103 protein-coding genes, 2 tRNA genes and 1 riboswitch (1 of these 106 running past the window's edge) are annotated in these 112,298 nt (G+C 68.5%); of the genes, 52 read left to right on the top strand and 53 right to left on the bottom strand.

Features of this window, described 5'->3' with window-relative positions; genetic code table 11:
- Positions 1–411 carry the 3' portion of an RNA polymerase sigma factor FliA gene (locus tag ACXJKM_RS18450; RefSeq protein ID WP_056199199.1) on the top strand. It extends 303 nt beyond the left edge of the window, so the window shows 411 of its 714 coding nt (coding positions 304–714); its start codon lies beyond the left edge, outside the window; the stop codon is at positions 409–411.
- Positions 412–543: 132 nt separating this feature from the next.
- Positions 544–1,809, top strand: a complete 1,266-nt coding sequence (locus ACXJKM_RS18445) for a methyl-accepting chemotaxis protein (RefSeq protein WP_056199196.1) — start codon at positions 544–546, stop codon at positions 1,807–1,809.
- A gap of 7 nt (positions 1,810–1,816) precedes the next feature.
- Here the strand turns inward: ACXJKM_RS18445 and ACXJKM_RS18440 are convergent, their stop codons facing one another.
- The 4 genes from ACXJKM_RS18440 to ACXJKM_RS18425 form a co-directional block, all read right to left on the bottom strand.
- On the bottom strand, positions 1,817–3,859 hold the full coding sequence (locus ACXJKM_RS18440; RefSeq protein WP_457354244.1) for an autotransporter: 2,043 nt from the start codon (positions 3,857–3,859) through the stop codon (positions 1,817–1,819).
- Between the two features lie 163 nt (positions 3,860–4,022).
- Positions 4,023–5,900: a GGDEF domain-containing protein gene (locus ACXJKM_RS18435; RefSeq protein WP_457354242.1), complete on the bottom strand. Its 1,878-nt coding sequence runs from the start codon at positions 5,898–5,900 to the stop codon at positions 4,023–4,025.
- 176 nt (positions 5,901–6,076) lie between these two features.
- Positions 6,077–8,299 (bottom strand): putative bifunctional diguanylate cyclase/phosphodiesterase, encoded by a 2,223-nt coding sequence (locus ACXJKM_RS18430; RefSeq protein ID WP_056199188.1) that lies wholly within the window; start codon positions 8,297–8,299, stop codon positions 6,077–6,079.
- A 7-nt stretch (positions 8,300–8,306) separates the two neighbouring features.
- Complete coding sequence (locus ACXJKM_RS18425) at positions 8,307–8,675, bottom strand: Hpt domain-containing protein (RefSeq protein WP_056199185.1); 369 nt, start codon at positions 8,673–8,675, stop codon at positions 8,307–8,309.
- 173 nt (positions 8,676–8,848) lie between these two features.
- Here ACXJKM_RS18425 and ACXJKM_RS18420 point away from each other — a divergent pair, with 173 nt between their 5' ends.
- Entirely contained in the window at positions 8,849–10,186 is a 1,338-nt protein-coding gene (locus tag ACXJKM_RS18420; protein WP_157281726.1) for a sensor histidine kinase, read from the top strand.
- A gap of 134 nt (positions 10,187–10,320) precedes the next feature.
- Here the strand turns inward: ACXJKM_RS18420 and ACXJKM_RS18415 are convergent, their stop codons facing one another.
- The 7 genes from ACXJKM_RS18415 to ACXJKM_RS18385 all read right to left on the bottom strand — a co-directional run bounded on the left by ACXJKM_RS18415 (position 10,321) and on the right by ACXJKM_RS18385 (position 20,317).
- Positions 10,321–10,950 carry a response regulator gene (locus ACXJKM_RS18415; RefSeq protein ID WP_056199180.1) on the bottom strand — a complete coding sequence of 210 codons (630 nt, stop codon included), beginning with the start codon at positions 10,948–10,950 and terminating at the stop codon, positions 10,321–10,323.
- Positions 10,951–10,959: 9 nt separating this feature from the next.
- Entirely contained in the window at positions 10,960–13,437 is a 2,478-nt protein-coding gene (locus tag ACXJKM_RS18410) for a sensor histidine kinase (protein ID WP_457354239.1), read from the bottom strand.
- Between the two features lie 41 nt (positions 13,438–13,478).
- On the bottom strand, positions 13,479–14,663 hold the full coding sequence (locus ACXJKM_RS18405; RefSeq protein ID WP_457323845.1) for an EAL and HDOD domain-containing protein: 1,185 nt from the start codon (positions 14,661–14,663) through the stop codon (positions 13,479–13,481).
- Between the two features lie 157 nt (positions 14,664–14,820).
- Entirely contained in the window at positions 14,821–16,104 is a 1,284-nt protein-coding gene (gene flgL / locus ACXJKM_RS18400; RefSeq protein WP_457354237.1) for a flagellar hook-associated protein FlgL, read from the bottom strand.
- 3 nt (positions 16,105–16,107) lie between these two features.
- Entirely contained in the window at positions 16,108–18,090 is a 1,983-nt protein-coding gene (flgK, locus tag ACXJKM_RS18395) for a flagellar hook-associated protein FlgK (RefSeq protein ID WP_457354235.1), read from the bottom strand.
- Between the two features lie 173 nt (positions 18,091–18,263).
- Complete coding sequence (gene flgJ / locus ACXJKM_RS18390; protein WP_457354233.1) at positions 18,264–19,136, bottom strand: flagellar assembly peptidoglycan hydrolase FlgJ; 873 nt, start codon at positions 19,134–19,136, stop codon at positions 18,264–18,266.
- Positions 19,136–20,317 carry a flagellar basal body P-ring protein FlgI gene (locus tag ACXJKM_RS18385; protein ID WP_457354231.1) on the bottom strand — a complete coding sequence of 394 codons (1,182 nt, stop codon included), beginning with the start codon at positions 20,315–20,317 and terminating at the stop codon, positions 19,136–19,138. Before ACXJKM_RS18385 ends, flgJ begins: the two co-directional genes overlap by 1 nt.
- Positions 20,318–20,468: 151 nt before the next feature.
- On the opposite strand from ACXJKM_RS18385, the gene ACXJKM_RS18380 reads away from it, so the two are divergent.
- The 4 genes from ACXJKM_RS18380 to ACXJKM_RS18365 all read left to right on the top strand — a co-directional run bounded on the left by ACXJKM_RS18380 (position 20,469) and on the right by ACXJKM_RS18365 (position 24,548).
- A complete protein-coding gene (locus ACXJKM_RS18380; RefSeq protein WP_056199163.1) occupies positions 20,469–20,867 on the top strand; it encodes a DUF4148 domain-containing protein in 399 nt (132 codons plus the stop codon).
- 344 nt (positions 20,868–21,211) lie between these two features.
- Positions 21,212–22,303: a glycosyltransferase gene (locus ACXJKM_RS18375; RefSeq protein WP_056199160.1), complete on the top strand. Its 1,092-nt coding sequence runs from the start codon at positions 21,212–21,214 to the stop codon at positions 22,301–22,303.
- Positions 22,303–23,232 (top strand): glucosamine inositolphosphorylceramide transferase family protein, encoded by a 930-nt coding sequence (locus tag ACXJKM_RS18370; protein WP_457354229.1) that lies wholly within the window; start codon positions 22,303–22,305, stop codon positions 23,230–23,232. Before ACXJKM_RS18375 ends, ACXJKM_RS18370 begins: the two co-directional genes overlap by 1 nt.
- A 47-nt stretch (positions 23,233–23,279) precedes the next feature.
- Entirely contained in the window at positions 23,280–24,548 is a 1,269-nt protein-coding gene (locus ACXJKM_RS18365) for an amidohydrolase (protein WP_056199154.1), read from the top strand.
- Here the strand turns inward: ACXJKM_RS18365 and ACXJKM_RS18360 are convergent.
- The 8 genes from ACXJKM_RS18360 to flgB form a co-directional block, all read right to left on the bottom strand.
- Positions 24,538–25,266, bottom strand: a complete 729-nt coding sequence (locus ACXJKM_RS18360; protein ID WP_082532751.1) for a type 2 periplasmic-binding domain-containing protein — start codon at positions 25,264–25,266, stop codon at positions 24,538–24,540. The two genes, ACXJKM_RS18365 and ACXJKM_RS18360, sit on opposite strands and share 11 nt — an antisense overlap.
- Before the next feature lie 76 nt (positions 25,267–25,342).
- Positions 25,343–26,017, bottom strand: coding sequence for a flagellar basal body L-ring protein FlgH (locus ACXJKM_RS18355; RefSeq protein WP_457354227.1), 675 nt, complete (start codon positions 26,015–26,017; stop codon positions 25,343–25,345).
- A 10-nt stretch (positions 26,018–26,027) separates the two neighbouring features.
- Positions 26,028–26,810 (bottom strand): flagellar basal-body rod protein FlgG, encoded by a 783-nt coding sequence (flgG, locus tag ACXJKM_RS18350; protein WP_056199143.1) that lies wholly within the window; start codon positions 26,808–26,810, stop codon positions 26,028–26,030.
- A 2-nt stretch (positions 26,811–26,812) separates the two neighbouring features.
- Positions 26,813–27,544, bottom strand: a complete 732-nt coding sequence (gene flgF / locus ACXJKM_RS18345) for a flagellar basal-body rod protein FlgF (protein WP_457354225.1) — start codon at positions 27,542–27,544, stop codon at positions 26,813–26,815.
- A gap of 22 nt (positions 27,545–27,566) precedes the next feature.
- The gene (flgE, locus tag ACXJKM_RS18340; protein WP_056199137.1) at positions 27,567–28,913 is read right to left on the bottom strand and encodes a flagellar hook protein FlgE; all 1,347 of its coding nucleotides are present in this window, start codon (positions 28,911–28,913) and stop codon (positions 27,567–27,569) included.
- Between the two features lie 28 nt (positions 28,914–28,941).
- Positions 28,942–29,583 carry a flagellar hook assembly protein FlgD gene (locus ACXJKM_RS18335; protein ID WP_056199134.1) on the bottom strand — a complete coding sequence of 214 codons (642 nt, stop codon included), beginning with the start codon at positions 29,581–29,583 and terminating at the stop codon, positions 28,942–28,944.
- Positions 29,584–29,599: 16 nt separating this feature from the next.
- Positions 29,600–30,016: a flagellar basal body rod protein FlgC gene (gene flgC / locus ACXJKM_RS18330; protein WP_056199131.1), complete on the bottom strand. Its 417-nt coding sequence runs from the start codon at positions 30,014–30,016 to the stop codon at positions 29,600–29,602.
- A 13-nt stretch (positions 30,017–30,029) separates the two neighbouring features.
- Positions 30,030–30,443, bottom strand: coding sequence for a flagellar basal body rod protein FlgB (gene flgB, locus ACXJKM_RS18325; RefSeq protein ID WP_056199128.1), 414 nt, complete (start codon positions 30,441–30,443; stop codon positions 30,030–30,032).
- Positions 30,444–30,601: 158 nt separating this feature from the next.
- Between flgB and flgA the strand changes: the two genes are divergently transcribed.
- The 3 genes from flgA to ACXJKM_RS18310 all read left to right on the top strand — a co-directional run bounded on the left by flgA (position 30,602) and on the right by ACXJKM_RS18310 (position 32,176).
- Positions 30,602–31,312, top strand: coding sequence for a flagellar basal body P-ring formation chaperone FlgA (gene flgA / locus ACXJKM_RS18320; protein WP_157281724.1), 711 nt, complete (start codon positions 30,602–30,604; stop codon positions 31,310–31,312).
- Between the two features lie 138 nt (positions 31,313–31,450).
- Positions 31,451–31,783: a flagellar biosynthesis anti-sigma factor FlgM gene (gene flgM, locus ACXJKM_RS18315; RefSeq protein ID WP_056199125.1), complete on the top strand. Its 333-nt coding sequence runs from the start codon at positions 31,451–31,453 to the stop codon at positions 31,781–31,783.
- A 3-nt stretch (positions 31,784–31,786) separates the two neighbouring features.
- Positions 31,787–32,176, top strand: coding sequence for a hypothetical protein (locus ACXJKM_RS18310; protein ID WP_056199123.1), 390 nt, complete (start codon positions 31,787–31,789; stop codon positions 32,174–32,176).
- Between the two features lie 116 nt (positions 32,177–32,292).
- Here the strand turns inward: ACXJKM_RS18310 and ACXJKM_RS18305 are convergent, their stop codons facing one another.
- From ACXJKM_RS18305 to ACXJKM_RS18275, 7 genes are all read right to left on the bottom strand, one after another.
- Positions 32,293–32,649, bottom strand: a complete 357-nt coding sequence (locus ACXJKM_RS18305; protein ID WP_162247811.1) for a DUF4148 domain-containing protein — start codon at positions 32,647–32,649, stop codon at positions 32,293–32,295.
- Between the two features lie 211 nt (positions 32,650–32,860).
- Positions 32,861–33,292, bottom strand: coding sequence for a DUF1841 family protein (locus ACXJKM_RS18300; RefSeq protein WP_056199117.1), 432 nt, complete (start codon positions 33,290–33,292; stop codon positions 32,861–32,863).
- Between the two features lie 36 nt (positions 33,293–33,328).
- Entirely contained in the window at positions 33,329–35,176 is a 1,848-nt protein-coding gene (gene kefC, locus ACXJKM_RS18295) for a glutathione-regulated potassium-efflux system protein KefC (RefSeq protein ID WP_056199115.1), read from the bottom strand.
- A complete protein-coding gene (gene kefF, locus ACXJKM_RS18290; protein ID WP_082532748.1) occupies positions 35,173–35,829 on the bottom strand; it encodes a glutathione-regulated potassium-efflux system oxidoreductase KefF in 657 nt (218 codons plus the stop codon). The genes kefC and kefF overlap by 4 nt, the downstream gene beginning before the upstream one ends.
- Before the next feature lie 285 nt (positions 35,830–36,114).
- Positions 36,115–36,666, bottom strand: a complete 552-nt coding sequence (locus tag ACXJKM_RS18285) for an outer membrane beta-barrel protein (RefSeq protein WP_457323402.1) — start codon at positions 36,664–36,666, stop codon at positions 36,115–36,117.
- Positions 36,667–36,728: 62 nt separating this feature from the next.
- Entirely contained in the window at positions 36,729–38,117 is a 1,389-nt protein-coding gene (locus tag ACXJKM_RS18280; RefSeq protein ID WP_457354221.1) for a sensor histidine kinase, read from the bottom strand.
- Positions 38,114–38,773 (bottom strand): response regulator, encoded by a 660-nt coding sequence (locus ACXJKM_RS18275; RefSeq protein WP_056199107.1) that lies wholly within the window; start codon positions 38,771–38,773, stop codon positions 38,114–38,116. The genes ACXJKM_RS18280 and ACXJKM_RS18275 overlap by 4 nt, the downstream gene beginning before the upstream one ends.
- Positions 38,774–38,858: 85 nt before the next feature.
- Between ACXJKM_RS18275 and ACXJKM_RS18270 the strand changes: the two genes are divergently transcribed.
- Positions 38,859–39,314: a MaoC family dehydratase gene (locus ACXJKM_RS18270; RefSeq protein ID WP_457354219.1), complete on the top strand. Its 456-nt coding sequence runs from the start codon at positions 38,859–38,861 to the stop codon at positions 39,312–39,314.
- A 58-nt stretch (positions 39,315–39,372) separates the two neighbouring features.
- Positions 39,373–40,278 carry a DUF808 domain-containing protein gene (locus ACXJKM_RS18265; protein ID WP_457354217.1) on the top strand — a complete coding sequence of 302 codons (906 nt, stop codon included), beginning with the start codon at positions 39,373–39,375 and terminating at the stop codon, positions 40,276–40,278.
- Here the strand turns inward: ACXJKM_RS18265 and ACXJKM_RS18260 are convergent, their stop codons facing one another.
- The 5 genes from ACXJKM_RS18260 to ACXJKM_RS18240 form a co-directional block, all read right to left on the bottom strand.
- Positions 40,279–41,109 (bottom strand): segregation and condensation protein A, encoded by an 831-nt coding sequence (locus ACXJKM_RS18260; RefSeq protein ID WP_457354215.1) that lies wholly within the window; start codon positions 41,107–41,109, stop codon positions 40,279–40,281.
- A 12-nt stretch (positions 41,110–41,121) separates the two neighbouring features.
- Positions 41,122–41,325, bottom strand: coding sequence for a DUF3460 family protein (locus tag ACXJKM_RS18255; RefSeq protein ID WP_056199099.1), 204 nt, complete (start codon positions 41,323–41,325; stop codon positions 41,122–41,124).
- Positions 41,326–41,339: 14 nt separating this feature from the next.
- Entirely contained in the window at positions 41,340–42,989 is a 1,650-nt protein-coding gene (locus tag ACXJKM_RS18250) for a SulP family inorganic anion transporter (RefSeq protein ID WP_457354213.1), read from the bottom strand.
- A 127-nt stretch (positions 42,990–43,116) separates the two neighbouring features.
- Positions 43,117–45,192: a methionine--tRNA ligase gene (gene metG, locus ACXJKM_RS18245; protein WP_457354211.1), complete on the bottom strand. Its 2,076-nt coding sequence runs from the start codon at positions 45,190–45,192 to the stop codon at positions 43,117–43,119.
- Positions 45,193–45,231: 39 nt separating this feature from the next.
- Positions 45,232–45,414: a hypothetical protein gene (locus ACXJKM_RS18240; RefSeq protein WP_056199090.1), complete on the bottom strand. Its 183-nt coding sequence runs from the start codon at positions 45,412–45,414 to the stop codon at positions 45,232–45,234.
- Positions 45,415–46,003: 589 nt separating this feature from the next.
- Here ACXJKM_RS18240 and minC point away from each other — a divergent pair.
- The 3 genes from minC to minE are packed head-to-tail and all read left to right on the top strand — an operon-like array spanning position 46,004 to position 47,974.
- Positions 46,004–46,837, top strand: a complete 834-nt coding sequence (gene minC, locus ACXJKM_RS18235) for a septum site-determining protein MinC (RefSeq protein ID WP_056199088.1) — start codon at positions 46,004–46,006, stop codon at positions 46,835–46,837.
- A 44-nt stretch (positions 46,838–46,881) separates the two neighbouring features.
- Entirely contained in the window at positions 46,882–47,697 is an 816-nt protein-coding gene (gene minD, locus ACXJKM_RS18230; RefSeq protein ID WP_457354209.1) for a septum site-determining protein MinD, read from the top strand.
- A 13-nt stretch (positions 47,698–47,710) separates the two neighbouring features.
- On the top strand, positions 47,711–47,974 hold the full coding sequence (gene minE, locus ACXJKM_RS18225) for a cell division topological specificity factor MinE (protein ID WP_056199081.1): 264 nt from the start codon (positions 47,711–47,713) through the stop codon (positions 47,972–47,974).
- A gap of 2 nt (positions 47,975–47,976) precedes the next feature.
- On the opposite strand, the gene ACXJKM_RS18220 is transcribed toward minE, so the two are convergent.
- On the bottom strand, positions 47,977–48,219 hold the full coding sequence (locus ACXJKM_RS18220; protein ID WP_056199079.1) for a VF530 family protein: 243 nt from the start codon (positions 48,217–48,219) through the stop codon (positions 47,977–47,979).
- 255 nt (positions 48,220–48,474) lie between these two features.
- Positions 48,475–49,065 (bottom strand): 1-acyl-sn-glycerol-3-phosphate acyltransferase, encoded by a 591-nt coding sequence (locus ACXJKM_RS18215; RefSeq protein WP_457354207.1) that lies wholly within the window; start codon positions 49,063–49,065, stop codon positions 48,475–48,477.
- Positions 49,066–49,297: 232 nt separating this feature from the next.
- On the opposite strand from ACXJKM_RS18215, the gene ACXJKM_RS18210 reads away from it, so the two are divergent.
- Positions 49,298–50,968, top strand: a complete 1,671-nt coding sequence (locus tag ACXJKM_RS18210; protein ID WP_457354205.1) for a serine hydrolase domain-containing protein — start codon at positions 49,298–49,300, stop codon at positions 50,966–50,968.
- 3 nt (positions 50,969–50,971) lie between these two features.
- On the opposite strand, the gene ACXJKM_RS18205 is transcribed toward ACXJKM_RS18210, so the two are convergent.
- Positions 50,972–51,253 carry a 2Fe-2S iron-sulfur cluster-binding protein gene (locus ACXJKM_RS18205; RefSeq protein ID WP_056199737.1) on the bottom strand — a complete coding sequence of 94 codons (282 nt, stop codon included), beginning with the start codon at positions 51,251–51,253 and terminating at the stop codon, positions 50,972–50,974.
- A gap of 56 nt (positions 51,254–51,309) precedes the next feature.
- A riboswitch (FMN riboswitch) is annotated at positions 51,310–51,464 on the top strand.
- An 86-nt stretch (positions 51,465–51,550) separates the two neighbouring features.
- Between ACXJKM_RS18205 and ACXJKM_RS18200 the strand changes: the two genes are divergently transcribed.
- From ACXJKM_RS18200 to ACXJKM_RS18185, 4 genes are read left to right on the top strand one after another with little or no spacing between them, the layout of a single operon-like run.
- Complete coding sequence (locus ACXJKM_RS18200; RefSeq protein ID WP_056199072.1) at positions 51,551–52,042, top strand: 6,7-dimethyl-8-ribityllumazine synthase; 492 nt, start codon at positions 51,551–51,553, stop codon at positions 52,040–52,042.
- Positions 52,043–52,094: 52 nt separating this feature from the next.
- A complete protein-coding gene (locus tag ACXJKM_RS18195; RefSeq protein ID WP_056199069.1) occupies positions 52,095–52,589 on the top strand; it encodes a YgjP-like metallopeptidase domain-containing protein in 495 nt (164 codons plus the stop codon).
- Positions 52,586–53,512 carry a tRNA dihydrouridine synthase gene (locus ACXJKM_RS18190; protein ID WP_457354202.1) on the top strand — a complete coding sequence of 309 codons (927 nt, stop codon included), beginning with the start codon at positions 52,586–52,588 and terminating at the stop codon, positions 53,510–53,512. The genes ACXJKM_RS18195 and ACXJKM_RS18190 overlap by 4 nt, the downstream gene beginning before the upstream one ends.
- A gap of 47 nt (positions 53,513–53,559) precedes the next feature.
- Positions 53,560–54,003, top strand: a complete 444-nt coding sequence (locus ACXJKM_RS18185; RefSeq protein ID WP_457354200.1) for a nuclear transport factor 2 family protein — start codon at positions 53,560–53,562, stop codon at positions 54,001–54,003.
- Here ACXJKM_RS18185 and ACXJKM_RS18180 read toward each other — a convergent pair.
- A complete protein-coding gene (locus ACXJKM_RS18180) occupies positions 54,000–56,447 on the bottom strand; it encodes an ATP-binding protein (RefSeq protein ID WP_457354198.1) in 2,448 nt (815 codons plus the stop codon). The two genes, ACXJKM_RS18185 and ACXJKM_RS18180, sit on opposite strands and share 4 nt — an antisense overlap.
- 117 nt (positions 56,448–56,564) lie before the next feature.
- On the opposite strand from ACXJKM_RS18180, the gene ACXJKM_RS18175 reads away from it, so the two are divergent.
- A complete protein-coding gene (locus ACXJKM_RS18175) occupies positions 56,565–56,840 on the top strand; it encodes a DUF4242 domain-containing protein (protein WP_457354196.1) in 276 nt (91 codons plus the stop codon).
- A gap of 3 nt (positions 56,841–56,843) precedes the next feature.
- Here the strand turns inward: ACXJKM_RS18175 and ACXJKM_RS18170 are convergent, their stop codons facing one another.
- Positions 56,844–57,542, bottom strand: coding sequence for a DUF899 family protein (locus ACXJKM_RS18170; RefSeq protein ID WP_457354194.1), 699 nt, complete (start codon positions 57,540–57,542; stop codon positions 56,844–56,846).
- Positions 57,543–57,785: 243 nt separating this feature from the next.
- Between ACXJKM_RS18170 and ACXJKM_RS18165 the strand changes: the two genes are divergently transcribed.
- Positions 57,786–60,578: a protein kinase domain-containing protein gene (locus tag ACXJKM_RS18165; protein ID WP_457354192.1), complete on the top strand. Its 2,793-nt coding sequence runs from the start codon at positions 57,786–57,788 to the stop codon at positions 60,576–60,578.
- Here ACXJKM_RS18165 and ACXJKM_RS18160 read toward each other — a convergent pair.
- The gene (locus ACXJKM_RS18160; RefSeq protein WP_457354190.1) at positions 60,548–61,207 is read right to left on the bottom strand and encodes a peroxiredoxin; all 660 of its coding nucleotides are present in this window, start codon (positions 61,205–61,207) and stop codon (positions 60,548–60,550) included. The two genes, ACXJKM_RS18165 and ACXJKM_RS18160, sit on opposite strands and share 31 nt — an antisense overlap.
- Before the next feature lie 311 nt (positions 61,208–61,518).
- On the bottom strand, positions 61,519–62,211 hold the full coding sequence (locus tag ACXJKM_RS18155; RefSeq protein ID WP_457354188.1) for a hemerythrin domain-containing protein: 693 nt from the start codon (positions 62,209–62,211) through the stop codon (positions 61,519–61,521).
- Positions 62,212–62,331: 120 nt separating this feature from the next.
- Here ACXJKM_RS18155 and ACXJKM_RS18150 point away from each other — a divergent pair, with 120 nt between their 5' ends.
- The 4 genes from ACXJKM_RS18150 to ACXJKM_RS18135 all read left to right on the top strand — a co-directional run bounded on the left by ACXJKM_RS18150 (position 62,332) and on the right by ACXJKM_RS18135 (position 66,982).
- Positions 62,332–64,794 (top strand): ATP-binding protein, encoded by a 2,463-nt coding sequence (locus ACXJKM_RS18150; protein WP_457354186.1) that lies wholly within the window; start codon positions 62,332–62,334, stop codon positions 64,792–64,794.
- Between the two features lie 237 nt (positions 64,795–65,031).
- Positions 65,032–65,772, top strand: coding sequence for a hypothetical protein (locus tag ACXJKM_RS18145; RefSeq protein ID WP_457354184.1), 741 nt, complete (start codon positions 65,032–65,034; stop codon positions 65,770–65,772).
- 98 nt (positions 65,773–65,870) lie between these two features.
- A complete protein-coding gene (locus ACXJKM_RS18140) occupies positions 65,871–66,326 on the top strand; it encodes a hypothetical protein (RefSeq protein ID WP_457354182.1) in 456 nt (151 codons plus the stop codon).
- Between the two features lie 104 nt (positions 66,327–66,430).
- On the top strand, positions 66,431–66,982 hold the full coding sequence (locus tag ACXJKM_RS18135) for a hypothetical protein (RefSeq protein ID WP_457354180.1): 552 nt from the start codon (positions 66,431–66,433) through the stop codon (positions 66,980–66,982).
- On the opposite strand, the gene ftrA is transcribed toward ACXJKM_RS18135, so the two are convergent.
- Complete coding sequence (gene ftrA, locus ACXJKM_RS18130; RefSeq protein ID WP_457354178.1) at positions 66,957–67,985, bottom strand: transcriptional regulator FtrA; 1,029 nt, start codon at positions 67,983–67,985, stop codon at positions 66,957–66,959. The genes ACXJKM_RS18135 and ftrA overlap by 26 nt on opposite strands.
- A gap of 64 nt (positions 67,986–68,049) precedes the next feature.
- Here ftrA and ACXJKM_RS18125 point away from each other — a divergent pair, with 64 nt between their 5' ends.
- Genes ACXJKM_RS18125 through dbpA form a run of 4 tightly spaced genes read left to right on the top strand, consistent with a single transcriptional unit; the run spans position 68,050 to position 72,453 of the window.
- A complete protein-coding gene (locus tag ACXJKM_RS18125) occupies positions 68,050–68,454 on the top strand; it encodes a rhodanese-like domain-containing protein (protein WP_457354176.1) in 405 nt (134 codons plus the stop codon).
- A 32-nt stretch (positions 68,455–68,486) separates the two neighbouring features.
- Positions 68,487–70,694: an alpha/beta fold hydrolase gene (locus ACXJKM_RS18120; protein WP_457354174.1), complete on the top strand. Its 2,208-nt coding sequence runs from the start codon at positions 68,487–68,489 to the stop codon at positions 70,692–70,694.
- On the top strand, positions 70,691–71,035 hold the full coding sequence (locus tag ACXJKM_RS18115) for a translation initiation factor Sui1 (RefSeq protein WP_457354172.1): 345 nt from the start codon (positions 70,691–70,693) through the stop codon (positions 71,033–71,035). The genes ACXJKM_RS18120 and ACXJKM_RS18115 overlap by 4 nt, the downstream gene beginning before the upstream one ends.
- 20 nt (positions 71,036–71,055) lie before the next feature.
- Positions 71,056–72,453 (top strand): ATP-dependent RNA helicase DbpA, encoded by a 1,398-nt coding sequence (gene dbpA, locus ACXJKM_RS18110; RefSeq protein ID WP_457354170.1) that lies wholly within the window; start codon positions 71,056–71,058, stop codon positions 72,451–72,453.
- Between the two features lie 266 nt (positions 72,454–72,719).
- Here dbpA and ACXJKM_RS18105 read toward each other — a convergent pair whose 3' ends face one another.
- A complete protein-coding gene (locus tag ACXJKM_RS18105; RefSeq protein WP_457354168.1) occupies positions 72,720–73,217 on the bottom strand; it encodes a hypothetical protein in 498 nt (165 codons plus the stop codon).
- Positions 73,218–73,414: 197 nt separating this feature from the next.
- Between ACXJKM_RS18105 and ACXJKM_RS18100 the strand changes: the two genes are divergently transcribed.
- Together ACXJKM_RS18100 and ACXJKM_RS18095 are read left to right on the top strand one after the other, a co-directional pair.
- A complete protein-coding gene (locus ACXJKM_RS18100) occupies positions 73,415–74,317 on the top strand; it encodes a hypothetical protein (RefSeq protein WP_457354167.1) in 903 nt (300 codons plus the stop codon).
- 128 nt (positions 74,318–74,445) lie between these two features.
- Positions 74,446–74,670 carry a hypothetical protein gene (locus tag ACXJKM_RS18095; RefSeq protein WP_056199021.1) on the top strand — a complete coding sequence of 75 codons (225 nt, stop codon included), beginning with the start codon at positions 74,446–74,448 and terminating at the stop codon, positions 74,668–74,670.
- A gap of 3 nt (positions 74,671–74,673) precedes the next feature.
- Here the strand turns inward: ACXJKM_RS18095 and ACXJKM_RS18090 are convergent, their stop codons facing one another.
- The 8 genes from ACXJKM_RS18090 to ACXJKM_RS18055 all read right to left on the bottom strand — a co-directional run bounded on the left by ACXJKM_RS18090 (position 74,674) and on the right by ACXJKM_RS18055 (position 83,999).
- A complete protein-coding gene (locus tag ACXJKM_RS18090) occupies positions 74,674–76,443 on the bottom strand; it encodes a glutamine--tRNA ligase/YqeY domain fusion protein (protein WP_457354165.1) in 1,770 nt (589 codons plus the stop codon).
- A gap of 54 nt (positions 76,444–76,497) precedes the next feature.
- Positions 76,498–77,313, bottom strand: a complete 816-nt coding sequence (locus tag ACXJKM_RS18085) for a hypothetical protein (RefSeq protein WP_457354163.1) — start codon at positions 77,311–77,313, stop codon at positions 76,498–76,500.
- 10 nt (positions 77,314–77,323) lie between these two features.
- Positions 77,324–77,578, bottom strand: a complete 255-nt coding sequence (locus ACXJKM_RS18080; protein ID WP_056199013.1) for a hypothetical protein — start codon at positions 77,576–77,578, stop codon at positions 77,324–77,326.
- A 51-nt stretch (positions 77,579–77,629) separates the two neighbouring features.
- Positions 77,630–78,415 carry a LytR/AlgR family response regulator transcription factor gene (locus ACXJKM_RS18075; RefSeq protein ID WP_457354161.1) on the bottom strand — a complete coding sequence of 262 codons (786 nt, stop codon included), beginning with the start codon at positions 78,413–78,415 and terminating at the stop codon, positions 77,630–77,632.
- Positions 78,412–79,482, bottom strand: coding sequence for a sensor histidine kinase (locus tag ACXJKM_RS18070; RefSeq protein ID WP_457354159.1), 1,071 nt, complete (start codon positions 79,480–79,482; stop codon positions 78,412–78,414). The genes ACXJKM_RS18075 and ACXJKM_RS18070 overlap by 4 nt, the downstream gene beginning before the upstream one ends.
- An 82-nt stretch (positions 79,483–79,564) precedes the next feature.
- Entirely contained in the window at positions 79,565–81,094 is a 1,530-nt protein-coding gene (locus ACXJKM_RS18065) for a helicase HerA-like domain-containing protein (RefSeq protein ID WP_457354157.1), read from the bottom strand.
- 111 nt (positions 81,095–81,205) lie between these two features.
- The gene (locus ACXJKM_RS18060; protein ID WP_457354155.1) at positions 81,206–81,916 is read right to left on the bottom strand and encodes a PEP-CTERM sorting domain-containing protein; all 711 of its coding nucleotides are present in this window, start codon (positions 81,914–81,916) and stop codon (positions 81,206–81,208) included.
- A gap of 43 nt (positions 81,917–81,959) precedes the next feature.
- On the bottom strand, positions 81,960–83,999 hold the full coding sequence (locus ACXJKM_RS18055; RefSeq protein ID WP_457354153.1) for a hypothetical protein: 2,040 nt from the start codon (positions 83,997–83,999) through the stop codon (positions 81,960–81,962).
- 366 nt (positions 84,000–84,365) lie between these two features.
- Between ACXJKM_RS18055 and ACXJKM_RS18050 the strand changes: the two genes are divergently transcribed.
- The 15 genes from ACXJKM_RS18050 to ACXJKM_RS17980 all read left to right on the top strand — a co-directional run bounded on the left by ACXJKM_RS18050 (position 84,366) and on the right by ACXJKM_RS17980 (position 95,803).
- Complete coding sequence (locus ACXJKM_RS18050; protein WP_457354151.1) at positions 84,366–85,088, top strand: YebC/PmpR family DNA-binding transcriptional regulator; 723 nt, start codon at positions 84,366–84,368, stop codon at positions 85,086–85,088.
- Entirely contained in the window at positions 85,088–86,374 is a 1,287-nt protein-coding gene (gene purD, locus ACXJKM_RS18045; RefSeq protein WP_457354149.1) for a phosphoribosylamine--glycine ligase, read from the top strand. The genes ACXJKM_RS18050 and purD overlap by 1 nt, the downstream gene beginning before the upstream one ends.
- Positions 86,371–87,024: a 1-acyl-sn-glycerol-3-phosphate acyltransferase gene (locus tag ACXJKM_RS18040; protein WP_457354147.1), complete on the top strand. Its 654-nt coding sequence runs from the start codon at positions 86,371–86,373 to the stop codon at positions 87,022–87,024. Before purD ends, ACXJKM_RS18040 begins: the two co-directional genes overlap by 4 nt.
- Positions 87,021–87,956, top strand: coding sequence for an oxygen-dependent coproporphyrinogen oxidase (hemF, locus tag ACXJKM_RS18035; RefSeq protein WP_457354145.1), 936 nt, complete (start codon positions 87,021–87,023; stop codon positions 87,954–87,956). The genes ACXJKM_RS18040 and hemF overlap by 4 nt, the downstream gene beginning before the upstream one ends.
- Positions 87,953–88,540: a nicotinate-nucleotide adenylyltransferase gene (nadD, locus tag ACXJKM_RS18030; protein ID WP_457354143.1), complete on the top strand. Its 588-nt coding sequence runs from the start codon at positions 87,953–87,955 to the stop codon at positions 88,538–88,540. The genes hemF and nadD overlap by 4 nt, the downstream gene beginning before the upstream one ends.
- Complete coding sequence (gene rsfS, locus ACXJKM_RS18025; protein ID WP_056198984.1) at positions 88,541–89,290, top strand: ribosome silencing factor; 750 nt, start codon at positions 88,541–88,543, stop codon at positions 89,288–89,290.
- Entirely contained in the window at positions 89,290–89,757 is a 468-nt protein-coding gene (gene rlmH, locus ACXJKM_RS18020) for a 23S rRNA (pseudouridine(1915)-N(3))-methyltransferase RlmH (protein ID WP_056198982.1), read from the top strand. The genes rsfS and rlmH overlap by 1 nt, the downstream gene beginning before the upstream one ends.
- A complete protein-coding gene (locus ACXJKM_RS18015) occupies positions 89,754–90,431 on the top strand; it encodes a Maf family protein (RefSeq protein WP_457354141.1) in 678 nt (225 codons plus the stop codon). Before rlmH ends, ACXJKM_RS18015 begins: the two co-directional genes overlap by 4 nt.
- A gap of 60 nt (positions 90,432–90,491) precedes the next feature.
- Positions 90,492–91,985, top strand: coding sequence for a ribonuclease G (gene rng, locus ACXJKM_RS18010; RefSeq protein WP_056198977.1), 1,494 nt, complete (start codon positions 90,492–90,494; stop codon positions 91,983–91,985).
- A gap of 51 nt (positions 91,986–92,036) precedes the next feature.
- Positions 92,037–93,308, top strand: coding sequence for a Tol-Pal system beta propeller repeat protein TolB (gene tolB, locus ACXJKM_RS18005; protein WP_457354139.1), 1,272 nt, complete (start codon positions 92,037–92,039; stop codon positions 93,306–93,308).
- A gap of 100 nt (positions 93,309–93,408) precedes the next feature.
- Positions 93,409–93,945, top strand: coding sequence for a peptidoglycan-associated lipoprotein Pal (pal, locus tag ACXJKM_RS18000; protein WP_457322682.1), 537 nt, complete (start codon positions 93,409–93,411; stop codon positions 93,943–93,945).
- A gap of 5 nt (positions 93,946–93,950) precedes the next feature.
- Positions 93,951–94,730, top strand: a complete 780-nt coding sequence (gene ybgF, locus ACXJKM_RS17995; RefSeq protein WP_457354137.1) for a tol-pal system protein YbgF — start codon at positions 93,951–93,953, stop codon at positions 94,728–94,730.
- On the top strand, positions 94,730–95,512 hold the full coding sequence (locus ACXJKM_RS17990; RefSeq protein WP_056198965.1) for a tRNA threonylcarbamoyladenosine dehydratase: 783 nt from the start codon (positions 94,730–94,732) through the stop codon (positions 95,510–95,512). Before ybgF ends, ACXJKM_RS17990 begins: the two co-directional genes overlap by 1 nt.
- 67 nt (positions 95,513–95,579) lie before the next feature.
- Positions 95,580–95,655, top strand: a tRNA-Lys gene (locus ACXJKM_RS17985).
- A gap of 72 nt (positions 95,656–95,727) precedes the next feature.
- Positions 95,728–95,803, top strand: a tRNA-Lys gene (locus ACXJKM_RS17980).
- Between the two features lie 92 nt (positions 95,804–95,895).
- Here ACXJKM_RS17980 and ACXJKM_RS17975 read toward each other — a convergent pair.
- The 3 genes from ACXJKM_RS17975 to ACXJKM_RS17965 form a co-directional block, all read right to left on the bottom strand.
- On the bottom strand, positions 95,896–96,699 hold the full coding sequence (locus ACXJKM_RS17975) for a glycoside hydrolase family 19 protein (RefSeq protein ID WP_200955295.1): 804 nt from the start codon (positions 96,697–96,699) through the stop codon (positions 95,896–95,898).
- Between the two features lie 247 nt (positions 96,700–96,946).
- The gene (locus tag ACXJKM_RS17970; RefSeq protein ID WP_162247805.1) at positions 96,947–97,666 is read right to left on the bottom strand and encodes a substrate-binding periplasmic protein; all 720 of its coding nucleotides are present in this window, start codon (positions 97,664–97,666) and stop codon (positions 96,947–96,949) included.
- A gap of 89 nt (positions 97,667–97,755) precedes the next feature.
- On the bottom strand, positions 97,756–99,279 hold the full coding sequence (locus ACXJKM_RS17965) for a glycine betaine ABC transporter substrate-binding protein (RefSeq protein WP_457354135.1): 1,524 nt from the start codon (positions 99,277–99,279) through the stop codon (positions 97,756–97,758).
- Between the two features lie 130 nt (positions 99,280–99,409).
- Between ACXJKM_RS17965 and ACXJKM_RS17960 the strand changes: the two genes are divergently transcribed.
- Complete coding sequence (locus ACXJKM_RS17960) at positions 99,410–99,613, top strand: hypothetical protein (RefSeq protein ID WP_056198956.1); 204 nt, start codon at positions 99,410–99,412, stop codon at positions 99,611–99,613.
- A 55-nt stretch (positions 99,614–99,668) separates the two neighbouring features.
- On the opposite strand, the gene ACXJKM_RS17955 is transcribed toward ACXJKM_RS17960, so the two are convergent.
- Positions 99,669–108,170 carry a GH36-type glycosyl hydrolase domain-containing protein gene (locus ACXJKM_RS17955; protein WP_457354133.1) on the bottom strand — a complete coding sequence of 2,834 codons (8,502 nt, stop codon included), beginning with the start codon at positions 108,168–108,170 and terminating at the stop codon, positions 99,669–99,671.
- 173 nt (positions 108,171–108,343) lie between these two features.
- A complete protein-coding gene (locus ACXJKM_RS17950; protein ID WP_235532012.1) occupies positions 108,344–108,682 on the bottom strand; it encodes a thioredoxin family protein in 339 nt (112 codons plus the stop codon).
- 88 nt (positions 108,683–108,770) lie between these two features.
- Here ACXJKM_RS17950 and ACXJKM_RS17945 point away from each other — a divergent pair, with 88 nt between their 5' ends.
- The 4 genes from ACXJKM_RS17945 to ACXJKM_RS17930 all read left to right on the top strand — a co-directional run.
- Positions 108,771–109,019: a hypothetical protein gene (locus ACXJKM_RS17945; RefSeq protein WP_457324834.1), complete on the top strand. Its 249-nt coding sequence runs from the start codon at positions 108,771–108,773 to the stop codon at positions 109,017–109,019.
- A 286-nt stretch (positions 109,020–109,305) separates the two neighbouring features.
- Entirely contained in the window at positions 109,306–110,940 is a 1,635-nt protein-coding gene (locus ACXJKM_RS17940; RefSeq protein ID WP_457354131.1) for a methyl-accepting chemotaxis protein, read from the top strand.
- Between the two features lie 18 nt (positions 110,941–110,958).
- Complete coding sequence (locus tag ACXJKM_RS17935; protein ID WP_457354129.1) at positions 110,959–111,420, top strand: chemotaxis protein CheW; 462 nt, start codon at positions 110,959–110,961, stop codon at positions 111,418–111,420.
- Positions 111,420–112,298 (top strand): CheR family methyltransferase (locus ACXJKM_RS17930; RefSeq protein ID WP_457354127.1); only part of this gene is annotated, 879 nt, incomplete at its 3' end. The genes ACXJKM_RS17935 and ACXJKM_RS17930, both read left to right, overlap by 1 nt.

Here is a 112,298-nt window from a genome sequence, read left to right as displayed (position 1 = left end):
CACAAGGTCGAGCAGCGCCTGGGCCGCGCGCCGCGCGAGGACGAGATCGCCGCCGAGATGGGCCTGCCGCTGGCTGAGTACCAGGAACTGCTTGGCAAGGTGCGAGGCACCCAACTGGTCTATCTGGAAGACATGTCGGGCGCCGACGGTGACAACGACTACCTCGACCGCCATGTGGCCGACGAGGGTGCCAACCCCGTCGCCCAGTTGCAGGACCACCGCATGCGCGAGGCGCTGGTGGCCGCCATCAAGAACCTGCCCGAACGCGAGCAGTTCGTCATGAGCATGTACTACGAGCACGACATGAATCTCAAGGAGATTGCGGCCGTGCTCAAGGTCACGGAGTCCCGCGTGTGCCAGTTGCACAGTCAGTCGATTGCAAGGTTGCGCGTTAAGCTGCGTGACTGGTAATTTACGGGGCCACTTCTTGCCGAGCCCCGGCCAATAAGCGGGGACAAATGCATGTTCAAGTGGCCCAAGGGCGGAGGTTCTTCCCCCGCCATCACTCGGGATGAGCCCGTCCGGCGAGATGACAGTGCGGCGTTGAATGTCGTCAAGCGGCTGGCCCGCTCGATTTCCACGGTCGGCAAGGATGCCGCGGAAGTGCGTGGTGCCCTGGAAGATACCCAGCGCATCGTCCAGGCCCAGAGCCAGGCCATGCAGGCCCTGGCTCAGCAGCTCAACCAGATTGGTCAGGCGCAGACCGCCATCACCACCGCCACCGCCCAGAGCGCTGCCGCCGTGCAGCGGGCCCGCGGCGCGCTCGGCGTCGTCGGTGGCGAGGTCGTTGGCATGGCGTCCACGCTGGCCCAGGTGTCGGGCGCAGCGGCCGAGATCACCAAGATTTCCCTGCAAACCCGCCTGGTCGCCTTCAACGCCGCCGTCGAAGCCAAGCATGCGGGCGATGCCGGGCGCGGTTTCGCTGTCGTCGCCGAGGCGGTCAAAGCCCTGGCCGGCCAGGTCGAGGCCTCGTCCAAGGCCATCGTCAGCGCCATCGCCAGCCTGCAGGAGCGCATCGATCGCTTCAGCGCCGAGCTGACCGAGAACCCGGCCAAGCCCAGCCAGATCCACGCCGCCTTCCACGAGGTCGAGCAGGACGTGCAGCGCATCTCCGCGTCGGCCGGCGAGAGCAGCCAGCAGATGAGCCTGCTCAACGAACGCGCCCATGAGCTGGAGCGGGAGGTGTCCCAGGCCTCGCACGGCCTCAAGGTGGCCTTCGACGGCAGCGACCGTTTCCTGCGCATGTCCGAGGAACTGGTCGAGCAGATCGCCGAGAGCGGCGTCGAGGTCGACGACATGCCCTTCATCCGTACTGCGCAGCAGGCCGCCGCGGAGATCGGTGCCCTGCTCGAAGAGGCGCTACGCGGTGGCCAGATCAGCCAGGCCGATCTGTTCGACGACAAATATCGCCCGATCGAAGGCACGGCGCCGCAGCAGCACACGACGCGCTTTTGCCAGCTGACGGATCGCCTCTTCCCCACCGTGCAGGAGAAGATGCTGGCGTTCAGCGACAAGGTGGTGTTCTGCATCGCGGCCGACCGCAACGGCTATATCGCGACGCACAACCGCAAGTACTGCCAGCCGCAGCGCCCGGGCGACACGGTCTGGAACACGGCCAACAGCCGCTACCGCCGCATCTTCAACGACCGCACGGGCCTGGCCTCGGCACGCAACACGCGGCCCTTCCTGCTGCAGACCTATCGGCGCGACATGGGCGGTGGCCGCTTCGTCATCCTGAAGGAGGCCGCGGCGCCCATCATCGTCGCCGGCAAGCACTGGGGCGGCCTCCGCCTGGCTTTCAATTTCTGATCGGGAGCTACTGCACGGTGACGAAGAAGCTCGTGGCATCCTGCCCGGGCGCCACGGTCGCCCCATTGCTGCTGATCGAGCTGAACGCACCGCTGAGGCCACCGGTGGCCTGGATCAGCACGAGCTTCTGCCCCCGGGCGTAGCTGCCGCTGAAGTTCAGCACCAGGCTGCCACCGAGCATGGCAGGCCCGGCAACGCTGATATGGTCGTGGGTGACGCCAGGTGCGGTGCCGGCGATGGAGAGCGTGAGCTGGCCGGTCGCGCCCTGCCGGAAGCTGCCCCCCAGCGCCAATTCATGTTGGCCGCTGGCCAGCCCCAGGGCCGCGTTGTTGACGACGTCGCCCGTGCCCATCGCGTTGGCGCTACCGGCCCAGGTGGGGCCCCCATTGAGCAGCGTGGCACCTCTGTAGCTGTTGTTCTGCAGCGTGAGCGCAGCAGCGCCGTTGTGAGCGAGGCTGCCGCCGCCGCTGATGTTGGACAGCGTGATCGCGGTCGTGGTGTTCTGGACGATGAACTGGCCGTCGTTGACGATGGCATTGCTCGCCACGCCATTGGGCGACTCGGCCGTCAGCAGGCTGGCGTCACCGCTGTAGGTGGCCTGCAGGAAGGTCGATTTGCCCTTGCTCGCATTGACGGTGATGTAGTTCAGCGGCACGGGCGTTCCTGTGCCCAGGCGCAGGATGGCGTTGGCGCCGATGGTCGTGGTGCCGTTGTAGTTCTGCGGTTGGGCGAAGGTCACGTCGTTGCCCGGCGTCGGCATGACCTTGACGTTGCCCGTACCGACCGCGCCATCCCGGTGCGGGCCGCCCCCGCCGCCGGTGATGCCCACGTGCAGAGTCACCGGTCCGTTGTAGTTGAAGGCCAGCGTGCCGCTGCGCAGGTTGATGTAGGCGTTCTTCTTGCCAAGCGTCGGGTAGGGGTCGGCCGGCGACGGCGCCGACGGCAGAAAGAAGTTGGCGTGTGTGCCGTCGCCCCATTGGACGACGCCGGCGCCGCGCTCGATGTTGATGCCGCGGTAGCTGCCGTCGTTGCCGTTGACGTCGTTCGCGCCGCCGCGGTAGATGACCTTGGCGAAGTTCAAGCTGAGGTCGCTCAGGCCCGGGTTGACCAGGTTGGGATGGTTGTGCGGGCTGTTGTCGGTGTGGCTGTAGACGCCCGACATGACGATGGTCGACGGGCCGATGGCGTGGAAGTTGATGTCGTTCCCGTAGGCCGCTTCATAGATGTTCTGCGTCACCGTGACGACGCTGCCTGGCGGGCTCCAGACCAGCCATGAGCCTTCGTTGAGGACCGCCTTGGCATTGGCCAGCGATGCAGCGACATGGTTGCTGCCGAAATCCTGCCCGACGGTAAGAGCGAGCACACCCGAGTAGGTATTGACGCCACCCGATGAGTTTCCGCCCCAGACGTCCGGGGCCTGGACGATGCTGCCGCTGCCACTGATCTGGCCCAGCAGCACGAACTGCGCACTGCTGAGGATGATCGTGCCGTTGTTCAGGATGTTGTTGAGGTTGATCTCCCGGTTGATCAGGCTCGCCTCATTCTTGCTGTCGGACGTCGCGATGATGTTGGGCGAGCTGTCGGCACTGGTGTTGGTGCCGATCTGGAGCGTGGCGCCGGGATCGATGGTCAGCACCGGCGGGTTCAAGCCGGTGCGAGTCAGCGCATAGCCTGCGCCGGGATAGATTGTCTTTTTGACGACCTGGACTTGCTGGGCCGTCGGTAGCGTGAACGTGCTGGTGCGCGTGATGGTCAGCGTGCCCGTGCCGGCGGCGGGCATGAGGCGCAGCGTGCCCTGTCCGCTGATGATGCCGGAATAAGTCGTCGTGCCCGCGGGCAGCTTGATGACGGCGCTACCGTCCAGCGTGATGTCACGATTGGCGAGGACGTCCGCCGTGATGTCCCTGGCAGCCTGGACCGCCAGGGCGGAGGCGTCCGGTGTCGCGCTCGTGCTGGTGGCGTCTCCACCGCCGCCACAGGCCGTCGTGAGGACGGCGCAGCCGGCCAATAAGATTCCGCGCCGGCTGGCGCCAGTAAAGGTCGAACGCAAGGAGGCTCCTGCTGGATGATCTGCGAGCGCCGGTTGCCGCGCCCGCGCGCATCATGCCGGCGAGCCCGCTCCCGGCCGGAGTGCCAATTGCAACTTTCCGTTCACCCCAGGGGAACCGCGTCAAAGTTGGCGTGCAGCCTGCTTTGGGACGCGCCCGTGCAAATCACTCCGCGATACACGCCCGGTTCTTGCCGGTGTGCTTGGCCTCGTACAGGGCCACGTCGGCGCGGTCCAGCGCGGCTTCCAGCGTCTCGCCGGGGCGGTAGAGCGTGACGCCGGCCGAGAAGGTCACGAAGACGTCCTTGCCCTCGTGGTTGAACAGCGCACTGGACAACGAGCGCTGCAGCCGCACGAGCACCTGCTGGGCCTCGTCCAGCGGCGTGTTGGGCAGCATCAGCACGAACTCTTCGCCACCATAGCGCGCCACCATGTCGCCAGGGCGCAGCGAGGCCTGGGTGCGCTCGGCCAGCGACTTCAGCGCGATGTCGCCGGCGTGGTGGCCGAGGCTGTCGTTGAGCTTCTTGAAGTTGTCGATGTCCAGCAAAGCCAGGGCCACGCGAGTTGATTCCCGCTCGGCCTTGGCCTGCTCGATGCCGAAGGCCTGGATGAGGCCGCGGCGGTTGGCCACTTGCGTGAGCTGGTCGGTGTGGACTTCGTTGGACAGGCGGCGCAGCTCGCCCTCCAGCTCGTCGACGCGCTGGTTCAGCGCGGCCGCGCGGTCGTGCTCGAGGGTCAGGCGCGCTTGAGTCTGGGACACCAGGCTCTGCACGCTGCGGCTCTCCTCGACCATCTCGCGCACGGTGCCGGTCAGGCTTTCCAGCGAATCGGCCTGCTCGATGGCCTCGGCATAGCGGCCGACGCTGGTCTGGAAGCGGTCGGTGTGTTGGCCCAGCTCGCCGAGTTCGGCCAGCATGCGCTGGATGAGGCCCTTCAATGAGTCTCGCGCCTTGGAGCGTTCCTCGCGCAGCGCGCGCTGGCGCTCGCGTGTGCCCGACAGCAGTTCGGACACGGTGCGCACGCCGCGGCCCGACAGGCCTTGGGCGAGTGCGTTGCTCATCGCCTCGGCCTGGCCTCGGGCCCAGGAATCGTCCTCGGCCAGATCGACGAGACTGCCGCTCAGCTCGCGGCACAGGCCGCCGAGTTCATCAAAGAGATGGCGGCGGTGGTCCAGCAGATGCCGGGCGCGCAGGCACAGCGCGGCCATCTGCGTGGCGCGGTCGGGGCTGGCGCCATGGGACTTCAATTCGGCCTGGGCGGCGTCGAGCTCGCGCATCAAGGCGTCGGCAGGCGTCGCCTCGGTCTGCGGCGAGCGCAGCGCATGGCGCACCGTGCCGTTCAGTTCGCTGCTGACGTCGGCCCAGTGGGGGCTGGTGTCAACAACCGGCGGCGGCGTGTCGCGCAGGCCGGTGCGGCTGAGTTCACCAAAGCCGGTGCTCTCGCGAAAACGGGACGTTTCGCCAAAGCCCGTCTCGGCAAATGTGCTCTCGGAGAAGAACTGGCTGGGCGTGCCGCCGTCCTCATCCGTCTCCACGCCGCTGCCGTCGCCGTCCTTGTCCCAGCTTGCCACCAGTTGGCCCAGGCGCTTGACGAGCTTGCCGCTGTCGTTGCGGCCCAGCTCCAGCACGCGGCTGATGCCGTCCTTCTTGCGCGCCAGCGTCCAGTGCTTGCCGCCGCGCTCCAGGCCGCGCAACAGGCGCTCGATGGCCTGGGCCAGGGCCTCGGCCTGAGCGGCGGGGCCGGCCACGTCGAGCAGCTTGTCGACCTGGCGTTGCAGTTCGTCGAGCTTTTGTTCACGCAAGGCGGTCTGCAGCTCCTGGCGCGTGCTGCCCGAGGGCAGGGCCAGGCTGATCAGCTTGGACATCAGCTGCTGGAGGCGCTCGGAGACGGCGCTGGTGGCGCCACTGGCGGCCTGCGCCGGCTCGCCACCGCTTTCGATGGCGTAGGCGCGGGCGTAGTTCTCGGGTGTGGGTTCCAGCCTGGCCTGGGCGAGGCGCTGCAGCGCGGCCTTGGCCAGTTGGGCCGGCGGTAACTGAGAGCGCATGTCAGTTTCCCATCCGGCAAATGCCGCATATGCGGCACATGAAACATCCGGGCCGAGCGCCGGGCCGCTCCCTAGCCGGCCCGCGTTGGCGATGTGCTTGCCGGTCGAGCCGGCAAGCATCGCCGTCCCCCTGGGGGACCGGCGAAGGTACACCTTGGACGAGGGGCGTCATTTCTTTAACGTTGCCCGCGAGACGTCACGTCGTTGTTGCCGTCGGCCTGCGTGATCCAGGGCGCCTTGCGTGGCAGCACGGTCTGGGCGATCCAGCGCTCCAGCTCATCGGGCGGCAGCGCCTTGCTGAACAGGAAGCCTTGCATCAGCGAGCAGCCCAGGCGGTGCAGCACTTCCATCTGGCGCAGCGTCTCGACACCCTCGGCAATGACGCGCAAGCCCAGCGCCCGCGCCAACGCAATGATGGCCGTGACGACGGCCGAGCTTTGCGGCGTGATGCCGAGGTCGCGCACGAAGGTGCGGTCGATCTTCACTTCCGAGATCGGCAGCGTCGTCAGGTAGGCGAGGGACGAATAGCCGGTGCCGAAGTCGTCGATGGAGATCTCCACACCCACTTCGTTCAGGCGATGCAGAGACGGGATGACGTTCTGCAGGTCCTTCATCAGGTTGTTCTCGGTGATCTCGAGCTGGATCGACCGGTGCGGCACGCCATAGGCGCTGACGCATTGGTGGATGTGCTCGACGAGATCGGTACGCTCGAACAGCCGGCTGGGCAGGTTGACGGCGATGGAATCGCTGAAGCCGAACTGCAGTGACCACAGCTTGGCCTGGCGGGCCGCTTCCTTCAGGGCCCATTCGGACAGCGGCACGATGAGGCCAGTCTCTTCGGCCAGCGGGATGAAATCGGCCGGCGGCACCAGCACATTGCCACGCTGCCAGCGCATCAGCGCCTCGGCGCCCACCATGCGGGCGGCGCGCACGTCGATCTTGGGCTGGTAGTGCAGCACGATCTCATTGCGCTCCAGCGCCTTGTGCAGGGCGCTTTCCAGCTCCAGCTTCTGCTTGCCGTGGCCGGCCAGCTGCGGCGAATAGACGGCCGAGGCATTGCGGCCCTGGCTCTTGACCGCGTACATGGCCACGTCGGAATTGCGCAGCAGGTCGGCCATGGTCTGGCCGTCGCGCGGGTACAGCGCAATGCCGACGCTGGCCGTGACGAAGCACTCCTGGCCGCCGACGAAGATGGGCTCGCGCAGGGCGTCCAGCACGCGCTGGGCGACCCGTTCGGCATCGCGTTCGTCGGCCACCTCGGGCAGCAGGGCGACAAACTCGTCACCGCCCAGGCGGCCCACGGCTTCCAGGCCGCGATGGCTGCGGTTGCCCAGGCCGTCGAGCACGCCTTCCAGGATCTGGTCGGAATGGCGCACGCAACTGCGCAGGCGACGGCCGACCTCGACGAGGAGCTCGTCGCCGGCGGCGTGGCCCAGGGTGTCATTGATGACCTTGAATCGGTCCAGGTCGATCAGCAGCAGGCCAACCTCGTGGCCGCCGCGGCGCGCACTCTCGATGGCGCGCTCGACACGGTAGATCAGCTGGCGGCGGTTCGGCAGGCCGGTCAGCGCGTCGAAGTGGGCCAGCTGGCGGATGCGGTCCTCGGCCTGGCGGCGGTCGGTCACGTCCTGCAGGATGCCGGTGTAGCCGTTGACGCCGCCCTGCTCATTGAATTCCGGCTCGGCCTCGATGTGGACGACGCGCTGGCGGCCATCGGGCAGGGTCAGTGGCAGGTCGGTGACCAGCACCGAGGTGTGGGCGATGACGTCGCGCAGCAGGCGCAGGAAGACATGGCGGTCGTCCGCCGGCACCATGCGCATGACGCCGATGAAGTCCAGCCGGTCCTGTGGGCCGCGGCCGAAGACGCGCAGGCCCTCGGCGGAAATGGCAAAGCTGGCGGCCGTGTCGCGCCACCATTCGAAGCTGCCCATGCGGGCCAGATCCTGGGCGCGCGCCAGCTTGGCCTTGCTGCGCTCCAGCTCAAGCCGGGTGCGCGAGCTGCGCAGCAGATAGCGCAGCCGGCCGTCGAGCAGGCTCCATTGCGGCGACTTGACGAAGAAGTCGGTCGCGCCGGCCTGGTAGGCGCGGTTGATGGAGGCTTCATCGTCCAGGCCGGTCAGCATCAGCACGGGCAGGGATTCGAAGCCGGGTGTGGCGCGCAGCAGCGAGCAGGTTTCGAAGCCGTCGAGCTCGGGCATCAGCGCGTCCAGCACGACGACGTCGGGCGTGCGCGTGGACAGCAGGCCCAGGGCCTCGCTGCCACTGGGCGCTTCGGTGACTTCAAAGCCGCGCTCGCGCAGCGCGGCGGCGGTCAACAGCAGATTGACCTCGTCATCGTCCACCAGCAGCACGCGCGGGCGCGGCGGGAGGTCGTCGAGGGCTTGACCGGTAGGCAGCATGCTTCTCTTAGAGCAGCGCGGCCAACGCCGCGCGTACCTGTTGGATGTCTTGGAGCATAGCGTCCAACTGCTCGGAAAGGCCGTCCACGCGGCCATCGCGCACCATGGTTTCGATGTCGGCGCAGCGCGCAGACAGTGCCATGGCGCCCAGGCTCGCCGACGAGGATTTCAGCGTGTGGCTGACATGGCGCACGACGGCGAGGTCAGGTGTAGCGCCTTCACGGGCGCGGGCGAGGTCGGGCAGCAAACGGTCCAGTGAGTTGGAGAACGCCGCCACGACGCGTTCCAGCAGCTTGTTGCCGCCGCTCGGGTCGAGTTCCCGCAGGCGACGAATCGCCTCGGGATCGAGCAGGGCTGCGGGCTGTGAGGCGGTCATGGACTGGTCTGCGGGTCAGGGACTCGGCACGCCTAAATGTATCTCGGGTGGGAGGGGGGCCAAACGCGAAGGAATGCACACTTTCGGCCGGCTGCGCTGTGGTTATTGACATCGGGCGACGCCGGGCATGCCCAGGCCCTGTTGCTGGGGAAGCGCTGCCTACAATGAAGCGCATGAACAGCCTCAGCGACGACAGCGCGCTCATCTCGCGCCGCCAGGAGCGACGACTGCCGATGCGGCTGCTGATGCTGACCCTGGCCACGGTCTCCATCTTGATGCTGGTACTGGGCGGCCTGGTGGTGCTGGCGTTGATGCGGGTCTGGGGCGGCGAGGTTGGCCTCGTGCACGCGGCCCTGGTGCTGACGGCATTCTTCACCGGCGTCCTGCTGCTGGTTGCGGCTGCGTTGGGCTGGCATGCCGGCGTGCGGCTGACGCGCCAGCGCCTGGCCGAGCCCCTGCGCGAAGTGCGCCAGCAGCTGCTGATGCAGGCCCAGCTGCAGCGTGACTGGCAATGGGCCACCGATGCCGAGCACCGCCTGGTGCGCTGGCAGGCGCCGCAGGGCGCGCCGTCATCGAGCTGGGTGGGTGCGGGCGCCAGCACCCAGCAGCTGTGGGAGCGCTTCGAGGTTGCCGAGCCGGCCGCCCAATTGCGCGAGCGCCTCGGTGCCCACCAGCCCTTTGTCGACTTGCAGCTCGCCGCTGCCGATGGCAGCACCGCCTGGCGGCTGCGCGGCCTGCCCTGTATCGACTCGCACGGCCATTTCGCTGGTTACCTGGGCACGGCCCGCCCCGACGAGCCCGCCGAGGCGACGCCAGCGCCACAGCCGGCGCATGCCGCCGACCTGGCCGCCGAACACGAGTCCTTCAGCTACACGGTCTCCCACGATCTGCGTGCGCCGCTGCGCGTCGTCGAGGGCTTTGCGCGCATCCTCAAGGAAGACTACGGCGCGCGGCTGGATCGCGTCGGCAATGACCACCTCGACCGCGTCATGAGCGCTGCCGCTCGCATGAACAGCATGATCGACGCGCTGCTGTCGCTCTCCCAGCTGTCGACGCGGCCACTGGCGTGCCAGCCTGTCAACCTGTCGCAACAGGCCGGCTATGTGATGGAAGAGATCAAGCGCGGGGCGCCGCAGCGCGAGCTGGTGCTGGACATCGAACCGGGCCTGACGGTGCAGGGCGACCCGACGCTGCTGCGCATGGTGCTGGAGAACCTGCTGGGCAACGCCTGGAAGTACAGCGGCAAGGTCGAGTGCACGCAGATCGGCTTTGGCAGCGTGCAGCAGGGCGGGCGGCGCGTCTTCGTCGTGTCGGACAACGGTGCCGGCTTCGACATGCGCTTTGCCGAGCGCCTGTTCGGCGTCTTCCAGCGCCTGCACAGCGCCAGCGACTTCCAGGGCACCGGTGTCGGCCTGGCCCTGGTGCGGCGCATCGTTCGCCGCCATGGTGGCGACATCTGGGCCGAATCCGCCGTGGGCGAGGGCTCGCGTTTTTATTTCACTTTGGGCTGACGCCCATTGCTTTGCGGGCCGAGCGCCGGGCCGCTCCCTAGCCGGCCCGCCTTAGGCGATGTGCTTGCCGGTCGATCCGGCAAGCATCGCCGTCCCCCTGGGGGACCGGCCAAGGTATTCCTTGGACGAGGGGCTCACTTCTGGCCCGGGCGCGCCAGCAGCTCCAGCGCATCCACGACACGCCGTGCCTGCTCGGGCAGGCTGTGGCCATCGGCGGAGGCCAGGCTCATCAGGCGGGCGAGCGCCTCGTCGCGTGGCAGGGAATAGCGGTGCATCAACACGCCGACGGCCAGGGCCGTCACGTCCATGGACGGCAATTCCGAGGGGGCCTCGAAAGCCTGGGCCATGGCGGCCGGTGCCGCCGGGGCTGAGGTGGCGACGGGGGGCGTCGAACGCGTGGTTGAACGTGCAAAAGCGGCCTCGACGGCGGGCACGATTTGCGAGATGTCCAGCGGCTTGACGAGGTAGGCAACGGCGCCCAGCTCCTTGACCTTGGCCACTGTCGCCTCGTCGGTGAAGGCGGACAGGAACATGAAGGGTGTCTGCAGGAATTCGCGCAGATAGGCGGCCACATCGAAGCCGGTCAGGCCTTCCATGCGGATGTCCAGCAGGGCCAGTTCGGGCCGGTGTTCGCGGGCGAGCAGGATGGCATCGTCGCCGTTGTCGGCGTCGATGACCTCGAAGCCGGCCTGCGTGAGCCCATAGCTCAGCGTCGCCAGTACCAGACGGTCGTCATCGACGACCAGGATCTTGCCCTTGCTCACCGTGCCCCTCTATCCAGAACTTGGTTTTATGGCCGGATTGTGAACCACGCTCGGTGGAATCAGTTCCAGCCGGCAGACGACATCGTCGCCTTGCTGTTCCAGGCTCAGGATGGCGCTGCGCCGCGGCAGCAGGGCGCGCACCAGGCCCAGGCCAGACACGCCGCTCTTGACGTTCTGCAGCGCAAAGCCTTCGGGCAGGCGGCCGGGGTTGGCGATCTCGACGGTGATGCCGGCCATGTCGCAGATGAGCTGGCAGCGCACCTGGGCGCCGTTGCTGTGCCGCAGCGCATTGCCGAGCAGCTCGTTGAGGCTGAGCGCGATCGGGATGGCCTCGGCCTCGGGCAGGCACCAGTCCTCCATCAGCGCGCCGCCCTCGGCGGCCGTGGTGATGACGCGGCCCTGCATGCGCTGCACCGAGCCGACGATGGCGTCGAACACCCGCTTGAGCACCAGCGGCCCGGAGGCGCCGACCTGCAGGCCATAGACCTGGGCGATGGCCTGCACCTGGCCCACGGCCTCCTTCAGCACCCCGGCCACCTCGGGGCGGCGCACGGCGATCTGCTGTAGCAGCCCGGCCACGCCCTGCAGGTTGTTCTTGATGCGGTGGTGCACCTCGCGCACCAACAGCTCGCGCTGCGAGATGGCGGCCTGCAGCCTGGCCTGCTCGGCGGCGCGCTGCTCGGTGACGTCGCTGGCCACGAGCAGCAGCAGTTCGGGCGTGTCGTCGCCACCGACACCGGCCAGGTGCAGCAGCCGCGCGTCCCAGATGCGCGTCGAGTTGCCGGCCGGCACGTGGTATTCCCGCTGCACGACGGTCTGGGATTCCAGGGCCTCGCGCATGTCGGCGACCACCTGCGCCCCCTGCTCGTCGCCGAAGAGCTGCGCCGGCGTGCCGCCCAGCATCGCGGCCTCGGGCCTGCCGGCGAGCGTGGCGGCGGCGTGGTTGAGCTTGACGATGCGCAGGCTCTGCGCCTCGTGCAGCGTGATGGCCAGTGGCGCGCCTTCGATGATGCGGGCCAGCGATGCCTGGGCCAGCCGGCTCTGGGCCTCGGCCTGGCGGCGGCGGTCGATGTCCAGCAGGGCATAGGTCAGCTGCTGAGTGACTTTGCCGGGGCCATCCTCTCGCTGCGTCTGCACCGCATTGCCGATGACCCAGAACTCGCGTCCGTCGCGGCCGCGCAGCCGGCACTCGAACACATCGGCGCCGGGCTCCGTGTGAAAGGCGTGCTCGTCATCCTCCGGCGCCAGCACGCCCATGGGCTGGCCCTGCACGTCCTCGAGTTCGCAGCCGAACATGCGCCGTGCCGAGCGGTTCATCCACTCGATGCCGTCAGGCCCGACGGTGACGATGCCCACGAGCACCGAATCCAGCACGGCGCGTTCGCTCTCGGCACGCAGCAGCAGCGCGTTCTCGGCCTGGGCTTGGGCCGTCACGTCGAGCGTGACGACCGAGGTGGAACGCCGCCCGCCGGCCAGCAGGCCCGGCGCGACGCGGGTCAGCAGCCAGCGCCGGCCCAGCTCGGGGTGGCGCACGGCATAGCGCACCTCGACGGCGTCACCCTTCTTGAGCGCGCGCTGCAGGCGCTCGAACTCGGGCAAGGAGGCGGGCTCGACGATCTCGCGGCTGATGCCCTGCAGCGAGCCGGCCGTACCTGTCGTGCCACCTGGCTGTTTGCTGCCGGTCTTGAAGGGCGAGCCCTTGCGGTGGGCCTTGAGCCAGCCGGCTTCGGGCTGGAAGGTGGCCAGGCCCACCGCGGCCGTGTCCATCAGCGCGTCGAGCTGCTGGTGGGCAAGGTCGCGCTCATGCAGCGTGCTGTGGTCCTCCAGCACGGCCAGCAGCAGGGCGCGGCCGGCATGGCGCCACAGGCGCAGCCGCGCCTGCAGCCAGCGGTGCTGGCCCTGCGGGTCGATGTACTCGGCCTCGGTGATCAGCGGCCCGTCCTGCGGGCGCTGCGCCGTCAGTGCCGGCAGCGGCGTGCCGCGGTGCCAACCCAGCAGGGCCTGCAGCAGATCGGGCAGGTCGTTCAGGTGGCGGGGGGCGCCGGCGTAGAGGCCGGCAAAAGCGGCGTTGTGGCGCAGCAGCGTGCCGCTGGCGGCATCGGCTAGCAGGGCCGGCAGGGGCAGCAGGGCCAGCCATTCGGCCAGCGGTGGCTCGCCAGGGTCGGCTGCGCTGAGGCGGGCATGCAGCACCCAGTTGGGTCGTTCGCGCAGCAGGTGCAGCGTGGCGCGCTGGCCGTCGGCGAGCTTGAGCGGTGGCGCAAGTGGCGGCGCGCGACCGGCGTCGATGGCATGGGCAGCCTCGCGCAGCCAGCTTTCCAGCCGCGCTCCGGCGGCATGGCGAAGCAGCCGCCAGCCCTCGGCGGCGTCGGCGCCCAGCCATTCGCGCGCCGCTGGATTGGCGCGCAGTGCGGACAGATCCGCCCGTAGCGTCAGCACCGGGTCGCCGACGAGGTCGAGCAGGGCAGTGGAGGCGGGCGGGCCGAACATGGCTCAGCCTGGCGAGCCGATGATCCGCAATGGCGCCTTGCTCATTCGAGCTGGGTGGCCTTGTGCAAGGCCCGCAGCACGCAGGCGTTGATCTCGCCGGCGCCGAGCATCAGCGCGTCAGCGCGTTCGCGGTAGTCGAACACGCTCTCGGATTCGATGGCGCGCACCAGCTCCAGATAGGGGTGGAAGGGGCCGCTGTCGTCCACCAGGGCCTGGCGCACACGCTCGGGCACGGGAATGCTTTGCAGCAACTTCTCGAACGGCGCCTTGAGCATGTGGTCCAGCAGCGAGAACAGGCCACAGATGAACATCTCGTCGCGCTGCTCGCGGTCTTCGATGCTGGCGGCAAATTCCTCCATCAGCAGGCCGCGGCGCACGGCGCCGAACATGATGGGGCGCATGCTGTGGTCCTTGCTGGCCGTCGTCAGCAGCAGGGCCAGCCAGCGTTTCAGGCGCGCATAGCCGAGCAGCATGATGGCGTGACGGAAGCTCGACACCTCGACCGGCAGGCCGAAGGCGGCCGAGTTCATGTAGCGCAGCAGCTTGAAGGCCAGGCTGGGGTCGCGCTTCAAGGTCTGCTCCAGGCGCTCGACGTCCTCGCCTTCGTCGACGCGTGAAATGAGCTCCATGATGACCTGCAGGTCGGCCGCGATCTCAGTCTTGGCGGCGCCGGCGGTCGCTTCGTAAGGGCCGTCCATGGGCCAGCCGATGACGATTTCGGCGCCGGCCTTGAAGCTGGCGTCGATAGCGTCGGCGCCACGCACGCCGGCATGCACGACGGCAACGCCGGCCGGCGCGGCCTGGCCGGGCTCCAGCACCACCTGCCTGAAGGCGGCGCCGACGGCGGCCGGCAGCGGTGCATTGGGCAGGCCCTTGAGCAGGCCCCTGTGGCCAGCCGCCTTCAACGCGGCGATGGCGTCGCCGTGCGCGGCATCAGCGGCGATGAAGGCCGGCACCTCGATCTGGGTCGGCTCGGCCGGCGGCTGGGCCAGCAGGGCGGTCAGCAGGGCTTCGCCCTGGGCGCTGATGACGGCGCCGCCCTGGGGCCAGGTCGCGGCCAGCGCGGCCAGCAGCTCGGCGTGATCGGTCCTGGCATCGGCGCGCAGCGGCACCAGCGTCAACCGTGTGCCGGCGATGTTGCGCTGGCGGTCGATGACGGGGGCATAGCCCAGGGCAACACCGGGCAGGATTGCGCGATCGAGAGCGGCGGGAGAGTTGTCGGACATGGCGCGGCGCTGGGCTGGCGGTGAATGCGGCAGTCTGCCACGAGCGCCGCCGCCCTACCGGGACGATTCGTGACCGAATTCATTCGAGGCGATGACACACCAGAGATGGGAGCCGACGGCGCGGTGCCGTCCTGAAGCCACGTGCAGCGGGGCGTGCCTAGCCCTGGATGTACTGGAACAGTGTCATGCGCTGGACCATGGCATAGGTCTTGAGCGCCGTTTCGTAGCCGGTCTGTTGGTTCTGGAAGTCGGAAATGCCTTGCACCATGTCCAGATCCTCGGCTGCGCTCTTTTCCTCGGCGCTGTACTGCTTCAAGGCGGCCAGGCGGCTTTCGGTGCCGTCGAGGTTGTTCAGACGTTCGCCCACCTGGCTGCGCATGCTCTGCATATTGCCCATGACGGCGTCGATGTCGCGGATGCTGGTGGTGTTGGCCTGGGTCACCTGCGTGGGGGTGCGCTGCGTGGTGTTGAGGTCGGCGATGGCCTTGTCGATGACGTCGAAGACCTTGAGGCCGTTCTTGGAGCCGGCGATGGCGAAGGCGTCGCCGTCGACCGGCGTGCCTGAAACGGTGAAGGCCATGCCGTCGCCCGTGATGGCCTGGCCCGGCTTGAAGCTGCCGCTGGAGACGACGCTGCCGAGGTCGGTGTCGGTCAGCGTGTAGGTCTGCGAGGGCGTGGCGCCGGCGATGTCGACACGGTAGTTATGGCCGGTCAGCAGCTTGGGGTCGATGGTGCGGCCGCTGTCGATCCATCCCGAAGCCACGTTGCCGGTGATGCCGTTGACCAGCGGGCCGCCGGTGGCCGGGTCGATCAGCTGCACGACGGACTTGCCGGTCGTGGGGTCGGTGGTCAGCGTGCGCGGCGCCGTCTCGAAGGAGCCATTGCCACTGCCCGCCTGCTCCCAGGAGGCGCGGCCATCGATGGTCAGCTGGAAGTTGTCGAGGTTGCCGGTCTGGATGTTGCCGGGCACGCCGATGTAGCTGACGCCGCCGGCTTGATCCAGGAAGGGTGGGGTGGAGGCGCCCTGGCCGGAGAAGATGTAGCCGCCGGAGCCGTCGGGCCGGTTGGCGATGGCCAGCAACTGGTCGCGGATGCCCTTGAGCTTGGTGGCCAGCCCCTGGCGTTCGGCGTCGGAATAGCTGGCATTGCCAGCCGAAACCATGGTTTCACGGGCCTGCTGCAGCAGCTCGTTGGCGTCGCCCAGGGCCGATTCGCCCAGGGTCATGCTGTTGCGGCTGGCCTCCAGTGCACGCTGGTTGGCCTCGACGCGGCCGATGGAGGCCAGAGCCCGCTCGGCGCGCGCAGCGCCGGTGGGGTCGTCGCTGGCCAGGGCGATGCGCTTGCCCGAGGTCAGCTGCTCTTGCTGGGTCTGCATCGCGTTCTGCCGGCGCTGCAGATTGGCGATGGACGCGTCGAAGAGGTTGGCGGTAGCGAGTCTCATGGATTACCTCTGCGCAATTCGCATCAGTTCGTCGAACAGGGTCTGGGCTGTCTGCAGCACCTTGGCGGCGGCCTGGTAGCCCTGCTGGAACTGCATCAACCGCGAGGCTTCCTCGTCGAGGTTGACGCCGGCCTGGCCGGCGCGGCTGGTCTCGGCATCGCCGGCGACGCTGGTGGACACGTCGGACAGGTAGTTGGCGCTCTGCACGCGGGCGCCGATGTCGCTCATCGCCGCGGCATAGGTGTCGTTGATGGTCGAACCCGGCGTGAAGCCGCCGCCAGCCAGCACCTGGCGGCCGACGAAGGTTTCGCTCTGGATGTTGAGGAAGGCCTTGGCGTTGCCGTTGTTCGTGGCGGTGTAGGTCGTCGGGTCGATGGCGATCTTGTCGCCGCTGCGCGGCACGCCGTTGGTGCGCAGCTCGAAGCCGAGGTCGATGCCGGCGGCGGGTTGGTTGCCGATGGGCTGGCCCGAGCTCCAGATGCCGCTGAGCACGCTGCCGTTGGCCAACGTCAGCGTGTACTGCACATTGTTGGCGTTGGCCGGATCGGGCGCACCGAACTGCAGGGTCATGGGCGCCGTGGTCGGGTCGAAGTTCTGGTTGACCGCGTAGATGCTGTCGACGCTGAGGGTGCCGGTGTTGTTGACGTTCGTGGAAGCGGTCAGCGGCGACGCGGCAGCGATGCCCGTGGGGGCGTCCAGCACGCGCTTCATGTTGACGGCGGCGGAACCCACGGGCTCGATGAGGAAGCTCTCACCCGCGGCCGGCGCTGCAGGGGTGAAGACGATCTTGAAGCCATCGATGGTGTCGCCGTCGTTGACGGTGCGCACCAGCCCGTCGGACAGGCGCGTCAGCTCATAGCTGCCGGACGTGCTGGAGCTCAGTTTGTAGCTGCTGGCCTGCAGCTGGCTGGCGTCGACGATGCTGGCCGCGACGCCGTTGGTGAAGCCACCGCCGGGGGTGCGCTGGTTGCTGGCCGCCGGCAGCACGTTCGGGACGGCGACGCTGAAGATGGCGGCACCCTTGCCGGGCGGGTTGGACAGGTCCAGGCCGAGGGCGTTCTGGTCGTTGACGCGCGTGCCGATGGCGGCTGCGAGCTGGCCCAGCAGGTTCTTTGCGTCCTGCAGATCCTTGTTCTGGAAGCTCAGCAGCGCGGTCATCGAGCCGCCGGTCAGCACGCTCTCGTCCAGCGGCCGGCTCTGGCCGCCTTCGTTCAGCGACACCACGGCGCGCAGCGGGTCGTAGGCGTCGGCCGAGACCTGCAGCGACGAGGCCTGGTTGCCGAGCACAAGGCGCTGGCCGCCGCCGATGAAGACGCCGACGGTGTCGTCGTCGGCGGCCAGCGTCGTCACCGCCACATGCTCACCGAGCTGCGAGATCAGCCGTTCGCGCTGGTCCATCAGGTCGTTGGGTGTGTGGCCGCTGCCGCGGGTCTTGGAAATCTGGTCGTTGATGTTGGCGATCTGCTGCGCGAGCTGGTTGACGACGACGACATTGGCCTTGAGGTCGCTGACGACGCCGGCCTGCAGATCGGTGACCTGCTGGCCGGCGTTGGAGAAGCGCACGGCCAGCTCGTTGGCCCGGCCCAGGGCCACCTGGCGCGCCGACGGGTCGTTGGGGCGGCTGGTCACGTCGACCATGGCGTTCAGGAACTGGCTGGCGGCATAGCCCAGGCCCTCGGTGCCGGGCGGGAAGATCTTCTCCATGCGCGCCAGTTGCTCGGCACGGGTGGAATCGGCCATGGCGGTGGCCTTGGAGGAGGCGGCCTCCTTGGTCAGGAACTCGTTGTGCGAACGCACGACGGTCTGCACGTCCACGCCCTTGCCGAAGAAGCCGGCACCGGTGTATTGGCCGGCCGAGGTTGTCAGCACCACGGACTGGCGCGAATAGCCCGGCGTGCTGGCGTTGGCAATGTTCTGGCCGATGGTCTGCAACGCCGCCTGGTTGGCGAACATCGCGCGGGCGCCGAGAGTGAGCAAGCCGGCCATTTCAGTTCTCCGTTCCGCGCACGCGGCAGTTGCGGTGCATCAGATTTGCGGGCCGAGCGCCGGGCCGCTCCCTAGCCGGCCCGCGCTGGCGATGTGCTTGCCGGTCGAACCGGCAAGCATCGCCGTCCCCGCGGGGGACCGACCAAGATTCTTCTTGGGCGAGGGGCGTCATATCAGGCCATGAGCGTGCTCTGCACGCGCTGGGTGGTTTGGATGGTCTTCGCCAGCTTCTCGGCATAGGCCGGGTCGGTGGCGTAACCCGCTTGCTGCAGGCCGCGGGCAAAGCCGGCGGCATTGCCGTTCTGGGCTTGCGCCACGACCTTGGCATAACGGTCGTTGCCGCTGATCAGCTTGGCGTAGTCCTTGAAAGCCTCGTCGTAGCTGCCGTAGGCGCGGAACTTGGCCGTGACCTTGACGGCCTGGCCATTGATGACCTCGGTCGTCTTCACGTCGACGGTCTTGCCCTTCCAGCCCGGCGTGGCCTTGATGCCAAAGACGTTGTGCGAAGGCGTGCCGTCGGCGCCGGTGATCTCGCGCTTGCCCCAGCCGCTCTCGTGGGCGGCCTGGGCCACCATGAAGCTGGCCGGGATGCCGGTGGCGGTTGACGCGGCGCGGGCCGCGGCATCGTGCTTTTGGATGAAGCCCTGCACGTGGTTGGGGATGCCCTTGGTGGCCAGGGCCGGCAGGGCCTGGGCCAGCGTCGTCTGGCTGTTCTTCTTGATGTTCTCGGGCGACAGGTCCTGGATGCCCATCTGGCGCTGCAGCTGCTTCTGGATCGCCTCCGACAGGCCGCCGGGGAGGCCGCTCATCTTGCCGGCGAACTGCGTGTCCAGCATTTCGGTGCCGAGCTGGGTCGCGTTGTTGTCCAGCATGCCGCTGGACAGGGTGGACGCGCGCATGCTCTTCATGACTTCCTGCATGAAGAGCGACTCAAACTGCTTGGCCGTCTCACGGATGCTCGCCTTGGGGTCGCGCGAGGCCTGCGCCTTGAGCGCATCAAGGCTGCCCAGGCTCTGGCCGGAAATGGACTGGAACGACGACGACATCAGATCACCTCGAGCTCGGCGTTGAGGGCGCCCGCACTCTTCATGGCCTGCAGGATGGCGAGCAGATCCTGAGGTGTCGCGCCGAGGGAGTTCAGGGCCTTGACCACGTCCGCCAGGCGCGCGCCGGCGGCCAGCTGGATGAGGCTGCCGGGCTCCTGGCGGATGGAGATGTCGGCCTTCTCGGCCACCGTCGTCTGACCGCCGGACAGTGCGTTGGGCTGGCTGATGATGGGCGTGGAGCTGATGGTCACCGACAGGCTGCCGTGCGCGACGGCGCAGGAAGACAGCGTGACGGCCTGGTTCATGACGATGGAGCCGGTGCGCGCATTGATGACGATGCGGGCCGCGGGCGTCGCCATGTCGATGGCGAGGTTCTCGACGTCGGCCAGGAAGCCGACGCGTTCGTCGGGCGTGGACGGCGCCTTCACGCGCACGACACGGCCGTCCAGCGCCTGGGCGATGCCCGCGCCCTTGGCCTTGTTGATGGCCTGGGCGACGGCGCGCGCGGTGGCGTAGTCGCTGCTGTTCAGGTCGAGCTGGATGCTGTCGCCCTGGGACAGGGGCGTGGGTACCGAGCGCTCGACGAGGGCGCCTGCCGGGATGCGGCCGGCGCTGAGGTGGTTGATCTGCACCTTGGAGCCGCCGGCGGAAGCGCCTGCGCCGCCGACCACGAGGTTGCCCTGGGCGATGGCATAGATCTGGCCATCGGCGCCGCGCAGGGGCGTGGCGATCAGCGTGCCGCCGCGCAGGCTCTTGGCATTGCCGATGGAAGAGACGTTGATGTCCAGCTGCTGGCCGGGCTGGGCAAAAGGCGGCAGCGAGGCCGTCACCATGACGGCGGCGATATTGCGCGGCTGCATCGTGACGCCCTGGGGCAGCAGCACGCCGAACTGCTGCAGCATCGCCGTCAGGCTCTGGCCGGTGAAGGGCGCCTGCGTCGTCTGGTCGCCCGTGCCGTCCAGACCAACGATCAAGCCGTAGCCGGTCAAAGGGTTGGAACGCACGCCGGCGACCGAGGCGACCTCCTTGATGCGCGCGGCATGGGCAGGGGCAACGGGCGCCAGCACGACGGCCAGGCTGAGGAGGAGGGCTTGCAGGTACTTCACTCGACCGATTCTGCGGATCCTTGAGCCCGCGAAGCCGACGAAAAGGGCGCGGTCAGCCCCGCTTTTCTGAACCATTGGTCGTGGCCGCCATGAGCCGCGGGTATTTTTCACACCCCGCCGAGGCTGTAAGGCCGGCGACCTTCGCCCGACCACTCACCACCTGTGAGCACTGAGGCGCCCAGTCAGCACAGCAACCTCTCTTCCACCGTCCCTTTTGGAGACTGACATGACACGCCTTTCCCTGCTGACCCTCGTGCTGGCCACCTCGCTTGCTGCCTTTTCTGCCCCCAGTCAGGCCCAGGGCCTGACCCGCGAACAGGTCAAGATGGAGCGCGACACCTTCCTGGCCCTGATGCGCTGGGACGAACTCACCGGCATGTGGGTGCTGAAGTCCGGCATGGAGCCGCCCAAGGGTGTCATGTCGCGTGCCGAGGTTCTGGCGATGCGCGACCAGTTCCTGCGCATGAATGTCTACGACGACACCGTCGGCAGCTGGGTGCCGATCAAGGCGCCGCGCGACATGAGCACGCTGACGCGCGAGCAGGTCAACATGGAGACGCTGCGCTTTTTGATGATGTATCGCTACGACGAGCAGCGCAACGAGTGGGTCAGCAAGATGCGCTGAGCCCTGCAGCCCTGTCGGGGCAATCCGGACATGGATGCCCGACCGCTTGGTCGGGCATTTTCCGTTGCCGTCTGCAAGGTCCGGCTAAGCCCTTGGACCTGCGTGCGTGAGATCCTGTCAATCCCGACTTCCGGCCCGCCGTAGATAGACCGAGGCCGCGATGTCTCCGCCGGCTCCCCGGGACTGCTAAACGTTTTCCCGCATTCCCGCCAATTGCGGACGTTTGAGAGCAATTGGGAGCTTAGCGGCACCCGTTTGCGGAGGGGCGGTGACAGGTTTCTGAATGTGTATATCGGTAAAGTTTTGCTTGCCGATTCGAGCTGCATTCAGTTGCAAGACCTGCCATGCCCCCGCCCTTCGAACCGTTGACCCTGGTTCATGTCGTGTTTTCATCCCGCATCGCGGGCGGTGAGCGGCATTGCATCGACCTCGCCAATGCCCAGGCCGCGCTGGGCCATCGTGTCCACGTCATTGGCACGGCCAATTCCGTTGTTGCCGCTGCGTTGGCTCCCGCGGTGCGCTTCCACGGGCTGAAACTGCCGCTGCTGCGCGGCTGGCGAGTGGCCAACCTGGCGCGCCGGCTGGCGGCCGATGTCTGCCATGGCCATCTCGGCCCGGCCTGCAAGGCCGTCGCGCACGCCCGGCCTTCGACCCGCGTCGGCACCCTGCACGTCGGCTACAAGGCTCATCACCATGCACGCATGGACGGCCTCATCTGCGTGAATCGCGCCCAGTACGAGAGCCTGCCTGAGCGTGAAGCGCTGGCCAGCGTCATCTACAACTGGGCGCCGGAGCGCGACGCCGCGGCCGCCGCCCGTCACACCGATCTGCGCGCCGAGCTCGGTCTGGCACCCGGCCAGCTGCTGGTCGGCAGCGTGGGCCGCCTGCACCGCAGCAAGGGCATGGACTTGCTGATCGCCGGCTTCAGGGCTCATGCACCGGCCGATGCCGTGCTGGCCATCCTGGGCGAAGGGCCGGACGAGGCCGCGCTGAAGGAACTGGCTGCGGGCGACTCGCGTGTGCGCCTGCTGGGTTTTCGCAGCGATGTTGATCAGGCRTTGAAATCCTTCGATCTCTTCGTGTCACCGTCGCGTGAGGAGGCTTTTCCGCTCGCCATCCTGGAGGCCATGCGCGCCGGGTGCGCCGTGCTGTCCAGCGCCACCCAGGGCCCACGGGAGATGCTGGCCGGGCAGCCCGCCCGGTTGGTGCCGGTGGGTGATGCCCACGCTCTGGGCCATGCGATGGCCGAGGAACTGGTCCGGCTGCGCAGCCTGCTTCCTCAGGAGCGCAGCGTGCGTTACGCGACGGCGGCCTACGATCGCACCAATGCGGTTGCCCGCACGCTGGGCTTTTATCGCGACGTGATGCTCCATCGGGCTGCCCGGGCCAGGGGCTTCGACGCTGAGGATGAAGCTCACGCCGCCTGGCACGTTTGATGTTCAAGCGGCCGCGCACCGACTTCTGGCAGGTCGGCATCGTCCCTGTTCCCATTGAAGACATCGATGCCCGCCGGCTGAGCGCCGCGCGGGAGCGCATCACATGGTTGCCCGATGCCGGCCGCTGGCGTTACCTGGCCGACCCTTTCGGCCTGGTACGTGGAGACGCCCTGCACGTGTTCGTCGAGGCCTTCGACTACCGCGTCAAGCGTGCCACCATCGAGCGCCACGAGTTCGGCCTCCCCGACCTGGCCTGGCGCCGCCAGTCGACGGTGCTGGACCGGCCCTTCCACCTGTCCTATCCCCAGGTCTTCGAGCACGACGGCGAAACCTGGATGGTGCCGGAGAGCTACCAGGCCGGTGAGATCGCCCTCTACCGCGCCTGCGACAGGTCCCTCAATCACTGGGAACGCGAATGCGCCTTGCTGGGCGGCCTGCCCGGGGCGGATGCGTCCATCATCGAGCATGAGGGACACTGGTGGATGTTCTACACCCTGGTCGGGCCGGGAGCGCGCGACCAGCGTGAACTGCACATGGCCCATGCGCCGGCATTGTTCGGGCCCTGGGTGCCACTGGCCGCCAACCCGGTGCGCGTGAACCGCGAAGGCGCCCGCCCGGCGGGCCGGCCCTTCATCGGCCGTGACGGCGTGCTGATGCTTCCGGTGCAGGACAGTTCGACCGGCTATGGCGGCGCGACCCGCCTGCTGCGTTTTCCGCGTCTGACGCCCGGGCAGGTCGAGATCGAGGCGAGCCTGGAGCGGCTGACCGGCGATCTGGTCAGCGACAGCCACCAGGCCGGCCTGCACACACTGACGGGCTGCGGCGGTTACACGCTCATCGACGTGAAGCGCATCGACCGCTCGCGCGGCAAGCAGTGGTTGGATCTGAAACGTCGCTTTACACGGATAGGGCGCCTGTTGGATCGCTGAGACGCCGCCAGCACACACCCGGGCCGCACAGGTCTACCATGGCTTTCATGAGCCCCCAGCCTCCTTTTAGCGAGCGCATCGCCGCGCTGACAGCGGCCCTGGAGCCCCAGGTCATCGCCTGGCGACGCGACCTGCACCAGCACCCCGAGCTCGGCAACCGCGAATTCCGCACCGCGTCCGTCGTCGCCGAGCATCTGCGCAGCCTGGGCTTTGACGAGGTCAAGACGGGCGTCGCCCACACGGGTGTCGTCGGGCTGCTCAAGGGCGGCCTGGCCGGTGGTGTTGTCGCGCTGCGGGCCGACATGGATGGCCTGCCGGTCACCGAAGAAGTGGAGCTGCCGTTCGCATCCAAGGCTCGCGCGGTATGGAACGGTGAGGAGGTCGGCGTCATGCATGCCTGCGGGCATGACTGCCACGTCGCCATCCTGATGGGCGTGGCCAGCATCCTGGCCAGTCTGCGCGCCGACCTTCCCGGCACGATCAAATTCATCTTCCAGCCGGCCGAGGAGATGCCCCCCGAAGGCGAGGAGGGCGGGGCGGCGCTGATGATCAAGGAAGGCGTGCTGGAGAGCCCGACGCCCAGCGCCATCTTCGGCCTGCATGTCACCTCGCGCCAGCAGGCTGGCGTGATCGGCTACCGCCCGGGGCCGACGATGGCGAGCAGCGACAAGCTCAAGATCACCGTGCAGGGCAAGCAGACCCATGGCGCCGCGCCCTGGCTGGGCATCGATCCCATCGTCACGTCGGCGCAGATCGTGCTGGGCCTGCAGACCATCGTCAGCCGCACGCTCGACCTGAACCGCGAGCCGGCGGTCGTGACCATCGGCGCGATCAAGGGCGGCGTGCGCGAGAACATCATCCCGGACTCCGTCGAGATGCGCGGCACGATCCGCAGCTTCGACGAGGGCATGCGCGAGGCCATCCATGAGCGCGTGACCCAGTTGGCCGAGGGCATTTCGGCCGCGTCACGCGCGACGTGCAAGGTCTGCATCACGCGCAATTACCCGGTCACGCGCAACGACCCGGTGCTGACCGAGCAGATGGTGCCGACGCTGACCCGCGTCGCCAGCACCGGTCCGAGGCCCATGGGCATCGAGGTCGTGCCCAAGGCAACGGGCGCAGAGGACTTCTCCTTCTTCCAGCGCCTGATCCCTGGCCTCTTCTTCTTTGTCGGCGTGACGCCGCCGGAGATCGAGCCGACCAAGGCCTACTCCAACCACTCGCCGCGCTTCATCGTCGATGAGCGCGGGCTGGAGGTGGGCGTGCGCGCACTGGCCAATCTGGCCGTGGACTACCTCGAGTCCGTCAGGGCTTGACGGCGCTCGCCGCCCAGGCCGTGCTACGCAGCCTGGCGGACTCGCCGCTGGCCTCCATCTGCTGCAACGCCTTGGTCAGCTGTGGTAGCAATGCCCGGTGGCGGCCGTTCAGCAGCGCGTAGAGCGGCGTCGAGTGCAGTGCGGCGGGCAGCCTGACGAGGCCGTCGGTCTGGTCGGTGTCGATGTCGGGCTCGCCGGCCATCGACGCAAACAAGGCCAGATCGATGGTGCCAAGGCGCAAGAGGCGCAGCAGATCTTGCCGGGTGGTGGCGTCGACACGGCGTGGCGCGTCGGCCAGCAGCTTCTCCAGCGCAATGACGCCACGCGGATAGCCGACCCGCCAGGCCGTCAGCGAATTCAGGTCGGTCGGCATGGCTTCGCCGCGCCGCACATAGCCCCGCACCTCCATCGTGGCCAGTGGCACCGGCACGAGCAGCATCGTGGGATGTTCTTCGGCGACGGCGCGGATGCGCATGGTTTCGCCATCCAGCAGGCCTTGCTCGGTCATGACCAGCGAGCGGCGCAGAGGCAGTGGTTCGAACTGCACCTCATGGCCCAGCGAAGCCAAGGCGTGCCTCAGCAGTGTGCGGACGGCTGGCGACAGGCCACTCTGATCATTGGCATCGGTGGCAAAGCGCAGGGGCGGCGCGGCCGCCGCTGCCAGCGGCAGCCAGGCCAGAACTGCCAGGCCGGCTTCACGACGCCGCCACAACTCCATGTCCCTCACCCCGCCGCGCGCTTTTTCTTCTCCCTTTGCGCCGATGTTAGGCGCAAGGGACGGGCGGCGGTGTGAGTCAGCTCGGCGCGAGGTTCAGGAAGAAGCGCGACAGCCAGCCCACGGCGTGGGCATCCGCCGCCGCGCCGCGGCCGCGCTGCTCGATGCGCACGTTGGCGACCGAGGTCGACGGCACCGCATTGCCCTGGGCAATCATGCGCGGATCGACCTGGCCGGAGAAGCGCAGCACGTCGACATTGCGGTTCACGCCGATCTGCTTTTCGCCGCTGATCATCAGATGGCCGTTGGGCAGCACGCCGGTGACGACGGCCGTGATGGCGCCGGTGAACTCGTTGGTGTTCTGGTTGCTGCCCTTGCCCTTGTTGTCATTGGCCGATGTGGCCTCGGCGCTGGCCCTGCCGAATGCCTTGGGCGAGATGCCCGGCACCGCGGTGATGCCGGCCGACAGGCTGCCCGTCTTGCTCAGCTCGCTGGTGCTCGTCTGCGAAGCCGAGACGCGTTCGGTGATGTTGACCGTCAGCGTGTCGCCGACGAGGCGGGCGCGGTGGTCCTCGAACAGCGGGCGGTAGGCAGCGGCCTGGTAAATGGAGCCATTGGTGGGCGCCATGGCCTGCACCGGCGGCAGGTTGACGACCGGCGTGTGGGCCAATTCGACCTGGGGCTCGGGATAGGGCGTGGCGCAGCCGGTGAGCAAGGCAGGGATGGCGATGGCGATCAGGGCGAGGTACTTCATGGCGATTGCCTTAGATCTGGGCGAGCTTCTGCAGCATCTGGTCGGAGGTCTGCACGGCCTTGGAATTGAGTTCGTAGGCGCGCTGGGTCTGGATCATCTGCACCAGTTCCTCGACGACGTTGACGTTGGAGGTCTCGACGAAGCCCTGTTGCACCGCGCCAATGCCGTTGTTGTTGGGCGCGCCGGTGTTGGGTGTGCCGCTGGCGGCCGTCTCGGTGAACAGGTTCTGGCCCTTGGGGTCCAGGCCGGCCGGATTGACGAAGGTGGCGAGCTGCAGCTGGCCGACGGTCTGCGCCGCGGCCTGGCCGGGCAGCGTGACGCTGACGGTGCCGTCGTTGCCGATGGTCAGGCTCTGAGCGTTGGCGGGAATGGTGATGCCGGGCAGCAGCGTGTAGCCGTTGTTGGTGACCATCTGGCCATTGGCATTGAGCTGGAAAGACCCGTCGCGCGTGTAGGCGGTCGTGCCATCGGGCTGCTGGATCTGGAAGAAACCGTCGCCCTTGATGGCCAGGTCCAGGTTGTTGCTGGTCTGCTGCAGATTGCCCTGCGTGTAGATGCGGGCCGTGGCCACCGGGCGCACGCCCAGGCCGACCTGCAGGCCGGTGGGCAAAGTGGTCTGGTCGGTGCTGTTGGCACCGGCCTGGCGCATGTTCTGGTAGATCAGGTCCTCGAAGACGGCGTGCGAGCGCTTGTAGCCATTGGTGGCGACGTTGGCGAGGTTGTGCGAGATGTTGTCCAGCTGGGTCTGCTGGGCTTCCATGCCGGTCTTGGCGATCCAGAGTGAGCGCATCATGGTCAGGTACTCCCTAAAAGTTTGGCGGACTGCTGACCCTGGGTCTGCGCGATCTGCAAGAGCTTCATCTGCTGCTCGAACTGGCGGCCCGCGGCGATCATGGCGACCATGGTCTCGACTGGGCTGACGTTGGAGCCTTCCAGCGCGCCGTCCTGCAGGCGGGCGGCCTGGTTGGCAGGAAGGTCGCCCTCTAGAGCGCGGAACAGGCCGTCGTCGCCACGCGTGAGTTGGTTGGCCGCTTCGGGCGTGACGAGCTTGAGCCGGCCCACCGTGGTCGGTTTCTGGTTCGGTGCCTTGGCACTGACGGTGCCGTCGCTGCCGATGGCCACCTCGCTGTTGGCTGGCACGTTGATCGGCCCGCCGTCGCCCAGCACCGGCATGCCGTTGCGCATGACGAGGATGCCTTCGGCGTTCACGTCCAGCGAGCCGGCACGGGTGTAGGCCTCGGTGCCGTCATTGGCCTGCACGGCCAGCCAGGCATTGCCCTGCATGGCAACGTCGAGGTTGCGGCCGGTCGGCGTGAGCGGCCCCTGGGCGTCGTTGTAGCCGATGGTGGTCTCCAGCGCGAAGGCGCGCGTGGAGGCGCCGTCGCCGCGCACCGGCACGGCGCGAAAGGCCTGCAGTTCCGCCCGAAAACCATTCGTGGTGACGTTGGCAAGATTGTGCGAGAGCACGTCCTGCCGTTGCATGGCCGCCTTCGCGCCCGCCATCGAGAGGTAGATCATGCGGTCCATCGCGCGTCCTCAGTCGTCGTGATCAGCGCAGGTTGACGATGGTCTGCAGGACCTGGTCCTGCGTCTTGATCGTCTGCGCATTGGCCTGGTAGGCGCGCTGGGCCGTCACCATGTTGACGAGCTCGGCGGTCAGGTCGACGTTGCTTTCCTCCAGCGCGCCGGACTGCAGCGCGCCCATGTTGCCGTCGCCCGGCACGCCGACGACCGCGTCACCCGAGGAGACGGTGCGGATCCAGACGTTGCCGCCCATGGTCTGCAGGCCTTGCGGGTTGCGGAAGCTGGCGAGCTCAACCTGGCCGGCCGGCTTGCTCTGGCCGTTGGAATAGCGGGCCTGGACGATGCCGTCGTTGGCGACCTGGATGCCGGTCAGCTGGCCCGGGGCATAGCCGTCCTGGGTCAGGTTGGTCACCGCGAAGCTGCTGCCGTTCTCGGTCGCGCCGGTCAGGTTGAGCTGGATACCGGGAATCGCCAGCGTCGGGTTGCCGCGCGTGCTGGTGCCGGCCGGCACGGACATAGAGATCGCGCCGGGCGGTGTCGTCGCGCTGCCGGCGATGGCCGAAGGCGCGCCGCCGGTGGGCGGGAAGGTGACGGTGGTGTAGGGGATCGTCGGGTTGCCGTTGGCGTCCAGCGGGATGGCGTTGCCAGAAGCATCGGTATCGAAGGGCGTGCCGTTGGCAGTCGCGTAGACGTTCCAGACGTCGTTGGGCGGCACGGCGCCACTGGGGTCGGTCGCGCGCTGGAAGTAGAAGGTCACGGCGACGTCCTGGCCCTTGGCGTCGTAGGCCGTCATGGACGTCGCGTTGTTGTAGGTCGCGCTGTCCTTCAGGTCCATGCCGGTGCCCGTGCCGCCACCGGGGGCGGTGGCCTTCAGGCGGGAGTCGAGGTTGAGCTCCATGCTGACCTTGGTCGTCACGGCGGGCGGGATGCCGCCGGTGGGCAGCTGCAGCGGTTGGGCCGTGCCGGGTTGGATGACACCCGCGCCATTGGCCGGATAGCCCATCAGCTTGAGGCCCTCGTTATTGACGATGAAGCCATCCTTGCTGACCTTGAACTGGCCGTTGCGGGTGTAGCGCGTCGGGTTCACGCCGTCGCTGACCTGGAAGAAGCCGCCGCCGTTGATGGCGAGGTCCATCGGGTTTTCGGTCGTCGTGATATTGCCCTGGGTGAACTGCTGGGCGACGGACTGCAGGCTGGTGCCGATGCCGACCTGGTTGGCGCCGGCGCCGTTCAGCGCGGCGGCGTAGACGTCGGAGAACTCGGCCCGCGAACCCTTGGCGCCAAAGGTGCCGGAGTTGGCGATGTTGTTGCCGATGACGTCCAGGTTCTTGGAGGCGGCATTGAGCCCGGAAAGGCCTTGCTGGAAGCTCATGGGGAGTCCTTGCTTGCGGGAGAGGTGATCAGTTGACCGAGGAGACGGCCGTGTAGTCCACGGGGCCGAGGCGTTCGAGATTGAGCTTGAGGCTGCCGTTCTCGCTGTAGACGGCGTCCACCTTGTCGTGGGCGTAGAGCGTGGACGTGACGGCCTTGGCGCCGTTGGCTGCGGTGATGCGGTACTTGACTTCAGTGCCCTCAGGCACCTTGGTGCCGGCGGGCCAGGAGAAGGTCTGGCGGCCCGAGCCCTGGGCACCCAGCTGCACGGTGTCGATGACATTGCCGGCCCCGCCGAGGATTTCCAGCTTCACGGTCTGGGCCGCGCCGTCGAGCTCGTAGCTGCCGTCGGCAGCACCGTTCTCGACTTGGATCTTGTCGCTGGGCACGCTGACCTCGCGGCCCACCAGCGAGATGGACTGCAGGGCCTGCATCTGGCCGAGCTGGCCGCCCAGGCTCTTGATGCTGGTGTCCAGCGTGGACAGGCTCGTCACCTGCTGGATCTGCGCCATCTGGCTCGTCACCTGCGCGTTGTCCATCGGGTTGAGCGGGTCCTGGTTGTTCATCTGCGCGACGAGCAGCTTCAGGAAGCGGTCCTGGGTTTCGGCGGCGTTCTTGGCGGAAACGGTGGGCGTGCCCGTCGTGCTGCCGTTGAGTGCGGTGATGTCCATAGCGGGCTTTCAGCGGTCAGGACTGGCCGAGTTGCAAGGTCTTGAGCAGCAGGTTCTTGGCCGTGCTCATCACCTCGATGTTGTTCTGGTAGGAGCGCGACGCCGAGATCATGTTGACCATCTCTTCCACCGGGTTCACGTTGGAATAGGTCACATAGCCATCGGCATCGGCCTGCGGATGCTTGGGGTCGTGCACGCGGCGGCCGGGGGTCTGGTCCTCGGTGACGCTGGTCACGCGCACGCCGGCGCTGCCGCTGTCGTTGCCGGCGCCCATCAATTGGGTCTGGAAGACGACCTGGCGCGCCTTGTAGGCCTGGCCGTCCGGGCCGGCCACGGTGTCGGCATTGGCCAGGTTGCTGGCCACGACGTTGAGGCGCTGGCTCTGCGCGCTGACCGCGCTGCCGGCGACGTGAAAGATCTGGAACATGGACATGGTTCAGTCCTCCTCAGCTCTGGTTGTGCGACTTCATCGCATCCAGCGTCGTGCGTACGGCGCCGTTGATGAAGCGCAGCGTCGCCTCGTACTTCACCGAGTTGTCCGCGAAGCTGGCACGCTCGCGGTCCATGTCGACACCGTTGCTGTCCAGGCTGGTCTGGGACTGCAGCGCGTATTCCTTGCCGCTCTCGCCGCGCGCACCGGCCAGCGGCGCGATGTGGCCGCGCTGCGTTGCGGCAAGAGCGCCGGGCGTGCCGATCTCGCCGGTGGCTTCACGCAGGGCCTTGGCGAAGTCCATGTCGCGAGCCTGATAGCCTGGCGTGTCGGCGTTGGCGATGTTGCTGGCGAGCTGGCGCTGACGCTCCGCCCGCAGCGTGAGCGCCTGGGTCTGGAAGTTCAGCGTGTCTGTCAATCGGTTCAACATCTGGGGGCCTCTTTCGAGGTTGCTTTCGAGCTGAAGGGCCGGGATGGCTCTTCTCGCAAATTGTCTGGAGCAGCTCCGAAAACATGAGCGGGATAAACGGGGGCAAAGCCGTTCAATTCCGACCTAGGGACTGCCGGCCCCTCTCTAGAGTGGCGGCCATGCTTCGTGCCACCCTGCTCCTTGTCTGCATGCTGCTCTCGGCCGATCCCGGCCTGGCGCAGGCCGTGCCTGCGTCGGTGCTTGATCCGGCGCTGGTGGAGCGGGTGCGCGTGCTGGCCGAGGCGGCCGCGCGCGCCGCGGCACCCCCCAATACTCGTGTGGCCGTTGAGATCGGCGTGCTTGACGCCCGGCTGCGCCTGGCGCCCTGCCAGCAGATCCAGCCCTATCTGCCGCCCGGCATGGCCGTCTGGGGCAAGAGCCGCATCGGCCTGCGCTGCACCGATGGCGTGGCGCGCTGGAATGTCACGCTGCCAATACGCGTTGCCGTCTTTGGCCGCGCCGTTGTCGCCAGCGGCCCGCTGCCGGCTGGTGTGAATTTGTCTCAAGAACAGCTGGCCGTGGCCGATATCGACATCGCTGCCGAGCCCGGCGCCGTCTTCACGGATCCGGCCCTGCTGATTGGCCGCACGTTGGCGCGCCCGCTGGGCGCCGCCGAGGCGGTGCGCGCGCCGGCGCTGAAGTCGCGCCAATGGTTTGCCGCCGGAGAGACCGTGCAGGTCCGGGTTGCGGGTGAGGGATTTGCCGTCGCCTCCGAGGCGCAGGCTCTGTCGGCCGGCATCGAGGGCCAGGAGGTCAGGGTGAGGTTTGAGAGTGGTCGCGTCGCCAGCGGCCGAGCAGTCGGCGAACGCCGCGTGGACGTGTTGCTATGAGCAAACTGCCACGAATCTTGAGAACTGGCCGGAAAAACCGGCCAATTCCCGCTCAAGTTCCTAGGCCCGGGGCCGATACAGGAGGAAACTCCCCTGCAATGCCCTCTGCGGGGCCCGCCCCGCACCCTGGAGAAGCTCATGAAGATCGGTAACAGCCCAGACGGCACCGCCAGCCCGCCCAAGGCCGAGCGCCCCGCCTCGCGCAAGCCCGAGGCTGCCGGTACGGCCGACGTCGTCCGTCAGACCGCCCAAGCCGCGACCTCCGCGCCCAGCGCCCAGGTCGCCATTTCCAACACCGCCAAGCTGGCTGCCAGTGGCAGCGCCGACGACGGCAGCTTTGACGCTGCCAAGGTCGCACGCATCTCCAAGGCCATCAGTGAGGGTAAGTTCACGGTCAACGCGAACGCCATCGCCGACAAGCTGGTCTCAAATGCGCAAGAATTGCTGGACAGCCGCGTCAATAAGCACTGAACCATGACCGCCATCGCTCCGTCCACCCTCGGCACCGAACTCGAACAGCCTCTGCTGGCTGTCGAGGCTGCGCTGAACCAGCTCGGTGATGCGCTGGCCCGCCGCGACGCGACGGCCATCGAACAGCATGCCGCCGAGCTGCACCAGCACCTGGCCCGCGCCGTGCAGAACTTCAGCGAAGCCGCCCGCACCGGCAGCGTGCCCAGCGCCCTGCGCAACCGCCTTGTGCGTGCCGGCGGCCTGCTGGCCGCCCAGCGCGAAGCCCTGGCCCGCGGCAATGCTTCGCTGGATCGTGCGCTGGACGTGCTGATCCCGAGCGAGCCCACCGGCCTGTATGGCGCTGGCGGCAAGGCCGAGCGCCGCAGCGTCGGCGGCGGCAGCTACCAGGCCTGATCGGTCGCTGAATACAGGAAGCCACCTGCGGGTGGCTTTTTTTCGCCTTGTCGCCCCACAAGCGCCAAAAAGAAGAGCGGCCCCGGAGGGCCGCTCGTCATGGTGCAGGGCTCCGCTTACTTGGCTGCCAGGGCAGTGGTGCGGCGCACGACCGGGGCCGGGAAATCGCCCAGCTCGCGAGCGGCGTTCTCGCCATGGTCGGCGGCCAGCGCTGCGGTCTGTTCGACCTGCAGGTCGGTCGCCCTGACCGTCAGGATGGCCTGACGGGGCAGCTTGACGGTTGCGACGGCGGCAGCCTTGGCGGTGGCCGGCGTCGTCGCTTCGACACCCTTCTCACCTTGGAGGGCAGCCAGTTCGCCGCTGTTGCGGGCGGCCACGAGGTCGGCGATGACGGATTCGCGGGTTGTTTGTGCGGAGGCGGCGCCGGCAGCGATCAGCAGGCCGGCGGCAAAGACGGTAGACAGCTTGTTCATGATGATTTCCTTCAAGTTCCGTGGCGGGTAGTTCCGCCTGGTTTGCTTGGGCATCGCGACCGCGGTGTCCATGGGCTGAACTCTAGGCAGTGCGACTCGGTAGAAACACCAGGGCCGCAGCAACGCGTCGTTCAGAAAAGGAAAACAATCAACGACCTGAATAAGCTGTTGTGCCGGAAAAATATCGAATTTATTCCGATGCTGACAGGGCTCAGCGGGTAGCCGCCTGGCGCACCTTGTCCAGATAGGCGTGCCCATCCGGCGGCAAGCCGCTTCGCTGGGACGCCCACACCATTTCCCCCAGGGCTTCCATGGCGACATGGTGGGCCTCGTGGCGGGAATTGCGCTTGGCAGCCAGCAGGTCGATGGCCTGGCGGATGCCCGAGGGCTGGTCGATGGCGTGTTGCTCGGTGATGGTCAGATGCATGGACAGATGCAGGAAGGGGTTGGTGCGTCCTTCCTCCACCGTGTAGACCTTCTCCAGCGCTGCGGCTTCGTCGGCGAGATCGGCGTGGTACTCCGGATGCTCGGCGATCCAGTCCGCTGCAAGGGCTTCCATCGGGATCAACGGCGCGCCGTCGCGCCACTTGCGGTAGGTGGCGCAGAAGAAGCGCCGGACTTCGAGCTGGGATGGGGCGAACATGACTCGATTGTCGCCGCGCACCTTCAAACCCTGCTCTCAAAGAGGCGGTGCGGCGTCCTGCCTGTCCCAGCCGCCACGCTGGGCCTTGCGGTGCGCGTCCTCGGCCTCGCGCTCGGCGGCGATCAACTGCTCGAACTGCTGGCGGCCCAGCCGGGCAGCGGCGATCAGCGCGCCCTCGTCACCCTGCAGCGGCACCATGGTGTTGAGCACGTCGATGTTGTGGCGCCGGAAGCGCATGGCCTGGCGGCGTGCGGCGTGCGGCTCCATGCCGGTCAGCTCCAGCACGCTGCGCGCGCTCATCAGCGCGGCGTCGAAGGTCTCGCGCTCGATGTGGCGCACGCCGGCTTCATGCAGCTGGTAGTAGTGCTGCACATTGCGTGCGCGGGCCACGACGGTGAGCTGCGGGAAATGCTCGCGCGCCAGCTCGGCAATCTCGACGCTCTGCGCGATGTCGTCGATGGCGATGACGAGGATGCGCCCCGTTGCCGCCCCGGCGGTCTTGAGCATGTCCAGCCGAGTCGCGTCGCCGTAGTAGACCGTCCAGTCGAAGCGACGCAGGCTCTCGATGGCCTCGGAGTCGTGGTCCAGCACCGTGGCCTCCAGCCCATTGGCGCGCAGCATGCGGGCGACGACCTGGCCGTAGCGGCCACTGCCGGCAATGATGATGGGCGAGGGCGGTGGCGGCGTAGCTTCGGCGCGCTTCTTGAGGCCGCGGCGGGCAAGCTTCTGCGACATCAGCCGGTCGCCCCCGGTCAGCAGCAGCGGGGTCAGCGCCAGCGACAGCGCGACGGCCGCCACCAGGGCCGAGTTCTGCGCCGCGCTGATCATGCCTTCGCTCTGCGCGAGCTGGAAGACGACGAAGCCGAACTCGCCGCCCTGGGCCAGCAGGATGACGAAGGCCGGCCGCTCCACCAGCGGGATCTTCATCGCCTTGGCCATGGCACCGAGCACGAGGATCTTGCAGGCGAGCAGGGCCAGCACGAGCAGCGCCACGAAGCCCGGCTGGGCGGCGACGGCCTTGAGGTCCAGCCCCATGCCGACGGCGATGAAGAACAAGCCCAGCAGCAGTCCCTTGAAGGGCTCCAGGTCGGTCTCCAGCTCGCGGCGGTATTCGCTTTCGGCCAGCAGCACGCCGGCCAGGAAGGCGCCCAGCGCCATCGACAGGCCGACGAGTTGCATCAGCGCCGCCGTGCCCAGCACCAGCAGCAGGGCCGCGGCGGTGAAGATCTCGGGTGTCTTGCTGTGGGCAATCCAGCGCAGCGCGGGCCGCAGCAACAGGCGACCGCCAAAGACGATGACGATGATGGCGCCCAGGGCCTTGCCCGCCGCCAGCCAGGTCTTGCCGTCGCTGTCGTCTGCCGCGCCGCTGAGCGCCAGCACTGGCACCAACGCCAGCACGGGAATGGCGGCGATGTCCTGCAGCAACGCAACCGACAGGATGCTCTCGCCCGCCGTCGTGCGGCCGAGGTTGCGCTCGGCCAGCACGGCCAGCGCCACGGCGGTGGACGACATCGCCAGGCCCAGGCTGACGACGACGGTCAGCCGCCACGGGTAGCCCAACGCGAGGCCCACCACAGCAAGCGCCGCCGCGCAGCCCAGCAGCTGTACGCTGCCCCAGCCGAAGATGGGCCGGCGCATCGCCCACAGCCGCTTGGGCTCCAGCTCCAGGCCGACGAGAAAGAGCATCAGCACCACGCCGAGCTCGGCGACCTCGGGGATGGCCGTGGATTCAGGGATCAGCCCGAGCACGGCCGGGCCGATCAGCAGGCCGGCGACGAGATAGCCGAGGATGGAGCCCAGGCGTGCCCAGCGCGCCAGCGGCACCGCCAGCACGGCGGCGGCCAGGAACACGAGGGGCAGTTGCAGCCAATTGCCGTGGCTCATTCGTCGCTCCCGGCATCCAACGTAGAGAACAACGGTGGCCGCTCGTCCAGAGCAACGGCCTCCTCGTCGCCGATGGCCGGCTCGGCGAGGTGCTCGCACCACTCGGGGTAGTGCGCCAGCCGCTTCACGAACAGCTCGGCATGGGCGGTGATCTCGGCGTCCGTCACGCGGTGGGCGCCTTGCAGGATCTGCGGCGGCAGGTAGTTCATGCCGCAGGTGTGGGCCGACTGCCGGTAAGGCAGCAGGAACTCGTCGATGGGGTGATGGTTGTGGCCGCCCGGCGCATAGGCCTCGGCACCGCCGCCGGTGGAGGCGACCAGCCAGAAGTCCTTGCCATGCAGGGCCGTGCCGCCGGGCCCATAGGCCCAGCCCAGGCGCGGCACCTCGTCCAGCCAGAGCTTCTGCAGTGCCGGCATGCTGTACCAGTAGATGGGATGCAGCATGACGACCAGCTTGGCGGCTTCGAGGGCGCGTTGTTCGGCGTCGACGTGGATGTGGAAGTCCGGATAGAGGCGGTAGAGGTCACGCAGCTCGACCCGGTCGACCGCAGGCGAGGCACGCAGCGCATCGAGCAGCGTGCGGGTCGCATGGGAGCGGGCCAGGTCGGGGTGGGCGGCGAGGACGAGGATGTCGCGGGCGGTACTGTCAGGCATGGCCCGCGAGATTAACTGCTCGCGGGAGCCTGTGCGGCAGCGGGCATAGCCCGCGCCGGGGTGAGTTGCGGGGACAGGCAAGGCGCTGGCGAGGCGTGGGTCGCGACCCATAACGAGCCGGCAACGCCGCATGACCCCGCAAATCACCCCGGCCCTCCGGGTTGAGCCTGGCAAGGGCGCWTGCGGCGTTGCTCGTCGTTGCGGGCGGGGGCCCGCGGCCTCCTCGCGCCTTGCCTGCACCCTTGCCAGGCTCAACGCGGGCTATGCCCGCTGCCGCGCAGGCTCCTAGAACTTGAAGGCCAGACCCACCTCGGCCTTCTGCTGCGTGAAGCGGTCGCCGTCGCTGCGGCGCGAACCGTAGCGGTTGTATTCGACGGTGGCGGACACCTGCGGTGCGAGCTTCCACTCCAGGCCGCTGCCGAACATGGGCCGCACGAAGGACTCGCGATCGGTGTGGCCCAGCGAGTCGCTGGCCTTGAGCCGGTTCACGGCCAGGCCGACCTTGCCGAAGAGTGCGAAGGAATCGCCGAGCGGGGTGGTGGCCCGTGCGGCCAGGTAGGCGACGCTTGTGGACATCTTCAGCTGGTAGGAGGAACCTGGCGTGGGGTCGGCCGCGTGGTAGCTACCGAAGGCACCGTAGCCCAGCTCGGCCGCCCAGGTGGGCGTGAACCGCAGCCCGGTGTACAGCTTCATCGCATGCGGCTTGTTGTCGTTGGCCACGTCATGGCCGTTGATGCTGAAGTTCGCCTCGCCGGGAGTAGTGAGGTTGAAGCCGACGTAGGGGTCGGCGGCATGCGCGGGCAGAGCGGCCAGCGCGGCAACGGTGAGGAACAGCACAGCTTTCAAACAAGGCTCCGGTCGGTGGTGGAAAGGACCGGGCCATTGTTGAAAGCCGTGGCTTAAGGAATGCCCAAGACGATGGCCGGCAACCGAAGTTCGAAGCGCGCACCGCAACCACTGCCGTCGGGCCACGTGAGGCCGTCGCCCAGCGTGACCTGGCCACCCAGTCGGTCGGCAGCCCGCGCCACGATGGCCAGGCCCAGCCCGCTGCCCTGCACGTCATGCCCGGCGCCGCGCCAGAAGCGCTCGAAGGCCTGAGGGCGGTCGGCGGGCGCAATGCCCGGGCCGTCATCGGCAACAGCCAGCCGCAGGCCGTCGGGCGTGACGTCGAGACTGACCTCGATGCGGCGGCCGCGGCCCACGTAGCGCAACGCGTTGTCGAGCAGGTTCTGCAGCAAGGACTGCAAGGCCACGGTGTCCAGGCGTACCGGCAGCTGGTCCGGCGCGTCCAGCGCCAGCGCAATGCCGCGCTCGCGTGCGGCGCCCGCCTGCTCGGCCAGTCGCTGTGCGCAGAAATGCGCGAGGTCGAGGGCGACCGGCGCGGCGGGCTGCTCGTTGTCGAGGCTGGCCAGGTCCAGCAGCTGGCGCGACAGGTGGGCGCTGCGTGCGATGGCTTGTTGCAGCCCGGCGGCAGCAGTGGCGCGCGCGTCGGCATCAGCTGCGTGCACGAGGGCGTGGGTCTGCGTGGCGACGACGGCCAGCGGCGTGCGCAGCTCGTGCGCCGCCTCGTGCACAAAGGCGCGTTCACGCGCGCGGCGCCGGCGCAGGCGGCTCAGCAGCGCGTCGAAGGCCTGACCCAGCGGGCGCAGCTCACGGTAGCGCAGGTCCACGTCCAGCGGTGCCAGGTCCTGCCGCAGGTCCAGGCTGTTCAGCCGGCGAGCAAAGCGGCGCAGCGGCGCCAGGCCCGTGTAGACGGCGATCCACAGCGGCAGCAGCATCAACGGGAAGCCCACCAGCAGCTGCATGCCCAGCGCGCCGCTGGCAAAGCCGAGCAACTGGGCGCGCGACAACGCCGGCTCGGCCAGCCGCAGCGACCAGCGCGGCCCGTCCTGGCGGTAGGTCCAGTGCGTCCGGCCGGCGATGGTCTGCTCGCCGACGCCCGGCTTGGCAATGGCATCGCCGGGTGCCGACGCGTAGACCTGTCGGCCTTGACGGTCCAGCAACTGCATCAGCAGCGGGCCTGTCGTCATGGTCTGCCCCATGCGCAGCCCGTTGATGTAGCGCGTGTGGCCATCGAGCACCCGGGCAGCCAGCGCGGGATCGTCGATCTCTTCCAGCCCCGCGGCGAGCTGCCGGCCCAGCTGGCGCACACCCGGGTCGGTGGCCAACTGGTGCTGGACATCGAGCTGGTCGTCCACCAGCAGCAGCACCGAGCACAGCGTGAAGGCGAGCAACAGCGCGAGGATGAGCCGGCGCGTCAGCGTGGGTTGCAGCCATTCGAACTTCATGCGCATTCGAGCCAGTAGCCCACGCCGCGCAGCGTGCCGATGCGGGCCGCGCCCACCTTGCGGCGCAGGTTGGCCAGGTGCACCTCCAGCGTGCCGAACTCCATCGGCTCGCCCAGCGGCGCCAGGCGTTGCGCGAGCTGGTGCTTGGCGACCACACCGCCGCGTTCGCGTGCCAGTTCCAGCAGCAGCTGATATTCGCGCGGCGACAGCGCCAGCTCAGCGCCCTCCAGCAGCACCCGCTGGCGACGCGGCTCGATCGTCAGGCCGCCCAGCGTCCACTCGTCGCTGGCCTGCTGGGCGCAGCGCCGCAGCACCGAGCGCAGGCGCGCCATCAGTTCGGGCATCTCGAAGGGCTTGACCACATAGTCGTCGGCGCCGCCGTCGAAGCCGGCGAGGCGGTCCTCCAGCGTGGTGCGTGCGGTGATGACGATGACTGGCACTGCGCTGCCCTGGCGGCGCCAGCGTGTCAGCAAGGCGCGGCCGTCGCCGTCGGGCAGGGTCTGGTCCAGCAGCACGGCGTCCTGCGCGGCGGGGTCGAGCTGCCGGGGCGCGTCGTTGGCGCGCCGCAGCCAGGTGCTGCTGTGCCCTTCGGTGCACAGCGCGGCCTGCAGCGCAGGCCCCAAGCCGAGGTCGTCCTCGATCAACAGAATGTGCATGGAACGGCGGTGTCGCGTGGGCTACGGTCGATCAGGGCGCGCGAGGTTAACGTAGTGGCACACCCGCCACCTTGCGTCACCCTGCATGCGCCACTTCGACACTCTTGCCGATCTCGAATCCCTGATCGGCCAACCCCTGGGCCACAGCGACTGGATCACCGTCGACCAGGCCCGTGTGAACGCGTTTGCCGAGGCGACCGAGGACAGGCAGTGGATCCACGTCGACCCCGAGCGCGCCAAGGCGGGGCCTTTCGGCGGACCGATTGCGCATGGCTTCCTGACGCTGTCGCTGATCCCGTATTTTTTTGAGACCGGCTTCTCGGTACGCGAATCGCGCATGGTGCTGAACTACGGCCTCAACAAGGTGCGCTTCACGAAGCCGGTGCCGGTGGGCAGCCGGCTGCGCGCCGGCTTCAAGCTGCTGGCCATGGACCCGGTGGCCGGTGGCGCGGTGCAGTTGACGGTGGAGGTCGCCATCGAGGCCGAGGGTGCGGCCAAGCCGGTGTGCGTCGCGGAGAGCCTGGCGCGCCATTACCGCTGAGAAGCGGTTAGGCCGGATAGCATGGCGGCCCGTTCAACGACCGCCTTCGTGCTGCCCCATGGCCTCCAGCCTGCTCGTCCTGCTCGACGACATCGCCACCATCCTTGACGACGTGGCGACCATGACCAAGGTCGCCGCCACGAAGACCGCCGGCGTGCTGGGCGACGATCTGGCGCTCAACGCCCAGCAGGTCAGCGGCGTCAATGCCGACCGCGAATTGCCGGTGGTATGGGCGGTGGCCAAGGGCTCGCTGCTGAACAAGGCCATCCTGGTGCCGGCGGCCCTGGCCATCTCGGCCTTTGCCCCGTGGGCCATCACGCCGCTGCTGATGGTCGGCGGCGCCTATCTGTGCTTCGAGGGCTTTGAGAAGCTGGCGCACAAATTCCTGCACAGCGCCGAGGAAGACCAGGCTCACCACGACGAGCTGGTCAAGGCGATTGCCGACCCCAAGGTCGACATGGCCACCTTCGAGCGCGACAAGGTCAAGGGGGCCATTCGCACCGACTTCATCCTGTCCGCCGAAATCATCGTCATCGCCCTGGGTACGGTGGCCAGCGCGCCGCTGCAGACCCAACTGGCCGTCCTGGTGGCCGTGTCGATCGCGATGACGTTGGGCGTCTATGGCTTTGTGGCCGGCATCGTCAAGATGGACGACGCCGGGCTCTGGCTGTCACGCAAGGCAGGCGCAGCGGCGCAGGCTTTCGGCCGCTTCCTGCTGGCCGCTGCGCCGCGGTTGATGAAGCTGCTGACGGTGCTGGGCACGGCGGCGATGTTCCTTGTCGGCGGCGGCATCCTCGTGCACGGCATCGCGCCGTTGCATCACGCGATTGCCCATCTGGCAGAGGGCCAGGCTTGGGCTGTGGGGCTGGTACTGGAGAACGGCGCCAATGCACTGATCGGCGTCATCGCCGGCGCACTGGTGCTGGCTGCCGTGACGGCGGTGCAGAAGCTGCGCGGACGTTGATCAGTTGGCCGCGTAGGCCAGCCTCACATAGATCGGCGCAAACGCCTCGGCCTGCGTGATCTCCAGCAGGCGCTCCTTGGCCAGCTCCAGCATGGCGATGAAGGTGACGACGATGACGGCCTGGCCGCGCGTGACGTCGAACAGGGCCTCGAACTCGACGAAGCGCTGGCCCTGCAGGCGGCGCAGCACGATGCTCATGTGCTCGCGCACCGACAGCTGCTCGCGGCTGATCTTGTGGTGCTGGTTGAGCTTGGCACGCTTGAGGATGTCCAGCCAGGCTTCGCGCAGGTCATCGGTGTTGACGTCGGGGAAGTGGGGCGTCAGTGACTGCTCGATGTGGACCTGGGCGCGCAGGAAGTCGCGTCCCAGCTGCGGCAGGCGGTCCAGCCGCGCGGCGGCGAGCTTCATCTGCTCGTACTCCAGCAGGCGCCGCACCAGCTCGGCGCGCGGATCCTCGGCCTCCTTGCCATCCTCGCTCTTCTTGGGCGGCAGCAGCATGCGTGACTTGATCTCGATCAGCATCGCGGCCATCAAGAGGTATTCGCTGGCCAGCTCGAGGTTGTGCTTGCGGATCTGCTCGACATAGCTCAGGTACTGGCGGGTCACGTCGGCCAGCGGGATGTCGAGGATGTTGAAGTTCTGCTTGCGGATGAGGTACAGCAGCAGGTCCAGCGGGCCCTGGAAGGCCTCCAGGAAGACTTCCAGCGCATCCGGCGGGATGTAGAGGTCCAGCGGCATCTGGAACAGCGGCTCGCCGTACAGGCGCGCCACTGCGACCGCGTCGACCACCTCGGGAAGGTCAGACGCGGCTTGGCTGGATTCCTCAGCCATGGCCGTCAACGCTTATTTGCCGGACGTTTGATAGACGTAGGGCTGCTGCGGCACGCGGGCGTCGTCGAAACCGGCCTGGGCGTTGCGGTCCTGCTCCTTGTCCCACAGCAGGGCACGGCCGGCGCGCTGTTCGGCCTCCAGCGTGGGGCGCTGGGCCTTAAGTTGCTCAATGAAGTTCGTGACTTCGGACTTGTAGGGCTTCCAGAACAGCGGCATGGGGGTCTCTTTGACTAAGGGGCTGATTTTAGATCGGCGATGCTGGGCACGATGGCGGCGTCGCCCAATTCGGCGGCCAGACCGGAGCGGCGCAGCAGATCCAGGGGCTGGGCGTTGATGTTGGCGAGCACCAGGGCGACGCTGCGCTTGGCCAGCGTGCGGTGCAGTTCGCGCAGGGCCTCCACGCCCGAGGTGTCCATGACGATGAGGCGGTGCATCTCGAAGACGACGGCCCGCGTGCCAGCGGGCAGCTGCTCGGCCAGCGCCTCGATCTTGCCGACCGCGCCAAAGAACAGGGCGCCATAGAGCTCGTAGGCCACCACGCCCTCGGGCAGGACGCCGGCGTCGAAGCGGCTGATCGTGAACAGCTGGCCCATGCGCCAGACGAAGAACACGCAGGACGCGATCAGACCCACCTCCACCGCCACGGTCAGGTCGGTCACGACGGTCAGCGTGAAAGTGCCGACGAGCAGTGTGCGGTAGGTGAAGTTGAATCGCCGCAGTCGTGCGAACTCGTGCCAGTCGCCCATGTTCCAGGCGACGACGAGCAGGATGCCGGCCAAGGCCGCGAGGGGCACATGCACGGCCAGCGGCGCGGCCACGAGCAGGATGATCAGCAGGCTCAGCGCATGCACGATGCCGGCAACCGGGCTGGTCGCGCCGGCACGGATGTTGGTCACCGTGCGGGCGATGGTGCCGGTGGCCGGCATGCCGCCGAACAGCGGCGCCACCAGGTTGGCGATGCCCTGCGCCATCAGCTCCTGGTTGGGGTCATGGCGGGGCAGGTCAGGCGTGAGCTTGTCGGCCACGCGGGCGCAGAGCAGTGACTCGATGGCGCCGAGCAGCGCCAAAGTCAATGTCGGGATGACGAGCTGGCGCAGGCCCTCCCAGCTCGCGTCCGGCCAGGCCAGCGCTGGCAGGCTGCGCGGAATGCCACCGAAACGGCTGCCGATGGTTTCCAGCGGCAGGTCCAGCAGCGCGGTGGCCAGCGTCGCGCCCACGAGCGCGATGACGGTGCTGGGCAGCAGCGCCATCCAGCGCCGCACGCCGCTCAGGGCCTGCTGCCCGATGTTCTTGGGCCAGAGCAGCAGCACGGTCACGGCCGCGGCAGTCGTCGCAACGGCCCAGGGATTGAAGCCTGCCGCGTGCGCGCTCAGCACGCCAATCTGGCCAAAGAAGTCAGCCGGCATGGGCAGGCGCGACAGGCCCAGTGCGTCCTTCAGCTGAGCGAGCGCGATCAGCACCGCGATGCCGTTGGTGAAGCCGGTGACGATGGCCACCGGGATGTAGCGCACCAGCACGCCCAGCTTGAGGGCGCCCATCGCGAACAGCAGCACACCGGCGCCCATGGTGGCGAGCAGCAGATTGGCCAGGCCGTAGCGCTGCAGGATGCCGTAGACGACGACGATGAAGGCGCCGGCCGGCCCGCCGATCTGCACGCTGGAGCCGCCGAAGAGGGAGATCAGCAGCCCGGCGACGATGGCCGTGGCCAGGCCCTGTTCGGGGCGCAGACCGGAGGCGATGGCGAAGGCCAGCGCCAGCGGCAGCGCGACGATGCCGACCGTCAGGCCGGCGCCGAGATCAGCGAGGAAGCGCTGCCGCGAGTAACCCGCCCGCAGCGCGAGCATGCGGGGGCGGAAAGGGTGCAGCTGGGGCAGTGGCATGGAACCTCCGGGGTGGCGACGACGCGAGGAGCGAGGTCGCGGCCGGAGGCCCGCAGTGGTAGTGCTCGGCGATGAAACGCCGGCGCCGCGACGGGCCAAGAGGCAGTCGCGGCGAGTTCATGGCTGCTCAGCGCACCCGCATGCCCGGCAGAGCGCCGGGGAAAGGCTCGAGCACGAAGATGCCCGGGTGGGCCTTCTCGTCGGCGTGGCTGGCGGCCAGCACCATGCCCTCGCTGATGCCGAACTTCATCTTGCGCGGTGCGAGGTTGGCGACAAGCACGGTCAGCTTGCCTTCCAGGGCCTCGGGCTTGTAGGCGCTTTTGATGCCACTGAAGACATTGCGCAGGCGGCCCTCGCCAGCGTCCAGCGTCAGGCGCAGCAGCTTGTCCGAGCCCTCGACGTGCTCGGCCTTGACGATCTTCGCGATGCGCAGGTCAACCTTGGCGAAGTCGTCGATCTTGATCTCTTCCGCGAGGTCTTCGCCACCGGGCACCACCTTCGGCGCCGGCGGGGCTTCGAACAGCTGCTCCACCTTGGCCAGGTCGACGCGCTGCATCAGGTGCTGGTAGACGCCGATCTGGTGGGCGCCCAGGGCGCGGGCGCTGTCGCTCCACTGCAGCGGCGCGATCTTCAGGAAGGACTCGACCTGACCGGCCAATGCCGGCAGTACCGGCTTGAGGTAGAGGGTCAGCAGGCGGAAGGCCTCGATGCAGACGCTGCAGACGTCGTGCAGGGCGGCGTCCATGCCTTCCTGCTTGGCCAGCTCCCAGGGCTTGTGCTGGTCGACGAACTCGTTGACCTTGTCGGCCAGCAGCATGATCTCGCGGATGGCCTTGCCGAATTCGCGGTCCTCATAGAGCTGGGCGATCGAATCGCTTGGGGCGCGCAGCGCGTCCAGCAGCATGCGGCCTTCGACGCCAAGGTCGCCGCTGAGATGGCCGTCGAAACGCTTGGTCAGGAAGCCCGCGGCGCGCGACGCGATGTTGATGAACTTGCCGACCAGGTCGCTGTTGACGCGGGCCGCGAAGTCCTCGGGGTTGAAGTCGATGTCCTCGACCTTGGCATTGAGCTTGGCGGCGATGTAGTAGCGCAGCCACTCGGCGTTCAGGCCGAGAGCGAGGTACTTCAGCGGGTCCAGGCCGGTGCCGCGGCTCTTGCTCATCTTCTCGCCGCCGTTGACGGTCATGAAGCCGTGCACGAAGACGTGGTTGGGGGTCTTCCGCGGCACGTAGGTGCCGTCGGCCAGATGCTTGCCGCTGAAATGCAGCATCGCCGGCCAGAACAGCGTGTGGAAGTAGGTGATGTCCTTGCCGATGAAGTGGATCTGCTCCACCGACGGATCCGCCATGAAGGCGTCGTAGTCCCTGCCAGTCTTGCCGAAGTAGTTCTTCAGCGAGGCCAGGTAGCCGATGGGCGCGTCCAGCCAGACGTAGAAGTACTTGCCCGGCGCATCGGGGATCTCGATGCCGAAATAAGGCGCGTCGCGGCTGATGTCCCAGTCGCTGAGCTTGTTGTTGCCATCCTCGTCGGTCTCGAACCACTCGCGAATCTTGTTCAGCACCTCGGGCTGCAGCCGGCCGGCCTCCTGGGTCCATTGCGTCAGGAAGTCGACGCAGCGTGGGTCGCTCAGCTTGAAGAAGTAGTGCTCGCTGGTCTTGAGCACCGGCGTCGCGCCGGACAGCACCGAGTAAGGGTTCTTCAGCTCGGTGGGCGCATAGACGGCGCCGCAGACCTCGCAGGAGTCGCCGTACTGGTCCTTCGCGCCGCATTTGGGGCACTCGCCCTTGATGAAGCGGTCCGGCAGAAACATCGACTTGGCCGGGTCGAAGAATTGCTCGATGGTCTTGGTCGAGATCAGCTCGTTGTGGCGCAGCGCGAGATAGACGGCCTTGGACAGCTCGTGGTTCTCTGGTCCGTCGGTCGAATGCCAGTTGTCGAAGCTGATGTGAAAGCCGTCGAGGTATTGCTTGCGGCCGGCGGCAATGCCGGCGACGAAGTCCTGCGGCGTCTTTCCGGCCTTCTCGGCCGAAATCATGATCGGCGCGCCGTGSGCGTCGTCCGCACAGACGAAGTGCACYTCGTGGCCCGCCATGCGCTGGAAGCGCACCCAGGTGTCGGCCTGGGTGTACTCCATGATGTGGCCGATGTGGAAACCGGCGTTCGCATAGGGTAGGGCGGTGGTGACGAAGAGCTGGCGGGGCATGGGCGCTGGGAACGGAGCTGGCGGGCGGAACTGCGGATTCTAGGTTTGCGGGTCAACGGGGGCGGCCGGGTCGGCTGCGGCCTCGCCATCGGCCTGAGGCTCATCGGGGGCGTCGGGTTCGTCGGGCTTGCCGCTGATCTTGCGCTGGCGCTTTTCCTCGGCCTTGCGCTTCTTGGCCAGCTCGCGCTGGCGTTTTTCATAGCTGTAGTTCGGGGTAGCCAAAATGGACTCTCCTTGAGGTGGTCGGCCCAATGTAGCTTGCGATGGCGCGTTGAGCGCTTCCAAGTTGCAGCCGAAAGCTCCACAGCGCCTCAAGGACCTCGCTTAAGTCACTGATTTGTAACGCTTCTGAAAGCTATCCACCGAGTCTGTGGAAAACTTTGTGGAGAACCCGCCGCCATCGCAGCCAAGCCCTTATGGAATGCGGGTCCGCTTAGGTTGCTCAATTTCTAGGCACCCTCGGTTCGCTTATATGAATCAATAACTTAGCGGAATGGCGGGGCGAGCTCACGGGCCAGGGGGCATGAGGGCTGGCGGGGCTTGACGCCTTCCAGATTTGGGGATAAGTCAAGGCACCAAGTGCGGATGTCACGGTTTGGAAGGACATTTCGACGCGCTTTGTCCCCGTCTGCTGTGGACAAGTCTGTGGGCCGGCTGACGACAGCGGCGCTAAGTGCTTGATCGGCCAGCCGGCCGCCCGCAATGCCCGTTTTTGAGGCGCCATCGCGAGTGCCGCCTGGGGGCAGCCCCAACAGGCAAGGCGGGGGTGGCGGCTAAACTCGCGCCCTTTTGAACGGGCGGCAGCGGCGCAATGGCGGATTTGACGAGGGAAAGTGGCGGACGCGGCAAGAGCGCAGCGCGCGCCGGCACTTTCGAATTGAAGTCGCGCCGCTTCAGCCTGCTGGGCCTGGTGCTGCACAGCGCCGACATGGCCGAGCTGGCCGCCGACTGGGCCCAGCGCGCGGGCGCCGGCGGCTTCGAGCATGAGCCCGTTGTCATCGACTTGAGCCAGCTGGCGCGTGCGCCGGCCACCGTGGCCGCGCCGGTCGAAGGCCAGGCACCGTTGGCCCTGGACGGGCCGGCACCGGTTGATTTGCGGGCGATCGTCGAGCTGCTGCGCAACAGCCAGCTGCAGCCAGTGGCCGTGGCCGGTGCGACGGCCGAGGAGCTGGCCGCGGCGCATGAGCTGGGCCTGGCCGACGCGGCCGACGAGCCGATGGGTGAACGCAGTGCCGCGCCGGCCGAGACAGTGCGTGAGGTGGTTCGTGAGATCACCGTCGAAAAGATCATCGAGAAGCCCGCCGCACCTGCGCCGACCCTGGTCATCGACAAGCCGCTGCGCTCCGGCCAGCGCATCTATGCCAAGGGCGGCGACCTCGTCGTGCTGGCGCTGGTGAACCACGGCGCCGAAGTCATCGCCGATGGCAGCGTGCATGTCTACGCACCGCTGCGCGGCAAGGCCATCGCCGGCGCGCGCGGCGACACGTCGGCCCGCATCTATGCCCACAGCCTGGAGGCGGAGCTGCTGTCGATTGCCGGCATCTACCGCACGACCGAGAACCCGCTGCCGGCCGACGTGGCGGGCAAGCCGGCCCAGGTCCTGCTCGATGGCGAGAAGCTGCTGATGCTGCCACTCGCCCTCTGAAGTGCTCTGAACCCGATTGAACTGAACGAACAGGAAAGCTCCAGATGACCAAGATCGTCGTCGTCACCTCCGGCAAGGGCGGGGTCGGCAAGACCACCACCAGCGCGAGCTTCGCCACCGGCCTCGCGATGCGCGGCCACAAGACCTGCGTCATCGACTTCGATGTTGGCCTGCGCAACCTTGACCTCATCATGGGCGTCGAGCGCCGTGTGGTGTATGACCTCATCAACGTCGTCAACGAAGAGATCAAACTGACGCAGGCCCTCATCAAGGACAAGCAGCTCGACAAGCTCTACATCCTGGCCGCCTCGCAGACCCGCGACAAGGACGCGCTGAAGCAGGAAGGCGTCGAGCGCGTGCTCAACGAGCTCAAGGCGATGGAGTTCGATTTCATCGTCTGCGACTCGCCGGCCGGCATCGAGACCGGCGCGCTGATGGCCATGCACTACGCCGACGAGGCACTGGTCGTGACCAATCCCGAGGTCTCGTCGGTGCGCGACAGCGACCGCATCCTGGGCATGCTGAGCAGCAAGACCAAGCGCGCCATCGAAGGCGGCGACCCGGTCAAGGAGCATCTGCTCATCACGCGCTACAACCCGAACCGTGTCGAGGGCGGCCAGATGCTGAGCCTGGACGACATCCATGAGATCCTGCGCACGCCGCTGATCGGCGTCATCCCCGAGAGCGAGAGCGTGCTGCAGGCCTCCAACCAGGGCACGCCGGCTATCCACCTGGCCGAGACCGACGTGGCCGAGGCCTACAAAGACGTCGTCGCGCGCTTCCTCGGCGAGGACAAGCCCATGCGCTTCACCGAAGCCGTGAAGCCCAGCTGGTTCAAGCGCGTCTTCGGCGCCAAGTGATGGGAGCCGCGCAATGGGATTCCTGAACTTTTTCCTCGGCGAGAAGAAGAGCTCGGCCAGCGTCGCCAAGGAGCGGCTGCAGCTCATCCTCGCGCACGAGCGCAACGGCCGCAGCTCCAGCCCCGACTATCTGCCGCAGTTGCAGCGCGAGCTGGTGGCCGTCATCAGCAAATACGTGTCGATCAACCCTGAAGACATCAAGGTGCACATGGAGCGCCAGGGGGATCTGGAAGTACTCGAAGTCAAGATCGAACTCCCGGAGCCTGGCGGCCGCTAAACCTACGGTCGAGCGGCGCGCGCCTGCTCGCGCCGCATGAAGAGGTAGAGGCTCTCGACCTTGGCGCGCGCCCACGGCGTCTTGCGCAGGAACTTCAGGCTCGACGCCACGCTGGGGTCGATCTGGAAGCACTTGATCGCAATGCGCTGGCCGAGTTCGGCCCAGCCGAAATGCTCCACGAGCGCGGTCACGATGGCCTCGAGCGTGAGGCCGTGCAGCGGGTCTTTGGACTGGTTGGTTGGCATGGGCTGCACTTATGCGAAGTAGGTAGTTTCGGTATTCGGGCCGAGCGCCGGGCCGCCCCAAGCCGGCCCGCGCAGGCGATATGCGAGAGGCTCAATGCCGCGAGCATCGCCGTCCCCTCGGGGGCTGAGGCCGGACATATTGCGCCCAGTGGGCGCAATATGCCTGCTGAAGAGCTGCGGCACTGCCGCGGCGCGGTCTGCAAGACCGGCTGGGCTCGCCCGCGTCCAGCGTGGCGAGACCGGACGAGGGGCGCATCATTCGTGCGTGAACTGGTCTGAGTTCTTGCCCTTGAACTGGGCGTAGTAGCGCTTGATCTCGGCCATGTCGGCATCGACATCGCCGGTCGGTCGGAACAGCGGGCCCAGGCCCACCAGCTTGCGCGGATAGTCCATGTGGGCCATGACGATGGGCAGCTGGGCCGTGACGGCGATCCAGTAGAAGCCGGTCTTCCAGTAGATGGTCTTGCTGCGCGTGCCCTCGGGGGGCACGATGAGCTGCACCGGGCCGTCGGCGGCCTGCAGGGCCTCGGCTGAGGCGGCGACAAGATTGCTGGACTTGTCGCGATCCACCGGGATGCCGCCCAGCCAGCGCATCAGCCCGCCGAACGGGAACCTGAAGATCGACGCCTTGCCCATCCAGTAGGGCGTCAGGCGCAGCGCAAAGGAAGCGAACAGCGTGTAGGGCAGGTCCCAGTTGCTGGTGTGCGGGGCGGCGATGAAGACGCTCTTGCGCGCCTCGGGCTGCAGCTCGCCCTGAACGGTCCAGCCTGCCAGCTTGAGCCAGGCCACGGACAAACCCCGCAGCAGGGTGCTCAGCCCCGGGGTTGTGAAGATGGTGCGATGCATGGCGGCGATTGTCCCGTGCGCCGGTCTGCCTCAATCTGAGGCAGCGCAAGGAAAGCGCTGTTGTGCCAAGGACTTGGGCTTGCAGCCCGCAGGCTGTGCACGGTGTTGTCCACAGGAGCTGTGGATGGCCGCTGCGGCTCATGCCTTCTTTCGTGCCGTTCATCGCATGCCGGCTTGCCGGGCCGCGCGCCAAACGCCATGCTGCGCGGCGTCTCACCACCTGCCCACCGCCATGCGACAACACGCCACGCCCGCCTTCGCTCTGTCTGTTTTGCTGGTCGGCACGGCCCACGCCGGCCAACCCGCCACGCCCGCGGCCATGACGGCCTATGCCGACCAGTTGCTCGACGCGCAGAAGCTCAAGCGCGACGGCCCCGGCGTCACGGTGCTGGTCGCGCGCGGTGACCAGCTCCTCTACAAGGGCGCCCGCGGCATGGCCAGCATCGAGCTCGGCGTGCCCCTGCAGCCCGACCAGCTGATGCGCATCGGCTCCGTCACCAAGCAGTTCGCCGCCGCGATGCTGCTCAAGCAGATCGACGAAGGCAAGGCCAGGTTCGATGACCCGCTGTCCAAATTCCTGCCCGACTATCCCAATGGCAGCCAGATCACGCTGCTGCAGCTGCTCAACCACACCTCGGGCGTCAAGAGCTACACCGGCATCCCGGGCTATATGGGCAACCCCGTGCGCCGCGACCTCAGCACGGCCGAGCTGATCAAGGAATTCAAGGACCTGCCGGCGGACTTCCAGCCCGGCGAGAAGTGGGCCTACAACAACTCCGGCTATGTGCTGCTCGGCGCCGTCGTCGAGGCCATCTCGGGCAAGAGCTGGTACCAGTCCGTCGACGATCTTTTGCTCAAGCCCGCGCAGATCACCAGCGTGCACTACCAGGCCGGCGACAGGCTCTTCAAGGGCATGGCCCAGGGCTATACGCTGAATGCCCAGCGCGAGGTGGCGCCGGCCGGCTTCCTCAGCATGACCCAGCCCCATGCCGCCGGCGCGCTGATCGGCAATACCGAAGGCCTGTGGCGCTGGAACCAGGCGCTGCATGGCGGCAAGCTCATCAGCAAAGCCAGCTACGAGCGGATGACGACGCCCGAAGGCCCGGCCAAGCCCTCGCACTATGGCTTTGGCATCACCACCGCCACGCTGCGCGGCCAGCCGATGCTGATGCATGGCGGCGGCATCCATGGTTTCGTGTCGACGCTGAACTACCTGCCGCAGAGCCAGACGACGATCGTCATCCTGCGCAACAGCGATGGGCCCGGCTTCTCCATGGATCTGGTGGCCCGCAAGCTGGCCGCCTTCGCCGTCGGCGAGCCCTTTGCCGAGCCCAAGGCCGTGGCCGTGGCCGCCGAGCAGCTCAAGTCCGCCGAGGGCGTGTTTGTTCGCGAGGACAAGCAGACCCGCATGTTGCGCGTGAAGGACGGCGTGCTGCACAGCCAGCGCAGCGGCGGCGGCAGCACCGCGCTGATTGCGCTGGGCAATGACCGGTTCGCCCTTCCCGACTCACTGGCCGAGCTGCAGATCGAGCGTGGTGCCGATGGCAAGGCCGTGGCGGCGCGTGTCTTCAACAATGGCGAGAGCGCCGACGTCGAGCGCTGGACGCGCAGCGGCGAGCTGCCGAGCGAGATCGCCTTCATGGCGCTCACGCCGGCCCAGATGCAGGCCCTGGTGGGCGACTACAGCTCGCCGCAATTCGCGGTCAAGGTCTTCATCGACGACCAGGGCCGTCTGCAAGGCCAGGCACCTGGCCAGCCGGCCTTCGAGCTGAAGGCCAGCACGCCGCGCCGCGTGCATGTGCCCCAGGTCGACGCCCAGCTCGACTTCGGCGCCGAGGAGGGCCAGGCCGCTTCGGTGACGCTGATCCAGGGCGGCAACAAGCTCGTCATGCCCAGAAAGTAGTCGTCACACCCACTGCAGCACGACGTCGCTGCGTGGGCAGGCCACGCAGGGCAGCACCCAGCCTTCGGCCTTCTCTTCAGCGGAGAGGCCGGGCCAGGGAATGTTGTGCTCGATGCGGCCTTGCAGCAGCTGCGAGATGCAGGTGCGGCAGGTGCCGTTGCGGCAGGACCAGGGCAGCGCGACGCCTGCGGCCAGGCCGGCCAGCATCAGGGGCTGGTCGGCGGCGCAGTCGAAGCTCTCGCCACCGGGCAGCAAGGTCACGCGAAATAGGGCTGTCTCGGACATGACCGTCATCATGCCGCCAGCGCCGCTAGCATCCGTGTGCCGGCCCGCAAGGCCGGCAGCGTTCTCAGGGCGGGGCGAAATTCCCCACCGGCGGTATGCGTTCGCAAGAGCGCGAGCCCGCGAGCGCCTTCGCCGCTTCGGCGGCAAAGGGTCAGCAGACCTGGTGCGAGGCCAGGGCCGACGGTCACAGTCCGGATGAAAGAGATCGCGGAGCGTCGGCGTGCTTGCTTGAGCGGGCACGCCGCTGCTGCGTGCGCTTGCCCTGATTCTGGAAAAACCGTCTTTCAAGAGGACACCATGAATCAGACCCTCAATCCCACCTTCAACCTGACCCGCCTGCCGCGCGTGGCCATCGTGGCCGCCAGCTGGCACAAGGACATCGTCGGCGTCGCCGTGTCGGCCATTCGGCATGAATTCGACCGATGTCGAATCCCCGCGGAACAGGTCACGGTCATCGACGTGCCCGGCGCCTTCGAGATCCCGCTGCATGCCAAGCGTCTTGCGCGCAGCGGCCGCTTCGATGCCGTCATCGCCTGCGGCCTCGTCGTCGACGGCGGAATCTATCGCCACGATTTCGTCGCCCAGACCGTCATCCAGGCGCTGATGGACGTGCAACTGGACACCGACGTGCCGGTCTTCTCCGCCGTGCTGACGCCGCACCACTTTCATGAGCATGGCGAGCACAAGCGCTTCTTTGCCGAGCATTTCTCCACCAAGGGCCAGGAGGTGGCACGCGCCTGCCTCGCGACAATAGCGAGCCTGGACCAGCTGAACGCGCTGGTCGCCTGACCTCGCTACCCGCGCGGCGCACTCGATGCGCCGCACCTTGAATCCCGACTGCATGCTTGCCGCCCGCTACCTCGCTGGCTACCCGCCCGAACTCATCGCCCAGGCCGAACAGCTGCGCCTGGACGGCCGCTTGGCCGACCATCTCGCCCGCCGCCTGCCTGAGCGCCACGAGGTGCGCAGCGATGGCGCCCTGTTCGACTATGTGCAGGCGCTCAAGGCCCGCCACCTGCGCAATGCCGAGCCGCTGAATTTCGTCGGCTATGACGCCAAGCTGCGCGTGCTGCAGCAGGCGCTGGGGACGCACACCCGCCGCACCCAGGTGCAAGGCTCAAAGCTGAAGATGCGCCGCGAGATCCGCGTGGCCACGCTGTTCAAGGAGGCGCCGGCCGCGCTGCTGCGCATGATCGTCGTGCACGAGCTGGCGCATCTGCGGGAGCTGGAGCACAACAAGCCCTTCTACAAGCTCTGCCAGCACATGGAGCCGGACTACTTCCAGCTGGAGTTCGACCTGCGGCTCTATTTGATGAACCAAGAGGAGTCGAAATGATCCTCTTGGCGCCCATGGAAGGGCTGTTGGATCACATCCTGCGCGACGTGCTCACGCGCGTGGGCGGCGTGGACCGCTGCGTGTCCGAGTTCATCCGCGTGACCGACCAGCTGCTGCCCAGCCGCGTGTTCACGCGCATCGTGCCGGAGCTGAGGAACGGTGGGCGCACGGCTGCCGGCGTGCCGGTGCATCCGCAGTTGCTGGGCTCCGACGTGACCTGCCTGGCCGAGAACGCCGGGCGACTTGCCGAGCTGAAGCCCGAGGGCATCGACCTGAACTTCGGCTGCCCGGCCAAGTGCGTCAACCGCCACCGTGGCGGCGCCGTGTTGCTGGACGAACCCGAGCTGATCCACGAAATCGTCTCCGCCGTGCGCCGTGCGGTGCCGATGGACGTGATGGTGTCCGCCAAGATGCGCCTGGGCTATATGGATGACAGCCGCACGCTCGACGTGGCCCGCGCGATTCACGATGCGGGCGCCCAGGAGATCGTCGTGCATGCCCGCACCAAGGCCGATGGCTACAAGCCGCCGGCCTACTGGGAGCGCATCGCCGCCGTGCGCGAGGCGGTGCCCATCACCATCATTGCCAATGGCGAGATCTGGACGGTCGAGCATGCCGAACTGGCCCGCGAGCGCAGCGGCTGCGAACACCTGATGCTGGGCCGCGGCATGGTGGCCGACCCCGGCCTGGCGCTGCGCGTGGCGGGCAGGCGTGCCGAGCCGGTGCCGTGGGCCGAGCTGCTGCCGCTGATGCAGGTCTTCTTCGACCAGGTGCGTGCCACTGTCGCTGCGAAGCACCAGGGCGGTCGACTCAAGCAGTGGCTGCACTATCTGAAGCGCGCCTACCCCGAGGCCGAAGCGGCCTACGCCGAGTTGCGCACGGTCAACGATGCCACCGAACTGGCCACGCGCTTGTTCATCTGACGAAAGAATCGACCATGCGCCGATGGCTACTGCCCCTGCTCGGCCTCATGGCGGCCTGCACCGCGCACGCGCAGGCCGTGCACGCCACCATCCCCGATGCGGAGCTGCCGGCGGTGATCGCCAAGTTGGACCAACAGCACTTCGACGCTTTCAACCAGTGCGATACCGGCACGCTGTTGGCGCTGTACGCGCCGGACGTGGAGTTTTTCCACGACCTCAGCGGCCGCATCCTCAATCGCGAACAGGTCATCCAGGCGGTGCAGAAGAATATCTGCGGCAAGGTGCAGCGCCGCGCGATCGAAGGCACGATGGAGGTCTATCCACTGGCCAAGGTGGGTGCCCTTCAGATGGGGCGCCACTGCTTTGCCGGAGCCGGCAAGCCGGACTGCATCCAGCAAGGGCGCTACACCATCCTGTGGCGCTTCGACGGCAGCCGCTGGCAGATTGCCAAGGTATTCAGCTACGACCACCGGCCGATGGCAACACCCTAAAGCTCGAACGCGGCGCGCATGGCGTCGGGCAGGCTCATGCGCCGGCCTTCCTGCGCCAGCCGCTCCACATCGGCTGCGCTGAGTTGGGTAGCCAGCTCTGCCGCGAGCATCGCGCGGTCGGCGGCCTCGTTGGGCTGGCGCTGCATCTGCCCGTGAGCCTCGAACTCCCGGTCCGCCGCGCCGGCCAGTTGCGCGGCCAGCGCCGTGCGGCCGGCTTGCAGATGCAGCAGCGCCAGCGCGTCCAGCGACACCCACAGTTGGTCATCCACCGCCAGCCGACCCAGGCGAGCTGGGGCTTGCCGCGCCACCTCGCGGGCGCGCTCGAACCGGCCCTGTGCGACCAGCGCGCCGATCAGGTTGCCCATGATGGTGGCCAAGCAGGCCAGGTCGCCGGCATCGCCCGGCTCGGCCAGCAGCGCCTCGCCCAGCTGCACGGCCAGGTCCAGCTCGCCAGCGGCGCGGGCCTGGTCGGCCAGGTTCAGCCGGGCGCGCATCACGCCGGCGTCGAAGCCACCACGCTCGCACAACGCCAGCGCCGCCTGGTAGCAGCGCCGGGCTTCGTCGTGCCGGCCTGAGGTCAGATGCAGCACGGCCTCGGTCGTCAGGCCGCGCTCCAGCACGGCGGCCGGCCAGCCGGGGCTTTCCAGCATGCGCGCGGCGGCCAGCGTGGCGCGTGCCTCGGGGCCGTCCACGCGCCAGTTGAAGGCGTGCTCGACCAGGGCCAGGTACTCGCCGCGCTCGTCGCCCAGCTCGCGGTACAGGCGCGCGGCGCGCTCGGCGGCCTCGCGCGCCAGGCCGGGGTGCACGACGCTGTGGCAGCGCGCGCAGGCCCACCAGAAGCGCGCCAGCTCCGCCTTGGGCAGGTCGGCACACGCTGCCAGCCGGGCGGCCAGCACCAGCGCATGCGGGCGGGCCTGGGTGGCGCGCGGCAGCCACAGCGGTGCGGCGGCGCCGAACAGCGAGACGGCGGCAGCGAGGTCGTGCGCTTCGCCCCAGGCCAGCGCCGCCCACAGGCCCGGTAGCTCGGGCTCGTAGCGCGCCTTCCAGCCGGCGTAGGGAAGCCGCCAGGATTCCTCATAGGCGTCGTCCAGCAGCCAGCGCAGCCCCGCGCAATGGCGCGCCTCGGCCAGCGCCGTCTCGCCGGCGGCGGCGAGCTTGTCCAGCGCGAAAAGGCGCATGGTTTCCAGCAGGCGCAAGCGCCGCTGCGCCGTGCCTCGGTCGATGCTGACGAGGGACCGCTCGACCAGGCTGAGCACTGCGGCCACCGCGGCTGCGGCGGGCAGCTTGTCGTCGGCCAGCACCAGGGCTGCGCCTTCCAGCGAGAAGCTGCCCGGGAAGACGGCCAACCGGCGCAGCACCACGCGCTCGCGCTCGGCCAGCAGTTCGTGCGACCAGCTCAGGGCTTCGGCCAGCGCGTTGCGGCGCGACGGGCTGCGCGCATCGCTGGGAGCCAGCAGCGTCAGCCGCTGGTGCAGCCGCGCGGCCAGGCCGTCCAGCCCCAGCACATCCAGGCGCGAAGCGGCCAGCTCGATGGCCAGCGGGTTGCAGTCCAGCGCCTCGCAGATCTCCTCGGCCCGGTGGCTGACGCCCGCTTCGGTCGCGCCGGTGCGCGCGGCCAGCAGGCGCACGGCGTCGGGCAGGGGCAGCGGCTCCAGGCGGTAGACGCGTTCGCCCTGGGCCTGCAGCGGCAGCTGGCTGGTGATGAGCAGGCTGACCCGCTCGGTGTCGCGCACCAGCGTCGAGACGAGCTCGGCGACATCCGCGGCGCGGTGCTCGGCGTTGTCCAGCACGATCAGCAGGGCCAGCGCCGACAGCTTGGCCGCCAGCGTCGCGAGCGGGTCCGGGCCGGGTGGCAGGCCCAGCGCGCGGGCCACGGCGGCCGCGACGGGCTCGTCCTCGCGCAGCAGCGTCAGGTCCACCCACCAGGCCCCGTCGGCGTGGTCGCCGCGCAGGCTCAGCGCGAGCTCCTGCGCAAGCCGCGTCTTGCCGACGCCAGGGCCGCCGCACAGCGTGACGGCCGGCTGGTCGCGCAGCAGGGCCTGCAGCTCGCCCAGCTCAGTCTCGCGGCCGATCAGCGGCGGCAGACGCACCGGCAAACGGCCGCGGGCACCCAGGCCAGGCTCGCCGGGCGCGGCCTCGGCCACATCCAGCACCGGCAGCGCGAAGCGGTAGCCAAAGCCGGGGATGGTCGTGATGGCCTCGGCGCCGAGCAGCTTGCGCAACACGCCGACTTGCACGGCGAGGTTGTTCTCCTCGACGACGACACCGGCCCAGACGCGCCGCAGCAGCTCGTCCTTGGCCACCAGCTGCCCGGCGCGCTCGACGAAGGCCACCAGCAGCTCGAAGGCGCGCGCCGTCAGCGCGACCTCGACGCCGCGGCGGAACAGCAGGCGCTCGGCCGGGAGCAGCTTGTAGTCGCCGAAGCGGAATCGGTTGGTGGACATCGAGGGGTCGAATTTAGCCAGATTTCATGCCGGCTAAAGGACGTCACCCACTCCCTGGAAAGAGGATGGCGTCAGGCCGGTCGACTTCCGGCAGGCCCGCTACAACAGGAGTTCCCCATGCCCAAGTTCGTCATCGAAAGAAACATCCCCGGCGCCGGTCAGCTCACGGCCGAGCAGTTGCAAGGCATTTCCGCCACGTCCTGCGGCGTCCTGCGCGACCTGGGCCCCAGCATCCAGTGGGTGCACAGCTACGTGACCGACGACAAGATCTACTGCGTCTACAACGCGCCAGACGAGGCCAAGGTGCGTGAGCATGCGCGGCTGGGTGGCTTCCCGGCCGACCAGGTCAGCCAGGTGCGCCGCATCATCGACCCGGTGACGGCCGAGGTCTGAGCTTCAGTATTGGAGCTTGGGGTACCAATCGGTGCCCCGCCCCTCGGGCGTGAGGTCCAGCACGGACCACAGCGACGCGATGTCCGGCGCATCGCGCGGGTCCTGGCCGGGGTCGCCCATGGCCTTGGTCATCTCGCTGGCCCAGAACAACCTGACCTGCTCGCCGTCGCGCCTGAACACCACGAGGGCCGGGTACTCGCTGCCGTCGGGCTGCAGGATGCCAAGATCCTTGGCGTAGTCGTCGCCGACGGTCTGCACGAAGTTGAGATCGCGCCAGCCGCGCTCTTGGGCGAAGGCGTATTGCCGCTCGACCGGCGAGCGGCCGAGGATCTTCAGCGCCACGCGCTGCTTGATGTCGGCGGCATTGCCGTTGACGGCGCCCAGCCAGTTGGTGCACATCGGGCAGGGGCGCTCGCGCTGCGGGCCGTACATCCAGAAGTAGGTTACCAGCGTGTCCTTGTCGCCGAACAGCTCGAGCAGGCTGACGTCGAAGGCCTGCTCGTCCTTGAACTTGTAGGGTTTGGCGATGACCGGCCCGGGTGGCAGCGCGCGCCGCTGCTCGGTCAGGCGCGTCATGTGGCGGCGGAACTCGATCTCCTCGGCGAGCAGGGCCTTGCGGGCCTGCTCGTACTCGGCGGAGGCGCCGGGAAAGGGTGTCTTGGCCCGGGAGGCCAGTTCGGTGGCGGAGGTCAGGTCAGGCATGCGGTGTCTCCTGCAACTGTGCAACAGGCTGATGTTGTCCGGCCCGCTCCGTCGGCGACATCGGTCTCGGCCATGCGCCTGTGCAGGCCTGCACCTACAGCGGCACAGGTCCTGGTTGCGGGCGAGCGCCGCCTCATCGACCCGGTCATGACGGCGGTCTGACGCAACGGCGCAGGCCAGGCCGCCCGCTGTCCACCGAGTKGGGGACGGCACGGGCGGCCTGCCGACCGCAAACTGCGGCGCATGACTGCGATGTCCCTCGACGAGCTGCGCACGCTGAGCCAACTGCTGGACGAGGGCCTGGAACTGGCGCCCGCGGCGCGCCCGGCCTGGCTGGCGGCGCTGCCCCTGGGGACGCTGCGCGAGCGTTTGGCGCAGATGTTGGATCGCCATGACGCCGGGGAGCACGAGGGCTTCCTCGCTGCGCTGCCAGGCCTGGCAGAACCGCTCGCTCTGCGGGCGGGCGAGCGTGTCGGGCCCTATCGGCTGCTGCGCCCGCTGGGCCGCGGCGGCATGGGCGAGGTGTGGCTGGCCGATCGGGCTGACGGCCTGTTCGAGCGCCAGGTGGCGCTGAAATTGCCTCGCGGGCACTGGGCTGACGGCGAGGCCTTTGCCCGGGAGACCGGTCTCGTCGCCCGCCTGGAGCACCCGCGCATCGCGCGTTTGTACGACGCCGGCCTGGAGCCCGGCCCCGACGGCCAGCCGCGGCCGTATCTGGCCATTGCCTACGTCGAGGGGCGGCCGTTGGACGAGGCGGCCGCCGGACTGGCGCTGCCGGCGCGGCTGCGCCTGTTCGTGACGATCGCCCGCACGCTGGCGTATGCCCACGGCCGCCTGGTGCTGCATCGCGATCTGAAGCCGGCCAATGTGCTGGTCGACGCCGAGGGCCGGCCGCATCTGCTGGACTTCGGTATCGCCGCCGTGCTGGGCGTCGTCGGCCCGGGCGCGCCGCCGCCGGCCTGCACGCCGCGTTACGCGGCGCCCGAGTTGCTGCTGGGCGGTGAGCTGAGCGTGCAAGTCGACGTCTATGCACTGGGCGTCATGCTGGGCGAGTTGGTGGCAGAGGCGGGCGATGCCGACCTGGCCGCTGTCGTCGCCCGCGCCTGCGCGACGGAGCCGGGCCGGCGCTACGCCAGCGCCGACGCGCTTGCCGACGAGGTCGAGCGTTGGCTGCGTCAGGAGCCGGTGCAGGCGCGCCCTGCGGCGCCGCTGCGGCGGTTGGGCCTGTTGCTGCGTCGTCGCCGTCGTGCCGCGATGCTGGCTGGCGGCGTGCTGGTTGTGATCGGCGTCCTGGCCGTGCAATTGGCTGGCCAGCGCCAGCGCGCTGCTCTGGCCGCCGAGCGCGAGAACGTGGCCACGACCTTCGTCGCCGAGATGTTCCGCTTTGGCGCCGAGCCGCAGGCCCGTCATCCTCACGGCGACGGCGAAGTGCCGCTGCTGGAGCGCGGCGCTCAGCTGATTGAGCAGCGCTTTGCCGGCGATCCCGCCCAGCGGGCCCGGCTCTACCGCGTGCTGGGCGATGCCTACGAAACCATGGGGGCCGCGCCACTGGCCGTCAACCTGCGGGAGCGTGAACTGGCCTCGCTGCGTGCCCAGGCCGCGCCGGCCGACGAGACACGCGCGGCTGCGCAGCGCCTGGGGCGTGCGCGGCTTGACGCCGGGCGGCCGGACGAGGTGCTGGCGGCCCTGCCCGACACGCCCGGCGACGTGGACACCGGCCTGCTGAAGGCGCGTGCCCTCGTCGATCTCGGTCGCATGGACGAGGCCGAGACGTTGCTGGCGCGCCTGCCCGCGCCAGCCGATGCCGCTGGGCAGGCGTGGCGCCACCTGCTGCGCGGCGAGCTGCTGAACCGCCGTGGCCATGAGCCCGAGGCCCTGGTTGAGTTCCGCGCCGCCGCTGCAGGCGAGGACACGCTGGCCGCCGCCGAGGCCGGCCTGCGTGGCGCGCGTTGGGCCGCCCAGCAGGGTCGGCACGACGACGCCCTGGCCCTGCTAGCGCCGGCGCTGGCCACGCTGCGCGAGCGCGGCGGCCTGTACGCGGTGCGCGCGGAGGTCGGCGCGGCCAACGTCTGGTCGGCCATGTATGCGACGACGCTGTCGCTGCCTTTCGAGCGCGTGCGCGCCGAGCTGGAGGCCTGCCTGCAACGGCTGCGCGCCCTGGGCGACGGTGTGCCGCCGCTGCTGCTCGCCCAGGTGCAGGGGCATCTGGGCCGCCTGCTGTTGAACTGGGGCGACGTGGCGCAGGGCGCGCCGCTGGTGGAGGCCGACTACACGCAGCGCCTGCCGCTGCTGCACCGGCCGGTCGAACTGACCATTGCGCACGGCCGTGCCGGTGATGCGGCCATGGAGCGCGGGCAGCACGAGTTGGCGGCCCAGCGCTTTGCATTGCGCCGCCAGGCCCGTGTAGCGGCCGGCAAGGGCCTGCATCCGCTGCTGGCCGGAGATATCCGCCTGCAGGCGCTGAACGCCAGCATGGCGGGTGAGATGGCCGGCGCGCTACGTTTTCTTGACGAAGCGCCGGCGCCCGAAGCGCTGCGCGGCGCCGGGCACGACCCGGCCTGGTACGAAGAGGTGCTGCGCGAGGCCCGCGCCCGGGTCCTTGTCGACAGCGGCGACGCGGCGCTGGCCCGCCAGGCGCTGGCCCGCCAGGCGCTGGCGCTGGCGACGCGCCATGAGGCCAAGCCGCAGGACGCCATGCTGACGGCCGGCTTCGCCACCGGGCCTGAGCTGCTGCGCGCTGAAGGCCAGTGCCTGCAGCCGGACGCCCGCGCTGGCCTGGCCCGCATGCGCGCCTTCGTCGCCGCGTTGAGCCTGCCGCACCACCCGGCCGCGCCGCAGATCGCGCGCCTGCACGGCGTGGCCGCGCTGTGCGCCTGGCGCGCTGGCGACCGCGACCAGGCCGCGCGCTGGGTCGCGCTGGCCCGCACGGCGCTGGCCACCCAACCGGGTGTCAGCCCCTACTACAGCGCGCCGCTGCACCGCCTGGAAGCCCAGGCGTGCGGGTCTCAGGTGGGCTGTTTGGTGATGCGCAGATAGGGCTTGGGCGCCTTCCAGCCGGCCGGGAACAGCGTCTTGGCGTCCTCGTCGCTCACCGAGCCGGCAATGATGACGTCGTCGCCCTGCTTCCAGTTCACCGGTGTGGCGACCTTGTGCTTGGCGGTCAGCTGCATGCTGTCCAGCGCGCGCAGGATCTCGTCGAAGTTGCGGCCCGTGGTCATCGGGTAGGTCAGCATCAGCTTGATGCGCTTGTCCGGGCCGACGATGAAGACGGAGCGCACGGTGGCGTTGGTCGCCGCGGTGCGGCCCTCGGACGTGCCTTCGGTATCGGCCGGCAGCATGTTGTAGAGCTTGGCGACATGCAGGTCGCTGTCGCCGATCATGGGGTACTTGGGCAGATGGCCCTGGGTCTCCTCGATGTCGGCGGCCCAGCGGTGGTGGTTGTCCACCGGGTCCACGCTCAGGCCGATCAGCTTGGCATTGCGCTTGGTGAACTCGGGCTCGATCTTGGCCATATAGCCCAGCTCGGTCGTGCACACCGGCGTGAAGTCCTTGGGGTGGGAGAACAACACGGCCCACTTGTCGCCGATCCAGTCGTGGAACTTGATCTCGCCTTGCGTGGTCTGGGCGGTGAAGTCGGGGGCGRTGTCGTTGATGCGCAGGGACATGATGGTCTCCGTTGGGGGCTTGGGTGGGGGTGGGGCCTGCTAACACTGCGGCAATGGGGTTGGGCACCCGGCGAGGATTTGCAACGCCGCTCGCGGCCTTTCTGGCCACAACCCGAAGGGAAGGCCCGTCGCCGGGGGCCACTCGGCGTTGCATCGCTTGCCCGCACGCGAGTGCGGGCGGCGCGCTGCGCCTTGATTGGCACCCGGCGGCGGGCCTTCGCGGCCCATTGCCGCAGTGTTAGCAGGCCCCATGATAGGAAGGAAGCAAGGGCCTGTTCCGCATGAGCTTGATCGAAACAGGTCTATGGAAATCAGGCGGCCAGGCTCGGGACTTCGGCCAGCACGCCCGCCCAGACCTCGGGCGGGATCGCGCGGCGGGCGATCGGGCCGTAGCGCGCCCACTGCTCGGGGGTGCAGACGGTCTTGAGCGAGTGCACGAACACGCGCGTGGCGCCGACGGGCGAGTTCTTGGTGCTGCCGAAGGCGGCCAGCGACGCGACGCCGTGGGCCACGAGGTGGTCGAAGCCGCCGTGGGCGATGCCGGCCGACACGCACCACTGGGCGAAGAGGGCGGCCTTGCCTTCCTTGGGCAGGCGGTTGACGAGGGGCATCATGATGTCCTCCTCGTGCAGCAGGTGCGCCTCGGCGCAGGCGCGGTAGGCGGCGAAGGCATCGCGCAGCGCGCCGACGCCCAGCGGGATGGCACGCGTCACGGCGGCCTGCAGTTCGTGCTCGTCGACATGCTCGGCGCGGAACATCGCCGCGTTTGCAGCGCCGTCGAAATGCAGGTCCAGCATGGACGTGATGCCGCCGCCCGCGCCCTCCATGCCGTCCTCCATGGCCGCATGGACGGCGATGGCATCGACATAGGCGCCCCAAGCCGGCGCGAAGCCGCCCAGGTCGCCGCGTTCGGCCAGCGGCGCCAGCACCTTGGCCAGGTCGTTGCGCAGCACCTCGTGGTAGTTGCGCATGATGGCGGGAACGGAGACTTCGGGTTCGGTCATTGCGGCTCCTGGGTGACGTGTTGCTGTGGGACGAATGCTCGCGGCAGGCGCGGTTCGATGGTTGTTCAACGTTGTTAAACCGGCGGCTTTACAGTGCCCGGCGCAATCACCGGAGCCGCCTTGCCTGCCACCGAACCCGCCCACCCGCCGACCCAGCCGCTGCGCTTCGGCCCGGGCGGCCGCTTCGAGCTGCGCCCGGCCGAGTACCGGCTGCTGGTGGACGGCGAGCCCTCGGCCCTGGGCGGCCGCGCGCTGGACCTGCTGTTCACGCTGGCCGGCCGGCCCGCCGAGCTGTTCACCAAGGCCGAGCTGATCGAGCGCGTCTGGCCCGGGCTGGTGGTGGAAGAGGGCAACCTGCGCGTGCAGGTCAACGCGCTGCGCCGCCTGCTGGGCGAGGACGCCATCGCCACCGTGCCCGGGCGCGGCTACCGCTTCACGGCCGCGCTGCACGACGACCCACAGGCCGCTGATGCGCCGCCGCCCGCGCCCGCCACAACCACGCTGTTCGGCCGCGACGCCGACCTGGCCCGCCTGCGCCAGGCGTTGGCCGCGCCCGGCTGCGTGAGCGTCGTCGGCAGCCCCGGCGTGGGCAAAAGCAGCCTGGTGCGCGAGGCGCTGGCGCGCTGGCAGGGCCGCGCTTCCTGGGTCGACCTGGCGCCGCTGACGCTGCCCGCACAACTGCCCGACGGCATCGCCCGTGCCTTCGGCGGCCAGCTGAGCCCGGGCGAGGCGCTGCCCCAGCTGCTCAGCCTGATCCCGGCCGACGACGACCTGCTGCTGGTGCTGGACAACGCCGAGCACCTCGCCGCGGTCTGCGCCGAGTGGGCCGCCCAGCTGGCCACGCTGGCCCGGCTGCGCCTGCTCGTCACCAGCCAGCTGCCGCTGGGCGTGGCCGGCGAACGCCTGCTGCGCCTGGAGCCGCTGCCCGTGGCCGAGGGCGTCGACGGCCCCGACCCCCGCGAGGGCGCGCTGGCGCTGCTGGTGGCCCGCATCCGCGCGGTGGACGCACGCTTCGACGTGTCCGCCAGGTCGCTCCCGCTGCTCGCCGCGCTGTGCCGGCAGCTTGACGGCCTGCCGCTGGCGCTGGAACTGGCCGCCGCGCGCGTGCCGCTGATGGGCCTGCAGGCCGTGCACGACGCGCTGGCCGAGCGCTTCGCGCTGCTGTCCCGTGGCCGGCGCGATTCATCGGCCCGCCACCGCACCCTGCTCGACGCGCTGGACTGGAGCCACGGCCTGCTGGAGCCGGCCGAGCAGCGCCTCTATCGCGCGCTGGGCGTGTTCGCCGGCGGCTTCACGCTGGACCTGGCCGTCACGCTCAGCAGCGACGAGCACACCAGCCGCTGGGATGTCGTCGATGGCCTGGCCACGCTGGTGGAGCGCTCCCTCGTCAGCGTCGCCAGCGAAGACCCGCCACGCTACCGCCTGCTGGAGACGATGCGCGCCCATGCGCTGGCGCGGCTGGGCGACGCCGACGGCCATTCCGCGCGCCGCCGCCATGCCGCGGCCGTGCTGGCGCTGATTGCACCCAGCGACGACGCGGCGCTTTGGCTGGCCGACATGCAGAACGTCCGCGAGGCCTTCCTGTGGGCGCGCGAGCACGACCTCGCCACCGCCGCGCAGATCGGCGCCCGCGCCGCCCGCGTGATGGTGTTCACCGTCTGGCGCCACGAGGTGACGCAGTGGATGCTGTCTCTGCAGCCGGCGATGGAGGCCCGCGGCGAGGCGGTGCCAGCGCCGGTGCAGGCGCTGTGGTGGTCCATGCTCGGCTACCTGCTGCTCATCCGCAGCGACCCGCGCGCCGTGCCGGTCTCGCGCAAGGCCGTCGACCTCTGGCGGCCGCTGGGCAACCCCGCCGAACTGCTCATCGCCGCGGCCCACTGGGTGCGCGCCTTCACCGAGGACGCGCCCGAGCTGGACGAGGCCTGCACGCTGCTGCGCGAGCTGGCCGCGGGCGACGACTCGGCCCCGACGCGGCTGCGCCTGAACGGCGCGCTGGCCGTGGTGGCCCGCTTGCGCCGCGACACCACCGAACTGCTCGCCTGCATGGAGCGCGAGCAGCTCGCCGCCCGCGAGCTCGGCCAGTCACAGCGCGTGCAGGTGGCCGAGAACAACATCTGCCTGACGCTGGTGCGCCTGGGCCGCTTCGAGGAAGGCGCCACACGCACCCGCGCACTGTTGGAGGTGCTGGACGCCGACGGCAGCGGCAGCAACGGTAGCCTGCCCTGGGTGCTGAACGCCCTCGTCGAGGCGCTCGTCGGTTTGGGCCGGCTGGACGAAGCGCAGGCCCTGCTGCCGCGGTCCCTGGCCGCGCAGCGGCGCTTCGGCACGACGGTGGCCTGGCTCGGCATCCTGCCGCTGCTGGTGGCCCAGGGCCGCATCGAAGCCGCCTGCCGCCTCGCCGGCCATGTGCGCGGCCGCTGGACGGCCAATGACACGGCGTTGGACCCGCTGGAGCTGCGCGCGTTGGACGGCGCGCTGGACGCCGGCCGGGCCTTGCTGGGCAGCGACATCACCGCGGCGCTGGAGGCCGAGGGCAGGGCGCTGGGGGATGAGGCGGTGGAGGGGGTGGTGTTGCGGCGGTAGGAGCGGGGCTCGCTTCGGCGGTGCAGGGGCCGCTTTGCAGCGCCGATGGCAAAGTCGCATCGACGATTGCCGCTTTCTACATCAATTTAATGACGCTGATCTTCAGTGCGCCGGACGAATTGTTCATCTACAACAATGACTTAGGACGAACCGCGTGGACCTGGTTAAGCGGCACACGGCGGGGTATTCAGCACGGCGTGCTGGATAAACTGGTACTTACCCATCACAGGAGTATTTGTGACAACTGCAAAAGATAAATTCGAAAATGCTAGTCAGACCTACGCAAAAGCGGCAAAAAACCTGGAAAGGCGGTTGACCGATCCGAAAGTTCAAACAGAGGAAGAGTCGGAACGACTGATTGGGTTGGGCGTGGCCATTGATTGGACTCGCAGGGCAAGTCACTTGCATCCATTGAACTATGACAGTAAGTTCCTCAACAAGTCGGCAAGGTCACCTGGGGTGACTGAAATGGTGAGATTTAATTTGGCTTGGTCGGGGATGAACGCGCTCTTCTCAAGACCGTCCATACTGAATCTGTTTGGCGGGACAACGGCAAAGAGCGAACTCCAGCGCTTCCGATTTCTTTATGGCAAGGCCGGGCTTACCGCTGCCACCGCAGCCGACCAGGAGTCTGCGTTACAACAGCTTCTTGCGATCCATATCAACACGAGAGTTCCCGGAGTTCCGGCCGGTCAGACAGTCACGACGCTGCACTCGCTCTTCTATAAGTACACGCCGTCTGATGTCCAGAACATGGCCACTGGGAAGGTAATTCGGAACGCGTTGACCTCCGGGAACTTTTCGGCTCTTGACCTTCCGCTACTGATCTATGCCATGCGGAACTGGAGTGTTCATGGGGGAATAATAGGAAGCAGTTTCCGCAGCGACACCCGATTCGATATGTACATCGGAACCGTCCAAATGGCGCTTGCTGACGTGCATGAAACCTTAGCAAAAAAACTCCTCACCATCGTGTAGATGACGGCTAACCTTGCTCTGCAGCGGACGGCTTCGCCGCCCGCTGAGCTTGCACATTGAACATCACTGGGGACGGATCGCCGACCATGAGCACACCAATGAACATCGAACACTTCAACCGTGTCGTTCTTGTGACGCTAGATCAGCTCCATGACGCATTTCCAGTGCCGATTGAGCTAAAAACGGTAGAGGTCGCCGAAGCTGCGGCGCCAGGAACACTTCCGCCGGAACCATCGTTTAACGACCTTGAGGCAACGTTCGAAGCGATCAAGTTTCTTGCCGCCGAGGGATTTGTCCAGTACGCGAATCATTACTTGGATGGCACCGCGTTTCTTCACGTTCAACTCACGATGAAGGGGCTGACGGTTTTGGGTCAAGTTCCCAATTCGCTAGACAAGAAGCCGGCGCTTGCATCCCAAATCAAAACCGCCCTTAAGGCCGGGGCCCTGAGTGCCACCGGTGATGCTGCTAAGCAGTTGGTTGGTCAGATTTTTACTGCCACTATCACCGCTGGTCCGGCACTCGGCTCGGCAATCGCAGCAGCGGTGAGGTAGTCATGTTCAACCCTTCGCTGCCTTGGACGGCCTCGCCGTTCGCTGATTTCGTACGTTAGGCGTCAGAAGAAGCACCGTCGCAGTTCCCCTACCTAATCTGAAAGATGATCGAATCGAGATACTGGCGCGCAGAGCTACGTTCGGAGCTTTCTTGGCTCAAGCGACAACAGCGTTACGGTCGGTGGTCTGAAAAGCAATTGGTCCTATACGAACGGAAGCTGATGCTCGTGGCGTTCCAAGTGCGTTCGCTTCTCGAACGACCAAAAGTCAATGATGCTGCGCGTGGCACTCTCATGCCAGCGGTGCGCTACAAGAAGGTCGGGAATCGTCCGTTTACCTACACGGGCTCTGGTTGGCCAGAGGATCGATTCGACATGAATCGCCCGGAACCAGTCTCGCTGTCTGCCATGGATGTGTGCAACCAACTCATCCACTATTACTGGATGCAGACATGGTCAGAGGAAAAGGCTTTCGCAGGAATGCTGGTGTTCTCCGATTACATGCGACATAAGTGGGCTTACGAATTTCGCATCGACGACCTACTCCGCCTATTCCAGGTGTTTGCGCAAGAATCTTCGGTCGTCATCAGCTCTGAGTCCCACTGGGACGAGAAGAGGCAAGACTATGTTGTCATCCGCGCAACCGGCCCGGACTGACGCCTAGCCCCTCGCTCAAGCGGGCCACCCCAAAACTGCTCCGATACGCCCGCGGCGCCAGCCCCAGCCGCGCCTGGAAGTGGTGGCGCAGCGCCTGCACGCTGCCAAAGCCAGCCTCGGCCGCGACGCTCTCGACGGGCAGGCTGCTGGCCTCCAGCAGCCGCTGCGCCTCGGCCACGCGCTCGGCGATCAGCCAGTCGCCGGGGGACTGCCCTGTCGCGTCAGTGAAGCGGCGCAGCAGCGTGCGCGGGCTCATGGCGCCGGCCGCGGCCATGCGCTCCAGCGTCCACGGCGTGCGCAGGTCGGCGCGCACCTGGTCCATCAGGCTGGACAGCCGGTTCGTGCGGTCGCGCGGCACCGGCCGCTCGATGAACTGCGCCTGCCCGCCGCCGCGGTGCGCAGGCATCACCAGCCGGCGCGCGACGCTGTTGGCGGCTTCCACGCCGAAGTCGCTGCGCACGAGGTGCAGCATCAGGTCGATGCCCGCCGCGCTGCCGGCCGATGTGAAGACGCGGTCCTCCTCGGCATAGAGCACGCCGGCATCGACGTCGATGGCCGGGTGGCGCTCGCGCAGCTTGTCGGCATAGCGCCAGTGCGTGGCCGCGCGGCGGCCGTCCAGCAAGCCGGTGGCGGCCAGCACGAAGGCGCCCGAGCAGATCGATGCCAGCCGCGCGCCGCGCTGCCAGGCTTTGCGCAGCCGCCCGGCCAGCGCCTCGGGCACCGGCACGTCGGCACCCTTCCAGCCGGCCATGACGATGAGGTCGGCCTGGTCCAGCAGCTCGATGCCGCCGTCGCTCATCACGCTCAGCCCGCCGTGCGCGCGCAGCGGCCCGGGCTCGATGGCGGCACTGGCGAAGCGATACCAGCTCGGGCCCATCTCCGGCCGCGCCAGGCCAAAGACCTCGGCGGCAATGGCGAACTCGAAGGTGCACAGGCCGTCGTAGACCGGCGCGACGACAAGCGGCCCCGTCGTCGTTGGCGAAATCTTGTCGATGCTTGTCATGTGCGCCAATTGTGGCGCAGCGCCCCGCTGGGCACGATGACGACGCCATCAACCAGGAGCCGAAATGCCCAGCCAAGTCACCGCCATTCCCGCCGCGCCCGCCCATCTGGCCGAGGCGCACTTCGCCGCTGAGTTCACCTTCGAAGCCGACTGCTGGGACGTGCACGATGCCCTGACCCAGGGCGCCGATTTCGTGCTGCTGGACGTGCGCTCGGCCGAGCTCTACGCCCGCGGCCATGTGCCAGGCGCCATCCATTTCCCGCACGGCAAGCTTGTCGAGAGCAAGCTGGCTGTCTGGCCCAAGGACACCCTCTTCGTGACCTACTGCGCCGGCCCGCACTGCAACGGCGCAGCCCGCGGCGCGCTGCGCCTGGCGCGGTTGGGCCGGCCGGTGAAGATCATGGCCGGCGGCATCACCGGCTGGCTGGACGAGGGCTTCGAGCTGGCGACCGCGGCCGTGCCTGCCTGAGCCCTGGACCGAGGCGCGGCTAGCATGTCGTGATGAAGATCCTCATGACCCTGCTGGCCGCCCTCTGCGTCACAAGCGCGGCCTCGGCCCAGACCCTGACCCTCGAACGCCTCACCGCTGACCCGCCGCTCGCCGGCCGCCTGCCGCGCCAGGCCGAGATCTCGCCCGGCGGGCAATGGGTCAGCTTACTGCGCCCGTCGGCGGCGGACAGCGAGGTGCTGGAGCTGTGGGCCCAACCCGCGGCCGGCGGCGAGCCGCGCAAGCTCGTCAGCGCAGCCGACCTGCTCGGCGGCGCCGCGCAGAAGCTCAGCGAGGCCGAGAAGATGGCGCTGGAGCGCCAGCGCATCAGCCAGCGCGGCATCACCGGCTACCAGTGGTGCGGCAGCGACGACAGCGCGTTGCTCTTTCCGCTGTCGGGTGACCTCTATCTGGTCAAGTTGAGCGCCGGGGGCCCTGAGGCGCAGCGCCTGACGAACACGCCCGACGCACCCAAGCAGGACCCGCGCTGCGCCCCCGACGGCAAGACCCTGGCCTATGTGCAGGGCGGCGAGCTGATGGTGCTGCCCCTTCAGGCCGGCGCCCAACCGCGCCCGCTGTTCGGTGCGCGCATGAATCCCCGTGTGACCTGGGGCCTGGCCGAGTTCATTGCCGGGGAGGAACTGGGCCGGCATCGCGGCTTCTGGTGGAGCCCCGATGGGCGTCAGCTGCTGGCGCTGCGCGTCGACGAACAGCGCGTGGGCTTGAAGACGCGGGCGCAGATCTTTGCGGACCGCACCGAGATGACGGAGCAACGCTATCCGGCTGCCGGTGAAGCGAATGCCCAGGTCTCCGCCTTTGTCATCGGCGTTGCCACCGCTGAAGCGCATGCGCTGCAGCTGCCGACCGGCGCCGAGTACATCTCCCGCGCCGGCTGGTTTGCCGACGGCACGCCTTGGCTGCAATGGTTCAACCGCGACCAGACGCGGCTGACGCTGACCGAGTTCAAGGCCAATGCCGCGGCGCACGACATCACCGTCGAGACCGATGCGGCCTGGGTCGAAGTCCATGACGATCTCATCGAGACGCCGCGCGGCCTGCTCTGGTCCAGCGAGGCAACGGGCCGTCGCCAGCTGCTGCTGGTCAACCGTGCGACCGGGCAGCGCACGCCGCTGACGCAGCAGGCCGAAGCGGTGGCGCATGCGGTGTGCGTGGGCGAGCGAGGCGTCGTCTTCGCCGCCGCCGGCGACCGCGGCAAGACCAGGGAGCTTTACCTGCAGCCGCTGGCCGGGGGCAAGGCCCAAGCCTTGTCAGGCATGGCTGAACGCCAGTGGCGCGATGCCAAGGCCGACAGAGCCTGCGCCCGGCTGCTCGTCACCCGCTCGGCCTGGGGCCAGCCACCGCGGCTGGAACTGCGCAGCCTGGGCCGCGACGGTGCCATCGCCCTGGCCGGTGATGCGCCCGACCCGGCGCTGGAGGCCTTCGCCAACATCCCGCTGGCACTGGACCTGACGGCGGCCGACGGCAGCACGCCGTTGAATGCCTTCTTCTTCGCGCCCGCCAGCCGTCCCGGCCAGGGCAAGCATCCCGCCATCGTGCTGGCCTATGGCGGCCCGGGCTCCGCGACGGTCAACTGGGGCTGGGGCCGCGACATGCCATTGATCGCCTACTGGCAGCAGCGCGGCTATGGCGTGCTGATGCTGGACGTGCGAGGCATGGAGCACCGTGACCGCGCCTTCACGCGCGCCCATTTCCGCAGCTTCGGCCAGCACGAGGTGGCCGACCTGTTCGCGGCCGTGCGGCAGCTGCCCGGCCGCGTGCCGGGCGTGGACGCGGCGCGCATCGGCTTCTTCGGCTGGAGCTATGGCGGCTTTCTCGGCGCGCGGGCGATGCTGGATGCCGACACGCCGTTCGCGGCCGCCGTCGCCGTTGCGCCGGTGACCGACTGGACGCTCTACGACACGGCCTATACCGAGCGCTATCTCGGCATGCCGGAGGGGGGTAAAGCGGCCACCTACGCCAGCGCCAATCTGCCGGCGCGCGCGTCGCTGCTGAGCAAACCGCTGCTGCTGATGCATGGCACGGCCGACGACAACGTGCTGTTCGAGCACACGCTGCGCCTCGTCGAAGCCCTGCAGACCGCCGGCAAGACCTTCGACCTGCAGATCTACCCCGGCAAGGCCCACGGCATTGCCGGCCGCGCGGCGCGGTTGCACCTTTACCGCACGATGGACGCCTTCTTCGAGCGGCACCTGAAGCCATGACGCTGGTCTACTCGACGGACGTCGGCCGGGTCTGCCCCGGCTGCGGTCAGCCCATCGCGCAATGCGTCTGCAAGGCCAAGCAGCGGCCGGCCGGCGACGGCATCGTGCGCGTCAGCCGCGAGACGGCGGGCCGCAAAGGCAAGGGCGTGACCGTCATCAAGGGCCTGCCGCTGGACGATGCGGCGCTGACGGTCCTGGGCAAACAGCTAAAGGCCCTGTGCGGCAGCGGCGGCACGGTCAAGGACGGCGTCGTCGAGATCCAGGGCGACCACCTCGACAAGGTGCTGGCCTGGCTGAAGGCGCGGCCCGAGGGCTGGACGGTCAAACGAGCCGGCGGTTGAGCCCCAACGACAATCGCGGTATGACCGATACCGCTTTCGACCGCCTGCCTCTCAGCCCCGCCATGCTGGCCAACCTCGGCCAGCTCGGCTATGCGCAGATGACGCCCATCCAGGCGGGCAGCCTGCCGCTGGCCCTGGCGGGCCGCGATGTCATCGGCGAAGCGCAGACCGGTTCGGGCAAGACGGCCGCCTTCGCCATCGCGCTGCTGCATCGGCTGAAGGCCGACCTGCCGCGCGTGCAGGCCCTGGTGCTCTGCCCCACGCGCGAGCTGGCCGACCAGGTCACCCAGGAGATCCGCCGCCTGGCCCGCGCGGCCGACAACATCAAGGTGCTGAGCCTGTGCGGCGGCAACCCCATGAAGCCGCAGATCGAGAGCCTGTCCTTCGGCGCCCACATCGTCGTCGGCACGCCGGGGCGCCTCATCGACCACCTGGAGCGCGACACGCTGGACCTGTCGGCGCTGAACACCCTGGTGCTGGACGAGGCCGACCGCATGCTGGACATGGGCTTCCTGGACGACATCAAGGCGATTGCCAAGCGAGCGCCCGCTAACCGGCAGACGCTGCTGTTCTCGGCCACCTTCCCCGAAGGCGTGACCGAGATCGCCGCCAAGTTCATGCGCGAGCCGCAGACGGTCAAGGTCGCGGGTTCAACGAGTGCCGCCGCGTCCACCATCCGCCAGATCGCCTTCGAGGTGGGGGAGGGCGAGCGCCTGGACGCCGTGCCGCGCCTGCTGCGCGCCTTCCGGCCCGAATCGACGATCGCCTTCTGCAACACCAAGCAGCAATGCCGCGACCTGGAGGCCGTGCTCGCGGCGCAAGGCTTCATCGCGCTGGCCCTGCACGGCGACCTGGAGCAGCGCGATCGCGACCAGGTGCTGATCCAGTTCGCCAACCGCAGCGCCTCGGTGCTGGTGGCCACCGACGTGGCCGCGCGGGGCCTGGACATCGCCAACCTGGCCTGCGTCATCAATGTCGACATCAGTGCCGATGTGGAGCAACACGTGCACCGCATCGGCCGCACCGGCCGGGCGGGTGCGGAAGGTCTGGCCCTGAGCCTGGCCAGCCTGGACGAGATGGGCCGCATCGGCCGCATCGAGCAGCTGCAAGGCCAGGAATTCAAGTGGCAGCCGCTGGATAGCCTTCAGGACGCTCCCGGCGGCCCGCTGCTGCCGGCCATGGACACGCTGCAGATCCTGGGCGGCCGCAAGGAAAAGATCCGCCCTGGCGACATTCTGGGTGCGCTGACCGGCGAGGCCGGCTTTGCCGGCACACAGATCGGCAAGATCAACGTGACCGACTTCCACAGCTATGTGGCCGTGGAGCGCGGCATTGCCAAGGAGGCGGTGCGCCGACTGTCGCTCGGCAAGCTCAAGGGGCGCAAGGTCAAGGTCCGCCGGATGGCCGACCTGGAATAGGGCCTGTTAGCGCCACGGCAATGGGTCGCGAAGGCCCGCCGCAAGGGGCCAATCTAGACGCAGCGCGCCGCCCGCACTCGCGTGCGGGCCAGGGCTGCAACAACGAGTGGCCCCTTGCGGCGGGCCTTCCCGAAGGGTTGCGGCCAGAAAGACCGCATGCTGTGTTGCAGATCCTCGCTGGGCATGAGCCCAGCTTACGGTCTGCTGTCGTGCCTGCGGCCTTTCTGGCCACAACGCGGCCCATTGCCGTGGCGCTAACAGGCCCTCTAATTCAGCCCCTGCTTGGCCCGTTCGCGGGCCATGTAGTTGGCTTGATCGCGATCACGATCGCGCTGCACGCGGGCCTCGCGCGTCTCCCAGTCGCCGCAGCTGAAGTAGGAGCCGCCGAACAGCCAGCCCAGCAGGCTGGAGTCGTCGACCGCTTTCCCTTCACCGCCGGTGCAGACCATCGCCGCCTTGGAGCTGCTCTGCTCGGTCAGGGCTTCCTGCACGAGCATGGAGCGCGACATCAGCACCGAGGCCGGCATGGCCACGGCCAGCAGCACGCCGCCGATGACAACGCCCTTGGCCCAGCGCGGCAGCGCGCCGCTGGCAGGCGCGGGTGCCGCCGCCGCACGCGCGGTTGCCGGTTGGGGCCGGTTGAAGGGAATCGTGGCGGCGAAGGACGTCGCCTCGGTCGCCGTGGTGCCCGAGCGGCCGCCCGCGCCACTCAGCAGCCGCGGCTGGGCAGGTTGTTGGGGCGGATTGGTTGTGGCGGCCGGCATGGGGTTCGAGGGCCCCCGAAAGAGAGCCGAACGCGATGCTAGGGAGGCCGTTGCGGGCGGATTGTGAGCAATTGCAAGGGCGCGGCGCTGAGGGTGGAAATGCGTGGAGGAAGTCACGATCGCCAGTTGCGCCATAACGTGCCCGTTCAGGGGTGGCCACCATTCCCGGGCCTGGCTGGCAGAGCTACATTCGGCCCGTGTCCAGCATCCTCGACCTGCTCAGACGCCGCCTGTTGAAGGGCCTGCCAGCGCTGCTCGCGGTGGCAGCCGGAGTGGCCCATGCGCAGGAACTGACGCTGACGCTGCGCGCGCCTGACAGCGAGGCCGACCTGCGCAACGCCTACATCCGCGATGCGGTGCAGTTGGCGCTGGACAAGACGCGCGCGACCGACGGCGCTTACCGCCTGCAGCTGTCAGCGCCCATGAACAAGCGGCGCGCGCTGCTGGAAGCCGCCCAGCAGGCCGCACCGAACTTCCTCGTCGTCACCGGGCCGGACGCCGGCCGGGCCGCGGGCCTGGTGCCGGTGCTCTTTCCCATCCACCTGGGCGTGAACCGCTACCGCGTCTGCTTCGTGCACACGCCCCAACGCGCCGTCGTGCGCGAGGCCGATACGTTGAGCGCGGTGGCGCGGCTGCGCCACGTGCAGGGCCGCGGCTGGGCCGATGCGGACATCCTGCGTGCCAACGGCTTCACGGTCGCCGAGGCCAACGGCTACGAGGCGCTGTTCCAGATGGTGGCCATCGGCCGGGCCGACCTGTTCTGCCGCAGCGTGCTCGAGGTCGGCCAGGAGGTGCAGGCCCACACCGGCCTCAAGGGTCTGGCGCTGGACGACAGCCTGCTGCTGTCCTATGACCTGCCGCAATACATCTATACCCATCCCGGCAACCAGCAAGCCATCGAGCGCATTGCGCGCGGCCTGCGCCAGGCTTATGCGGACGGCTCGCTGCAGGCTCTGCTGCGCCAGCACCTGCAGCCTTCGCTGGCGCTGCTCAACCTGCCTCAGCGCCGGTTGATGACGCTGAACGTGCCCAGCCCGGCCCTCATCGAGATGAACGACCGGCCCTTCCAGATCGACGTGCTGCGCGGGCCGCTGCGTTAGGACATGCTACGGGCGTGACATCTTGGCGCCCGGGCAGTCAAGTGCGGGGGGCAGCAAGTTCAGCTGCGACCTTTTCACGCGCAAGGGCCCCATGCGGCGCCTAGTCTGCAAGCAAGACGAGGTGCCCCATGAACTCACGCCCCATGCCCCTGATGAGCGACAACTACGAGTTGCGTTTCGAATCCCTGTTCCAGGCCGGCCGCGGACTGGCCTTTCCCTGTGATGCGCAGGGTGGCGTGCGGCTGGATTCCCTGAGCGACCGGGCGCGGCAGAACTATCTGTTCGCCCGCGCCGTCGTCGGCCGCGAATACGCCGTGCCCATCGTGCTGCGTTGCGGGGGCGCGCGCGACTGAGGGCTATTTGGAGAAGCTGTCCTTCAGCCCGGTGATCTTGTTGAAAACAGGTTTGTCGGCGCTGTGGTCGACGCGGTCCGTGACGAAGTAGCCGTGGCGCTCGAACTGCCAGCGCGCATCTGACGGCGCATCCGCGAGCGAGGGCTCGACAAAGGCCTGCACGACGCGCAGCGAATTGGGGTTCAGGAACTCGATGAAGTCGCGGCCACCAGCATCGGGCTGGGGCTCTGCAAACAGGCGCTCGTACAGACGCACTTCAGCCGCGACGGCCTCGTGTGCCCCAACCCAGCCAATCGTGCCCTTGACCTTGACGGCATCCGCGCCCGGCGTGCCGCTCTTGGTGTCGGGAATGACCGCCGCCAGCGCCGCGGTGATGTTGCCCGCGGCGTCCTTCTCGGCGCCGGTGCATTCGATGATGTAGCCGGCCTTCAGGCGCACCTTGTTGCCGGGGAACAGACGGAAATAGCCCTTGGGCGGCACTTCGACAAAGTCCTCGGCCTCGATCCACAGTTCGGGGCCGAGCGAGAACTTGCGCTGACCCAGCTCCGGCTTGTGCGGGTGGGCGGCGGTCTCGCAGGGCTCGCGGTGATCGTTGGAACCGAAGACTTCGGCGTAGTTCGTCAGCTTGAGCTTGAGCGGCTGCAGCACGGCAAAGGCGCGCGGCGCCTGCGGCTCGAGGTCGGCGCGCAGGGCCTGGTCGAGCACGGTGTCGTCGATCCAGGCGTTCTGCTTGCTGGCACCCGTGGCCTCCACCATGGCGCGCACGCTCGCCGGCGTGWAGCCGCGGCGGCGCAGGCCSACSAGSGTSGGCATRCGSGGGTCGTCCCAGCCGCTSACGYGCTTTTCTTCCACCAGCTGGCGCAGCTTGCGCTTGCTGGTGACGACGTAGTTCAGGTTCAGGCGGCCGAACTCGATCTGCTGCGGCAGCGGGCGGGCCAGCATGCCGAGGTCGGCCAGGTGCTCCAGCAGCCAGTCGTAGAAGGGGCGCTGGTCTTCGAACTCCAGCGTGCAGATGCTGTGGGTGATGCGCTCCAGTGCGTCCTCGATCGGGTGGGCGAAGGTGTACATCGGGTAGATGCACCACTTGTCACCGGTGGCGTGGTGCTCCGCATGCTTGATGCGGTACAGCGTCGGGTCRCGCAKGTTGATGTTGGGCGAGGCCATGTCGATCTTGGCGCGCAGCACCATGGCGCCGTCGGCATGCTGACCATCGCGCATTTCACGCAGGCGGGCCAGGTTCTCTGCCGGCGTGCGATCGCGGAAGGGGCTGTTGACGCCCGGGCGGCCGAAGTCGCCGCGGTTGGCGCGCATGTCCTCGGCGCTCTGCTCGTCCACATAGGCATGGCCGGCGTTGACCAGCGCCTCGGCGGCGGCGTACATGAAGTCGAAATAGCTGCTGGCCTCGAACAGGTTGTCGCCCCAGGACCAGCCCAGCCACTGCACCATCTCCTTGATGGCGTTGACGTACTCCAGCTCCTCCTTCTCGGGGTTGGTGTCGTCGAAGCGCAGATGGCAGGCGCCGCCGTAGTCGCGCGCCAGGCCGAAGTTCAGGCAGATGGCCTTGGCGTGGCCGATGTGCAGATAGCCGTTGGGCTCGGGCGGGAAGCGGGTGCGGATGCGCGCCTCGTCCAGCGGGCCGGCATTGTGGTGGGCGGCGTCGCCCGGCGTGCCGGCGAAGTGGCGGCCGGCGAACGCGCCGGTCTCGAGGTCGTTCTCGATGCGCTGGCGCAGGAAGTTCGTCGCAGGTGCAGCGGGTGCAGCGGGGTTGCTCATCGTCGGCTCTGGAAATGGAAGCGGGCCGTGTTCCAGGCCCGCAGTGCGCCGATTCTAAGGACGTGGCTGCTGTACCCGCAGCGGCAGCCGCACATGGGCCAGCCCAATGCTGATCCAGACGGCCACGCTGAAGTACAGCGTCATCCAGACGACCTCGCTGCGCCAATGCGCCCAGTCGTGCGAGACCGTCCAGCGGCTGCTGGCATCGGCCACACCCGCCACGAGGCTGGGGTAGGCCCGGCCGGCGGCTTCGTCGGCCAGCCAGCGTGCCCAGTACATGGGCACATCCACCGCGAACATATAGGCCGCGTAGATCGCACCCGCGACGATGGCCAGGGCCAGCCAGCGCCGCGCCGCTCGCGTGGCGTGCGGCCACATGGCCAGCAGCGCCAGCACGCTGAGCAGGGCGACCGTGCCCCACAGGGTCTCTTCGACGACATGGCCGATATTGCGCGTCGTCAGCACGGCATACCAGGAATTGACCTCGGCGATGGCGATCAGCGGCAGCACGGCGCCCGCTACCCGGAGGCTGAAGCGGTGCCCGGTTGCCAGTGCCGCGCCGCGCAGCAGCAGTGCCCATTGGGCGGCAAAGCTCAGCTCGGCGATGGTGGCGACGGTGCGGCCGACCAGCACGCTGGACGCCCAGGAATCCACCATGACGAGGCGCGGCACGTCAAAGACCGGCAGCAAGGAGCGGTAGCCGCAGCCCAGCACGTAAAGCGCCGACAGCAGCAGCTGCAGGCGCTGGTGGGGCCAGGTGGTGCCGTCGGGGCGGTTGCGGTGCAGCCAGGCGGTGGAGGCCGTCCAGGCGATCAGGTTGAGGCCGGCGATGGCGCAGAGCAGATGCCACCAGTAGGTTGCGTCGAGCATGGTGTTCTCCTCAGCCCGCCTTCGGTGGCCGTCCGGTCTTGACCGGCGCCAGCCGGTCCAGCGCGGCGGCCAGCGCCTTGGCGTCGAGCTGGGCCAGGGCCTGCAAGCCCGCGCGCAGCAGCTCGCTCTTCTTGGCTTCACGCTTCACGTCGTGCAGGCGCAGCTTGAGTTCCTTCAGCAGCGCGTAGTCGGCTTCGGGCATGGTGAAGCCGTCGCGCACGAGCTTGGCGCGTTCGGGAGGGGCGGGTTTGCGGGCGTGGCTCATAAAGATGGAAACCGTTTATACGGTTTTCATCGGAACCCCGCTATCGCGCGGCTACAGGGCTTTGAAACGATTTGCGTGCACGCGGCTGACGGTCAGCTTTTCGGGGCGCAGGCGCAGTTCCAGCAGCACCGTGCCGTTTTCCTGGCGCAGGGCGCGCGCCACGGCGTCGATGTTGACGACGGTGGAGCGGTGCACCTGCCAGAAGCGCTCGGCGTCCAGCTGTGGCAGCAGTTCGCGCAGCGACACGCGCACCCAGTAGTCGCGCTCGGCGGTCACGGCGCGCACGTATTTGTCGGCGGCTTCCAGGTAGACGATGTCGTCCAGCGGCACCAGCTCGATGGCGTCGCCGACGGCCGCCTGCAGATGACGCAACCTCGGTGCTGGCGCCGTCACCTGGGTCAGCAACTGGCGCAGCGAGGCCAGCGTCGCGTCGCCTTGTGCCACTTGCTCGGGCTCGGCCAGGCGGGCCTGCAGCCGCGCCACGCACTGGGCCAGCCGCTCGGGCGTGACAGGCTTGAGCAGATAGTCGGCCGCCGCGGTCTCGAAGGCCTGCAGCGCGTATTGGTCATAGGCCGTCACGAAGACGAACAGGGGCAGAGCGCCGGCATCGTCGGGCCAGTCCTCGCTGATGGCCTGGGCGGCTTCCAGCCCCGTCATGCCAGGCATGCGGATGTCGAGAAAACAGACCTGGGGGCGGTGCTGCAGCGCCAGCTCGACGGCGGCCGTGCCGCTGCCGGCCTGGGCGGCAATCTGGAGATCGGGCCAGGCAGCAGCCAGTTCGGCGCGCAGGTTCTCGGCGAGCAGGGGCTCGTCTTCGGCGATCAGGGCGGTGGTCATGTCGGAATCTCGATGCGGGCGACGCTGCCGCCGCCGGTTTGAGGTGTCAGCGCGAAGCTGGCGGTATCGCCATAGCGCTGCGCGAGGCGCTCCTTCACCTGCGCGAGGCCGAATCCCGTCCCGACGCCAGTCAACTCGCCGGGCGTGGCCAGACCGGCGCCGCTGTCGGCCACTTCAAGGATGAGGCGCTTGTCATCGCGCGCCGCCGTCACGCGCAGCTCGCCGCCCTCCACATGCGGCTCCAGCCCATGCTTGATGGCGTTCTCCACCAGCGGCTGCAGCAGCAGCGGCGGGATGGGAAGGCCCCCCAGTTCGGCCGGCAGAACCAGCTTCACGCGCAGCCGTTCGCCCATGCGCAGCTGCATCAACGCGAGGTAGTCCGACAGGCGCTCGAACTCCTCGCTCAGCGGGTGCTCGATGGCGCGGCTGGCTTGCAGCGTGGCGCGCAGATAGGCGATGAGCTGGTCCAGCATGCGCTGGGCTTCGTCGGGCCGCAGCTTGATCAGCACGCGCAGATGGGCCAGCGTGTTGAACAGCATGTGGGGTTCGAGCTGGCTCTGCAGCAGCGTCAGCCGCGCCTCGGCCGCCTGGCGCTGGGCCTGGGCCTGCTCCAGCCGCAACGCGTTCAGCCTGAACAGCGAGAAAAAGAAGAAGGTGCCCAGCACCGACACCAGCAGCACGAAGCTCACCGACACTGCCGCGCGGCCGCCGGGCATGTCCCAGGGCCGGCTGGCGTGCCGGCCGCTGAGGAGGTCGCCCAGCCACAGCCCGCCCGCGTAGCCGGCCAGCGCGCCCAGCAGCACGCAGGGGGCAACCCAGCCCCAGCCGACCCAGCCGTGGCGCAGTTGGGGCGAGTCGCCGCCCCGGCGGCGCAGCAGCAGGGCCACGCCGGCCATCAGCAGCGAGATGTAGAGCGAGATCTGCGCGCCGACGGTGAAGGAATACAGCATCGCAATGCCGAAGCTGCCGCCCTGCAGCAGAAAGTTCAGCAGGCCGACGACGACGCAGATGAGGGCGGTGCCACCCACATGCGTCGTCCAGTCGTGGTTGCGGTCGGTGGAGGTCATGCGGCCAGCATCATGTGGCCTGCAGCACTGCTGCAAGTGGTCTGCGACGAGCGGGGCCGACGCGGCGCGAGGCGCACGGCGTTCAGCGCCGGCGGCTGCCGCTTCCGCCCAGGATGCTGCCCAGCACGCCGCGGATGATCTCGCGGCCCACGGCCGAGCCGATGCTGCGCACGGCCGACTTGGCTGCGGTCTCGGCCAGGCCGGCGTGATGGGCGCCGCGCGGGCCGGTGGTGCCGAAGAGCACGTCCTTGAGCCCGCCGAGCATGCCACCGCCTTCGTCGGCGGGCGCCGGTGCAGCAGGGCCGCCCTTGAACACCTGGCCGCCTTCCGCCGCTGCGGGCTTGCCAGCGAGCTTCTCGTAGGCGGATTCGCGGTCCAGATGCTTCTCGTAGACGCCGGCGACCAGCGAGCTGGCGATGAGCTGCTGGCGCTGGGCCGGCGTGATCGGGCCGATCTGGCTGCCGGGCGGCAGCACGAAGACGCGCTCGGTGATGCTCGGCCGGCCTTTCTCGTCGAGCAGGCTGACGAGCGCCTCGCCGACGGCCAGCTCCATGATGGCGGAGGCAATGTCCAGACCCGGCTTGGCGCGCATGGTGTCGGCGGCGCTCTTGACGGCTTTCTGGTCACGCGGCGTGAAGGCGCGCAGCGCGTGCTGTACGCGGTTGCCGAGCTGGCCCAGCACCGCGTCGGGAATGTCCAGCGGGTTCTGCGTCACGAAGTACACGCCGACGCCCTTGGAGCGCACCAGGCGCACGACCAGCTCGATGCGCTCGACCAGGGCGTCAGGCGCATCCTTGAACAGCAGRTGGGCCTCGTCGAAGAAGAACACSAGCTTGGGTCTCTCCAGGTCGCCCACCTCGGGCAGGGTCTCGAACAGCTCGCTGAGCATCCACAGCAGGAAGGTCGCGTACAGCCGCGGCGCGTTCATCAGCTTGTCGGCGGCCAGCACGTTGATGACGCCCAGCCCTGACTCCGTCTGCATGAAGTCGSYGATGTTGAGCATGGGCTCGCCGAAGAATTTKTCRCCGCCCTGGSYYTCGAYCTGCAGCAGSCCGCGCTGGATSGCGCCSACRCTGGCGGCSSWGACRTTGCCGTACTGSGTSGTGAACTSRCTSGCGTTGTCRCCMACRTRCTGCAGCATGGCGCGCAGGTCYTTCAGGTCCAGCAGCAGCAKGCCGTTGTCGTCGGCRATCTTGAACACCAKCTGCAGCACGCCGGCCTGCGTCTCGTTGAGCGCCAGCATGCGGCTCAAGAGCAGCGGGCCCATGTCCGACACGGTGGCGCGAACCGGGTGGCCCTGCTCGCCGAAGACGTCCCACAGCGTCGTCGGGCAGGCCAGCTTTTCCGGCGCCTCCAGGCCACGTTCCTTGAGCACGCCGAGCAGCTTCTCGCTCGGGTTGCCGGCCTGGCTGATGCCGGTCAGGTCACCCTTCACGTCGGCCATGAAGACCGGCACGCCCAGTTTGGAAAAGCTCTCGGCGAGTTTCTGCAGGCTGATGGTCTTGCCGGTGCCGGTGGCGCCGGTGATGAGGCCGTGGCGGTTGGCCAGCGCGGGCAGCAGCAGGCACTCGGTCTGCTCATGGCGGGCCAGCAGGATGGGGTCGGCGGGCATGGGGGGTCTCCGGATCAGGGGCAGGTAGGCTGCGGCGAGTCTAGCGGTCCGCTTTGACCACTTCGACTCACCGCAGCCGCTGTCCGGAGGCTGTGACGCGCCCGCTGGCGCTCAGCTGGCGCGGCGCTTGGCCAGGCCCAGCAGCACCGAGCCGCCCAGCAGCAGGAGCAGGCCTGACGCCGGCTCGGGCACCGGCGCCAGGTGCACGTCGGCGACGGCCAGCGCCGAGGCGCCGAGCGCGTCGAAGCCGTCGAACACGCCCAGGCTGACGCTGTGTGCCCCGGCGGTCAGCGGCGCGCTGGTGAAGGTCAGGTAGGCCGTCTCGTCGAACAGCGGCGAGGCCGAGCCGCCCAGGAAGGTGGCGCTGTTGACGCTGGTCAGCTTGATGACGGTCGTCTTGTCGAGCACGACGTAGGCGGTGTCGTCGGCCGGGGTGCCCGGTGGGTCGTTGCTCATGAACTTCCACTGGAAGATCAGCCGCTCGCCGGCGGCGGCCGTGAAGTCCGCGCTCAGCCCGGAGCCCACGACGGCACCCATGCCGCTGAGCGAGGCGGCCCCGAGCCCGGCGAAGGATTCCAGCGAGGCTGCGGCCACCGCGCTGCCGCCGAACAGGAAGCCGGACGTGTCGGCCGTGCCGAGCACGGCCTGGGCGGTGAAGCCGGCAGGTGGGGCGCCGAACTGGCTGGTGGTGTCGACGGCGACGTTGCCGGCCTTGGCCCAGCCCGTCAGGCCGCCGGTGAAGTCGCCATTGGTGACGCCCGCGGCCATCGCCGTCGATGCCACCAGGCTCAGTGCGGCCAATGTGAATTTGAGTTGCTTCATCAGGGTCTCCAGACAACAGGGTAGGAAAGGGTGGTCGGCGCCTTCAGCGCACGGTGCCGATTTGCGTGATCTGCAGCGTGCTCTGCTGCTCGACGCCGAGGCCGGCCTTCACGCAATCGAGCGCATTGGTGCTGACTTCGGGCTTGAACGACACGGACTGGCGCGAGCGCAGGTTGGTGCAGGTGACCTTGGCGATGTCCATGCCGCCGACCTGCACGGCCGGCAACTGCGTGTTGACCAGGCCTACCTGCGAGACCTGCACCCGCTCCCCGTGCAGGGAGACGAGACCGGCCTTTTCGCAGTCGAAGCTGCCATCGGTATTGGCTTGAACGCTGACCGACTGGCGGGTGTTCAGGTTGGCGCAGACCACCTTGCCGCGCAGCAGGCCGATCAGGATGCCGTCCACCGGCTTGGCACGCTTGCCGGCCACCTGCAGGAACACGTGGGTGACCAGGTCCTTGGTGACGAAGGTCTTCTTGTCGGCGTCCCACTGCAGCGCATTGGGCTCAACCAGGTCGCCTTCGAGGAAGACCGAGGCGCCGGGGAAGGGGTCCGTCGCCAGCGCGCCCTTCACGTCGGGGTTGACTTCCTGTGCGCCGACCGTCGCGTCCGTGACCTGGCCACGGAACTTGATGCGCACGTTGTGCCCGTCCTTGAGCAGGTTGCCGAGCACGAAGCGGGCTTCGCCGGGCTTGTCGGTCGAGCCGGCGGGCAGTTCCATGGCCGTCGGCAACTGCAGCTGGCGCCATGGCGTGATCGGCTCCTGCTGGTTGTCGAACAGCTTCACGCCACCCGTGGGGTCGAACAACATGCTGTCGATGTGTGCGGGCCGCGGCAGCACGAAGCCCCGCCAGTTGCGCAGCACCAGATTGGCCGCTGCGAGGTTGGCCAGGCCCAGAATGAAGTTGCCGTCCGCCGACAGGGTGCCGGTGTCGAAGGTGGGCACGCGTGGGTGCAGGGGCAGCGCCGACCCGCCGGCATCCAGCAGGGTCGCGTCGGCGATGACCACCTGGGTCGTGGTGTTGAGGATGTTCTCTTCCGCGAAATGCGTGCCGACGTGGAACTGCTCGGCGCCGCGCACCTGGCCGGCGATGCTGCCGGGCTGGTTGGGGCTGGCCCAGCCCTTGGCGGACTGCCAGGTTACGAAGTAGCGGTGGTAGCTGGTGCCCTTGAAGGTCCGCGTGCCGGACGCCAACACGCTGGGCGGGTTCCAGGGACTCAGCGAGCCGGTATAGGTGGACACCGGCGTGAGCGTGGTGCTGAGGCTGAGCACCTCCATGCGCAGCCGCGACGCGGTGGCGGAATTGGGGTTGACGAAGTCCCAGTTGGCCAGAGATTGCAGGGTCAGGCCGACGTTGTTGGCCAGGATGCCGAAGTCCTGATCGCTGAAGTGGCGGCGTTCGCCGACGCGATTCGTACAGGGCATGGAAGGCCCGGCGGGCATGATGTGGTGGATGAAGGCGTCCTCCCCGGTGTGCACCACCGCGCTGTGCGAGAGGCCGTAGTTGTGCCCGGCCTCGTGCGCGGCCGTGCCGCCGATGCCCAGGGCCCAGCGGTCCAGCGTGTTGTTGGCGCCGGAAAGCTCGGCGCTGCAGAACACGCCATAGGAGCCGCCGAAGACGCGGGCGTGGTCGATGACGTCGGCGTCGCCGGTGTCCACCGCCTCGGCGATGCCGAACAGTGAGGGGTCGGTGTCCGCGCCGATGGCGACCATGTTGCGCCGCGCCGGCGGCGCGCCCAGCGCGTCCGGGTTGGTCGTCGTGGGCGGCAGCACCTGGACGTTGAACTCGCAGTAGTCGGTGGCCACCACGTCGAAGATGCGGTCGCGCAGCTGGGCGGTGGTGCCGGCAGGCGCGCCCGGCAGCGAGCCGATGGCGAAGGTGCGCGCGGGCGAGACGTTGGTCGCGTAGGCGGGAAACGTGGCGTCGTTGGCCGTCGGGTAGTAGAGGAAGAGCTTGTTCGGCTTCATCGCGTCGATGGCGCCGTAGTTGTGATAGCAGACCGGGGCGGCCTGGACGGATGTGGACAGCAGCGCTGCACCTAAGCAGCCAGTCCATCGGAAATGAGCGGACAAACGGGTCATGAAAACCTCCTGAGAGCGAACCCTGGCGGGCAGGGACGACTCAAAGTTAGGCGCCGGCCTGCAGGGCTTCACCCACCCCTCACCCTTCAACGTGAGGAAGACTGCAGCTCTTAGGGGGACGCCCTTAGGGGGAGGTTTCTAGGGGGAAGGTCCCAGCGGGCCGGGAGCGCCGTATGACGCGCACCCCCGCAGTTAGGCCAGTCCGTGCTGCGAATGCATGATGAAGTTCCGGACGCGTTGGCGCTGGCGAGGCCGCGGGAAAGTGGACGCCCGCGAGCAGGCGGTGGGGTCGGGGGCAGGAGGCGGCCTCGTAGAATCGAGGGTTGCATGGCATCTGCGCCGTGCTGCCAAAGGAGCTAGAGCCACATGGCCGGACATTCCAAATGGGCCAACATCCAGCATCGCAAAGGCCGTCAGGACGAGAAGCGCGGCAAGATCTGGACCCGCATCATTCGTGAGATCAGCGTCGCCGCGCGCCAGGGCGGCCCTGACATCAAGGACAACCCGCGCCTGCGTCTGGCGGTGGACAAGGCCAAGGCCGCCAACATGCCGGCCGACCGCATCAAGTACAACATCGACAAGGCCAGCGGCAATATCGACGGCCTGACCTACGAGGAAATCCGCTACGAAGGCTATGGCATCGGTGGCGCGGCCATCATGATCGACACGATGACGGACAACCGCGTCCGCACCGTGGCCGAAGTGCGCCATGCTTTCAGCAAGTACGGCGGCAACATGGGCACGGACGGCTCGGTGGCCTTCCAGTTCAAGCATTGCGGCCAGTTGCTGTTCGCACCCGGCACGCCGGAAGACAAGCTGATGGAAGTGGCGCTGGACGCCGGCGCCGAAGATGTCGTCACCGGTGACGACGGCGCCATCGAGGTGCTGACTTCGCCCGCGGATTACGAGGCCGTCAAGGCGGCGCTCGAAGCTGCCGGCCTGGTGCCGGAACTGGCCGAAGTGACGATGCGCGCAGAGAACACCATCGAGCTGAGCGGCGAAGACGCCGAACGCATGCAAAAGCTGCTTGACGTCATCGAAGACCTCGACGACACGCAAGCGGTCTATCACAACGCAGAATTGAACTGATGCGAGTCCTAGTCATTGGCAATGGTGGCCGCGAGCACGCGCTGGCCTGGAAGCTCGCCCAGGGCGAGCGAGTCAGCCAGGTGTACGTCGCCCCCGGCAACGGCGGCACGGCGCGTGACGAGCAGATCGAGACCGTGCCCATCGGCATGACCGACGCGCGCGCGCTGGCCGACTTTGCCGTCGAACAGAAGATGACGCTGACCGTCGTCGGCCCCGAGGTCGCGCTGGCCGCTGGCGTCGTCGACGAGTTCCGCTCGCGGGGCCTGCGCATCTTCGGGCCCACCAAGGCCGCGGCCCAGCTCGAGAGCTCCAAGGCCTTCGCCAAGGACTTCATGAAGCGCCATGGCATTCCGACGGCAGCCTACGAGACCTTCTCGGACGCCGCGGCCGCTCACGCCTATGTAGACGGCCGCGGCGCGCCCATCGTCATCAAGGCCGACGGCCTGGCGGCGGGCAAGGGCGTCGTCGTCGCGATGACGCTGGCCGAGGCCCACGAGGCGATCTCGTGGATCCTGGAGGACAACAAGCTGGGCGTGACGCACAACGCCGGCGGTGCGCGCGTCGTCATCGAGGACTTCCTCGAAGGCGAGGAGGCCAGCTTCATCGTCGTCTGCGACGGCAAGCATGTCGTGTCGCTGGCCACCAGCCAGGACCACAAGCGCCTGCTGGACGGCGACGCCGGCCCCAACACCGGCGGCATGGGCGCCTACTCGCCTGCGCCGGTCGTGACGCCGAATGTGCATGCCAAGGTCATGCACGAGATCATCCAGCCGACCATCACCGGCATGGCGCGTGACGGCCATCCGTTCACTGGCTTCCTGTATGCCGGCCTGATGATCGACGAGCATGGCCAGCCGCGCACGGTCGAGTTCAACACCCGCATGGGCGACCCCGAGACCCAGCCCATCATGATGCGGCTCAAGAGCGATCTCTTCGAGCTGATGATGCATGCCACCGACGGCACGTTGGACGAGGTCGAGCTGCAGTGGGACCGTCGCGTGGCGCTCGGCGTCGTGCTGGCGGCCGAGGGCTACCCGCTCAACCCGCGCAAGGGCGACGCCATCAGCGGCCTGCCGGAAGATGACGACGAGGCCATGGTCTTTCACGCCGGCACGGCGATGGTCGATGGCCAGCTCGTCACCAGCGGTGGCCGCGTGCTTTGCGTGACGGCCCTGGGTGAATCCGTGCGCACCGCCGCGCAGAGCGCCTATGAGCTGGCCACGGGCATCCAGTTCGCGGGCCGCCAGTACCGCAGCGACATCGGCCATCGGGCCATCAAGCGTTGAACCCGACTTTCCCCATTCAGCCCATTGTCCTGACCGGGCCCCTGCGCCCGCATGGCCCGTCCAGCGCCCTGGCGCGCTGGCTGCTGGGGCTGTTCGGCTGGACGGTGGATGCACCTGGCGTGCCGGCGGAGCAGGGTGTCATCCTGGTCTATCCGCACACCTCCAACTGGGACTTCGTCATCGGTCTGCTGGCCAAGTGGGCCGTCGGCATCCAGCTGCGCTTCTGGGGCAAGGACAGCCTGTTCAAGACGCCCTTGCTCAGCCACTGGATGCGCTGGATCGGCGGTGTCGGCGTGGATCGCAGCAGCTCGCATGGCATCGTCGCTGACACGGTGCGCCAGATGCAGGCCGCCGCGGCGCGTGGCGAGCGCTTCTGGCTGGCCGCCGCACCCGAAGGCACGCGTTCGCTGAAGAGCGGCTGGCGCACCGGCGCCTACCAGGTGGCCGTGCAGGCCGGCGTGCCGGTGGGGCTGTGCTATTTCGATTTCGAGCAGCGCGTCGTCTCGGTGACGCGCTTCGTCATGCTGACCGGCGATGTGCAGGCCGACTTCGCGCTCTTTGCCGCCTATTTCGGCACGCGCGTCGGCAAGCGCCCCGAGCTGGCCAGCCCGATTCAGCCTCGCTCATCGAACACCGGCCCGCGCACATGAACACCCAAGCCGTCCGCGACTATCTGCTCGAGTTGCAACAGCGCATCGTCACGGCGCTGGAAGGGGTCGACGGCAATGCCTTCGCGTCCGACGGCTGGACACGCGAGCCCGGTGGCCGGCTCGAAGGCGACGGCCTGTCGCGGCTCATCGAGGGCGGCCCGGTCTTCGAGCGCGGTGGCGTCAACTTCTCGCATGTGAAGGGCCGCGTGCTGCCGCCGTCAGCGACGCAGCATCGCCCCGAACTCGCCGGAGCGCCCTTCGAGGCCTTGGGCGTGTCGCTGGTGCTGCACCCGCACAACCCCTTTGTGCCGACGGTGCACATGAATGTGCGTGCCTTCATCGCCTTGCCGCCTGGGCTGCCTGCCGTGACCTGGTTCGGCGGCGGCATGGACCTGACACCCTACTACGGCTACGAGCGCGACGCGCAGCATTTCCATCGCGTCTGCCGCGACGCGCTGCAACCGCATGGCACCGAGCTCTACCCGAAGTTCAAGGCCTGGTGCGACGACTACTTCTTCCTGAAGCACCGCCAGGAGCCGCGCGGCATCGGCGGCATCTTCTTCGACGATTTCGCCGAAGGTGGTTTCGACACGGGCTTTGCGCTGATGCGCGCCGTCGGCGATGCCTTCCTGGCTGCCTATCTGCCCATCGTCGAGCGCCGCCAGGGGTATGCCTATGGCGAACGTGAGCGCGACTTCCAGGCCTATCGCCGTGGTCGCTATGTCGAGTTCAATCTCGTCTGGGACCGCGGCACCCTGTTCGGCCTACAGTCGGGCGGCCGCACCGAATCCATCCTCATGTCCATGCCCCCACAAGTGAAGTGGCGCTACGACTGGGCGCCCGAGCCGGGCACGCCCGAGGCGAAGCTGTACAGCGACTTCCTGCGCCCACGCGATTGGGCCGGCGAAACACCCACCGCACTGTGGCTGTGAAACTGGCAATCTTCGGCGGCAGTTTTGACCCGCCCCATCTCGGCCACCTGGCCTTCGCCCGCTTTGCGCTGGACGCGCTGGCGCCGGACCGCATGGTCTGGCTGCCCGCCGGCCGGCAGTGGCAGAAGCCCGACCAGATCATGGCCGCCGCCGTGCACCGTGCAGGCATGATCAAGCGCCTCATCGCCGGTGAGCCGCGCTTCGTGGTTGATGAGCGCGAACTGCACCGCCGCGGCCCCAGCTTCACGGCGGATACCTTGCGTGAGTTCGCCGGCCAGAACGCCGGTGCCGAATTGATGTTCCTGATCGGCCAGGATCAGTACGCCCGCCTGCCGAGCTGGTACCAAGTTGAAACCATCACCACGCTGGCGACGCTGGTCGTCGTGCCACGCGCCGGCGAGGCCGTCGTGACCCCGCCAGGCCTGCCGGCACACCGCCTGCAGGTGCTGGCCCTGCCCGAAATTCCCCTTTCGTCCACCGCCGTGCGCGACGCCGTCGTGCGCGGCGAGGACATCAGCCCCATGGTGGGCGCCGAGGTGGCGAGCTATATTGCCTCGCACCGCCTCTACGAGAAGAAGCACTGAATGGACATTCGCAAGCTGCAACGAGCCATCGTCGATGGTCTCGAAGACGTCAAGGCCCAGAACATCGTTGTGTTCAACACCGAGCATCTGTCGCCTCTGTTCGAGCGCGTCATCATCGCCTCGGGCACGAGCAACCGGCAGACCAAGGCCCTCGCGTCCAGCGTGCGTGAAACGGTCAAGGGGCGCGGCATGCAGGTCATGCGCACCGAGGGCGAGGACAACGGCGAATGGATCATCGTCGACTGCGGCGCCGCCGTCGTCCATGTGATGCAGCCCGCCATCCGCGACTACTACCACCTCGAAGAGATCTGGGGCGACAAGCCCGTCAAGCTCAAGCTCGGTAGCACCGAGACCAGGCTGGTCAAGGCCTCCGAGGAGCCCGCTGCCGCACCGGTCAAGACGGCGCGCAAGGCGACGGCGTCCAAGCCCATCACGACCAGGGCTGCGCCCAAACCCGCCGCGAAACCTGCAGCCAAGGCGGGTGCCAACAAGGCGGTGCCGTCGGCGGCCGCCAAGAAGGCGGTTGCCAAGAAGGCCGCAGCGGGCACCCAGGCGCCCAAGAAGGGCGTGACCCGCAGCGTGGGCGTGAAGACGGCAGCACCCGTCAAGACCGTGAAGGTCGGCGCCGGCCAGGGTGTCGGCAAGGCGGCTACGGCCAAGCGGGTCGCGCCTGCGGCCAAGCCAGCCGCCAAGGCAGCACCCCGCGCGCCTGCCAAGCCTGCCGGCCGCGCGGCGCCGAAAAAGGGCTGATGCGCCTTTTCCTCGTCGCCGTGGGCCAGCGCCAGCCGGCCTGGGCCGACACCGCCTACGAGGACTTCGCCAAGCGCTTTCCGCCCGAGCTCAAGCTGGAGTTGAAGGCGGTCAAAGCCGAGACGCGAGGCAGCAAGACGGCGGAGCAGCTGATGGCGGCCGAGGCGGCGCGCATCGAGGCAGCGTTGCCCAAGGGCGTGCGCCGCATCATCCTGGACGAGCGTGGCGAGCGCCGCACCTCGGTGCAGTTGGCTGAGCGGCTGAAGCTGTGGATGGGTGAGGGCCGCGATGCCGCCCTAATCATCGGCGGGCCCGACGGCCTGCATCCCGATCTCAAGGCCACGGCCGACGAGACCTTGCGGCTGTCCGACCTGACTCTGCCCCACGCCTTTGCCCGCGTGCTGCTGGCCGAAGGCCTGTACCGCGCCTGGACCGTGACGACCGGCCACCCGTATCACCGCGAATGAATATGACCCCCAAGACGACTTCGTCGTCGGCCCCCCATGGGGGCGCGACCGGCTTGGGACGGCCCGGCGCCGGTCCCCGCTCCATCTACCTCGCCTCGCAAAGCCCGCGCCGCCGTCAGCTGCTGGAGCAACTCGGCGTCAGGCATGAGTTGCTGCTGCCCGGTGCCGACGAAGATGCGGAAGCGCTGGAGGCGGTCCAACCCGACGAGATGCCCGAGACTTATTGCGCCCGCGTCACGGCCGCCAAGCTCGATGCGGCGCTGGTGCGCCTCACCGCGCGCGGCCTGCTACCGGCGCCCATCCTGTGCGCGGACACCACGGTGGCCATCGACGGACTCATCCTCGGCAAGCCCGCGGACGACGTCGATGCGGCGCGCATGCTGGCGCTGATGTCAGGCCGCACGCACCGAGTCATCACGGCCGTCGCCGTGGCCGACGCGGCGCGTCGTGTGGCGGCGCTGAATGTCTCTCACGTGGAATTCGCGCCGCTGTCGGCCGCGCAGATCGACCGCTACGTCGCCAGCCGCGAGCCGTTCGGCAAAGCTGGCGCCTATGCCATCCAGAGCCAGGCAGCCGCCTGGATCGTGAAGATTGCCGGTAGCTACTCGGGCATCATGGGGTTGCCCCTCTTTGAGACGGCGCAGCTGTTGGACAAATTCGGCTTTGAGTTCTGACCTGAGTTTTGATGCGTGCCGCCTCCACCGGCGGCACGCATCAGCATTCAAAGGCAAGAGATGGAAGACATCCTGATCAACTGGTCACCGCAGGAGACGCGGGTGGCCGTGGTCGAGAACGGCGCGGTGCAGGAGCTGCACATCGAGCGCACGTTGGAGCGGGGCCTGGTGGGCAACGTCTACCTCGGCAAGGTGGTGCGCGTGCTGCCGGGCATGCAGAGCGCCTTCATCGACATCGGCCTGGAGCGCGCCGCCTTTCTGCACGTTGCCGACCTGCACAGTGCCTCGCAGTTCGGACATGGCCGGCACCAGAACGGCCATGGCGTCGAGGTGCCTCCCACGCCCATCGAGCGCCTCATCTTCGAAGGCCAACCGCTGACGGTGCAGGTCATCAAGGACCCCATCGGCACCAAGGGCGCACGGCTGTCCAGCCAGATCAGCATCGCCGGCCGCATGCTGGTCTATCTGCCGCAGGACGAGCACATCGGCGTCAGCCAGAAGATCGGCTCGCCCGAGGCGCGCGAGGCCTTGCGCGCGCGCATGGTCGCACTGGTGGGGACAAAGGAGCAGGGCGGTGGCGGCGGCTTCATCCTGCGCACGAACGCCGAGGACGCCAGCGACGAGGAGCTCGGCGCCGACATCGCCTATCTGCGCAAGACCTGGCAGCAGATCCGCGCGGGTGCGCTGACAACGCCGCCGGCCAGCCTGTTGCACCAGGACTTGAGCCTCGTCGAGCGCGTGCTGCGCGATCTGACGAGCGAACGCACGGGCTCCATCCGCATCGACTCCAAGATGCAGTACGACGTGTTGCGCGGCTTTGGCGAGACCTTCATGCCGGCCGCCACGGCCAAGCTGGAACATTACCGCGGTGAACGGCCCATCTTCGACCTGTGCAATGTCGATGCCGAGATCGCCCGCGCGCTGGCGCGCAAGGTGGAGCTGAAGTCCGGCGGCTCGCTGGTGTTCGACCAGACCGAGGCGATGACGACCATCGACGTCAACACCGGCGGTTTCGTCGGTGCCAAGAACTTCGACGACACCATCTTCAAGACCAACCTCGAAGCGGCGGGCTCCATCGCCCGCCAGCTGAGGCTGCGCAATCTGGGCGGCATCATCATCGTCGACTTCATCGACATGACGCGTGAGGAGCACCGAACGGCGGTGCTGGCCGAGTTCCGCAAGCAGCTGGGCCGCGACCGCACCAAGGTGACCGTCGGCGGCTTCACGCAGCTGGGCCTGGTCGAGATGACAAGGAAGCGCACGCGCGAGTCGCTGGCGCGCATGCTCTGCGAACCCTGCCCCACCTGCGAAGGCCGCGGGCAGGTGAAGACGGCGCGCTCGGTCTGCTACGACATCCTGCGCGAGATCCTGCGTGAGGCACGCCAGTTCTCGCCCCGCGAGTTCCGCGTCGTGGCCGCGGCCAATGTGGTCGAGATGATGCTGGACGAGGAGAGCGCCCACCTCGCCGGCCTGTCGGACTTCATCGGCAAGCCCATCTCGCTGACCGCCGAGCCGACCAACCAGACGGAACATTACGACATCGTCCTACTCTGAAGTGGCGCGGCACTGCGGCAGAATTCCGGACCGCACTGCAAAGTCCACTGCATGATCTCTCGCCGTCTCAGCCTTGCCGCGCTTGCGGCCTTTCCTGCCGCCTCGGCCCTGGCCCAGGTGCGCATCGACATCGCCGGCACGGGCGGCACCCGCATCCCGGTGGCCATCGTCGATTTCCGCGATGACGCCAAGGCCTCGGCCCAGCCGATCGCCGCCATCGTGCGCGCCGACCTGGAACGCAGCGGCCTGTTTCGCAGCGTCGATGCACCCGCCGGGCTGAACGAGACGAGCAGCCCGGCCTGGCCCGACTGGAAGGCCCGCCAGGCCGATGCGCTTGCGGCGGGTTCGATCACCCGCCTGGCCGACGGACGGCTGGATATCCGCTTCAAGCTCTGGGACGTCGTCAACCGCACCGAGCTCCTCGGCGAAGCGCATGCCGTGCATCCCGATGATGCCCGCCTTGCCGCGCATCGCATCGCCGACACCATCTACCAGAAGCTCACCGGCGAGCGCGGCGTGTTCGCCACCCGCATGGCCTATGTGACCAAGGCCGGCCCGCGCTACAGCCTGGTCGTTGCCGACGCAGACGGCGAGGGCGCCAAGGTTGCATTGACCAGCCCCGATCCCATCATCTCGCCAGCCTGGGCGCCCAATGGCCGCGAACTCGCCTACGTGACCTTCGAAAGCCGCAAGGCCACGGTGCGCGTCCAGGACGTGCAGACTGGCGGCCGCCGCGTGCTGGCCGACTTCAAGGGCACCAACAGCGCGCCGGCCTGGTCGCCCGATGGCTCGCAGCTCGTGCTCAGCCTGTCGCGCGAGGGGGGGACCCAGCTCTTCGTCATCAACCGTGACGGCTCGGGCCTGCGTCGCCTCACGCAAAGCGGCGCCATCGACACCGAGGCCTGCTACTCGCCCGATGGCAGCAAGATCTTTTTCGTTAGCGACCGTGGCGGCGGCCCGCAGATCTACCGCATGCCGGCCAGTGGCGGCGCGGCCGAGCGTGTGACCTTCAACGGCAACTACAACATCAGCCCGGCGGTCAGCCCTGACGGCCGCACGCTGGCCTACATCACCCGCATCAGTGGTGCCTTCCGCCTGTCGGTGATGGATCTCGGCACCGGCCAGTCACAGCAGATCAGCGAAGCCAACGACGACGAAAGCCCGGCGTTCGCGCCCAATGGCAAGCTCATCGTGTACGCGAGCCGTGCCGGCGGCAAGGAAGTGCTGATGACGACGACGCTGGACGGCAAGATGAAGACRCCGCTGCTCGTCACTTTGGTAGAGGTTCGTGAACCCACGTGGGGTCCTTTTACACGCCAGTAACTTGACAGTTCGCACCGTGTTGGACAATGGCGCGCCCGCGCCGCCGATGGCGCTGCGCCCCCCCATCCCCCGCCCCCTGTCTGTTGTGGAGACTATTCGAATGAAACTGACCCGCTATGCGCTCACTTTGATTGCCGCCGCCGCCTTGGCCGGCTGCAGCTCCGCCGTCAAGTTGGACGAGCCCGCGCCGGTCGAGACGCGCCAGCCCACACCGCCCCCGGCGACCCCTGAGCAGCAGCCGACAACCGCGCAGACCGCTGTCCCGACGGTTGACCTGTTCAGCCAGTACACCCAGGAAGTCAACAAGGGCGCCAATCGCGTCGTCTACTTCGACTACGACAGCGACGTCGTCAAGGAAGAGTACCGCCCGCTGGTCGACCTGCACGCCAAGCGCCTGAACGCCAACAAGCGCGCCGCGTTGAACCTCGAAGGCCACACCGACGAGCGCGGCGGCCGCGAGTACAACCTGGCCCTCGGCCAGCGCCGTGCCGAAGCCGTTGCCAAGTCGCTGACGCTGCTGGGCGTCGGTGCGGCCCAGGTCGAAGCTGTCAGCTACGGCAAGGAGCGCCCTGCCGCTCAAGGCAGCGGCGAAGAAGTCTGGGCCAAGAATCGTCGCGTCGAGCTCAAGGACAAGTGAAAGTGATGCGCGCTCTGCGACTGTCGCTGATGACGCTGGCCGCGAGCGCGGCTTTCATGCAGCCCGCAAAGGCGGGCCTGTTCGAGGATGATGAAGCCCGCAAGGCCATCCTCGAGCTGCGTGGCACGGTGAAGGCCAACGAGGACGCTGCCAAGCAGCGTGCCGAACAGCTCAACACGCTGGTCCAGGATCAGTTGCAGCCGCTGCGCCGCAGCATGCTGGACCTGAATGGCCAGATCGATGCGCTGCGCAGCGAGATCGCCAAGCTGCGCGGCGCCAACGAGCAACTCGCCCGCGACCTGGCCGACACGCAGCGCAAGCTGACCGACCAGTCGCAGTCCGTCGAAGCGCGCTTCAAGCCGCTGGAGCCGCAGAAGGTCAGCCTCGATGGCCGCGAATTCCAGGTCAACCCCGACGAGCGCAACCAGTACGAAGCCGCCATCGGCCTCGTGCGCCGTGGCGACTTCGCCGAGGCCGTCGCCGCGCTCAATGCCTTCCTGAAGCGCTACCCCGCCAGCGGCTATACCGACTCGGTGCGCTTCTGGCTCGGCAATGCCCAGTACGGCAAGCGCGACTACAAGGACGCCGTTGCGACCTTCAAAGCTTTCATCGCCGGCAATCCTGACCATCCGCGCGCGGCCGAAGCCCTGCTCGCGCTGGCCAATTGCCAGATCGAGCTGAAGGACAACAAGTCCGCCCGGCGCAGCCTCGACGACCTCATCAAGGCCTATCCCGGCACCGAGGCCGCCCAGGCCGCCAAGGAACGGTTGGCGGCACTGCGTTGATGTCCGCTGATCAGCTGGACGCTGATCTGGAGCGCCGCTTCGGCGGCCTGCGCCGTCTGCACGGCGACGTCGCCTACCAGCGCCTGCGCGCCGCGCGCTTCGCGGTCGTCGGCCTGGGCGGCGTCGGTTCCTGGGCCGTCGAGGCCCTGGCGCGCAGTGGCGCGGCGGAGCTGACGCTGATCGACCTGGACCAGGTTTCCGAATCCAACATCAACCGCCAGATCCAGGCTCTCGGGTCGACCGTCGGTATGGCCAAGGCTGAGGCGCTGAGGCAGCGTATTGCCGACATCCACCCCGGTTGCGCGGTGCACGTCGTCGAGGAATTTGTCGAACCCGAGAATTGGCCCGCGCTGATCGGCGATGCGGAGTTCGACGGGCTCATCGACTGTTGCGACCAGGTCCGCGCCAAGGCCGTGCTGGCTGCCTGGGCCCGTGAGCTTGAGCTGCCTTTCGTCACCGTCGGCGCCGCCGGCGGCAAGCGCGAGCCGCATCGCGTGGAGCTCGACGACCTCAGCGCCACGACTCACGATCCGCTGCTGGCGTCGCTGCGCCAGCGCCTGCGCAAGCACCACGGTGCGGCGCGTGCCGGGAAGATGGGTGTCGCCTGCGTGTACTCACGTGAGCCGGTGCATCTGCCGCAGCAAGGTGAGGGCGAAGCCTGTGATGTTGATGGCAGCCTGAACTGCCATGGTTACGGCTCCAGCGTCACCGTCACGGCGACCTTTGGCCTGTGCGCGGCAGCCGAGTTGCAGCGCCTGCATCTGAGTCGAAAACCGGGCTGACGGCAATTCGAGGATTTCTTGCGGAGCCTCTAAAAACCTGCCTATAATGGCGGGCTCTGCTTGACACGGGACGTTAGCTCAGTCGGTAGAGCAGCGGACTTTTAATCCGTTGGTCGCAGGTTCGAATCCTGCACGTCCCACCAGAATTTAGAGCGATGATTCGACGGAATCAACGCTACAATCTTTGGCTCAGCTAAGTCCGCTTAGTTGAATCAGGGCTCTTAGCTCAGTTGGTAGAGCAGCGGACTCTTAATCCGTAGGTCGAGTGTTCGAGTCACTCAGGGCCCACCAAAATTTAAGAAGCAAAAAGGCACTTGGCGAACCGCCAAGTGCCTTTTTTGCGTTTGGGCGTGGCGTCGGGAGACGTCGCAGCAGCGCGAGGTTCAGAGCCCCAGCAGGGCCTTGGCGCGCGCCAGATGCTCCAGGCGATCGTCCAGCCCGTTGTAGCCGCCATTGATCCGCTTGGTGACAGCCTTGGCGTCGTCGGCTTCGGCGAGCGGGCCGATGCCACGCGTCTTCCAGAACCAGCAGGCCACATCGACGCAGGCGAACGGGTCCTGGGCCAGCTGCGTGGGGTCGCTGATGTAATCGGTGCCGGTGAACTTGCTGTAGTCCCGGTAGTTGTTGCGACCGGTGAGCTGGATCAGCCCGCGGCCCTTGAAGCGTGGGCCGTCGCCGGGCTCCGTGTTGCCGAGATCGGTGCGGCCGTCATAGGCGTTGCCGCTGGCCAGTTCCTCGGAATAGAGCAGCGAGCCGGACTCGTGTGCGAGCTGGGCGATGAAGTGGGCGATCTGCCGCGGCGTGTCGATGCCATAGCGTGTCATGCCCTTCACCAGCGGCTCGAAGTAGAGGTCGATGCGCTTTTGCATGGCCCGTGGCATCACGATGCCGAGCTTCTCCTTGGTCGCGCCGGGAGGCAGGCCCGCCAGCAACCGCGTCATCGTGGCGTCGCCCGGTGTCACCAGGCCATCCGACTCCGGCAGGCCCATGGCCTGGGTCTCGAAGGCACGGATCGCGTCGATGGTGTTGGGGCCGATCTGCCCGTCCACCCCCAACTGCTTGAGCGCTGCGCCGCTCCAGGCCTCGCTGTTCATGTTGAGCAGGACCTGGACGATGCGGACATCGGCGACATCGTTGCGGGCACCCAGCCCGACGCTCTTGGCAATGCACATGGCAACGGCTCCCATCAGGAAGAAGAGGTGTCGACCTTATGCGCCCGCCGCCGCCAGCGAATCCCCAATCAGGATGAGACAGCGATGGCCCGCACCTGCCGGTCCCACCAGGGCGTGTCGCCAATCTCCGCGCGCGGGTGGTCGATGAAGAGCCTGGTTTTGGTGGCGTGGCTGCGGCCGGGCAGGCGCACCGCGTGGATGCGCCAGGCGGGCAAGGGTTGGCAGTGGCTGCCGCTGGACTACAGCAGCCAGGTGCGCTGAATCAGGGCAAAGGCCGGATGCTGACGCCCAGGCTGCCGGCCGGGTGGGCCTCGTTGAAGAGCTGCCACACGCGCCCGTTGCGTGCCATCTGGCCGAAAGCCTGGCGCAGCAGGCGCCGGTCGGCTTCGACGAGGCCGCGGCGTGACAGATACAGGCCGCTGGCGTGCCAGCCCAGTTCCTCCAGCGGCTCGACACGCAGGCGCTTCAGCAACGGCGTCAGCTCGGGCTCATTGACCAGCGTGCCGACCAGGATGGACGCCGTCATGACGCTGGCCTGGGCCAGGCCCTGGCGCAGAGCGCGGGCGACGCCGGTGGGGTCGGCCTCCTCGACGAGGCGCTGGCGCTGGCGCAGCGTTGCGATGGCACCGTCATAGGCCGGACCGAAAGAGAAGCCGCGCACGACGACGAGCTTGTAGTCCGGCTGGGCCAGCAGCTCGGCCAGCGAGCGCGGCACGGGCGTGTCGGCGTCCAGGGTCAGCAGGCTGGCCCGCACCTGGATCAGTGGCACGAACTCGCCCACGGCATCACGTGCGGGATTTGATGAGGCCGGCATGAGGATGTCGGCCTGACCAGCGTCGAACATCGTCTGCAGCCGCGCCCGTGGCACCTTGTGGATATTGAACTGGCAGGGCGCGCTGGCCGCCACTTCGCGCAGCAGCGTCGGATAGATGCCCTGGGCGCGCCCGTCCTCGAAGCTGACGCTCAGGCCGATAGGGGCCATGGGTACGTTGAGGGGGCGCGAGCAGCCGGCCTCGGCGGTCATTGCCACCAGCCAGCCCAATAGCCACAAGCCCGATCGCACCCTTGCGTTCATGCCCCTCGATCCCGAGATTCTTGTGGCCCATTGTGCGCGACCCGGCGTTCCAGCGCATCAAACAGCAGTTGCACGATGACGGCCAGGGCCGCGGCGGGCAGGGCGCCGGCCAACATCAGCTTGCTGTCGTTGACGGCCAGGCCCGCGACGATGCGCTCGCCCAGGCCGCCCGCGCCGACGAAGGCCGCGACGGTGGCCGTGCCGACGTTGGTGACCGCTGCCGTCTTCACCCCTGCCATCAGCGTCGGCAGGGCCAGTGGCAGCTCAATGGCGCGCAGCGTCTGGCCGCGGGTCAGGCCCAGCGCCAAGGCGGCATGGGTCAGCCCGCCAGACACGGCCTGCAGCCCGGCATGGGTGTTGCGCACGATGGGCAGCAGCGCATAGACGAACAGCGCCAGCAGGGCCGGCACGAAGCCGATGCGGCCAACCAGGGCAATCAAGAAAGCCAGCAGGGCGAGCGAAGGCAGGGTCTGCAGCAGGCCCGCCACGGCCATGACGGGCGCCGCCAGCCGCGGCAGGCGATGCGCCGCAATGCCCAGGGGCACGGCCACGGCCACGGCCAGCGCGAGCGAGGCCAGCACCAGGGCCAGATGCTGGGCGAGCAGCTTGGGCAGATCGGGTGCAAACAGTCGGTCCATCAAGCCCTGGTGTCCCGTGCCGCCCGAGTCTGACCGCAGGAAGCCGTGCGCCACGTCGGCAAAGGGCCGGCCGTCCAGCTCGGCGGCGGCGTTCAGGCGGGTCATTTCGGCTTCGGGCAGGCGGCCGGCCAGGCCCTGCAACGGCTTGTCGTCGACCGCCGCCCGCATCAGCAGCACCGCGTCGTAGCGCGGGAAGAAGCCGCGGTCATCGCGCAGCACCCGCACGGGCTGGCGGGCGAGCTGGGCGTCGGTGGTGTAGACGTCGATGAGGTCGACCTGGCCATTGGCGAGGGCTTGATACGCCAGGCCGTGGTCCAGGCCGGCGCCGGGTTGCAGCTTCAGGCCATAGGCGCGCTGCAGCGCCGGCCAGCCGTCGGCCCGGGCCAGGAACTCGTGCGACAGGCCAGCCTTGAGTGCCGGCGGTGCCTTGGCGGCAAGCTCCGAGATCGTCGTGATGCCCAGCCGCGCCGCGTCGGCCTCGCGCAGGGCCAGGGCATAGCTGTTGTTGAAGCCCAGTGGTACGCCGGCCTTCAGGCCCAGCGGCTTCAGCCACGCGTTGATCTGCGCCAGCGGTGCCTGCGCATCCGCAGATGACTCGCGCTTGAGCAACTCGCGCACGATGGTGCCGGTGTACTCCGGGTAGAGATCGATCTGGCCTTGCTGCAGGGCCGCGGCCAGGATGGCGGTATTGCCCAGGCCCTGGCGGTGTTCAGCGGCGACACCCTGACCGACCAAGGTCTGCGTGACGATCTCGCCCAGCAGATAACTCTCGGTGAAGCGCTTGGAGCCGACTTGCAGCGCCGCTGGCGCGGCCTGCGCCATGCCGGCAAACCACGCGGTTAGCAGGGTCAACAACCAAAGTGCTTGCCGGCTGGTGCTCATTGCCGCATGGTGCCTCATGGCATGCGTCGCAATGTCAGACAAGGCCTACACGCGGGCCCCTTCGTGTCCGAATGCAACGAAGCCAGGTTCTCTCTACAGTTGAAGGCATCGTTTTCAGAGGAGGTCATCCATGTCTCGCGCCACCGATCATCTGCTGCGTCAGCACCTGGACAGCCTGGGCGTTCACCTGCGCCAGTGCCGCACGCTGTCAGACCGCAAGCAGCGCATGCTGTGCTCGCTGGAATTCCTGGACAGCGCCATCGGCGACCGGCTGTTCACGACCGTCGTCCTGGGTAGCGTCCTCATGGCCGTGGTGTTGAGCTTGGTCGTCTGATCCTCCCCTGATTCGCTACGGCGGCCCCTTTCGGGGCCGCTTGCTTTTTGGGGCTTCAGAACGCTGCCGCCGGTTCCGGCCTGCGGGCCGGCAGGGCATCGGTGACTGGCACCCAAAGCTGCAGGTCGCCGTCGACCTCCCCGAGCGCCAGCGTCGATCCTGGCACCAGGGTGCGGTAGCCGGCGGGCGGCGCGGTGCCGGCGCCCGTCGGGGCACGCTGCAGCAGCAAGTCGATACGCCGACCCTGGTGCACCAGCCGCAGCCGCGCCTCGGGCCAGTGGGGCGGCAGGCAGGGCTGCACGCGCAGCAGGCCATCGGCCAGCTTGACGCCGCACAGCGACTCGACCGCCGCGCGCAGCAGCCAGCCGGCGGCGCCCGTGTACCAGCTCCAGCCACCGCGGCCGGCGTGCGGCGCGGCGGCTTCGATATCACCGGCCACGGCGAAGGGCTCCAGCCCATAGGCCGCGCCGTGCGCGCCGCGGTGGGCCGGGCTGATGGCCGTGAAGGCCGCCCAGGCGCGCTCGGCCTGACCGAGCTTGGCGCTGGCCATCAGGGCCCAGGTGGCGGCGTGGTTGTACTGGCCGCCGTTCTCGCGCACGCCGCCGGGGTAGGCCTGGATGTAGCCCGCCGGTGGCTGGTGATGCTGCAGCGGCGGCCACAGCAGGCGTAGCAGGTGGGCATCGCGGTCATGCAGCTCGCGCCAGGCGCTGTCCAGGGCCAGGCGGGCGCGGTCGGCCTCGGTGACGCCGGTCAGCACGGCCCAGGCCTGCACGATGAGGTCGATGCGGCATTCGCTGTCGTCATGGGTGCCGAGGACGCTGCCGTCATCGAACCAGCCGCGGCGGTACCAGCGGCCGTCCCAGGCCTCGGCGTCCAGGGCCTTGGCCAGCTTGTCGCGCGCCTGGCGCCAGCGCGCCGCGCGGGCCTGCTCGCCGCGGGCGATGGCCAGCGGGTGCAGGGCGTCGATGACGGCGCACAGGAAGAAGCCCATCCACACCGACTCGCCCTTGCCCTCGGCGCCGACGCGGTTCATGCCGTCGTTCCAGTCGCCGGTACCGAACAGCGGCAGGCCATGGACGCCGACGGGCAGGCTGACATCGATGGAGCGCGCGGCGTGCTCGTAGATGCTGGCCTGCTCGTCGCTGATGGCCGGCACCTCGTAGATGTCCTCGGCGCCCTCGGGCACGGGGCGGCCCTGCAGGAAGGGCAGCATCTCGTCGGCCAGCGACGTATCGGCGGTGCGCTCGACGTACAAGGCCAGCGCCAGCGCCAGCCACAGCCGGTCGTCCGCGAAATGCGTGCGCACGCCGGCACCGGCCGGCTCATGCCACCAGTGCTGCACGTCGCCGGGCGGGAACTGGTGGGCTGCGTGGCGGCGAATCTGCGCGGCCAGGCGCTCGGGTGCGTGCTGCACCAGGGACATGGCGTCCTGCAGCTGGTCGCGGAAGCCGAAGGCGCCGCCCGCCTGGTAGAAGCCGGCGCGCGCCCAGATGCGGCAGCCCAGCACTTGGGCCGGCAGCCAATGGTTCACCAGCGCGTCGAAGGCGGGGTCGGGCGTGGCCACCTGAACGGGCGCGCTCAAGGCCCGCCAGACCTCGCGCTGGGCGGCCAGCCGGCGCAGTGGGTCGGCCGCCCAGGCGTTGGCGGCCTGCTCGCGGGCGGCGGGCAGGCTCTGCGCATGGCCGAGCAGCACCGTGCCATGCCAGGCGTGGCCGGGTTCCAGGCGGATCGGCACTGCCAGCAGGGCGGCCGGGTCGGTGGCCGGGCCGGCCTGGCCGTCCAGCGCGTGCGGCATGACGAGGCGGCCTTCGTCGTCGAACAGCAGGCGGCGGTCGCCGCTGGCCTCAATGGCGGCCGTCCACGGGTGCGGTCGGTTCAGGTCGGGCGTGAAGCCGGCGTCCGCGGGCCAGGGCCACAGGGCCTGATCGCCGGCCAGGCTGTTGATCTGGTCGGCCGTCGCATCGCCCTCGCGGGTCGGGCGCAGTGCCATCCAGGCCGTGTGGCCGCCGAAGCCATTGAGCCCATCGGCCTGCGTGGCCAGGGCCAGCAGCGGACCGTCACCCTGGGGCGGTTCCAGTCGCGTCACGACACTGCGGCGCGCACCACTGTCCATGCCCAGCTGCCACTGCGCGGCGGCCAGCAGCCGCAGCAGGCGCGGCGGGCGGCCGGGCGCCGCGTGCAACTCCACCTGGCATTGCTTGACGGCGGTTGTTGCGTCCACCGTCCAGCGCAGGCGCACCACCATGCCCGGCAGCTGGAAGGCCATGGCCGTAGCTCCTGGCAGGTGGGACACGTTCTGGTGCGGGCTGGCGCGGCCGAGCAGCCAGGCCTTGCCGCTGGACAGGCAGTGCAGGATCAGCCATTCGCCGGGCGAGTCCAGCAGCGCATCGTTGGACCAGGGCGTGATCTGGTGCAGCCGGCTGTTGCCGGCCCAGGCCATGCCGGCACCGCGCTCGGACACCTGGCAGCCGAAGTTCTCGTTGGCGATGACGTTGATCCACGGCCGCGCCGGCTGGCTTTGCTCGGTCAGCTCGAAGCGGCAGGCACCGCTGTCGGCCTCGAAGTCGCTGTCTGGCGCCTCGGCGCCCGGCGGGGCAGCGAGGCTGGACACCAGCGTCGCGCCGGCGCCGCGCCGGGCCTTGGCGGCTTGCTCGTGGCTCTGCCCCAGGCGCTCGAGCTGCTGGGCCAGCGGCCGGCCATCGGCGAACCAGCGCACGCGCGCCAGCATGTTGAGGGCAAAGCGCGTGTCCGGCCCCACGGTCTCGTCCGACAGCACATGCACGCGGCAGCGCCCATGGGTTTGCTGCTCGGCCAGCGACCGCAATGCGCGCGACACCGGCGCCAGATAGGACGGCGGCTCGGCGTCCAACACGACGACGTCCACTGGCAGCGGGCTGCCCTGGGCCTGCAGCAGCGCGCACAGCTCGCGCACCATGATGACGCCGGTGGGATCGGCCACGCGCATCAGGATGATGGGGTCGTCCCCCGAGATGCCATGGCGCCACAGCGCATCGCGCTCGTAGCCGGTCTCGGGCAGAGGCAGGTTCTCGCGGGCGGCCTGCGAGGTCAGCAGGGTCTGCAGCGTGAGGCCGGCCCGCCAGGCGCCCGGCGCGAGGCTGGCGCCTTGGGTGCGCACGCCGGCCATGGTGTGAGCCAGCGTCAGCGCACGCTCGACCAGGGCCGGCTGGCGCAGCTTGTCCAGCAAGTGGCTGAGCGTCTGCGGCTCGCGAGCGGCGGCGGTGGCCAGCGTCAGCGTCACGCTGGCACCGGGCGGCAGCTGCAGCACCAGGTGCAGCAGCGAGATCGGGTCGTTGCCAGTGTCCAGCATGCCAGACGCGGTGTTGAGGCCGGTCACGTCGGTGCCCAGCAGCGCTTGCACGCCGGCATGCGCAATGACACCGCCGGGCTGGCCGGACATGCCGCCGCGTGCCAGCCAATGGGCGCGGTCGGCACCGGCGCGCACACGGTCCAGCCGTGCGCCGCCTTCGAGCTCCACGCCCACCAGCGCATGCACCGCGTGCAGGGGCGCCTCGTTGGGGCTGCGCGGCAGGCGCTGCCAGTTCAGGGCCTGCTGGCCCGGTTCCCAACGTGCCTGCAGGAAGAGCTTGCCGAAAGCCGGGTGGGCCAGGTCGGCCTTGGCCGGCGCCAGCACGGGCTCGAAGCTGGATACCAGCGCCAGGCGGCGCGGCCGATGGGCGAGGTTGCGCAGCGTGATGCGGCGCAGCTCGACGTCGTCCTCGACGGCCACCCAGGCCTCGGTGTGGGCGTGCAACTCCTCGCCCTCGGCCGTGAACTGCGCGCTGGCGGGGTGCAGGCGGCAGCCATAGCGCCATTGCGGGCCGGGCGTGGGCCGCAGCGTGAGCGATCGCCAGGGGCTGGACTCGGGCGCGCCGTTCCAGTGCAGGTCCAGGTCGCGCAGATGCAGGTGGTGGCCGAGCAGGTCCTGCGGCAGATCGTCGCGCCAGCGGCTCACCAACACCAGTGAACCCGGCTCGCCCCAGACCAGCGTGCCGCCGCCATGCTCGCGCACCATCGCGCTGAGGCGCCCATGGCCCAGCCAGGCGGTGGCGGGCAGGGCGCGGCCATGCAGCTCGGGCACGACCAGCGAGATGCGGGCGCGGCGCGGTGCGCTGCGAGTGGGCTGCGGCGGCGGTTCGCGCAGTGGCGCCACCTTGTGCGGCGCGCGCTCGTGCAGCAGCCAGCGCACGGCGCACAAGCGCGGCTCGGCGTCAGCCCAGCGCTGCGGCGCGCCGCCGCACAGCACCTCGGTCAGCGCGACGAGTGACATGCCGTGGTGGTGGGCCATCGTCGTGCCGATGCGCTGGAAGCGACGCCCTTGCTGGGGTGTCTCGCTGGTGGCTTCGGGCTGGCGGCCGACTGTGTAGTCCAGCGCCTCCATGAAGCCGCCCTCATGGCGGGCACCCAGGGCCTGCAGCGCGCGCAGATTGGCGACGGCCGCGCGCGGCATCACCATGGTCGCCATCAGGCTGGCATACGGCGCGATGACGATCTCCTCCACCGGCGTGTCGCGCAGTGCCAGGCTGGCCACGCCCTGCGGGCCGTACTGGTAGGCCAGGCTCCGGTCGCGCTTGGCATAGGCGCTCTCGGACACGCCCCAGGGCAGGCCGGCCGCACGCCCGGCGCGGATCTGCTCCATGACGGCCGCGCGAGCGGCTTCCGCAAGCGCGCTGCCGGTGGGCTCGTCCAGCACCAGCGAGGGCATCAACATCTCGAACATCGAGCCCGACCAGCTCTTCAACCCCGTAACGCGCCCGCGCGAGAAGAAGGGCCGGCCGAGCGCGCCCCAGTGCGCCGGCGGGATGTCGCCCTTGGCGATGGCCACCAGGCTGGCCAGCCGAGCTTCGGAGGCGAGCAGGTCGTAGTGGTTCTGGTCCAGCCGCTCGGTGCCGGGCTCGGAGCCTTGCGCCGCGACGGCGCCGATGTGCAGCAGGTGGCGCTGCGGGTCGTAGAGCCAGCTGAAGTCGTGGGCCAGCGCAAGGGCGCGCGCCCGCATGGCGACGGCGTTCAGCGCCTCGGCCACGGCCGGCGGCGGCGGCATGCCCTCGCCCCCGCGCGCAAAGCCCTCGCAGGCCGCCGCGACCACCAGCAGATGGGCGCAGAGGTTGCCGCTGTCCACGCTGGAGATGTAGGGCGGCTCCAGCACGCCCAGGCGCTGGGTGTCGATCCAGTTGTAGAAGTGGCCGCGGTGGCGGGGCAGCTTGTCCAGCGTGTCCAGCGTGCGGCCGATGCGCTCGGCCAGGCCGACGTCATGCAGCCAGCCGAACTCGCGCGCGCAGCAGGCCGACAGCAGGTACAGGCCGATATTGGTGGGCGAGGTGCGGTGGGCGACGGCGATGTCGGGGTCGAACTGCACGTTGTCGGGCGGCAGATCGTTGTCGTCCTTGGTGACCCAGCGTTCGAACCAGCGCCAGGTGTCGCGGGCGACGCTGAGCAGGTACTGGCGCTCGTCGTCGGTGATGGCCTCGCGGCGCGGCCGGGCGCGTGGCCGGCTGGCCAGGCCTATCCACAGCGGCGTCAGTGCCCAGGCCAGCAGCAGCGGCAGGGCCTGGTCCCAGTCGACGGGGCGGCCGATCAGGGCCGGCGTCATCAGCAGCAGGGCCAGCGCGCCGGTGGCAAAGGTCACATGCTTGTGCTGGCGCCACAGCGAGCGCCAGTCGGTGCGCGCCGCGGCTTCCGCCGCGTCGGCGGTGGTCCATTCCAGCAGATGCTGGTGGCTGACACGCTGGCGCCACAGCGCGCGCACGATGGCGTCGATGCTGAGCCAGCTTGCCGCCGGAAGCAGTGCGATGTGCCAGACGACGCCGCCAATGGCGCGCCCGAGTTCAATGGCCGCCTGCCGGTAAAAGCGCGGCAGCGAGATGCGGTCGCCCGACGGCGCGCAGGCCGCCAGAGCGCCCATCAACGGCCCGGCGCCGAAGGTGGCGGCCACCAGCCCCAGCGCCCACGCCGGCGCCAGGCCCAGGCCCATCCACGACGCGACCAGCAGCAGCAAGGCGGCCGGGGCGACGAGGGAGCGGCGCAGGTTGTCCAGCATCTTCCAGATGTGGATGCCGTGCAGGCCCCAGCGGCGCGGGTGGCCGAGGAAGGGCAGCAGCTGCCAGTCACCGCGCGTCCAGCGGTGGATGCGCGAGGCCGCCACGTCGGCATGCATGGGGGCGGGCTCCACCAGCACCACGTCGCTGACGCCGGCGCAGCGCATCAGCGAGCCTTCCAGCAGGTCGTGGCTGAGCACCTGGCCCTCGGGCATGCGGTGGGCCAGTACCTGCGCTGCGGCCTGCACGTCGATCAGTCCCTTGCCGGCGGCGCTGCCTTCGTCGAACAGGTCCTGGTAGACCTCGGAGCTGGCGGCGCTGTAGGGGTCCAGCCCCGGCTGGCCGGCGAACAGGCTGTGGAACCAGGTGCCATGCACCGTGGAGCTGCCGGCGGCTGTGGCCAGCGGCGTGGCGACGCGTGGCTGCAGCATGCCGTGGCCGCGCACGACGGTGACGGCGCCGCTGGATGTGCGGCTCAACCGTGGGCGGTTCAGCGGGTGGGCGGCGATGGCGACCAGCTCGCGCAGCGCGCCGGGGGGCAGGGCGTTGTCGGCATCCAGCGTGACGATGTGGCGGATGTCCGGTGCGGGCGTGGACAGCTCGCCCAGGTCGACAAAGCGGTCAGGCAGCAGCTCGGGCGGCTGACCGGCCAGCAGGGCGGCCAATGCCTCGGTCTTGCCGCGCTTGCGCTCCCAGCCGATCCAGCGCTGCTCGGTCTCGCTCCAGCGCCGCTCGCGGTGCAGCAGCAGGAAACGCGGCCGGCCCTCGCAGGCCGTGCCGTGGCGCTGGTTCAACGCCTCGATGCCGGCGCGCGCCTGGGCGAGCAGGCCCGCGTCCTGGGGCTGGTGCTCGGCCTTGGCATCGGTCCAGTCGCTGAGCAGCGCGAACTGCGCCTCGTCTTCCAGGTTGGCCAGGTGGTGGCGCTCCAGCTGGGCGAGCAGGGTCGCGATGCCTTTGGACCGCGTCAGCATGCAGGGAATGACAACCAGGCTGCGCGCCCCGGCCGGAATGCCGTGATGCCAGGTCAGGCGCGGCAGCTGCGCCGGCGCTGCGGACTCGCTGATGAGGCGGTTGGCCAGCGCGACCACGGCCTCGCTGGCCGGCAGTAGCGACAGCAGCACGGCCGCCACCACCATGGGCCAGCCGGCGCCCGGGGGCAGGCCCAGCAGCAGCAACGTCAGCTCGGCCAGGATCAGCAACCCTGCCAGGCTGGTCAGATAGAGGGCGACACTGTGGCGGCGCAGCCCGGCGGCAAAGCGCTCGCCAGCGGTAGGCTTGAGGCGAAGTTCGCTCAGCAGGCGTTCGCGGCCAGGGCCGGACAGCCAGTACAGCGGGGCGCGCTCTTCTGCGTCCTCGGCCCAGGCGGGGTCGTTGCAAAGCAGGCGCAGCACCTGGGCCACGTCGGCCTCGGGTACGTTGTGGCGCTCGGTCAGGGCCTCGATCGCGTGCATGGCCATGTCGCGCGTGGCCTCGTGCTCCTGGCGGTAGACGGCAATGTGGCCCAGGGCGCGCAGCGTCGGGTGCACAGCCTCGAACAGTCCGGCCCAGTTGGCCGCGCCGAGGTTGCGCAGGCTGCTGATGGCGTTGCGGATGCTCTGGTGGTCGGCCGCGCTCTCGGCCTGCTCGCTGGCCTGCGCAGCGGCTGGGTCGGGCAGCGCCTCGGCCAGCCAGGCGTGCACGGCCGCCCAGGACGAGTCATCGGAGTCACGCTGCTCGGCTTGGCCCAGGGCGCGGTCGGTCAGCCGCTCGTGCAGGCGCAGGGCCAGGGCCGTGATGGCCGGGTCGCGTGGCCAGGCCGATTGCCATTGCTGCAGTTGGTTGCGCACCGCTGCCGCGTCCAGCTGCGGCAGCGCCTCGAACAGGTGCTGGGCGGCGCGGCGCGCCAGATGACGCCAGGCGGCGCGCTCGGCCAGGCGGCGCAGGTTCTCCACCAGCACGACGCGCAGCGTGGACGGCAGGGCCCACAGCTCGCGCAATGTCAGCGCCTCGGCCTCGTGGTGGCCGGCCAGGAAGTGGTGCAGCAGGGCCAGGTCCAGCGAGCTGTCCGCGTGGGCCACCCAGGCCCAGGCGACGCCATAGATGCGCGGCAGGCCCTGAAGCGGTTCGTCGGCCAGCCGGGGCAGGCGCTGGAAGTAGCTGCGCGGCAGGTCGTGCAGCACCTCGTCGAGCTGCTGCTGCACGATGCGGGCGTTGTCCAGCAGCCAGGCGTGGGCGGGGTCGATGTCGGCCTGCAGGCCTTCCTCGGACAGCACGCTCAGGGCGGCGGCCCAGACCTGCAGATTGCTGCGCAGCCGCGGCGAGAAGGGGCGGGGCTGCTGGCGCGGATCGTCCACCCGCTGGGCCGCGGCCAGGCTGCGGCCATGTTCGGCAAAGCGGTCGGCACCGAACTGCACGGCCCGCACCGGGGCAGCGGCCGCTTCGGCGCCGCCGGCGAGGCGCAGGAAGGCTTGTGCAGCGCCGGTGGGCGTCAGGTCATGCGGCGGGTGTTGCGGCGGTGCGGACATGCTCCGACTTTGGGTGCCGGCGCGCCGCCGGCACAGCAGCATGCGTCGCGTGTCTCTGTCAGCGCAGTCCTACATCTCCCCCATGAAAAACGTGGGTTCTGCCGCATCGTGGAAAGGCAGCAGCTTTTGTCAGCTCGGACAGGCCGTTTTGGGCGGCCTTGACCCTGGCCAGCTCAGGCTTCGCTGCGCAGGCGCGAGGCCAGCTCGACGTAGGCCGGTTCGACGGGCATGGGCCTCGCGTCCGCCAGGTGCGCCCGCAGCACGCGCCTGAGCGTCTCGGGCTGGGGTGTCAGCGGCCCGGCGAAGCGGATGTGCTCGCCGTCGGCGATGAGCAGCGTCGGGAAGGTCTCGATGTCCAGGTCGCCGATGAGTTCGGCTTCGTCCTCGATGTCGATCCAGCGCACATGCAGGCCGGCCTGGGGCAGTTCGGCGCAGGCGGCTTCGAAAATTTCTTGGTAGGACTCGCAGGTGCGGCACCAGGCGGCGCAGAGGCAGGCGATGTGCAGGGGCATGGGCCAATATGGTGCCATGGCGGGACAACGGGCTGTCGTCGTGCTGGAATTCGCAGACTATGCTGCCCTCAACCCATGGAGAGACCAGATGCACAACAACACGCTCCAACCCGCATTCCTGAGTTCGCTGATGACAGCCGGAGCGAACCTCGAGCTTATCTACAACGACCTGGCGCCTCATGCCAACGACAGGATGACGGCGGCGTTGGCACTGGCCAAGCACGCCAGGGAAACTCAAAGACAGCTCAGGTTCATCGGCATCAGTGCCGGTACGTCGGGCATCAAGCATCTGGCCGAGGAGGGTGAGGGCTACGTCACCTTCTCTCTCGTGTACTGATCGTCAATCGAGCGCCGCCAGTGCCGGCTCTGGGCCATTGCCCATTGCGCGAAGGCTTGCAGCTCGGACGAGCCTTCCCGGTCGGCCCATTGGCAGAGGTAGAAGCCGCGCCCCCGATGACAAAAAGCCGCTGAAGGCGCGACGAGCCGCCCGGCGGCCAACTCCATTTCTTCGCTCGGGATGTTCGGCACCGCACGGAGATCGCGTTAGACAGGGCGTACGGTGAGCTGCATTGCGTCGACTTGCCCGCCGGGCTGGATGACGCAGGGCGAGGGAGCCGAACTTGATGAATATCTTGACAGTGAGGCACCGCATCCTCGCCAGCTTCGCCGCCGTGCTGGTGTTGATGATCGTCATGGGCGCCGTCATCTATTCCCGCCTCGCTCGCGTGGCGCAGGACGCGACCGTCATCCAGAAGGAGGCCTTGCCCGGCATGCTGTACAGCAGCCAGCTGCTGGCCGCCTGGCAAGAGAACTTCGCGTTGACCCAGGAGCAGGTGTTCGAGAAGGATGAAACCGAGGCGCGCAAGATCGAGTCGCAGTTGCAGGTCAACCGGGCTCGGCTGGAGACCCTGGCCAAGAGCTACGAGAGCACCATCTTCTCGGCCGAGGATCGCGAGAACTACGAGGCGTTCAAGAACCTCCACGTTGCCAATCCTTACCTGCGCACGCAGGACGACATCCTGAAGCTGAGCGCGGCCAGCAAGCGCGACGAGGCCCGGGCGCTGCTGCACAGCCAGCTTGACCCGCAGTACAACAAGCTGCGCGCCGCCGTGCAGTCCGTCGTCGACTACAACATGGCCGATGCCGAGGCGGCAGGCCGGCAGATCATGAGCGCGGTCGCAACGGCCAACATGGCCATCCTGGTCAGTCTCGCCGCGGCACTGTTGCTGGCGCTTGCGCTCGGCTATGTCCTGCTGCAATCGATCACCCGGCCGTTGCACCGGTTGCTCACCGCCACCGACGCGATCAGCACCGGTGACTTGACGCAGCGGATGAACCTGGAGCGGCGCGACGAGTTCGGCACGCTGGCGCAGGGGTTCAACCGGATGACGGAGAAGCTGACGGAGCTGTTCGGCCAGGTCCAGCAGTCCGGCATCCAGGTCAACACCTCGGCGACCGAGATCGCCGCCACATCCAAGGAGCAGCAGGCCACCGCCAGCGAGATCGCTGCGACGACCACCGAGATCGGCGCCACCTCCAAGGAAATTTCCGCCACGTCGCGCGCGCTCGTGAAGACGATGAGCGAGGTGTCGCAGGTCGCCGAGGAGACCGCCTTGCTGGCCGGCGGCGGGCAGGAAGGCTTGCAGCGCATGACCGAGACCATGCACAACGTGATGGAGGCGGTCGGCTCGATCAACGCCAAGCTCGCCGTGTTGAGCGACAAGGCCGGCAACATCAACCAGGTCGTCACCACCATCACCAAGGTGGCCGACCAGACCAACCTGCTGTCGCTGAACGCGGCCATCGAGGCCGAGAAAGCCGGCGAATACGGGCGCGGCTTTGGCGTGGTTGCCACTGAGATCCGCCGGCTCGCCGACCAGACCGCAGTCGCCACCTACGACATCGAACAGACGGTCAAGGAGATGCAGTCCGCGGTGTCGGCCGGCGTGATGGGCATGGACAAGTTTTCCGAGGAGGTGCGCCGCGGCATGCAGGAGGTGCAGCAGGTCGGCGCGCAGCTGTCGCAGATCATCTCGCAGGTGCAGGCCCTGGCGCCGCGTTTCGAGGCCGTCAGCGAAAGCGTGCAGACGCAGGCGACCGGCGCCGAGCAGATCAGCCAGGCACTGACACAGTTGACCGAAGCCGCCCAGCAGACCGTCGACTCGCTGCGCCAGTCGGGCCAGGCGATCGACGGCTTGCACCAGGCGGCTGGCGGGCTGCGCAGCGGCGTCTCGCGCTTCAAACTGGCGCAGGCCTGAGGCCCGAGGGCCGGCCGGATGCTGTTCATCCTCTTTCAGATCGGCAGTGAACGCTACGCCCTCGACGCGGGCCAGGTCGTCGCCGTCCTGCCGCGGCTTGGCGTGAAGGCGATCCCGCTCGCGCCGTCGACGGTGGCCGGCCTGTGCGACTACCGAGGTGTGCCGGTGCCGGTCATCGACCTCAGCGAACTCGCGCTCGGCCGCCCGTCAGCGAACCGCCTGAGCACGCGCATCGTGCTCTTGACTTTCCCCGATCCCGCAGCCGGCCCGCACCTGCTCGGCCTGTTGGTCGAAAGGGCGACGCAGACGCTGCGCCGCGAGCCGGCGGAGTTCGTTGCGGCCGGCGTCAACGTCGACGCAGCGCCCTGGCTCGGCCCGGTGACGACCGACGCGCAGGGGCTGATCCAGCGCGTCGAGGTGCAGGGTCTGCTTCCGGCGTCGCTGCGCGCGATGTTGTTCGACGAGGCCGGGGCAGCGTGATGGACATGACCCGTTTCGAGCAATTGCTCAAGCAGACGATGGGCCTGGATGCGGCCTCGATCGGATCGGCGTCCGTCGAGCGTGCGGTGCAGGAGCGGCTGTCGGCCTGCGGGCTGGCGGACGCGCAGGCCTACTGGGAACGGCTCTGCGGCTCGAGCGTCGAGTTGCAGGAACTCATCGAGGCGGTGGTCGTGCCCGAGACCTGGTTCTTCCGTGACCTGGCGGCCTTCGTGGCGCTGGCGCGCCTGGCCAGCGAGGGAGCGCCTGCTCAGGCGCAGGGCGTGCTGCGCTTGCTGAGCGTGCCGTGCGCTACCGGCGAAGAGCCCTATTCGATGGCCATGGCATTGCTCGACGCCGGCTTCCCGGCCAATGCGTTGCGCATCGATGCCGTCGACATCAGCCTGCGTGCGCTGGCGCGGGCGCAGGGCGCGGTCTACGGCCGCAATTCGTTTCGCGGCAGCGACCTGGCGTTCCGTGATCGCCACTTCATCGCGACGGCGGGCGGCCACAGCCCGACGGAGGCGGTGCGCGGGCTCGTGCAGTTTCGACCGGGCAACCTGCTGGACGGCCTGGTGGCCGGGACGGGGCTCTACGACGTCATCTTCTGCCGCAACGTGCTGATCTACTTCGACCGCGCCACGCAGGATCGCGCCATCGCGGTGCTGGGCCGGCTGCTTGCGCCGCGCGGCTGGCTGTTCGTCGGCCCGTCGGAGACGGCCCTGCTGTCGGATCACGGCTTCGTCTCTGCAAAGCTTCCGCTTGCGTTCGCCTTTCGCAAGGGGCCGTTACCCGGCAGTGTCATCAAGGCCCGTGCAGCCCCCGCGCCAGGCTGGGTCGCGCGTGCTCCGGCCCCGGTGGCCGCGGCCCCGCGGCCCGCC

The sequence above is a fragment of the Roseateles sp. P5_D6 genome, assembly GCF_054049415.1.
Note: the sequence above shows the minus strand (reverse complement) of the source record. Positions and strands in the feature narration are given on the sequence as shown.

Bases quoted from the DNA above. Each gene is read 5' to 3' on its own strand.
- ACXJKM_RS18435 (WP_457354242.1), bottom strand. From the start codon at position 5,900: ATGCGCTCTCAGTTACCGCCGGCCCAACTGGCCAAGGCCGCGCTGCAG.
- ACXJKM_RS18430 (WP_056199188.1), bottom strand. From the start codon at position 8,299: ATGCTGCCTACCGGTCAAGCCCTCGACGACCTCCCGCCGCGCCCGCGC.
- ACXJKM_RS18425 (WP_056199185.1), bottom strand. From the start codon at position 8,675: ATGACCGCCTCACAGCCCGCAGCCCTGCTCGATCCCGAGGCGATTCGT.
- ACXJKM_RS18420 (WP_157281726.1), top strand. From the start codon at position 8,849: ATGAACAGCCTCAGCGACGACAGCGCGCTCATCTCGCGCCGCCAGGAG.
- ACXJKM_RS18410 (WP_457354239.1), bottom strand. From the start codon at position 13,437: ATGTTCGGCCCGCCCGCCTCCACTGCCCTGCTCGACCTCGTCGGCGAC.
- ACXJKM_RS18405 (WP_457323845.1), bottom strand. From the start codon at position 14,663: ATGTCCGACAACTCTCCCGCCGCTCTCGATCGCGCAATCCTGCCCGGT.
- flgL (WP_457354237.1), bottom strand. From the start codon at position 16,104: ATGAGACTCGCTACCGCCAACCTCTTCGACGCGTCCATCGCCAATCTG.
- flgK (WP_457354235.1), bottom strand. From the start codon at position 18,090: ATGGCCGGCTTGCTCACTCTCGGCGCCCGCGCGATGTTCGCCAACCAG.
- flgJ (WP_457354233.1), bottom strand. From the start codon at position 19,136: ATGTCGTCGTCGTTCCAGTCCATTTCCGGCCAGAGCCTGGGCAGCCTT.
- ACXJKM_RS18385 (WP_457354231.1), bottom strand. From the start codon at position 20,317: ATGGTTCAGAAAAGCGGGGCTGACCGCGCCCTTTTCGTCGGCTTCGCG.
- ACXJKM_RS18380 (WP_056199163.1), top strand. From the start codon at position 20,469: ATGACACGCCTTTCCCTGCTGACCCTCGTGCTGGCCACCTCGCTTGCT.
- ACXJKM_RS18370 (WP_457354229.1), top strand. From the start codon at position 22,303: ATGTTCAAGCGGCCGCGCACCGACTTCTGGCAGGTCGGCATCGTCCCT.
- ACXJKM_RS18365 (WP_056199154.1), top strand. From the start codon at position 23,280: ATGAGCCCCCAGCCTCCTTTTAGCGAGCGCATCGCCGCGCTGACAGCG.
- ACXJKM_RS18360 (WP_082532751.1), bottom strand. From the start codon at position 25,266: ATGGAGTTGTGGCGGCGTCGTGAAGCCGGCCTGGCAGTTCTGGCCTGG.
- ACXJKM_RS18355 (WP_457354227.1), bottom strand. From the start codon at position 26,017: ATGAAGTACCTCGCCCTGATCGCCATCGCCATCCCTGCCTTGCTCACC.
- flgG (WP_056199143.1), bottom strand. From the start codon at position 26,810: ATGATGCGCTCACTCTGGATCGCCAAGACCGGCATGGAAGCCCAGCAG.
- flgF (WP_457354225.1), bottom strand. From the start codon at position 27,544: ATGGACCGCATGATCTACCTCTCGATGGCGGGCGCGAAGGCGGCCATG.
- flgE (WP_056199137.1), bottom strand. From the start codon at position 28,913: ATGAGCTTCCAGCAAGGCCTTTCCGGGCTCAATGCCGCCTCCAAGAAC.
- ACXJKM_RS18335 (WP_056199134.1), bottom strand. From the start codon at position 29,583: ATGGACATCACCGCACTCAACGGCAGCACGACGGGCACGCCCACCGTT.
- flgC (WP_056199131.1), bottom strand. From the start codon at position 30,016: ATGTCCATGTTCCAGATCTTTCACGTCGCCGGCAGCGCGGTCAGCGCG.
- flgB (WP_056199128.1), bottom strand. From the start codon at position 30,443: ATGTTGAACCGATTGACAGACACGCTGAACTTCCAGACCCAGGCGCTC.
- flgA (WP_157281724.1), top strand. From the start codon at position 30,602: ATGCTTCGTGCCACCCTGCTCCTTGTCTGCATGCTGCTCTCGGCCGAT.
- flgM (WP_056199125.1), top strand. From the start codon at position 31,451: ATGAAGATCGGTAACAGCCCAGACGGCACCGCCAGCCCGCCCAAGGCC.
- ACXJKM_RS18310 (WP_056199123.1), top strand. From the start codon at position 31,787: ATGACCGCCATCGCTCCGTCCACCCTCGGCACCGAACTCGAACAGCCT.
- ACXJKM_RS18305 (WP_162247811.1), bottom strand. From the start codon at position 32,649: ATGAACAAGCTGTCTACCGTCTTTGCCGCCGGCCTGCTGATCGCTGCC.
- ACXJKM_RS18300 (WP_056199117.1), bottom strand. From the start codon at position 33,292: ATGTTCGCCCCATCCCAGCTCGAAGTCCGGCGCTTCTTCTGCGCCACC.
- kefC (WP_056199115.1), bottom strand. From the start codon at position 35,176: ATGAGCCACGGCAATTGGCTGCAACTGCCCCTCGTGTTCCTGGCCGCC.
- kefF (WP_082532748.1), bottom strand. From the start codon at position 35,829: ATGCCTGACAGTACCGCCCGCGACATCCTCGTCCTCGCCGCCCACCCC.
- ACXJKM_RS18280 (WP_457354221.1), bottom strand. From the start codon at position 38,117: ATGAAGTTCGAATGGCTGCAACCCACGCTGACGCGCCGGCTCATCCTC.
- ACXJKM_RS18275 (WP_056199107.1), bottom strand. From the start codon at position 38,773: ATGCACATTCTGTTGATCGAGGACGACCTCGGCTTGGGGCCTGCGCTG.
- ACXJKM_RS18270 (WP_457354219.1), top strand. From the start codon at position 38,859: ATGCGCCACTTCGACACTCTTGCCGATCTCGAATCCCTGATCGGCCAA.
- ACXJKM_RS18265 (WP_457354217.1), top strand. From the start codon at position 39,373: ATGGCCTCCAGCCTGCTCGTCCTGCTCGACGACATCGCCACCATCCTT.
- ACXJKM_RS18260 (WP_457354215.1), bottom strand. From the start codon at position 41,109: ATGGCTGAGGAATCCAGCCAAGCCGCGTCTGACCTTCCCGAGGTGGTC.
- ACXJKM_RS18255 (WP_056199099.1), bottom strand. From the start codon at position 41,325: ATGCCGCTGTTCTGGAAGCCCTACAAGTCCGAAGTCACGAACTTCATT.
- ACXJKM_RS18250 (WP_457354213.1), bottom strand. From the start codon at position 42,989: ATGCCACTGCCCCAGCTGCACCCTTTCCGCCCCCGCATGCTCGCGCTG.
- minC (WP_056199088.1), top strand. From the start codon at position 46,004: ATGGCGGATTTGACGAGGGAAAGTGGCGGACGCGGCAAGAGCGCAGCG.
- minD (WP_457354209.1), top strand. From the start codon at position 46,882: ATGACCAAGATCGTCGTCGTCACCTCCGGCAAGGGCGGGGTCGGCAAG.
- minE (WP_056199081.1), top strand. From the start codon at position 47,711: ATGGGATTCCTGAACTTTTTCCTCGGCGAGAAGAAGAGCTCGGCCAGC.
- ACXJKM_RS18220 (WP_056199079.1), bottom strand. From the start codon at position 48,219: ATGCCAACCAACCAGTCCAAAGACCCGCTGCACGGCCTCACGCTCGAG.
- ACXJKM_RS18215 (WP_457354207.1), bottom strand. From the start codon at position 49,065: ATGCATCGCACCATCTTCACAACCCCGGGGCTGAGCACCCTGCTGCGG.
- ACXJKM_RS18210 (WP_457354205.1), top strand. From the start codon at position 49,298: ATGCGACAACACGCCACGCCCGCCTTCGCTCTGTCTGTTTTGCTGGTC.
- ACXJKM_RS18205 (WP_056199737.1), bottom strand. From the start codon at position 51,253: ATGTCCGAGACAGCCCTATTTCGCGTGACCTTGCTGCCCGGTGGCGAG.
- ACXJKM_RS18200 (WP_056199072.1), top strand. From the start codon at position 51,551: ATGAATCAGACCCTCAATCCCACCTTCAACCTGACCCGCCTGCCGCGC.
- ACXJKM_RS18195 (WP_056199069.1), top strand. From the start codon at position 52,095: ATGCTTGCCGCCCGCTACCTCGCTGGCTACCCGCCCGAACTCATCGCC.
- ACXJKM_RS18190 (WP_457354202.1), top strand. From the start codon at position 52,586: ATGATCCTCTTGGCGCCCATGGAAGGGCTGTTGGATCACATCCTGCGC.
- ACXJKM_RS18185 (WP_457354200.1), top strand. From the start codon at position 53,560: ATGGCGGCCTGCACCGCGCACGCGCAGGCCGTGCACGCCACCATCCCC.
- ACXJKM_RS18180 (WP_457354198.1), bottom strand. From the start codon at position 56,447: ATGTCCACCAACCGATTCCGCTTCGGCGACTACAAGCTGCTCCCGGCC.
- ACXJKM_RS18175 (WP_457354196.1), top strand. From the start codon at position 56,565: ATGCCCAAGTTCGTCATCGAAAGAAACATCCCCGGCGCCGGTCAGCTC.
- ACXJKM_RS18170 (WP_457354194.1), bottom strand. From the start codon at position 57,542: ATGCCTGACCTGACCTCCGCCACCGAACTGGCCTCCCGGGCCAAGACA.
- ACXJKM_RS18165 (WP_457354192.1), top strand. From the start codon at position 57,786: ATGACTGCGATGTCCCTCGACGAGCTGCGCACGCTGAGCCAACTGCTG.
- ACXJKM_RS18155 (WP_457354188.1), bottom strand. From the start codon at position 62,211: ATGACCGAACCCGAAGTCTCCGTTCCCGCCATCATGCGCAACTACCAC.
- ACXJKM_RS18140 (WP_457354182.1), top strand. From the start codon at position 65,871: ATGAACATCGAACACTTCAACCGTGTCGTTCTTGTGACGCTAGATCAG.
- ACXJKM_RS18135 (WP_457354180.1), top strand. From the start codon at position 66,431: ATGATCGAATCGAGATACTGGCGCGCAGAGCTACGTTCGGAGCTTTCT.
- ftrA (WP_457354178.1), bottom strand. From the start codon at position 67,985: ATGACAAGCATCGACAAGATTTCGCCAACGACGACGGGGCCGCTTGTC.
- ACXJKM_RS18125 (WP_457354176.1), top strand. From the start codon at position 68,050: ATGCCCAGCCAAGTCACCGCCATTCCCGCCGCGCCCGCCCATCTGGCC.
- ACXJKM_RS18120 (WP_457354174.1), top strand. From the start codon at position 68,487: ATGAAGATCCTCATGACCCTGCTGGCCGCCCTCTGCGTCACAAGCGCG.
- ACXJKM_RS18115 (WP_457354172.1), top strand. From the start codon at position 70,691: ATGACGCTGGTCTACTCGACGGACGTCGGCCGGGTCTGCCCCGGCTGC.
- dbpA (WP_457354170.1), top strand. From the start codon at position 71,056: ATGACCGATACCGCTTTCGACCGCCTGCCTCTCAGCCCCGCCATGCTG.
- ACXJKM_RS18105 (WP_457354168.1), bottom strand. From the start codon at position 73,217: ATGCCGGCCGCCACAACCAATCCGCCCCAACAACCTGCCCAGCCGCGG.
- ACXJKM_RS18095 (WP_056199021.1), top strand. From the start codon at position 74,446: ATGAACTCACGCCCCATGCCCCTGATGAGCGACAACTACGAGTTGCGT.
- ACXJKM_RS18085 (WP_457354163.1), bottom strand. From the start codon at position 77,313: ATGCTCGACGCAACCTACTGGTGGCATCTGCTCTGCGCCATCGCCGGC.
- ACXJKM_RS18080 (WP_056199013.1), bottom strand. From the start codon at position 77,578: ATGAGCCACGCCCGCAAACCCGCCCCTCCCGAACGCGCCAAGCTCGTG.
- ACXJKM_RS18075 (WP_457354161.1), bottom strand. From the start codon at position 78,415: ATGACCACCGCCCTGATCGCCGAAGACGAGCCCCTGCTCGCCGAGAAC.
- ACXJKM_RS18070 (WP_457354159.1), bottom strand. From the start codon at position 79,482: ATGACCTCCACCGACCGCAACCACGACTGGACGACGCATGTGGGTGGC.
- ACXJKM_RS18060 (WP_457354155.1), bottom strand. From the start codon at position 81,916: ATGAAGCAACTCAAATTCACATTGGCCGCACTGAGCCTGGTGGCATCG.
- ACXJKM_RS18055 (WP_457354153.1), bottom strand. From the start codon at position 83,999: ATGACCCGTTTGTCCGCTCATTTCCGATGGACTGGCTGCTTAGGTGCA.
- ACXJKM_RS18050 (WP_457354151.1), top strand. From the start codon at position 84,366: ATGGCCGGACATTCCAAATGGGCCAACATCCAGCATCGCAAAGGCCGT.
- purD (WP_457354149.1), top strand. From the start codon at position 85,088: ATGCGAGTCCTAGTCATTGGCAATGGTGGCCGCGAGCACGCGCTGGCC.
- hemF (WP_457354145.1), top strand. From the start codon at position 87,021: ATGAACACCCAAGCCGTCCGCGACTATCTGCTCGAGTTGCAACAGCGC.
- rsfS (WP_056198984.1), top strand. From the start codon at position 88,541: ATGGACATTCGCAAGCTGCAACGAGCCATCGTCGATGGTCTCGAAGAC.
- rlmH (WP_056198982.1), top strand. From the start codon at position 89,290: ATGCGCCTTTTCCTCGTCGCCGTGGGCCAGCGCCAGCCGGCCTGGGCC.
- ACXJKM_RS18015 (WP_457354141.1), top strand. From the start codon at position 89,754: ATGAATATGACCCCCAAGACGACTTCGTCGTCGGCCCCCCATGGGGGC.
- rng (WP_056198977.1), top strand. From the start codon at position 90,492: ATGGAAGACATCCTGATCAACTGGTCACCGCAGGAGACGCGGGTGGCC.
- pal (WP_457322682.1), top strand. From the start codon at position 93,409: ATGAAACTGACCCGCTATGCGCTCACTTTGATTGCCGCCGCCGCCTTG.
- ybgF (WP_457354137.1), top strand. From the start codon at position 93,951: ATGCGCGCTCTGCGACTGTCGCTGATGACGCTGGCCGCGAGCGCGGCT.
- ACXJKM_RS17990 (WP_056198965.1), top strand. From the start codon at position 94,730: ATGTCCGCTGATCAGCTGGACGCTGATCTGGAGCGCCGCTTCGGCGGC.
- ACXJKM_RS17975 (WP_200955295.1), bottom strand. From the start codon at position 96,699: ATGGGAGCCGTTGCCATGTGCATTGCCAAGAGCGTCGGGCTGGGTGCC.
- ACXJKM_RS17970 (WP_162247805.1), bottom strand. From the start codon at position 97,666: ATGGCCCCTATCGGCCTGAGCGTCAGCTTCGAGGACGGGCGCGCCCAG.
- ACXJKM_RS17965 (WP_457354135.1), bottom strand. From the start codon at position 99,279: ATGAGCACCAGCCGGCAAGCACTTTGGTTGTTGACCCTGCTAACCGCG.
- ACXJKM_RS17960 (WP_056198956.1), top strand. From the start codon at position 99,410: ATGTCTCGCGCCACCGATCATCTGCTGCGTCAGCACCTGGACAGCCTG.
- ACXJKM_RS17955 (WP_457354133.1), bottom strand. From the start codon at position 108,170: ATGTCCGCACCGCCGCAACACCCGCCGCATGACCTGACGCCCACCGGC.
- ACXJKM_RS17950 (WP_235532012.1), bottom strand. From the start codon at position 108,682: ATGCCCCTGCACATCGCCTGCCTCTGCGCCGCCTGGTGCCGCACCTGC.
- ACXJKM_RS17945 (WP_457324834.1), top strand. From the start codon at position 108,771: ATGCACAACAACACGCTCCAACCCGCATTCCTGAGTTCGCTGATGACA.
- ACXJKM_RS17940 (WP_457354131.1), top strand. From the start codon at position 109,306: ATGAATATCTTGACAGTGAGGCACCGCATCCTCGCCAGCTTCGCCGCC.
- ACXJKM_RS17935 (WP_457354129.1), top strand. From the start codon at position 110,959: ATGCTGTTCATCCTCTTTCAGATCGGCAGTGAACGCTACGCCCTCGAC.